This window comes from Nonomuraea sp. NPDC049607, from assembly GCF_040675375.1.
GTDB lineage: Bacteria > Actinomycetota > Actinomycetes > Streptosporangiales > Streptosporangiaceae > Nonomuraea.
In genome coordinates, this window is record NZ_JBFAOV010000016.1 from 1 (window position 1) to 110,762 (window position 110,762).

Annotated in this window: 108 protein-coding genes (1 of these 108 running past the window's edge); 56 read left to right on the forward strand and 52 right to left on the reverse strand. The window is 72.5% G+C overall.

The window, feature by feature from the left end; all coding sequences use genetic code 11:
• The 3 genes from AB0J97_RS28320 to AB0J97_RS28330 form a co-directional block, all read left to right on the forward strand.
• Positions 1 to 617, forward strand: a 617-nt coding sequence (locus AB0J97_RS28320; RefSeq protein ID WP_364093769.1) for an aldehyde dehydrogenase family protein, incomplete at its 5' end; no start/stop codon positions are given.
• 84 nt (positions 618 to 701) lie between these two features.
• The gene (locus AB0J97_RS28325; protein WP_364093772.1) at positions 702 to 1,859 is read left to right on the forward strand and encodes an extracellular solute-binding protein; all 1,158 of its coding nucleotides are present in this window, start codon (positions 702 to 704) and stop codon (positions 1,857 to 1,859) included.
• Between the two features lie 168 nt (positions 1,860 to 2,027).
• The gene (locus AB0J97_RS28330) at positions 2,028 to 3,242 is read left to right on the forward strand and encodes a saccharopine dehydrogenase C-terminal domain-containing protein (RefSeq protein WP_357694633.1); all 1,215 of its coding nucleotides are present in this window, start codon (positions 2,028 to 2,030) and stop codon (positions 3,240 to 3,242) included.
• A gap of 31 nt (positions 3,243 to 3,273) precedes the next feature.
• Here AB0J97_RS28330 and AB0J97_RS28335 read toward each other — a convergent pair whose 3' ends face one another.
• Complete coding sequence (locus tag AB0J97_RS28335; RefSeq protein ID WP_185845254.1) at positions 3,274 to 3,474, reverse strand: hypothetical protein; 201 nt, start codon at positions 3,472 to 3,474, stop codon at positions 3,274 to 3,276.
• Positions 3,475 to 3,684: 210 nt separating this feature from the next.
• Positions 3,685 to 5,013, reverse strand: a complete 1,329-nt coding sequence (gene gabT / locus AB0J97_RS28340; protein WP_364093778.1) for a 4-aminobutyrate--2-oxoglutarate transaminase — start codon at positions 5,011 to 5,013, stop codon at positions 3,685 to 3,687.
• A 91-nt stretch (positions 5,014 to 5,104) separates the two neighbouring features.
• Here gabT and AB0J97_RS28345 point away from each other — a divergent pair, with 91 nt between their 5' ends.
• The gene (locus AB0J97_RS28345; protein ID WP_364093781.1) at positions 5,105 to 6,856 is read left to right on the forward strand and encodes a PucR family transcriptional regulator; all 1,752 of its coding nucleotides are present in this window, start codon (positions 5,105 to 5,107) and stop codon (positions 6,854 to 6,856) included.
• A gap of 11 nt (positions 6,857 to 6,867) precedes the next feature.
• Here AB0J97_RS28345 and AB0J97_RS28350 read toward each other — a convergent pair whose 3' ends face one another.
• Positions 6,868 to 7,515: a TetR/AcrR family transcriptional regulator gene (locus AB0J97_RS28350; RefSeq protein WP_364093784.1), complete on the reverse strand. Its 648-nt coding sequence runs from the start codon at positions 7,513 to 7,515 to the stop codon at positions 6,868 to 6,870.
• A gap of 289 nt (positions 7,516 to 7,804) precedes the next feature.
• On the opposite strand from AB0J97_RS28350, the gene AB0J97_RS28355 reads away from it, so the two are divergent.
• A complete protein-coding gene (locus AB0J97_RS28355) occupies positions 7,805 to 9,232 on the forward strand; it encodes an aldehyde dehydrogenase family protein (protein ID WP_364093787.1) in 1,428 nt (475 codons plus the stop codon).
• A gap of 72 nt (positions 9,233 to 9,304) precedes the next feature.
• Here AB0J97_RS28355 and AB0J97_RS28360 read toward each other — a convergent pair whose 3' ends face one another.
• Positions 9,305 to 10,369, reverse strand: a complete 1,065-nt coding sequence (locus tag AB0J97_RS28360) for a trypsin-like serine protease (RefSeq protein ID WP_357694622.1) — start codon at positions 10,367 to 10,369, stop codon at positions 9,305 to 9,307.
• A gap of 382 nt (positions 10,370 to 10,751) precedes the next feature.
• Between AB0J97_RS28360 and dxr the strand changes: the two genes are divergently transcribed.
• From dxr to AB0J97_RS28380, 4 genes are all read left to right on the forward strand, one after another.
• Positions 10,752 to 11,942: a 1-deoxy-D-xylulose-5-phosphate reductoisomerase gene (gene dxr, locus AB0J97_RS28365; RefSeq protein ID WP_364093790.1), complete on the forward strand. Its 1,191-nt coding sequence runs from the start codon at positions 10,752 to 10,754 to the stop codon at positions 11,940 to 11,942.
• A gap of 40 nt (positions 11,943 to 11,982) precedes the next feature.
• The gene (gene ispG, locus AB0J97_RS28370) at positions 11,983 to 13,152 is read left to right on the forward strand and encodes a flavodoxin-dependent (E)-4-hydroxy-3-methylbut-2-enyl-diphosphate synthase (protein ID WP_357694618.1); all 1,170 of its coding nucleotides are present in this window, start codon (positions 11,983 to 11,985) and stop codon (positions 13,150 to 13,152) included.
• Between the two features lie 129 nt (positions 13,153 to 13,281).
• Entirely contained in the window at positions 13,282 to 14,862 is a 1,581-nt protein-coding gene (locus AB0J97_RS28375) for an alpha/beta hydrolase (protein WP_364093794.1), read from the forward strand.
• 36 nt (positions 14,863 to 14,898) lie between these two features.
• Complete coding sequence (locus AB0J97_RS28380) at positions 14,899 to 15,741, forward strand: GNAT family N-acetyltransferase (RefSeq protein ID WP_364094284.1); 843 nt, start codon at positions 14,899 to 14,901, stop codon at positions 15,739 to 15,741.
• 9 nt (positions 15,742 to 15,750) lie between these two features.
• On the opposite strand, the gene AB0J97_RS28385 is transcribed toward AB0J97_RS28380, so the two are convergent.
• Genes AB0J97_RS28385 through AB0J97_RS28395 form a run of 3 tightly spaced genes read right to left on the reverse strand, consistent with a single transcriptional unit; the run spans position 15,751 to position 18,165 of the window.
• A complete protein-coding gene (locus AB0J97_RS28385; RefSeq protein WP_357694614.1) occupies positions 15,751 to 16,128 on the reverse strand; it encodes a DUF3037 domain-containing protein in 378 nt (125 codons plus the stop codon).
• Entirely contained in the window at positions 16,125 to 16,937 is an 813-nt protein-coding gene (locus tag AB0J97_RS28390) for a HipA family kinase (protein WP_357694612.1), read from the reverse strand. Before AB0J97_RS28390 ends, AB0J97_RS28385 begins: the two co-directional genes overlap by 4 nt.
• Before the next feature lie 49 nt (positions 16,938 to 16,986).
• Entirely contained in the window at positions 16,987 to 18,165 is a 1,179-nt protein-coding gene (locus tag AB0J97_RS28395; RefSeq protein WP_364093798.1) for an NAD(P)/FAD-dependent oxidoreductase, read from the reverse strand.
• 63 nt (positions 18,166 to 18,228) lie between these two features.
• On the opposite strand from AB0J97_RS28395, the gene AB0J97_RS28400 reads away from it, so the two are divergent.
• Positions 18,229 to 18,684: a MarR family winged helix-turn-helix transcriptional regulator gene (locus AB0J97_RS28400; protein ID WP_364093801.1), complete on the forward strand. Its 456-nt coding sequence runs from the start codon at positions 18,229 to 18,231 to the stop codon at positions 18,682 to 18,684.
• Positions 18,685 to 18,736: 52 nt separating this feature from the next.
• Here the strand turns inward: AB0J97_RS28400 and AB0J97_RS28405 are convergent, their stop codons facing one another.
• Together AB0J97_RS28405 and AB0J97_RS28410 are read right to left on the reverse strand one after the other, a co-directional pair.
• Entirely contained in the window at positions 18,737 to 19,606 is an 870-nt protein-coding gene (locus AB0J97_RS28405; RefSeq protein WP_364093804.1) for a TIGR03619 family F420-dependent LLM class oxidoreductase, read from the reverse strand.
• Positions 19,603 to 20,850 (reverse strand): LLM class flavin-dependent oxidoreductase, encoded by a 1,248-nt coding sequence (locus tag AB0J97_RS28410; protein ID WP_364093808.1) that lies wholly within the window; start codon positions 20,848 to 20,850, stop codon positions 19,603 to 19,605. The genes AB0J97_RS28405 and AB0J97_RS28410 overlap by 4 nt, the downstream gene beginning before the upstream one ends.
• Before the next feature lie 86 nt (positions 20,851 to 20,936).
• Here AB0J97_RS28410 and AB0J97_RS28415 point away from each other — a divergent pair, with 86 nt between their 5' ends.
• The 3 genes from AB0J97_RS28415 to AB0J97_RS28425 all read left to right on the forward strand — a co-directional run bounded on the left by AB0J97_RS28415 (position 20,937) and on the right by AB0J97_RS28425 (position 25,454).
• Entirely contained in the window at positions 20,937 to 21,746 is an 810-nt protein-coding gene (locus AB0J97_RS28415) for a TIGR03619 family F420-dependent LLM class oxidoreductase (protein ID WP_364093811.1), read from the forward strand.
• 21 nt (positions 21,747 to 21,767) lie between these two features.
• On the forward strand, positions 21,768 to 23,390 hold the full coding sequence (locus tag AB0J97_RS28420) for a protein kinase (RefSeq protein ID WP_364093815.1): 1,623 nt from the start codon (positions 21,768 to 21,770) through the stop codon (positions 23,388 to 23,390).
• A 108-nt stretch (positions 23,391 to 23,498) separates the two neighbouring features.
• On the forward strand, positions 23,499 to 25,454 hold the full coding sequence (locus AB0J97_RS28425; protein WP_364093818.1) for a PASTA domain-containing protein: 1,956 nt from the start codon (positions 23,499 to 23,501) through the stop codon (positions 25,452 to 25,454).
• Positions 25,455 to 25,508: 54 nt separating this feature from the next.
• Here AB0J97_RS28425 and AB0J97_RS28430 read toward each other — a convergent pair whose 3' ends face one another.
• The gene (locus AB0J97_RS28430) at positions 25,509 to 26,030 is read right to left on the reverse strand and encodes a TetR family transcriptional regulator (RefSeq protein ID WP_364093820.1); all 522 of its coding nucleotides are present in this window, start codon (positions 26,028 to 26,030) and stop codon (positions 25,509 to 25,511) included.
• Between the two features lie 97 nt (positions 26,031 to 26,127).
• Between AB0J97_RS28430 and AB0J97_RS28435 the strand changes: the two genes are divergently transcribed.
• Positions 26,128 to 28,359 carry an MMPL family transporter gene (locus AB0J97_RS28435; RefSeq protein WP_364093823.1) on the forward strand — a complete coding sequence of 744 codons (2,232 nt, stop codon included), beginning with the start codon at positions 26,128 to 26,130 and terminating at the stop codon, positions 28,357 to 28,359.
• 25 nt (positions 28,360 to 28,384) lie between these two features.
• On the opposite strand, the gene AB0J97_RS28440 is transcribed toward AB0J97_RS28435, so the two are convergent.
• From AB0J97_RS28440 to AB0J97_RS28450, 3 genes are all read right to left on the reverse strand, one after another.
• The gene (locus tag AB0J97_RS28440; RefSeq protein ID WP_357694592.1) at positions 28,385 to 28,696 is read right to left on the reverse strand and encodes a hypothetical protein; all 312 of its coding nucleotides are present in this window, start codon (positions 28,694 to 28,696) and stop codon (positions 28,385 to 28,387) included.
• A gap of 95 nt (positions 28,697 to 28,791) precedes the next feature.
• Complete coding sequence (locus AB0J97_RS28445) at positions 28,792 to 29,283, reverse strand: cupin domain-containing protein (protein WP_364093830.1); 492 nt, start codon at positions 29,281 to 29,283, stop codon at positions 28,792 to 28,794.
• Between the two features lie 45 nt (positions 29,284 to 29,328).
• Positions 29,329 to 30,417, reverse strand: a complete 1,089-nt coding sequence (locus tag AB0J97_RS28450) for an alcohol dehydrogenase catalytic domain-containing protein (protein WP_364093834.1) — start codon at positions 30,415 to 30,417, stop codon at positions 29,329 to 29,331.
• A 130-nt stretch (positions 30,418 to 30,547) separates the two neighbouring features.
• Here AB0J97_RS28450 and AB0J97_RS28455 point away from each other — a divergent pair, with 130 nt between their 5' ends.
• The 3 genes from AB0J97_RS28455 to AB0J97_RS28465 are packed head-to-tail and all read left to right on the forward strand — an operon-like array spanning position 30,548 to position 35,139.
• Positions 30,548 to 31,780, forward strand: coding sequence for an ABC transporter substrate-binding protein (locus tag AB0J97_RS28455; protein ID WP_357694586.1), 1,233 nt, complete (start codon positions 30,548 to 30,550; stop codon positions 31,778 to 31,780).
• Positions 31,777 to 34,398: an ATP-binding cassette domain-containing protein gene (locus tag AB0J97_RS28460; protein ID WP_364093839.1), complete on the forward strand. Its 2,622-nt coding sequence runs from the start codon at positions 31,777 to 31,779 to the stop codon at positions 34,396 to 34,398. Before AB0J97_RS28455 ends, AB0J97_RS28460 begins: the two co-directional genes overlap by 4 nt.
• Positions 34,399 to 35,139 carry an ABC transporter ATP-binding protein gene (locus AB0J97_RS28465; protein ID WP_364093843.1) on the forward strand — a complete coding sequence of 247 codons (741 nt, stop codon included), beginning with the start codon at positions 34,399 to 34,401 and terminating at the stop codon, positions 35,137 to 35,139. It begins immediately after the preceding gene.
• Here AB0J97_RS28465 and AB0J97_RS28470 read toward each other — a convergent pair.
• Both AB0J97_RS28470 and AB0J97_RS28475 read right to left on the reverse strand, forming a co-directional pair.
• Complete coding sequence (locus AB0J97_RS28470; protein WP_364093845.1) at positions 35,131 to 35,859, reverse strand: dienelactone hydrolase family protein; 729 nt, start codon at positions 35,857 to 35,859, stop codon at positions 35,131 to 35,133. The genes AB0J97_RS28465 and AB0J97_RS28470 overlap by 9 nt on opposite strands.
• Positions 35,860 to 35,905: 46 nt before the next feature.
• The gene (locus AB0J97_RS28475) at positions 35,906 to 36,799 is read right to left on the reverse strand and encodes a LysR family transcriptional regulator (protein WP_364093848.1); all 894 of its coding nucleotides are present in this window, start codon (positions 36,797 to 36,799) and stop codon (positions 35,906 to 35,908) included.
• 73 nt (positions 36,800 to 36,872) lie between these two features.
• Between AB0J97_RS28475 and AB0J97_RS28480 the strand changes: the two genes are divergently transcribed.
• From AB0J97_RS28480 to AB0J97_RS28500, 5 genes are all read left to right on the forward strand, one after another.
• Positions 36,873 to 37,529: a type 1 glutamine amidotransferase domain-containing protein gene (locus tag AB0J97_RS28480; RefSeq protein ID WP_364093851.1), complete on the forward strand. Its 657-nt coding sequence runs from the start codon at positions 36,873 to 36,875 to the stop codon at positions 37,527 to 37,529.
• Between the two features lie 117 nt (positions 37,530 to 37,646).
• The gene (locus tag AB0J97_RS28485) at positions 37,647 to 38,612 is read left to right on the forward strand and encodes an alpha/beta hydrolase (RefSeq protein WP_364093857.1); all 966 of its coding nucleotides are present in this window, start codon (positions 37,647 to 37,649) and stop codon (positions 38,610 to 38,612) included.
• A gap of 151 nt (positions 38,613 to 38,763) precedes the next feature.
• Positions 38,764 to 39,864 (forward strand): acyl-CoA dehydrogenase family protein, encoded by a 1,101-nt coding sequence (locus tag AB0J97_RS28490; RefSeq protein ID WP_364093860.1) that lies wholly within the window; start codon positions 38,764 to 38,766, stop codon positions 39,862 to 39,864.
• Positions 39,865 to 39,883: 19 nt separating this feature from the next.
• Positions 39,884 to 40,885, forward strand: coding sequence for an acyl-CoA dehydrogenase family protein (locus AB0J97_RS28495; RefSeq protein ID WP_364093863.1), 1,002 nt, complete (start codon positions 39,884 to 39,886; stop codon positions 40,883 to 40,885).
• A 40-nt stretch (positions 40,886 to 40,925) separates the two neighbouring features.
• Positions 40,926 to 41,738 carry a TIGR03619 family F420-dependent LLM class oxidoreductase gene (locus tag AB0J97_RS28500; protein ID WP_364093866.1) on the forward strand — a complete coding sequence of 271 codons (813 nt, stop codon included), beginning with the start codon at positions 40,926 to 40,928 and terminating at the stop codon, positions 41,736 to 41,738.
• Positions 41,739 to 41,757: 19 nt separating this feature from the next.
• Here the strand turns inward: AB0J97_RS28500 and AB0J97_RS28505 are convergent, their stop codons facing one another.
• From AB0J97_RS28505 to AB0J97_RS28535, 7 genes are all read right to left on the reverse strand, one after another.
• Positions 41,758 to 43,785, reverse strand: coding sequence for a CHAP domain-containing protein (locus AB0J97_RS28505; RefSeq protein WP_364093869.1), 2,028 nt, complete (start codon positions 43,783 to 43,785; stop codon positions 41,758 to 41,760).
• A 253-nt stretch (positions 43,786 to 44,038) separates the two neighbouring features.
• Positions 44,039 to 44,788 carry a glucose 1-dehydrogenase gene (locus AB0J97_RS28510; RefSeq protein ID WP_357694564.1) on the reverse strand — a complete coding sequence of 250 codons (750 nt, stop codon included), beginning with the start codon at positions 44,786 to 44,788 and terminating at the stop codon, positions 44,039 to 44,041.
• The gene (locus tag AB0J97_RS28515; RefSeq protein ID WP_364093874.1) at positions 44,775 to 46,808 is read right to left on the reverse strand and encodes an acetate--CoA ligase family protein; all 2,034 of its coding nucleotides are present in this window, start codon (positions 46,806 to 46,808) and stop codon (positions 44,775 to 44,777) included. The genes AB0J97_RS28510 and AB0J97_RS28515 overlap by 14 nt, the downstream gene beginning before the upstream one ends.
• Positions 46,805 to 48,319: a class I adenylate-forming enzyme family protein gene (locus AB0J97_RS28520; RefSeq protein ID WP_364093876.1), complete on the reverse strand. Its 1,515-nt coding sequence runs from the start codon at positions 48,317 to 48,319 to the stop codon at positions 46,805 to 46,807. Before AB0J97_RS28520 ends, AB0J97_RS28515 begins: the two co-directional genes overlap by 4 nt.
• 15 nt (positions 48,320 to 48,334) lie before the next feature.
• Positions 48,335 to 48,658, reverse strand: a complete 324-nt coding sequence (locus tag AB0J97_RS28525) for a VOC family protein (protein WP_357694558.1) — start codon at positions 48,656 to 48,658, stop codon at positions 48,335 to 48,337.
• A complete protein-coding gene (locus tag AB0J97_RS28530; RefSeq protein ID WP_364093880.1) occupies positions 48,655 to 49,014 on the reverse strand; it encodes an OB-fold domain-containing protein in 360 nt (119 codons plus the stop codon). The genes AB0J97_RS28525 and AB0J97_RS28530 overlap by 4 nt, the downstream gene beginning before the upstream one ends.
• 48 nt (positions 49,015 to 49,062) lie before the next feature.
• Positions 49,063 to 50,874, reverse strand: coding sequence for a protein kinase (locus AB0J97_RS28535; RefSeq protein WP_364093884.1), 1,812 nt, complete (start codon positions 50,872 to 50,874; stop codon positions 49,063 to 49,065).
• A gap of 168 nt (positions 50,875 to 51,042) precedes the next feature.
• Between AB0J97_RS28535 and AB0J97_RS28540 the strand changes: the two genes are divergently transcribed.
• Entirely contained in the window at positions 51,043 to 51,633 is a 591-nt protein-coding gene (locus tag AB0J97_RS28540; protein ID WP_364093888.1) for an isochorismatase family cysteine hydrolase, read from the forward strand.
• Entirely contained in the window at positions 51,633 to 52,370 is a 738-nt protein-coding gene (locus tag AB0J97_RS28545) for an SDR family NAD(P)-dependent oxidoreductase (RefSeq protein WP_364094287.1), read from the forward strand. Before AB0J97_RS28540 ends, AB0J97_RS28545 begins: the two co-directional genes overlap by 1 nt.
• 14 nt (positions 52,371 to 52,384) lie before the next feature.
• On the opposite strand, the gene AB0J97_RS28550 is transcribed toward AB0J97_RS28545, so the two are convergent.
• On the reverse strand, positions 52,385 to 53,602 hold the full coding sequence (locus AB0J97_RS28550; protein ID WP_364093891.1) for a serine hydrolase domain-containing protein: 1,218 nt from the start codon (positions 53,600 to 53,602) through the stop codon (positions 52,385 to 52,387).
• A gap of 29 nt (positions 53,603 to 53,631) precedes the next feature.
• Between AB0J97_RS28550 and AB0J97_RS28555 the strand changes: the two genes are divergently transcribed.
• Positions 53,632 to 54,540: a cyclase family protein gene (locus AB0J97_RS28555; protein ID WP_364093894.1), complete on the forward strand. Its 909-nt coding sequence runs from the start codon at positions 53,632 to 53,634 to the stop codon at positions 54,538 to 54,540.
• 9 nt (positions 54,541 to 54,549) lie between these two features.
• Here AB0J97_RS28555 and AB0J97_RS28560 read toward each other — a convergent pair whose 3' ends face one another.
• Positions 54,550 to 55,683, reverse strand: coding sequence for a cytochrome P450 (locus tag AB0J97_RS28560; protein ID WP_364093897.1), 1,134 nt, complete (start codon positions 55,681 to 55,683; stop codon positions 54,550 to 54,552).
• A 98-nt stretch (positions 55,684 to 55,781) separates the two neighbouring features.
• Here AB0J97_RS28560 and AB0J97_RS28565 point away from each other — a divergent pair, with 98 nt between their 5' ends.
• Positions 55,782 to 56,372: a TetR family transcriptional regulator gene (locus tag AB0J97_RS28565; RefSeq protein ID WP_364093900.1), complete on the forward strand. Its 591-nt coding sequence runs from the start codon at positions 55,782 to 55,784 to the stop codon at positions 56,370 to 56,372.
• Positions 56,373 to 56,395: 23 nt separating this feature from the next.
• On the opposite strand, the gene AB0J97_RS28570 is transcribed toward AB0J97_RS28565, so the two are convergent.
• The 3 genes from AB0J97_RS28570 to AB0J97_RS28580 are packed head-to-tail and all read right to left on the reverse strand — an operon-like array spanning position 56,396 to position 60,163.
• Positions 56,396 to 57,883, reverse strand: coding sequence for an AMP-binding protein (locus tag AB0J97_RS28570; RefSeq protein WP_364093904.1), 1,488 nt, complete (start codon positions 57,881 to 57,883; stop codon positions 56,396 to 56,398).
• 2 nt (positions 57,884 to 57,885) lie between these two features.
• Complete coding sequence (locus AB0J97_RS28575) at positions 57,886 to 58,953, reverse strand: LLM class flavin-dependent oxidoreductase (protein ID WP_357694540.1); 1,068 nt, start codon at positions 58,951 to 58,953, stop codon at positions 57,886 to 57,888.
• 46 nt (positions 58,954 to 58,999) lie between these two features.
• Complete coding sequence (locus tag AB0J97_RS28580) at positions 59,000 to 60,163, reverse strand: MFS transporter (protein WP_364093907.1); 1,164 nt, start codon at positions 60,161 to 60,163, stop codon at positions 59,000 to 59,002.
• Positions 60,164 to 60,237: 74 nt separating this feature from the next.
• Here AB0J97_RS28580 and AB0J97_RS28585 point away from each other — a divergent pair, with 74 nt between their 5' ends.
• A complete protein-coding gene (locus AB0J97_RS28585) occupies positions 60,238 to 61,239 on the forward strand; it encodes an ROK family transcriptional regulator (RefSeq protein WP_364093910.1) in 1,002 nt (333 codons plus the stop codon).
• Between the two features lie 15 nt (positions 61,240 to 61,254).
• Here AB0J97_RS28585 and AB0J97_RS28590 read toward each other — a convergent pair whose 3' ends face one another.
• Both AB0J97_RS28590 and AB0J97_RS28595 read right to left on the reverse strand, forming a co-directional pair.
• Entirely contained in the window at positions 61,255 to 62,685 is a 1,431-nt protein-coding gene (locus AB0J97_RS28590; protein WP_364093913.1) for an ATP-binding protein, read from the reverse strand.
• On the reverse strand, positions 62,682 to 64,331 hold the full coding sequence (locus tag AB0J97_RS28595) for an FAD-dependent oxidoreductase (RefSeq protein ID WP_357694532.1): 1,650 nt from the start codon (positions 64,329 to 64,331) through the stop codon (positions 62,682 to 62,684). The genes AB0J97_RS28590 and AB0J97_RS28595 overlap by 4 nt, the downstream gene beginning before the upstream one ends.
• 84 nt (positions 64,332 to 64,415) lie before the next feature.
• Here AB0J97_RS28595 and AB0J97_RS28600 point away from each other — a divergent pair, with 84 nt between their 5' ends.
• The gene (locus AB0J97_RS28600; RefSeq protein ID WP_357694530.1) at positions 64,416 to 64,988 is read left to right on the forward strand and encodes a helix-turn-helix domain-containing protein; all 573 of its coding nucleotides are present in this window, start codon (positions 64,416 to 64,418) and stop codon (positions 64,986 to 64,988) included.
• On the opposite strand, the gene AB0J97_RS28605 is transcribed toward AB0J97_RS28600, so the two are convergent.
• Together AB0J97_RS28605 and AB0J97_RS28610 are read right to left on the reverse strand one after the other, a co-directional pair.
• Complete coding sequence (locus AB0J97_RS28605) at positions 64,978 to 65,739, reverse strand: SDR family oxidoreductase (protein ID WP_357694528.1); 762 nt, start codon at positions 65,737 to 65,739, stop codon at positions 64,978 to 64,980. The genes AB0J97_RS28600 and AB0J97_RS28605 overlap by 11 nt on opposite strands.
• A gap of 24 nt (positions 65,740 to 65,763) precedes the next feature.
• Entirely contained in the window at positions 65,764 to 66,609 is an 846-nt protein-coding gene (locus tag AB0J97_RS28610; RefSeq protein WP_364093920.1) for an RNA polymerase sigma-70 factor, read from the reverse strand.
• A 91-nt stretch (positions 66,610 to 66,700) separates the two neighbouring features.
• Here AB0J97_RS28610 and AB0J97_RS28615 point away from each other — a divergent pair, with 91 nt between their 5' ends.
• Entirely contained in the window at positions 66,701 to 67,378 is a 678-nt protein-coding gene (locus AB0J97_RS28615) for a ThuA domain-containing protein (RefSeq protein WP_357694526.1), read from the forward strand.
• Between the two features lie 51 nt (positions 67,379 to 67,429).
• Positions 67,430 to 68,317 (forward strand): hypothetical protein, encoded by an 888-nt coding sequence (locus AB0J97_RS28620; protein WP_364093923.1) that lies wholly within the window; start codon positions 67,430 to 67,432, stop codon positions 68,315 to 68,317.
• 3 nt (positions 68,318 to 68,320) lie between these two features.
• On the opposite strand, the gene AB0J97_RS28625 is transcribed toward AB0J97_RS28620, so the two are convergent.
• Both AB0J97_RS28625 and AB0J97_RS28630 read right to left on the reverse strand, forming a co-directional pair.
• The gene (locus AB0J97_RS28625; RefSeq protein ID WP_364093926.1) at positions 68,321 to 68,944 is read right to left on the reverse strand and encodes a MerR family transcriptional regulator; all 624 of its coding nucleotides are present in this window, start codon (positions 68,942 to 68,944) and stop codon (positions 68,321 to 68,323) included.
• Between the two features lie 15 nt (positions 68,945 to 68,959).
• Complete coding sequence (locus AB0J97_RS28630; protein WP_364093929.1) at positions 68,960 to 69,808, reverse strand: LysR family transcriptional regulator; 849 nt, start codon at positions 69,806 to 69,808, stop codon at positions 68,960 to 68,962.
• Positions 69,809 to 70,060: 252 nt separating this feature from the next.
• On the opposite strand from AB0J97_RS28630, the gene AB0J97_RS28635 reads away from it, so the two are divergent.
• Positions 70,061 to 71,131 (forward strand): acetyl-CoA acetyltransferase, encoded by a 1,071-nt coding sequence (locus tag AB0J97_RS28635; protein ID WP_364093932.1) that lies wholly within the window; start codon positions 70,061 to 70,063, stop codon positions 71,129 to 71,131.
• A 3-nt stretch (positions 71,132 to 71,134) separates the two neighbouring features.
• Here the strand turns inward: AB0J97_RS28635 and AB0J97_RS28640 are convergent, their stop codons facing one another.
• Positions 71,135 to 72,085 carry a BadF/BadG/BcrA/BcrD ATPase family protein gene (locus tag AB0J97_RS28640; protein WP_357694516.1) on the reverse strand — a complete coding sequence of 317 codons (951 nt, stop codon included), beginning with the start codon at positions 72,083 to 72,085 and terminating at the stop codon, positions 71,135 to 71,137.
• Positions 72,086 to 72,164: 79 nt separating this feature from the next.
• Between AB0J97_RS28640 and AB0J97_RS28645 the strand changes: the two genes are divergently transcribed.
• From AB0J97_RS28645 to AB0J97_RS28670, 6 genes are all read left to right on the forward strand, one after another.
• The gene (locus tag AB0J97_RS28645; protein ID WP_357694514.1) at positions 72,165 to 73,034 is read left to right on the forward strand and encodes a MurR/RpiR family transcriptional regulator; all 870 of its coding nucleotides are present in this window, start codon (positions 72,165 to 72,167) and stop codon (positions 73,032 to 73,034) included.
• Entirely contained in the window at positions 73,035 to 73,769 is a 735-nt protein-coding gene (locus AB0J97_RS28650; protein WP_364093936.1) for an SIS domain-containing protein, read from the forward strand. It abuts the gene before it with no gap.
• 17 nt (positions 73,770 to 73,786) lie between these two features.
• Complete coding sequence (gene ngcE, locus AB0J97_RS28655) at positions 73,787 to 75,199, forward strand: N-acetylglucosamine/diacetylchitobiose ABC transporter substrate-binding protein (protein WP_364093939.1); 1,413 nt, start codon at positions 73,787 to 73,789, stop codon at positions 75,197 to 75,199.
• Positions 75,199 to 76,110, forward strand: a complete 912-nt coding sequence (locus tag AB0J97_RS28660; RefSeq protein ID WP_364093942.1) for a sugar ABC transporter permease — start codon at positions 75,199 to 75,201, stop codon at positions 76,108 to 76,110. The genes ngcE and AB0J97_RS28660 overlap by 1 nt, the downstream gene beginning before the upstream one ends.
• Positions 76,111 to 77,028 carry a carbohydrate ABC transporter permease gene (locus AB0J97_RS28665; RefSeq protein WP_364093945.1) on the forward strand — a complete coding sequence of 306 codons (918 nt, stop codon included), beginning with the start codon at positions 76,111 to 76,113 and terminating at the stop codon, positions 77,026 to 77,028.
• A 275-nt stretch (positions 77,029 to 77,303) separates the two neighbouring features.
• Positions 77,304 to 77,843: a GNAT family N-acetyltransferase gene (locus AB0J97_RS28670; RefSeq protein WP_125647164.1), complete on the forward strand. Its 540-nt coding sequence runs from the start codon at positions 77,304 to 77,306 to the stop codon at positions 77,841 to 77,843.
• Positions 77,844 to 78,057: 214 nt separating this feature from the next.
• On the opposite strand, the gene AB0J97_RS28675 is transcribed toward AB0J97_RS28670, so the two are convergent.
• Complete coding sequence (locus AB0J97_RS28675; protein WP_364093950.1) at positions 78,058 to 78,864, reverse strand: UTRA domain-containing protein; 807 nt, start codon at positions 78,862 to 78,864, stop codon at positions 78,058 to 78,060.
• A gap of 195 nt (positions 78,865 to 79,059) precedes the next feature.
• On the opposite strand from AB0J97_RS28675, the gene AB0J97_RS28680 reads away from it, so the two are divergent.
• Together AB0J97_RS28680 and AB0J97_RS28685 are read left to right on the forward strand one after the other, a co-directional pair.
• Positions 79,060 to 79,404: a hypothetical protein gene (locus AB0J97_RS28680; RefSeq protein WP_364093953.1), complete on the forward strand. Its 345-nt coding sequence runs from the start codon at positions 79,060 to 79,062 to the stop codon at positions 79,402 to 79,404.
• A complete protein-coding gene (locus AB0J97_RS28685; RefSeq protein WP_357983902.1) occupies positions 79,401 to 79,613 on the forward strand; it encodes a hypothetical protein in 213 nt (70 codons plus the stop codon). Before AB0J97_RS28680 ends, AB0J97_RS28685 begins: the two co-directional genes overlap by 4 nt.
• On the opposite strand, the gene AB0J97_RS28690 is transcribed toward AB0J97_RS28685, so the two are convergent.
• On the reverse strand, positions 79,610 to 80,086 hold the full coding sequence (locus tag AB0J97_RS28690; RefSeq protein ID WP_357694499.1) for a MarR family transcriptional regulator: 477 nt from the start codon (positions 80,084 to 80,086) through the stop codon (positions 79,610 to 79,612). The two genes, AB0J97_RS28685 and AB0J97_RS28690, sit on opposite strands and share 4 nt — an antisense overlap.
• Before the next feature lie 67 nt (positions 80,087 to 80,153).
• On the opposite strand from AB0J97_RS28690, the gene AB0J97_RS28695 reads away from it, so the two are divergent.
• From AB0J97_RS28695 to AB0J97_RS28705, 3 genes are all read left to right on the forward strand, one after another.
• Positions 80,154 to 80,996, forward strand: a complete 843-nt coding sequence (locus AB0J97_RS28695) for an alpha/beta hydrolase (protein ID WP_364093958.1) — start codon at positions 80,154 to 80,156, stop codon at positions 80,994 to 80,996.
• A gap of 194 nt (positions 80,997 to 81,190) precedes the next feature.
• Complete coding sequence (locus AB0J97_RS28700) at positions 81,191 to 82,105, forward strand: ABC transporter permease (RefSeq protein ID WP_364093961.1); 915 nt, start codon at positions 81,191 to 81,193, stop codon at positions 82,103 to 82,105.
• 52 nt (positions 82,106 to 82,157) lie between these two features.
• Positions 82,158 to 82,709 carry a GNAT family protein gene (locus AB0J97_RS28705; protein WP_357694491.1) on the forward strand — a complete coding sequence of 184 codons (552 nt, stop codon included), beginning with the start codon at positions 82,158 to 82,160 and terminating at the stop codon, positions 82,707 to 82,709.
• Here AB0J97_RS28705 and metE read toward each other — a convergent pair.
• Positions 82,700 to 84,844, reverse strand: coding sequence for a 5-methyltetrahydropteroyltriglutamate--homocysteine S-methyltransferase (gene metE, locus AB0J97_RS28710; RefSeq protein ID WP_364093965.1), 2,145 nt, complete (start codon positions 84,842 to 84,844; stop codon positions 82,700 to 82,702). The genes AB0J97_RS28705 and metE overlap by 10 nt on opposite strands.
• An 82-nt stretch (positions 84,845 to 84,926) precedes the next feature.
• Between metE and AB0J97_RS28715 the strand changes: the two genes are divergently transcribed.
• Positions 84,927 to 85,766 (forward strand): LysR family transcriptional regulator, encoded by an 840-nt coding sequence (locus AB0J97_RS28715; RefSeq protein ID WP_357694673.1) that lies wholly within the window; start codon positions 84,927 to 84,929, stop codon positions 85,764 to 85,766.
• A 6-nt stretch (positions 85,767 to 85,772) separates the two neighbouring features.
• On the opposite strand, the gene AB0J97_RS28720 is transcribed toward AB0J97_RS28715, so the two are convergent.
• Both AB0J97_RS28720 and AB0J97_RS28725 read right to left on the reverse strand, forming a co-directional pair.
• A complete protein-coding gene (locus tag AB0J97_RS28720) occupies positions 85,773 to 86,453 on the reverse strand; it encodes a DNA alkylation repair protein (protein WP_357694487.1) in 681 nt (226 codons plus the stop codon).
• On the reverse strand, positions 86,450 to 87,118 hold the full coding sequence (locus AB0J97_RS28725) for a TetR/AcrR family transcriptional regulator (RefSeq protein ID WP_364093969.1): 669 nt from the start codon (positions 87,116 to 87,118) through the stop codon (positions 86,450 to 86,452). The genes AB0J97_RS28720 and AB0J97_RS28725 overlap by 4 nt, the downstream gene beginning before the upstream one ends.
• A gap of 97 nt (positions 87,119 to 87,215) precedes the next feature.
• On the opposite strand from AB0J97_RS28725, the gene AB0J97_RS28730 reads away from it, so the two are divergent.
• The 3 genes from AB0J97_RS28730 to AB0J97_RS28740 all read left to right on the forward strand — a co-directional run bounded on the left by AB0J97_RS28730 (position 87,216) and on the right by AB0J97_RS28740 (position 90,643).
• Entirely contained in the window at positions 87,216 to 88,370 is a 1,155-nt protein-coding gene (locus tag AB0J97_RS28730) for an acetyl-CoA C-acetyltransferase (RefSeq protein WP_364093972.1), read from the forward strand.
• A 124-nt stretch (positions 88,371 to 88,494) separates the two neighbouring features.
• Entirely contained in the window at positions 88,495 to 89,973 is a 1,479-nt protein-coding gene (locus tag AB0J97_RS28735; RefSeq protein WP_364093976.1) for a glycoside hydrolase family 3 N-terminal domain-containing protein, read from the forward strand.
• A gap of 4 nt (positions 89,974 to 89,977) precedes the next feature.
• A complete protein-coding gene (locus AB0J97_RS28740) occupies positions 89,978 to 90,643 on the forward strand; it encodes a pentapeptide repeat-containing protein (protein ID WP_364093979.1) in 666 nt (221 codons plus the stop codon).
• On the opposite strand, the gene AB0J97_RS28745 is transcribed toward AB0J97_RS28740, so the two are convergent.
• From AB0J97_RS28745 to AB0J97_RS28760, 4 genes are read right to left on the reverse strand one after another with little or no spacing between them, the layout of a single operon-like run.
• Positions 90,630 to 91,667 (reverse strand): nitronate monooxygenase family protein, encoded by a 1,038-nt coding sequence (locus tag AB0J97_RS28745; protein WP_364093982.1) that lies wholly within the window; start codon positions 91,665 to 91,667, stop codon positions 90,630 to 90,632. The genes AB0J97_RS28740 and AB0J97_RS28745 overlap by 14 nt on opposite strands.
• Complete coding sequence (locus AB0J97_RS28750) at positions 91,664 to 92,398, reverse strand: CoA-transferase (RefSeq protein WP_364093984.1); 735 nt, start codon at positions 92,396 to 92,398, stop codon at positions 91,664 to 91,666. Before AB0J97_RS28750 ends, AB0J97_RS28745 begins: the two co-directional genes overlap by 4 nt.
• On the reverse strand, positions 92,385 to 93,161 hold the full coding sequence (locus tag AB0J97_RS28755) for a CoA-transferase (RefSeq protein ID WP_364093987.1): 777 nt from the start codon (positions 93,159 to 93,161) through the stop codon (positions 92,385 to 92,387). The genes AB0J97_RS28750 and AB0J97_RS28755 overlap by 14 nt, the downstream gene beginning before the upstream one ends.
• A complete protein-coding gene (locus AB0J97_RS28760; protein ID WP_357694474.1) occupies positions 93,158 to 93,886 on the reverse strand; it encodes an enoyl-CoA hydratase family protein in 729 nt (242 codons plus the stop codon). Before AB0J97_RS28760 ends, AB0J97_RS28755 begins: the two co-directional genes overlap by 4 nt.
• Before the next feature lie 46 nt (positions 93,887 to 93,932).
• Between AB0J97_RS28760 and AB0J97_RS28765 the strand changes: the two genes are divergently transcribed.
• A complete protein-coding gene (locus tag AB0J97_RS28765) occupies positions 93,933 to 94,661 on the forward strand; it encodes an SDR family oxidoreductase (RefSeq protein ID WP_364093991.1) in 729 nt (242 codons plus the stop codon).
• 9 nt (positions 94,662 to 94,670) lie between these two features.
• Complete coding sequence (locus tag AB0J97_RS28770; RefSeq protein ID WP_364093994.1) at positions 94,671 to 95,600, forward strand: SDR family oxidoreductase; 930 nt, start codon at positions 94,671 to 94,673, stop codon at positions 95,598 to 95,600.
• 21 nt (positions 95,601 to 95,621) lie between these two features.
• Here AB0J97_RS28770 and AB0J97_RS28775 read toward each other — a convergent pair whose 3' ends face one another.
• Positions 95,622 to 96,275 carry an NIPSNAP family protein gene (locus AB0J97_RS28775; protein WP_364093999.1) on the reverse strand — a complete coding sequence of 218 codons (654 nt, stop codon included), beginning with the start codon at positions 96,273 to 96,275 and terminating at the stop codon, positions 95,622 to 95,624.
• Between the two features lie 217 nt (positions 96,276 to 96,492).
• Between AB0J97_RS28775 and AB0J97_RS28780 the strand changes: the two genes are divergently transcribed.
• The 3 genes from AB0J97_RS28780 to AB0J97_RS28790 all read left to right on the forward strand — a co-directional run bounded on the left by AB0J97_RS28780 (position 96,493) and on the right by AB0J97_RS28790 (position 97,947).
• Positions 96,493 to 96,750, forward strand: a complete 258-nt coding sequence (locus AB0J97_RS28780; RefSeq protein WP_364094002.1) for a hypothetical protein — start codon at positions 96,493 to 96,495, stop codon at positions 96,748 to 96,750.
• A 33-nt stretch (positions 96,751 to 96,783) separates the two neighbouring features.
• Positions 96,784 to 97,041, forward strand: a complete 258-nt coding sequence (locus AB0J97_RS28785) for a hypothetical protein (RefSeq protein WP_357694464.1) — start codon at positions 96,784 to 96,786, stop codon at positions 97,039 to 97,041.
• 90 nt (positions 97,042 to 97,131) lie between these two features.
• Entirely contained in the window at positions 97,132 to 97,947 is an 816-nt protein-coding gene (locus AB0J97_RS28790) for a hypothetical protein (RefSeq protein ID WP_364094006.1), read from the forward strand.
• Here AB0J97_RS28790 and AB0J97_RS28795 read toward each other — a convergent pair whose 3' ends face one another.
• From AB0J97_RS28795 to AB0J97_RS28820, 6 genes are all read right to left on the reverse strand, one after another.
• Positions 97,948 to 98,694, reverse strand: a complete 747-nt coding sequence (locus tag AB0J97_RS28795) for an SDR family oxidoreductase (RefSeq protein WP_357694460.1) — start codon at positions 98,692 to 98,694, stop codon at positions 97,948 to 97,950.
• Between the two features lie 34 nt (positions 98,695 to 98,728).
• Positions 98,729 to 99,934, reverse strand: coding sequence for a hypothetical protein (locus tag AB0J97_RS28800; protein WP_357694459.1), 1,206 nt, complete (start codon positions 99,932 to 99,934; stop codon positions 98,729 to 98,731).
• Positions 99,935 to 99,962: 28 nt separating this feature from the next.
• The gene (locus AB0J97_RS28805) at positions 99,963 to 101,258 is read right to left on the reverse strand and encodes a DUF2252 domain-containing protein (protein ID WP_364094011.1); all 1,296 of its coding nucleotides are present in this window, start codon (positions 101,256 to 101,258) and stop codon (positions 99,963 to 99,965) included.
• 63 nt (positions 101,259 to 101,321) lie between these two features.
• Positions 101,322 to 102,095 (reverse strand): SDR family oxidoreductase, encoded by a 774-nt coding sequence (locus AB0J97_RS28810; protein ID WP_357694455.1) that lies wholly within the window; start codon positions 102,093 to 102,095, stop codon positions 101,322 to 101,324.
• Between the two features lie 11 nt (positions 102,096 to 102,106).
• Positions 102,107 to 103,228 carry an acyl-CoA dehydrogenase family protein gene (locus AB0J97_RS28815; RefSeq protein ID WP_364094017.1) on the reverse strand — a complete coding sequence of 374 codons (1,122 nt, stop codon included), beginning with the start codon at positions 103,226 to 103,228 and terminating at the stop codon, positions 102,107 to 102,109.
• Positions 103,215 to 103,736, reverse strand: coding sequence for a flavin reductase family protein (locus AB0J97_RS28820; protein WP_357694671.1), 522 nt, complete (start codon positions 103,734 to 103,736; stop codon positions 103,215 to 103,217). Before AB0J97_RS28820 ends, AB0J97_RS28815 begins: the two co-directional genes overlap by 14 nt.
• Positions 103,737 to 104,231: 495 nt before the next feature.
• On the opposite strand from AB0J97_RS28820, the gene AB0J97_RS28825 reads away from it, so the two are divergent.
• The 5 genes from AB0J97_RS28825 (at position 104,232) to AB0J97_RS28845 (ending at position 109,069) form a co-directional block, all read left to right on the forward strand.
• Complete coding sequence (locus AB0J97_RS28825) at positions 104,232 to 105,392, forward strand: acetyl-CoA acetyltransferase (protein ID WP_357694669.1); 1,161 nt, start codon at positions 104,232 to 104,234, stop codon at positions 105,390 to 105,392.
• A gap of 3 nt (positions 105,393 to 105,395) precedes the next feature.
• Complete coding sequence (locus tag AB0J97_RS28830) at positions 105,396 to 105,839, forward strand: OB-fold domain-containing protein (RefSeq protein WP_364094019.1); 444 nt, start codon at positions 105,396 to 105,398, stop codon at positions 105,837 to 105,839.
• Between the two features lie 836 nt (positions 105,840 to 106,675).
• Positions 106,676 to 107,428, forward strand: a complete 753-nt coding sequence (locus AB0J97_RS28835) for a GntR family transcriptional regulator (protein ID WP_357694449.1) — start codon at positions 106,676 to 106,678, stop codon at positions 107,426 to 107,428.
• Positions 107,429 to 107,741: 313 nt separating this feature from the next.
• Positions 107,742 to 108,230, forward strand: a complete 489-nt coding sequence (locus tag AB0J97_RS28840) for a GNAT family N-acetyltransferase (RefSeq protein WP_357694447.1) — start codon at positions 107,742 to 107,744, stop codon at positions 108,228 to 108,230.
• A 158-nt stretch (positions 108,231 to 108,388) separates the two neighbouring features.
• Positions 108,389 to 109,069 carry a copper homeostasis protein CutC gene (locus AB0J97_RS28845; protein WP_364094023.1) on the forward strand — a complete coding sequence of 227 codons (681 nt, stop codon included), beginning with the start codon at positions 108,389 to 108,391 and terminating at the stop codon, positions 109,067 to 109,069.
• Between the two features lie 4 nt (positions 109,070 to 109,073).
• Here the strand turns inward: AB0J97_RS28845 and AB0J97_RS28850 are convergent, their stop codons facing one another.
• Together AB0J97_RS28850 and AB0J97_RS28855 are read right to left on the reverse strand one after the other, a co-directional pair.
• On the reverse strand, positions 109,074 to 110,192 hold the full coding sequence (locus AB0J97_RS28850) for an aldolase (protein WP_364094026.1): 1,119 nt from the start codon (positions 110,190 to 110,192) through the stop codon (positions 109,074 to 109,076).
• Between the two features lie 8 nt (positions 110,193 to 110,200).
• Positions 110,201 to 110,762, reverse strand: the end of a protein-coding gene (locus AB0J97_RS28855) for an FAD-dependent oxidoreductase (RefSeq protein ID WP_364094029.1). Its footprint extends 761 nt past the window's final position; only the last 562 of its 1,323 coding nucleotides appear in the window; its start codon lies off the right edge, out of view; it ends in the stop codon at positions 110,201 to 110,203.

A 110,762-nucleotide genomic window follows, 5' to 3' on the forward strand; every position in this document is an offset into this window, starting at 1 on the left:
GGGATGAGCTGGTCGGGAAGATCGTGGAGCGGGTGGGCCGGTTGGTGGTCGGGCCGGGTGATGATCCGCGGTCGGAGATGGGGCCGCTGGTGACGCGGGCGCATCGGGACAAGGTGGCCTCTTACCTGGATCTGGGTGTGGCCGAGGGCGCCAAGCTGGTGGTGGACGGGCGGGAGGTCGAGGTGCTGGGCGGCCGGGGCGAGGGGTTCTGGCTGGGGCCGTCGGTGCTGGATCAGGTGCCGGTGGGGTCGCGGACGCACACGGAGGAGATCTTCGGTCCGGTGTTGTCGGTGGTGCGGGTGTCTTCGTATGAGGAGGGCCTGCGGGTGATCAACGAGGGTGTGTACGGCAACGGTACGGCGATCTTCACCAATGACGGCGGTGCGGCGCGGCGGTTCCAGAACGAGGTCGAGGTGGGGATGGTCGGGATCAATGTGCCGATCCCGGTGCCGATGGCGTTCTACAGCTTCGGCGGGTGGAAGTCGTCGTTGTTCGGTGACACGCATGTGCACGGTGGCGAGGGGGTGCATTTCTACACGCGGGGCAAGGTGGTGACCTCGCGGTGGCTGGACCCGTCGCATGGTGGGGTGAACCTCGGCTTCCCCACGAACGGGTAACCCGTGGCTCCGGCCGGGAGGGACCGGCGTCCCTCCTGGTCCCGTCCCCGGTAAGCTCCAGCACAACGGACAAGGGGGGACATCGTGAGACGCCGTCGCATTTCCGCCGTGGCGCTGGCCACGGCGGCGCTGGTCGCCGGCACGGGAGCGGTGTCCTCGGCCTCCGGGACGGCCGGGCAGCCGGCCGCCAGGCCGAGCCCCAAGCCGACCCCGACGGCCACGCCCTCGCCCACGGCCACCCAGAGCGACGGCACGCTCCAGATCCTCACCTACCGCGGCTACGCCGAGTACGGCGGCGTCAGCCCCAAGGCCAACTGGGTCGGCTCCTTCGAGAAGGAGACCGGCTGCCGCCTGGCCCGCCTGGACACCGTCCGCACCGCCGAGGAGATGGAACGGGCCGTGGCGGCCGCCGACCGCCCGTACGACCTGATCTCGGCGGGCCCGGCGCTGGCCGGCGACCTGATCACCCGCAAGCTGGTGCAGCCGATCGACCCGGCCAAGGTGGGCGGCTACGACGACCTCGACGAGCGTTTCCGCGACATGGTGAAGGTGTCCGGCAAGGTCTACGGCGTGCCGTACCTGTGGGGGTACCACGAGTTCGTCTACGACGCGGCCAAGGTCAAGAACCCGAGCATGAGCGAGGCGTTCGCCTCCGGCCGGGCCGCGCTCCGCGACAGCCCGCTGACCATCGCCGACGCCGCGCTGACCGACACCACCGTCAAGGACCCGTACGAGCTGAGCCAGGAGCAGCTCGACCGGGCCATGGCGCTGCTCGGGCAGCAGAAGGAGCGCACCTACTGGCGGAAGCCGATCGACCTGATCAAGGGCTTCGCCACCGGGTCGCTGGATTACGCGCAGGCCACACCGTACTATCGCCTGCTGCTGCAGAAGGCCGGCAAACCGGTCAGGACGGTCGGCGCCACGGCGACCACCGGCTGGCTCGACTCCTGGATGCTCGGCGCCAACCTGCCCGACACCACCTGCGCCTACCGCTGGCTGACCTGGATGACCGCGGCCGACGCCCAGCGTGACGCGGCCGCCTGGGCGGGGCTCGCCCCGGCCAACGAGAAGGCGTGCAAGGGCCGGGCCAAGTCCGTCTGCGACGTCTACGGCGTCGGCGACCCCAAGCGGCTCGGCCGTGTCGCCTTCGCCGTCCGGCCGCCGGGCGGTTGCCGCGGCGAGGACGGGGAATGCACTGATTACGCCGTCTGGGGGAAACGGTGGGCCGCGCTCGCCGAGTAGGCGAGACCGCCGCCTCCGCTCGACCCCATCGCGGGCGCGCCTTCCCCCGAGGTGCGCCTGCAGAGACGCCCCGGGCCTTCCCCCCTGTCCCGGGGCGTCTCGCTGTTCCGGGGCCTTCTTGGCGCCAGAAATTCGACTGAATGACCAGTCAGTGAGTATGGTCTTCCCATGAGAATCCTTCTTGTCGGCGCCGGAGGCGTCGGTTCAGCCGTGGTCCCGATCGCCGCCCGCCGCCATTTCTACGAACACATCGTGGTGGCCGACTCCCAACAGAGCCGGGCGGCCGCCGCCGTCGCCGCCGTGGACGACCCCCGTTTCACCGCCATCCAGCTGGACGCCTCCGACCGGGCGCAGGTCGTCGCGGCGCTCCGGGAGCACCGCTGTGACGTGCTGTTCAACGCGGTCGACCCGCGCTTCACGATGCCGCTGTTCGAGGCCGCGCTGGAGGCCGGGGCCCACTACCTGGACATGGCGATGTCGCTGTCGAAGCCGCATCCGCGTGAGCCGTACCGCAAGCCGGGGGTGAAGCTGGGCGACCGGCAGTTCGAGCGCGACGGCGAGTGGCGCGGCGCGGGCCGGCTCGCGCTGGTCGGCATGGGCGTCGAGCCGGGGCTCGCGGACGTGTTCGCCCGCTACGCCGCCGACCACCTGTTCGACGAGATCGACGAGATCGGCATCAGGGACGGCGCCAACCTCGTCGTCGACGGCTACGACTTCGCGCCCACGTTCTCGATCTGGACCACGATCGAGGAGTGCCTGAACCCGCCCGTCGTCTGGGAGGACGGGCAGTGGCGCACCACCGAGCCGTTCAGCGAGCCCGAGGTGTTCGACTTCCCCGACGGCATCGGGCCCGTGGAGTGCGTGAACGTCGAGCACGAGGAGGTGCTGCTCGTCCCGAGGTGGATCCCGGCGCGCCGGGTGACGTTCAAGTACGGGCTCGGCGAGGAGTTCATCGGCGTGCTCAAGACGCTGCGCAAGCTGGGCCTGGACAGCGCCGACAAGATCAGGGTGGGCGGGGCGGAGGTGGCCCCGCGCGACATGGTCGCCGCGAGCCTGCCGGACCCGGCGACGCTGGGCGCACGCATGCGCGGCAAGACCTGCGCGGGCACGTGGGTCAAGGGCACCGGCAAGGACGGCTCGCCGCGCGAGGTGTACCTGTACCACGTGGTGGACAACGAGTGGTCGATGCGGGAGTACGGCTCCCAGGCCGTCGTGTGGCAGACGGCGATCCATCCGGTCGTCGCGCTGGAGCTGGTGGCGACCGGGGTGTGGAAGGGCGAGGGCGTGCTCGGCCCTGAGGCGTTCGACGCGGTGCCGTTCCTCGACCTGCTGCGCGAGTACGGCTCGCCGTGGGGCCTGCGCGAGGCGGCGGTGGCGGCCTGAAGGCCCGGTCGGAACCGTGGTCAGCGCGTGGCTAACGGCCCGGGAAGGCCACCACGGTCGCCATGGGAGCGGGCAGGAGCGCCTCGGCGCATTCGGTGCAGGCGAGCACGGAGGAGTTGTCGGGCAGCTTGCCGACCCGGACCCGAGGCCGCGGCCACCTCTTGTGGCACACGACGCAGGCGTCGCCGTCGCGCTGGGCCAGGCTCAGGCCCTCAGGGTCGAACGTCAACATACTCTGTGCCGTTCTGGTGGGACCCCAGTTCATCACGCTCCCAGCTGTCATCGCTCCTCCGCATGTCCGGATCCGTTATAACCCTGACCGAGGCCGTGATCGTCTAGCTGAGCGTCAAGCCAGGGTGAATTCTCTACCCGAGTGACCTCTTTTACACACACAAAATCGGGCATCCAGCCGCAAGGTGGATGCCCGATTTTTCGGTCTTTGCTACAGAGCGGCGACGGCCTTCTCCAAGATCCCCAGGCCCTCCTCAAGCAGGTGCTCGGGCATGACCAGCGGGGGCAGGAAGCGCAGCACGTTGCCGTACGTGCCGGCGGTCAGGACCACCAGGCCCTCGGCGTGGCAGCGCTTGACGATCTCCTGGACGGCGGCCGGGTCCGGGTTCTTCGTCCCCGGCTCGACCAGCTCGATCGCGATCATCGCGCCGCGTCCGCGCACGTCGCCGATCACCGGGAACCGCTCCTGGAGCGACCGGAGGCGGGGGAGCATGATCTCGCCGATGCGGCGGGCCTTGGCGACCAGGTCCTCCGACTCGATCGTCTCCAGGACGCCTAGCGCGGCCTCGCAGGCGAGCGGGTTGCCGCCGTACGTGCCGCCCAGGCCGCCGACGTGCACGTGGTCCATCAGGTCGGCGCGGCCGGTCACGGCGGCCAGCGGCAGGCCGCCCGCGATGCCCTTGGCGGTGCAGATGATGTCGGGGACGATGCCCTCGTCCTCGCAGGCGAACAGGTCACCGGTACGCGCGAAGCCGGTCTGGACCTCGTCGGCCACGAACACGATGCCGTTCGCCCGGCAGAACTCGGCGATCCGCGGCAGGAAGCCCCTGGCCGGGACGATGAACCCGCCCTCGCCGGCGATCGGCTCGATCACCACGGCGGCCACGTTCTCGGCCCCGACCTGCTTGTTGATCTGGTCGATGGCCTGCGCGGCGGCCTCCTCCGCGCAGTTGTCCGCGCCCGTCGGCCAGCGGAACGGGTAGGCCAGCGGCACCCGGTACACCTCGGGCGCGTACGGGCCGAAGCCGTGCTTGTACGGCATGTTCTTGGCGGTCATGGTCATCGAGAGCAGCGTGCGGCCGTGGTAGCCGTGGTCGAACACCACGACGGCCTGCCTGCCGGTGGCGTGCCGGGCCACCTTGACCGCGTTCTCGACGGCCTCGGCGCCCGAGTTCACCAGGAAGGTGCGCTTCTCGTGGTCGCCGGGGGTCAGCTGGTTGAGCTTCTCGCAGACCTGCACGTACGACTCGTACGGGGTGACCATGAAACAGGTGTGGGTGAAGTCGGCCACCTGCTTCTGGACGCGCTCGACGACCTTCGGCGCGGAGTTGCCCACGTTGGTCACGGCGATGCCGGAGCCGAAGTCGATCAGAGAGTTCCCGTCGGCGTCCTGGAGGACGCCGCCGCCGGCGCGGGTGACGAAGACCGGCAGCGTGGTGCCGATGCCGGACGGGACGGCGGCCTGCTTGCGGGCCAGCAGCTCCTGCGACTTGGGGCCTGGGATCGCGGTCACGACGCGCCGCTCCTGGGGAATGCTCATGGGCTCGACGCTACGTCGGGCTCCGACCTGGGCCGATACGTCGATATGGCACACTGGGGGTGCTCGCCTTTGCCGGAATGGACAAACTCGTATGGCACCTTCGCTGCGCACCGTGGTGCGACGGATGGGGCTGCGTCCGCTGGCGGGCGCGGCGGCCCCCGAAGCGCTCGACGCGGAGGTGCGCTGGGTGGCGGTCAGCGAGCTGGAGGACCCGACGCCGTTCCTTGAGGGCTCGGAGCTGCTGCTGACGACGGGCATCCGCCTGGAGGGCGACCTCTCCGGATATGTCGCCCGGCTGGTGGGGCGCGGGGTGGCCGGGCTCGGCTTCGGCGTCGGCCTCTCCCACGAACGCGTCCCGCCCGCCCTGGTCAGCGCCGCCGACGAGGCCGGGCTGCCGCTGTTCGAGGTACCGCGCGAGACGCCGTTCATCGCCATCGGCAAGGTCGTCAGCGAGCTGCTCGCGGCCGAGCAGTACGACGAGATCACCCGGGCCTTCGCCGCCCAGGGACGGCTCACCCGGGCGGCGCTGCGGCCGGAGGGCATGCACGCGGTCATCGACCGGGTCGCCAAGGAGATCGACGGCTGGGCCGCCCTGCTCGACGAGACGGGCGAGGTCCGGCACGCCACCCCCGGCGCCGACGTGCCGGTCGTGGTGGCCGAGCTACGCCGCCTGCGCACCGGCGCCCCGGCAAGACCCCACCCCGACCAGCCCGCCACAGACGGCCGCGGGTCGGCCGGTGAGCAGCCGGCAGCCGGGGAACCCGTTCGTGGCGGTGAGCGGACGCCTGCCGGGGAGGGCGTCCGTGGAGGTGTGCCGAGCGGTGAGCGGGGGCGTGGGGGAGGCCAGGGGCCTGAGCGGGGGCGTGGGGGAGGGCCGGGGGTGGAGCGGGTGCCGGCCAGTCTTGCGTTGTCCGGGCCCGACGAGCACATCGTGATCCAGCCGCTCGGCGGCGGCGCCCGGCCGCGCGGCTTCTTCGCGGTCGGCGCGCGCAAATCCTTCTCGCCGGTGACCCACACGGTGATCAACGCCGCCGGCTCGCTGCTGACGCTCGCCATGGAGCAGGGCAGGGCCCAGCGGGAGGCGGGGCGGCGGCTCCGCTCGGCCGTGCTCGAACTGCTGCTCGGCGGGGCGGTCGAGCAGGCGCGTTCGGTGACGGGCACGCTCGGCGCACGGCTGCCCGGCGAGCCGCTGGTGGTGCTGGCGGCGGGCGCGAGCGCCCTGGAGGCCCTGGAACCCCACGGCTTCACAGCCCTCCTCGACGACCACACCCACAGCCACGACCACACCCACAGCAGCAGCCACGGCCGCAGCGGCAGCGGTAGCGACGGTGGGCACGGCGGAGGTGGTGGCGGGCGTGGCCGCGGTGGTGGTGGTGGTGGGGCGGTCGTTGTTTGTCTGGTGGGGGAGGGGAGTGTGGAGAAGGTGGCGCGGGAGGCGGAGGGGCCGGTCGGGGTGAGCTCACCGTGCCGCTACGACGGCCTGCGCGACGCCCTCGGCCAGGCGCGACGGGCGCTGGCCCACAGCGACGGCGGCGTGGTGCGGTTCGCCGACCTGGCCGGGCAAGGGCTGCTCGCGCTGCTGGACGCCGACGCCCTGCGCGCGTTCTCCGGCGCGCTACTGGCCCCGCTCACCGCGTACGGCTCCCGTGCCGACCTGGTCGAGTCCCTGCGCGCCTACCTCGACAGCAACGGCCACTGGGACGCCGCGGCCCAGCGGCTCGGCGTCCACCGGCACACGCTGCGCTACCGCATGCGCCGCGTGGCCGAACTCCTCGGCCGCGACCTCGACGACCCGGGCGTGCGCGCCGAACTCTGGCTCGCCCTGGAGGCCGCCCGCCGCTGACCCGACGGCCTTCAGCGGCCGGGGGCCGACGGCAGGTTGTCCTTGTCCACCAGGTAGCAGCAGATCATGGCCAGGGTGACCGCCTCGTACGTGCGGTCGTCCCGCAGGTGGCCGGCCCGTTCCAGACTGATCGCGCCCTGGGCGGCGGCCCAGAGAGCGTCGGCGATCTTGCGTGGCTGGGTCGGCGTCAGGTAGCCGGCGGAGATGCAGTCGGCGATCACCCGGTCGAGGATGTTCAGGGCCGCGCGGGCGAGCGTCCTGGCCCGCTCGCTGGGTTCGAAACCGGGGATGGCCTGCTCGAACATCAGGCTGTAGTAGCCGGGCTCGGCCAGGCATGCCTGCCGGTAGGCGGGGCCGAGCGCGGTCAGGTACTCCAGCGGGTTGCGCCGCTGCGGGACCGCTTCGAGCAGGCGGCGAAACCGCTCGAAACCCTCCAGGTAAAGCGCCTCGGCCAGGCCCTCCCGGTTGCCGAACATCGTGTAGATGACGGTCGTCGTGCAGCCGGCCTCGGCCGCGATCCTGCGCATGGTCAGACTGTCGGGACCCTCGCTCTGAAGCAGGTTCACGGCCACGTCGAGCAGGCGGGAACGGAGTTCGTCGTGGGTGGCGCGCTCGCCCAGCAGGTAGGCACCCTGCAGGCCCAGCGGCGTCGAGGTCATGCGACCTCCCCAGCGACCAAGGAGCTCAGTGTCCTTGTGACCTCTTGCTCGGTCACGGGGCCCACGCCTTTCTGAGTCTGGGGCCCACCGCGCTGGAGACCCGCACTCGATGACTTAGCCATGGCGGAGATCGCTCAAACCACTCCGCATGGTAAACATCCCGAATTGGGTCTACTTCTGTTACATCATGGGTATACACCAGGGCTTGTACTTAACGGTGAGCGCTCGTGGGAGTCTTGTGCACCCTGGTGTAAATCCCCGAACTCCCGCTTGGCATAACGTCATGGGTATGGACGTGCGTACCTTCTGGCTTGCCGGCCGGCCCGCCACCGGCGAAACCGAGCTCACCGTGACCAACCCCCACGACGGTCGTGAGGTGGGCCGGTACTCCGTACCGACCGATGCCCAGGTCGAGGAGGCCGTCGCGGCCGCCCACGCGGTCTCGCGCGAGGCCGCCGCGCTGCCCGTGCACGTACGTGCCGAGGCCCTGGCCCACGTCTCGCGTCGGCTGGCCGAGCGGGCCGAGGAGATCGCCCACCTGATCACCGCCGAGAACGGCAAGCCGATCTTCTGGGCGCGCGGCGAGGTCAACCGCGCCATCTCCACCTTCCGCTTCGCCGCCGAGGAGGCCCGCCGCTGGTCCGGCCAGGTGCAGCGGCTCGACACCGAGCCCGCCGCCGCGGGCCGCCTCGCCTACGTCTCCCGCGTGCCCAAGGGCCCGGTGCTGGCGATCACCCCGTTCAACTTCCCGCTGAACCTGGTCGCCCACAAGGTCGCGCCCGCCATCGCCGTCGGCGCCCCGATCATCGTCAAGCCCGCGCCCGCCACGCCGCTGTCCTCGCTGATCCTCGGCGAGATCCTGGCCGAGACCGACCTGCCCGCCGGCATGTTCTCGGTGCTGCCCGTCCAGAACGAGCGCGCCGCCGCCCTCGTGGACGACCCCCGCCTGCCCGTCGTCTCCTTCACCGGCTCCGCGCCCGTCGGCTACGCCATCGCCGACCAGGTGCCGCGCAAGCACGTGACCCTGGAGCTGGGCGGCAACGCCGCGGCCGTCGTGCTGGCCGACGCCGACCTCGACTGGGCCGCGCAGCGCATCGCCCTGTTCTCCAACTACCAGGCCGGTCAGAGCTGCATCGCCGTCCAGCGGGTGATCGTCGAGCAGCCGGTCTACGACGCCTTCGTCGAGCGCCTGCTGCCGGCCGTCGCCGGGCTCGTCACGGGTGACCCGGCCGACGAGAAGACCCAGGTCGGGCCGCTGGTGTCGGAGGCCGCCGCCGAGCGCGTGGAGCAGTGGGTGCGGGAGGCGGTCGCCGCCGGCGCCCGCGTCCTGGCCGGCGGCACCCGCGAGGGCGCCACGGTCGCGCCGACCGTGCTGGCCGACGTCCCGCAGGACGCCAAGGTGGCCTGCGAGGAGGTCTTCGGGCCGGTCATGATCCTGCAGCCGGTCGCCTCGATCGACGAGGCGTACGCCACGGTGAACGACTCCAAGTACGGCCTCCAGGCCGGCGTCTTCACCCGCTCGCTGGACGCCGCCTTCCGGGCCAACCGCGAACTGGAGGTCGGCGGCGTGATCATCGGTGACGTGCCGTCGTACCGGGCCGACCAGATGCCGTACGGCGGCGTGAAGGACTCCGGCATCGGCCGCGAGGGCCTGCACTCGGCCATGGAGGACCTGACCTACGAGAAGGTCATGGTGCTCACCGGCCTGTCGCTGTAGCTCGCCAGCAGGGCTAGGGCGGCGACCTCAAAGAGACCGAGGGCGCGCACGGGACGGTGCGCCCCCTTGGTCTCAGGCGCGCTCGGCCGTGGTGTAGACCGCCTTGGCGGCCTGGCCGAAGTACGGGCCGTACATGGTGTGCTGGTCGTCGCTGTACTTGAAGCTGCTCAGCGAGGTGATCGTGCCGCGGCCGGTCATCGGGTCGAAGCCGGACATCCAGGGGCCGCCGCTCGAACCGGCGGTCATGGCGCAGCCGAGCCCCTGGTCGCGCGTCTGCTTGTACGGGTCGTCGCGCAGCCGCCCCGCGCAGTAGACGAGCTGGTCGCCGTCGTAGGGAGGGTCGGCCGGGTAGCCGAAGCCGTAGGTCTGGCCGCCGCGCCGGGCGTTGAAGGCGATGTCCTGGGTGCCCACGACGTCGGCGACGTGCCGGCCGCCCGAGGTGGCCAGGGCGACCATGCCGACGTCGTGGTTGTCGTCGGCCGAGCGCGACCAGGGGGCGGAGACGAACATGCGGCGGGCCGCGTACTGGCCGAAGGGCTGCTCGCCGCCCCTGCCGTAGCCGGGGACGAACGTCCAGTTCTCGGCCCATTCGCCGGCGCCGTCCTTGACGCAGTGGCCGGCGGTGACGACGAGGTCCTTGCTGGCGCTCGTGACCGTGCTGGCCGAGCAGACGAAGTCGGCCCCCGCCAGGGTCAGGAACACCCGGCCGGTGGTCCTGGTCACGGCCCCGCCGGTGCTCCAGCGCGCGCCGATCGTGCTGGCCTGGGGCCTGGACGACGCCTGGTGCCGCCGGCCCAGGTTGATCTCGGTGTGGCCGTCGGACACGCCGGGCGTCGCCCGCACCCCGCCGCGGCCGGTCAGGCCGCTGAGCAGGCCGTCGCCGTCGGTCACGGAGTCGAGCAAGCCGATGGGCAGGGCCGCCGCCATGCGCTGCGGGGTCCAGTAGCCGAGCACGCGCCGCTGTTCGGCGTCGTCGCGGGCGGCCTCGTGCTCGACCACCAGGCTCCGCCGGGCCGCGGAGTGCTCGACGGCGGGACGATCGACCTGCTGCTGGACGGGGACCGCGCCGAGCATCGCCGGTCCCATCAGCCCCGCCATCAGCGGGGCGGCCGCAAGCAGGGAGGTGCTCAGGGTCATGGCCCCAGAGTGTGCACCACGAGATGTGTTCTTGTGGCTACTTTCCGTAAATCCGGCAGACTGCGTTGGCGCTTCGCGCTGGTCGGTAGACGGCCTGTGCTTCGCGCCGCGCTGCTGGGAGGCAGGGCGATGCCTGCGGCGGCGAAGGTGAGGACGGACGGCGGGGCGGGATCCGCGGCGCATTACGTAACCTGCCGAAACCCGGCTCCGAGGTCGGGAAGGTAGCCGCACAATAATCGGGATTTCTCAAGACATGCGCATCCCGGTATGGCGATATCTGGACATAAATGGTCGCGGTTATCACCCGTCACTTAAGGGACGGGATCGCGGCCGTGAGCCCCTCACGTGCCCGTCCGCCCCCGGCAGCGGGGACAATGGACAGGTGCATGCAGAGACCCTCCGCTCAGTCGTCGTGCTCGGCTCCACCGGCTCGATCGGCACCCAGGCCCTCGACGTCATCGCCGCCGACCCCGCCGGGTTCAAGGTCGCCGGGCTCGCGGCCGGGGGCGGCAGGGTCGAGGCGCTGGCCGCTCAGGCGGCCGAGTTCGGCGTGGAGGTCGTGGCGGTGGCCGACGCCGCCGCCGTCCCGGCGCTGAAGGAGGCGCTGGCCGCGCGTGGGGCCTCCCCCGTCGTGCTGGGCGGCCACGAGGGCGTCGCCGAGGTCGCGGCCTGGCGGTGCGACACCGTGCTCAACGGCATCACCGGCGCGCTGGGCCTGACGTCCACGCTGGTCGCCCTGAAGGCCGGCCGCACGCTCGCGCTGGCCAACAAGGAGTCCCTGATCATCGGCGGGCCGCTGGTCAAGCGGCTGGCCGCGCCGGGGCAGATCCTCCCGGTCGACTCCGAGCACTCGGCGGTGCAGCAGTGCCTGTGGGCGGCCGGTCCCGGCGGCCACGACCCCGACGCCGTCAGGCAGCTCGTCATCACCGCCAGCGGCGGCCCGTTCAGGGGCATGAAGCGCGAGGAGATGGCCGACGTCACCCCCGAGATGGCGCTGGCCCACCCGACCTGGTCCATGGGCCCGGTCATCACCATCAACTCCGCCACCCTGGTCAACAAGGGGCTGGAGGTCATCGAGGCCCACCTGCTGTTCGACATCGGCTTCGACCGCATCGAGGTCGTGGTCCACCCGCAGTCGGTGATCCACTCCATGGTCGAGTACGTCGACGGCTCCACCATCGCCCAGGCCAGCCCGCCCGACATGCGCCTGCCGATCGCGCTCGCGCTGGCCCACCCGGCCCGCGTGCCCGGCGCGGCCCGGCCCGTCGACTGGACCAAGGCCCACACCTGGACCTTCGAGCCGCTCGACGACGCGGCCTTCCCGGCCGTCGCGCTGGCCAGGCACGTCGGCGCCGAGGGCGGCACCGCGCCCGCCGTCTACAACGCCGCCAACGAGGTCTGCGTCGAGGCGTTCACCAGGGGCGGGCTGCGCTTCCCCGCGATCGTCGACACGGTCGCCAAGGTCGTCGAGGAACACCGCGTCACCCCGGCCTCCAGCGTGGAGGAGGTGCTGGCCGCCGACGCCTGGGCCCGGGCACGTGCGGCCGAACTCACAGCCGGGCAGTCCTTCTAGCTACCTAGACTGGGTAGCGTCGTCACACCTAAGGGTAGAAATGTCTTCTGTAGCACTTGGCATCCCGACGGTCCGCCCCAAGCCGCTCGCCGAACGCCGGCACTCCCGCCAGATCATGGTCGGCAGCGTTCCCGTGGGCGGCGACGCGCCCGTCTCCGTCCAGTCGATGACGACGACGGTCACCGCCGACGTCAACGCCACGTTGCAGCAGATCGCCGAGCTGACGGCGTCCGGCTGCCAGATCGTGCGCGTGGCCGTCCCGTCGCAGGACGACGCGGACGCGCTGCCGATCATCGCGAGGAAGTCCCAGATCCCGGTCATCGCCGACATCCACTTCCAGCCGAAGTACGTGTTCGCGGCCATCGAGGCGGGTTGCGCGGCGGTCCGCGTCAACCCCGGGAACATCAAGAAGTTCGACGACAAGGTGGGCGAGATCGCGAAGGCGGCCGCTGACCACGGCGTGCCGATCAGGATCGGCGTCAACGCCGGGTCGCTCGACCCCCGCCTGCTCCAGAAGTACGGCAAGGCCACGCCCGAGGCGCTGGTCGAGTCCGCGCTGTGGGAGTGCTCGCTGTTCGAGGAGCACGGTTTCCGCGACATCAAGATCTCGGTCAAGCACAACGACCCGGTCGTCATGATCAACGCCTACCGGCTGCTCGCCGCCAAGTGCGACTACCCGCTGCACCTCGGCGTCACCGAGGCCGGCCCCGCCTTCCAGGGCACGGTCAAGTCCGCGGTGGCCTTCGGCGCGCTGCTGGCCGAGGGCATCGGCGACACCATCCGCGTCTCGCTGTCCGCGCCTCCCGTCGAGGAGGTCAAGGTCGGCGCCCAGATCCTGGAGTCGCTGGGGCTGCGCGAGCGGGGGCTGGAGATCGTCTCCTGCCCGTCGTGCGGCCGGGCCCAGGTCGACGTCTACACGCTGGCCGAGCAGGTCCAGGCGGGCCTGGAGGGGCTCAAGGTCCCGCTGCGGGTGGCCGTCATGGGCTGCGTCGTCAACGGCCCCGGCGAGGCCCGTGAGGCCGACCTCGGCGTCGCCTCCGGCAACGGCAAGGGCCAGATCTTCGTCAAGGGCGAGGTCATCAAGACCGTCCCCGAGTCGCAGATCGTCGAGACCCTGATCGAGGAGGCCCTGCGCCTGGCCGAGGAGATGGGCGTCGAGATCGACCTCGACGACGACACCGTCTCCGGGCCCCAGGTGACCGTGGGCTGAGTGCCCCGGGGGCCCGGTCACCCGGTGCAATGGGCCCATTACAAAGTGGCAAGCGTTTCTCCATACCCAGCGTCATGACCCCGTCGCCCGCGGGAGCATCACAGGGCCATGACGAGGGGGAGGGGCTGGGTGAAGCGCGTATTCAGTGTTGCCGTCGGCATCGCGGTGCTGGTCGCCGGGGTTGTCAGCGCGGACGGTGTGGCGTCGGCCGGTAGGGGTGCGGTCACGTGGGCGCAGCAGGTGGTCTGGGGGTCGTGCCCGGCGAAGGAGGGCAAGACGGTCCGGGCCGACCTGGAGTGCGCCACCGTACGCGTGCCGCTCGACTACCACGACCCGTGGGGGCAGTCGATCAAGCTGGCGATCAACCGCATCAAGGCCAAGGTGTCCAGGGACGGCAACCATCTCGGCACCCTGCTGATCAACCCGGGCGGGCCGGGCGCCTCGGGCCGCGACCTGACCGAGTTCGTCTCGAACGGGCTGCCGAACCGGCTGGGCGAGCGCTACGACGTCGTGGGGTTCGACCCGCGCGGGGTGGGCGGCAGCGAGCCGTCACTCCACTGCGTGGACCCCGACGCCTACTACCGGGCGCCGCGGCCGGACGCGGTGCCGCACTCGGCGGCCGACGAGAGCAGGCTCCTGGCCAGGGCCGACGAGTACGCCACCGGCTGCGGTGACCACTGGTCCTGGATGCTGCCGTACCTGACGACCGAGAACTCGGCCAGGGACATGGACGCGATCAGGGCGGCGCTGGGCGAGGAGAAGATCAGCTACCTGGGCTACTCGTACGGCACCTACCTCGGCGCCGTCTACGCGACCCTGTTCCCGCAGCGGGTCAGGCGGCTCGTCATGGACAGCACGGTCAACCCCGAGGGCGTCTGGTACCGGTCGAACCTGAGCCAGGACGTCGCCTTCGAACGCCGCCACCGCGCCCTCCTCGCCTGGACGGCCCGGCACAACGACGTCTACCGGCTGGGCGGCACGCTGAAGCAGACCTCGTTCGCCTACTACGCGATGCGCGACCGGCTGCGCGCCCGCCCGGCCGGCGGCGTGGTGGGGCCGAGCGAGCTGGACGACACCTTCACCCTCGGCGGATACACCGACCGGGTGTGGCCGGAGTTCGCGCGGGCCTGGTCCGCCTACGTGCGCAAGGGCGACGTGAAGCCGCTGGTGGAGGCGTACAACCGGCGCGGCAAGAACGACGCCGACGACGAGAACGGCTACGCCGTCTACCTCGGCGTGCAGTGCCGCGACGCCGCCTGGCCGCGCGACTGGACCAAGTGGCGCACCGACATGACCCGGCTCCACCCCAGGGCGCCGTTCCTGACCTGGCCGAACGCCTGGTTCAACGCCCCGTGCGCGTTCTGGCCGGTCAAGGGCGGCACGCCGGTCGCGGTGCACGGCTCGCCGAAGCTGCCGCAGGTGCTGTTCCTGCAGTCGCGCGACGACGCCGCGACGCCGTACCGGGGGGCGCTGGCCATGCAGCGGCGCTTCCCGAGGAGCGGCCTGGTGATCGACGAGGGCGGCAACCACGGCGTGTCCCTGGCCGGCAACCGCTGCGTGGACGGCTACCTCGCGGCGTACCTGGCCGACGGCACGCTGCCCGCCCGGACGGTGTCCTGCGCGGCCCTGCCGGACCCGAGTCCGGCCGCCCACATGGCGTCGGGAGGCGCGCAGGGTCACGATCGGCTCACCGACGTGCTGTCCCGGTGAGCTATTCGGGGGACGTTCGCGTAGTCTGACCATGTGATGCTGCGTACATCGGCGTCGCGCGTGCTCGACGACAGCGACCGGGACGAAGTTCTCGCCCTGCTTGACTGCGATCCGGTCGCCAACGTCTTCGTCTCCTCCCGGGTGCGGGCCGTCGGACTCAATCCGGCACGCCTCGGGGGGCAGATGTGGGGGTTCGGGCCGCGCGGCGGGCTCGTGTCGCTCTGTTACGCCGGCGCGAACATGGTGCCGGTCAACGCCGGTCCTGAGGCCGTGCACGCGTTCGCCGACCGTGCCCGCAAGCAGGGGCGCAGGTGTTCGTCCATCGTGGGCCCCGTCGAGGCGGTGTCCCTGCTGTGGGAGCGGCTGGAGCCGCACTGGGGCAGGGCGCGCGCCGTCCGGTGGGCGCAGCCGGTGATGGCGACCTCCAGCAAGGCCCCCGTACCGGCCGATCCGCTGGTGCGCCGGGTGCGGCCGGAGGAGTTCGACATCCTGCTGCCGGCGTGCGTGGCGATGTTCACCGAGGAGGTGGGCGTCTCGCCCAACCTCGGCGACGGCGGCGCGCTCTACCGCACGCGAGTCGCCGAGCTGATCCGCATCGGCCGCTCCTACGCGCGCATCGACGACGGCCGGGTGGTGTTCAAGGCCGAGGTGGGCGCGGTCACGCCGCACGCCTGCCAGATCCAGGGCGTGTGGGTGGCCCCCGACCTGCGGGGCAAGGGCCACGCGGTGGCGGGCATGGCGGCGGTCGTGGAGGCGGCGATGAGCTGCTTCGCCCCGGTCGTGTCGCTCTACGTCAACGACTACAACCACTCGGCGCGGGCGGTCTACCGCAAGGTGGGGTTCCGCGAGGTCGACACCTTCATGTCGGTGTTGTTCTGAGACGCCCGGCTAGAGGCGTACCAGCTTGTCGAAGAGGCGGGCCAGCTCGGTGTCGGGGTCGGTGGTGAGCCCCGCGTGCACCGGGCCGGTCTGCACGATCGTGCTGCGCGGCGCGGTCAGCCAGCGGAACCGGCCGCCCAGCGGCTCGTCCGCGAGAGGGCCCGGCCGGTCGCCGCAGGCCCGCTCGTAGGCGCTGAGCGCGTGGCGCACGCCGTCGAGGTCGGCCCCGGGGTCGAGGGCTCGCAGGCGGGCCGGGTCGAGCTGGACGCGCGCGCACAGGTAGTCGCGCGGCTGGCAGTAGAGCAGCACGCCGGCGTTGATCAGCTCGCCGCGCTCCACCTTGGGCATGACGCGGATCACCGCGTACTCGTAGACATCTCTGGTCACCGGCTGCCTCCCCGCCAGAACTCGCCGACCGACCCGGGCCCGGACGCCTTGTGCTCCTTGCCGGGGCGGCGCAGCAGCCACTCGCGCGGCCCGTGCGCCCGGCGCAGCAGATGGTCGGTGTAAGCCTCGCGCACGTCGTGGGCGGAGTCGAACCCCGGCTCGCCGTCGAGCCACTCGTCGGGCACCAGGGCCGTCACCTCGTCCAGCAGCTCGCGGGTGATCCGCCCGGCCAGCTCCTCGCCCGCGGCCGGCACGTCGGCGGCGAACGGCGCGAGCACGTGGTCGCCGGCGTCGAACACGCGCTGCGGGTCGGCCGTGCGCCAGTTGTGGTGGAACCACAGGGCCGCGCCGTGGTCGATGAGCCAGATGTCGCGGTGCCAGACCAGCAGGTTGGGGTTGCGCCAGCTCCGGTCGACGTTGTGGATCAGGCCGTCGAACCAGACCGCCCGGGAGGCGAACATCGGGTCGGGGATCCAGCCCAGCGGGTCGAAGCCGAGCGCGCCGGGCAGGAAGTCGACCGCCAGGTTGAGGCCGGTGCTGGCCTTGAGGAGGTCCTGGACCTCCTCGTCGGGCTCGCGGACGCCGAGCTGCGGGTCGAGATCGATGAGCTTGAGCTCGGGCGTGCGCAGCCCCAGCCGGCGGCCCAGCTCGGCGGCGATGATCTCCGCGACGAGCACCCGCCGGCCCTGGCCCGCCTCGCGGAACTTCACGACGTATGTGCCGAGGTCATCGGCCTCGACGACGCCCGGCAGCGACCCGCCCTCTCGCAACGGGGTCACATATCGGGTGGCTGCGATCTTTTCCAGCACGGGACGAGGCTATCGTCACCGGGGCCCCCTTCCGAACTCCCGGCGCGGCTCACCCCCCGGACGGCCGGGCGGGACGGGTGAAGGGCGCGAACGGCTGCCGCGACGACGCCTCGACGGCGGCGAACGCGTAGTCCAGCATGGCGTGTTCGTAGGCCGTCTTCGCCTCGGCGAGCGTCCGGCCCTCGGCGGCGGCCGCGGCCAGGTTCGCGCACAGGGTGCGGGCGTCGCGCAGCGCGATGTTCGCGCCTTCGCCGCGGCCCGGGCTCATGCTGTGCACGGCGTCGCCGAGCAGGGTCACCGCGGGCTCGTCCCAGGGGCGCACGCGCCGGGCCGCGTGGGTGTGCACCAGGAACGTCGCCTCGGGGTCGGCCCGCTCGACGATCCGGCGCACGCCCTCGTGCCAGCCGGCGACCGCGGCGAGCGCGAGCCGGTGCAGGCCGGCGGGCGAGGTGTCGTCGGGCCGGGCGCCGGGGACGGTCAGCGTCCAGGAGAAGTAGCCGGGGACGTCGGTCAGCTCCAGGCCGGGGGCGTGCCGGGCGACGGCCTCGGCCACCGGCGTGCAGGGGCGGCAGGTGGCCACGGAGAACGCGGTGTGGTCGGCCGCGGTGACCCGGTTGAAGGTGTCGACCAGGTCCGGGGGCGTGGCGGCGAGCAGGTCGGGGGTCAGCGCGGTCCGGCCGTACAGGGCCTGGTCGAGCCGGTCCACGACGGCGTCGGGGAGCAGCTGGCCGCGGACGCGGGAGCCGACGCCGTCCGCGCCGGCGAGCAGGTCGCCGTCCAGGGTGGAGCCGTCGGCGAGGTGGGCGCGGACCCTCGTGCCGGGCAGCGGCTCGTAGTGGGTGTACTCGGTGCCGAAGCGTACGTCGAGGCCGGACAGGAGGATCTCGCGGAGGGTGAGCCGGTTGACGCCGAGGCCGTCCACGCCGGGGAGCTGGGGCGGGATGTCCTTGGAGAACTTGGGGACCAGCCGGGTGTCCATGAAGGTCATGCGGGTGGCCGGGCGGATGGAGGTGGCCACGGCCAGGTCGTACAGGCCGGGAGGCAGGCAGGCCCGCAGCGCCTCGGCGCCGGTCTCCTTGAGGCTGATGCGGTAACCCTGGGGGCGGTGGCCGGGTGCGGGGTCGCGTTCCAGCACGGTGGGCTCGAACCCCGCCTTGCGCAGGCCCTGGGCCAGGGATAAGCCGCCGATGCCGCCTCCCACGACGATGACACGAGCAGAGGTGTCCATGGATGTGACGATAGACGATAGCTGTCGCGACAGTAAATGCTCTCGCCAGCTATTCTGGGGCGCGTGACCGACGATCGAATGCCGCCGCCGTTCGAGCTGGTGCTGGGCGGCGGGTCGCTGCTCGTGCAGGTGGGGCGGGAGCTCAACACCGAGACCGAGCGCCGCCTGGCCCCGCTCGGGCTCACCGCGCAGCAGGCGGCGCTGCTGCTGCACGCGGCGGGCGGCCGGAGCACGCCCGGCGTGCTGAAGGGCCGGCTCGGCACGGACACGGCCGGGATGACCCGGCTGCTGGACCGGCTGGAGGCCAAGGGGCTGCTGCGGCGGGTCCGGCGGCCGGAGGACCGGCGCTCGGTCGTCATCGAGCTGACGGACAAGGGCCACGCGCTGACGCCCCTCCTGCCGCCGATCTTCGGCGGGGTCAGCCGCCAGGTCTTCTCGGGCTTCTCCGAGGACGAGATCGAGCAGGTCACGGGCATGCTGCGGCGGATCATGGCCAACCTGGCGGAAGGGGCGTCCTGACCGGGGTGCGCACGTGTCGCGTGCCCGGTCAGGATCGTCCCGGCCGCCGGGGTCAGAGCTTGGCGATGACGTCCTCGGCGAAGCGTTCCATGGTGGCGATCTTGAGGTCGAGGGTGTCCTCGCCGTACCGGGCCTTCTCCTCGGGGGTGGCCAGCCACCAGGGGGCGGCCATGGTGGCGGTCACGCCCTTGGCGGCGAAGCGGCGGTAGGTCTCGGCGTCGGGCAGCACGGCCAGCGGGGCGACGATGTCGAACGGGCCCGTCCTGCCGTTCTCGTCGAGGTGCCGGCGGAGGGTGTCGAGCACCGGGTCGAGCTGCTCCTCGGTGTAGATGCGGTTGCCCAGCCAGCCGTCGCCGAAGCGGGCGGCCCGGCGCAGCGCCGCCTCGCTGTCGCCACCCACGTAGACGGGTACGGGCCGGGCCGGGGCGGGGGAGATGGACAGGGGAGGCAGGCCGTCCAGCGTGACCGTCTCGCCCGCCCACAGGGCGCGCAGCGTGGGCAGCATGCGGTCGAGGCGGCGTCCCCGGGTGTGGAAGTCCTGGCCGGTGCCGGCGAACTCCTCCTCGCACCAGCCCACCCCGACCCCGAACGTCACCCGCTCCCGCGACAGCACCGCCGCCGTGGAGACCAGCTTGGCCACGGTGAACAGGTCGCGGGCCGGGGCGATGTAGACGTTCGGCGAGAAGCGCAGCGTCGTGGTCACCGCGGCCATCGCGCCGATCGTCACCCACACGTCGGGCCAGTGCGTCTCGGCGGTCCAGCGGGGCGCGCCCGACCGCGAGTACGGGTAGCGGGAGGCGAAGTCGGTGTAGAAGAGGTGGTCCGACAGCGTGAAGGTGTCGAAACCGCAGCGCTCGGCCGCCCGCGCCAGCTCCACGAACTGGTCCGTCGGGGCGAACGAGGCCCCCAGCCACATCTTCATCGGAACTCCGGCGCGACCTTGGTGGCGAACATCTCCAGGTTCCGCTTGACCGTGTCCAGCGGGAGCACGCCCTGCTGCCCCTGCATGTACAGGCCGAACCACTCCAGGTCCGGCATGCGGTCGAGCATGCGCTGAATGCCGCGCTTGACGTCGTCGGGGGTGCCGAACAGCGCCATCTCCACGTCGTTCATGCGCTTGGCGTCGCCCTTCTCGGGGGAGATCGGCTTGTGCTTCTCGTCCTCCTTCTTGCGCAGCACCTCCAGGTAGCCGAACGGGCCGAAGAAGGCGGCGAAGTCCTTGGGGATGCTGCGGCCGAAGGTGTTGATCGCCTCTTCGGTGGTGTCCGCGATGCCGACGATCTTGAGGATGCCGGTGTGCTCGCCCAGCTTGTACTGGCGGCCCTGCCGGGCCGACTCCTCCTGGTAGAGCTTGGCCTTGGCGGCGTGGTCGTCGGGGTTGGGGGTGAACATCCACGGCAGGATGTCCTCCTGGGCGGCCCTGATGACCGACCGGTCGGAGATCGTGAACGGCTGCCACAGCTCCGGATGGGGGTTCTGGTACGGCCGGGGGCAGACCGAGATCGCCTGGATCTTCCCGTCGTCGGAGACCTCACCGGGCGCCCCGAACGTCCTGGTCCATTCCATCGCGGGCCAGCCCTCGATACCGTCGTAGGGGTACGGCACCTCGTAGTCCAGCACGTCGGACTTGTAGCGGAGGGTCTCCTGCGTCCAGGCCATCTTCATGATCTTCAGCACCTCGCCGAAGACGTCGAAGTTCCGGGTGTCCGAGGCCGAGCCGTCGGAGCGGGCGGCGGCGGCCTGCCAGCGCTGGCCGAGGACGTTCATCCAGCGGTTCTGGTAGCCGCGCGCCACGCCGAGTCGCAGGCGGCCCTTGCTGAACTGGTCGAGCAGCGCCACGTCCTCGGCGGCCCTGATCGGGTCCCAGGCGGGCAGCACCATGCCGAGCGGCGCGAGCAGAATGCGCTCGGTCCGGGCGGCGAGGTCGGTGAGGAACATCAGCGGATTGACCGAGAACTCCATCCCCTCGGAGTGGAAGTGGTGCTCGGTCATCATCAGCGCGTCGAACCCGACCTGGTCGGCGTGGACGGCTATCTCCCGCACCTCGTGCAGCAGCCGCTGATACGACTCGGTGTCGCGTCCGATGGGACGCCGTGCCTTGGCGTTCTCCTCGGCCGCGTATCCAGAGCCTGGAATCTGCGGGTTCAGGAAGATAGAGAACTTCACCGGGAACCTCTTTCCGCGGACGTCGCCTTGCAAGCTACCCTGGAAATCTTAGCCGAGCAATCGCTTGGTTGACATGAGGAGGCCGTATGAGGCTGGGTGTCACGATGTTCGCCACGGATCTGGCCATGCCGGTCCAGGACCTCGCGGCCGCGGCCGAGGAGCGCGGGCTCGACTCGCTCTACCTGCCCGAGCACACCCACATCCCGGTCAGCCGCCGCACGCCGCCCGCCGGCGGCCAGGACGAGCTGCCCGAGGAGTACAAGCGCACGCTGGACCCGCTGGTCGCGCTCTCCTTCGCCGCCGCCGCGACCCGGCGGCTGCGCGTCGGCACCGGCATCCTGCTCGCCGCCCAGCGTGACCCCATCGTCACAGCCAAGGCCCTGGCCACGCTCGACCACCTGTCGGGCGGGCGCGTGGTGGTCGGCGTCGGGTTCGGCTGGAACGTCGAGGAGATCGAGAACCACGGCGTGCCGTACGGGCGACGTCGCGAGGTCGCCCGGCGCAACGTGCTGGCCATGCGGGCCTTCTGGCGGGACGAGGTGGCCGACGTCGAAGGGCTCGAACCGTCCTGGTCGTGGCCCAAGCCCGTCCGCGACCTGCCCGTCTACCTCGGCGGCGCCGCCGGGCCGAAGCTGTTCGCCCACATCGCCGAGTACGGCGACGGCTGGATGCCCATCGGCGGCAAGGGGATCAAGGACGCGCTGCCCGCGCTGCGCGAGGCGTGCAAGAAGGCCGGGCGGCCCATGGCCAGGGTGATCCCGTTCGGGACGCTGCCCACCAGGGAGAAGCTCGACTACTTCGCCGGCCTCGGCATCGAGGAGGCCGTGGCCACCCTGCCGAGCGGCCCGGCGGACGTCGTCCTGCGCGCCCTCGACGCCTATGCCGGCCTGCTGTAGGCGGTGCCATAATGACGCCCTATGTCCGAGCTCCGTGCTGATGACCCCCGCCGGCTGGGGGAGTACCGGCTCTCGCGCAGGCTCGGGCAGGGCGGCCAGGGCGTCGTCTTCCTCGGTCACTCGCCGGCCGGGGCGCAGGTCGCGATCAAGCTGTTGCACGCGAGCGTGTCCAAGGACGCCGACGTACGTCGCCGGTTCCTCGGCGAGGTCGAGGCGGTGCGCCGGGTCGCGGCCTTCTGCACCGCCCAGCTCCTGGACGCCGACCTCGACGGCGACCGCCCCTACCTGGTCAGCGAGTACGTCGAAGGGCCCTCCCTGGGCGAGCACGTGGTCGCCCGGGGGCCCCGGCTCGGCGGCTCGCTCGACCGGCTGGCCATCGGCACCGCCACCGCCCTGGGGGCGATCCACCGGGCGGGGGTCGTCCACCGCGATCTCAAGCCGGGCAACGTGCTGCTCAGCCTCGACGGGCCGCGGGTCATCGACTTCGGGGTGTCCCGGCTGATGGACGCCGCCGCCACCACGACCAGGTCGCCCATCGGCACGCCGGCCTACCTGTCGCCCGAGCGCATCAACGGGGAGCCGGCCGGGCCGGCCGCGGACATGTGGGCGTGGGGGCTGACCGTGGCGTACACGGCCAGCGGGCGGCATGCGTACATGGCGGACACGTACCAGGAGATTCTGGCCAGGATCCTGTACGGCAGGCCGGACCTGCGCGGGTTGTCGGGGCGGTTGCGGGAGATCGTGGCGGCGTGCCTGGCCCGCGACCCGCGTGACCGTCCGGACGCCGAGGAGACGCTGCGCGCGCTGCTCGGCCAGGACGCGGGCACCGGCGACGTCCTCCCCTCCGGCGCCCAAGCCGCCACCCCCGATGAACGGCCCCCCACCACCGCCCCCTCGACCTCCCCCGACGAAACCCTCGCCACCTTCCCCGAAGGGGCACCCGCTGTCGCGGCGGGAAGTGCTTCCGCCACCTTCCCCGAAGGGATGCCCGCTGTCGCGGCGGGAAGTGCTTCCGCCACCTTTCCCGAAGGGGTGCCCGCCGTCGCGGCGGGAAGTGCTTCCGCCACCTTTCCTGAAGGGGTGCCCGCCGTCGCGGCGGGAAGTGCTTCCGCCACCTTCCCCGAAAGGACGCCTGCCACTGTGGTCGGGAAGGCTCGGCGGGGGTGGCTGGTGGCGGTGGCAGGGGTTGTGGTGGTGGTCGCCGGGGTCGTGTTCTGGTTGCGCGGAGCGCAGGACCCGGACCCGGCGGACGCCCGGAACGGCACGGCCGACCAGGGCGCCACCCCCACGCACGCCACCACCGGTGAGCCCCCGCAGGGAAACCCCACCGTCCCGCCCTTGGACGGCGTCTGGACGGGATCGGCCGAGCACCCCACGGCCGGCCGGATCTTCCCGGTCGAGCTGCGCCTGCGCGCCGACGGCGGATCCACCATGCGCTGGGGCGCCGACCTGCACTGCTCCGGCCGGCTCACCCCCACGAGGAGCGCCGTCGTGTTCGCCCTCGGCCAGGTCACCGGCAAGGCGTGCCACGCCGGAACAGCCCGGATCGTCCCCTCGGACGACCCCAACCGGTTCTCCGTCAAGGTGACCCGATCGGACGACGGCGCCGTCATGTACGCGGGCCAGGTCTCCCGGGCCTCCTGACCGGCTGTGTCACGGTCAGGCGGCGATTGCGGTGCGCACGGTTGACTGAACGCGGCCCGTTGCCTTCAGTGGAGAGCAAGAAGGGGTGGCGGCGAGGGGAGGCGCCCCGTGCCAACGGCGCAGCCGCTCAGAACGGGGGACCCGCACAGACTCGGCGAGTACGAGCTCGCCGGGCGACTGGGTGAAGGCGGACAGGGCGCGGTGTTCCTCGGTTCGAGGAGCGGGGAGAGGCACAGCGGGGAGAGGTACGCGGTCAAGCTGCTGCACGGGCCCGTCGGGGACGAGCAAGGGGCGTTCCTGCGGGAGGTGGAGCTGGCCAAGCACGTGGCGAGGTTCTGCACGGCCCAGGTGGTCGACGCCGGGTTCGACGAGGGCCGGCCGTACATCGTGAGCGAGTACGTCGACGGGCCCTCGCTGCATCGGGAGGTCTCGCTGACCGGCCCGCGGCACGGCGGCGCGCTGGAACGGCTGGCGGTCGGCACCGCGACCGCGCTGGCCGCCATCCATCGGGCGGGCATCGTGCACCGGGACTTCAAGCCGCAGAACGTGCTGCTCGGGCCGGATGGGCCGCGGGTGATCGACTTCGGCCTGGCCAGGGCGCTGGACGCGGCGGCCACGGTGACGAACAGGGGGGTGGGCACGCCGGCGTACATGGCTCCCGAGCAGATCACCGCCTCGGCCGTGACCGGGGCGGCCGACGTCTTCTCCTGGGGCGCGACCATGTGTTTCGCGGCCAACGCGAGCGCGCCGTTCGGCCAGGACTCGGTGGCGCCGGTGCTGCACCGCATCCTGACCGCGCCGCCCGAGCTGGGCCGGCTGGACGGGCGGCTGCGGGTGCTGGTCGCCGCCTGCCTGGACAAGGACGTCAGGAACCGGCCGTCCAGCAGGGAGCTGCTGTTCGCGCTGCTCGGCGAGGCGGACTCGCCGGATCAAGGGTACGACGACGTGCCGCTGGTCCCTGGGCAGCGACCGCCCGTGCCGCTGGCCGAGCCCGAGGTCACCGGCGCGGCCGGCGCGTACCACCTGCGCTCGCGGACGGGCGGCGGCCCCGAGCTCCCCACGACCGCGCAGGGCCCGCCGGACGGCCTGAGGACGCGGGCCGGGACGGGCGCGCCGGACCGGCAGGGCCGGGGGCGCGGGGCCGGATGGGTGCAGGCGGTCGTGGCGGTGTGCGCGGCGCTGCTGGTGACCGCGGTCGTGCTCACCGTGATCGTGCCCGCGCTCAACGGCCACCGCTCCGGCCAGGCGTCCGTGCTGCCGGCGGCGCCGCCGAGCCCGGCGGGTGCGGCGCGCGCCTCCTCACGGCCGGGCGGGAAGCCGGCGGAGCGGGAGCGCGTGCCCACTGTCGCGCCCGCCGTCGAGCCCACCGGCGAGCCGACAGTCGGGCGGCCGGTGACGACGGTCGCGGTCCCGCCGCTGACCGGCCTGGACCGGGCCGGCGCGGTCAAGGCGCTCAAGCAGGCCGGGCTGACCGTCGGCGCGGTCACCAGAACCGACTCGGTCAAGGAGATCGGCCGGGTGCTCGGCAGCCGTCCGGCGGCCGGGACCGTGGTGGGCCGGGGCGGCGCGGTCGCGCTGGAGGTGTCGGCGGGGGTGCCGGTGCCGTCCGTCGCCGGGCGGCAGCGCAGGGCGGCCGAGGCGGCGCTCACCGCCGCCGGGCTCACGGCCGGGACGGTCACCCGATCGTGCTCCGACCAGCCGGACGGCCAGGTCCTCGCGACGCGGCCCGAGGCCGGCGCCCGGGTGCCGGGTGGCGCCCCGGTGGCGCTGACGGTGGCCCGCCAGGGCGTCGAGGTGCCGTCCGTGGTGGGGGAGGGCCGCGCCGACGGCCGGGCCGAGCTGGTCGCGGCCGGCTTCACGGTACGGGCCCGCACCCAGGTCGTGGACGACGACGCCAAGGCGGACACCGTCCTGGGTCAGAGCCTGGCGCCGGGGACCTGCGCCGCGTCCGGGGACGTGGTCGTGATCACGGTCGGCGTGTCCGGCCAGCAGGGCGGGCCCGGCCCCGAGGAGCCCACGCAAAGCCCGACCGGCCCCGTCGTCGACCCCTCGACGGGGCTGTGATCGGGAGACCTCCGCCTCGGTGGACCCGGCGCAGGAGCTGATCGGCGGGAGCCGTCAGAAGGCCAGCGCCGACTCCAGCATGACCGCCGTCACCTGCTCCTCGGGCAGGTCCATGGTCTTGACCACGCCCCACTGGAGCGCCCCGAGCAGGGCCCAGCACCTGACCCTGGCCTCGGGCCCCGGGTTCTCGCCGGCGAGCTTGGCGAAGATCTCGTCCCTGAACGTGCCGACGACCGCGCGCTCGGAGCCGGCCGGCACGGGCTCGTCGGCCGCGAGGTCCTCCATGAACAGGCGGATCACCGCGCGGTGGCGCACCGCGAAGACGGCCAGGGCCTCGACGAACGCCTTGCGGTCGGGATGGTCGGCGTCGAGCAGGGTGATCATCTCGGCCGCGGCCGGGGAGAGCAGTTCGGAGGCCAGCCGGTCCTTGGGATGGAAGTGGTAGGCGACGGCGGTCTTGGTCAGCCCGACCGCGGCGGCGATGTCGGCCAGCGAGGTGCCCGCGTAGCCGCGCTCGGCGAACAGCTCGCGCGCGGCCGCCAGAATCCGGGAGCGGGTGTCGTCGGGTGTGGTCATCGTCTCATTTCCCACGGAATCCGGAATTTCCGGCGTCCTCCGTTTTATCGTAGTCCTGTACGACCGTACAGGACGGGCGTCGGGCAGGGGCGGGGCGATGACGCGGTTTCTTGGTCGGCTGGGTGGCTGGTGCGCGCGGCACGGGCGGATCGTCCTGGGCTTATGGGTGGTCCTGGCCGTCGGCCTGATGGGCGGCAGCCTCGCGCTCGGCCGTCCGGTCAGCAACGACGCCTCCATCCCGGGCACCGACGCGCAGCGCGCGCACGACCTGATGAAGGAGGGCTTCGGCCCCGGCTATGCCACCGGCGGGACCGTGCAGCTCCTCCTGTACTCCGCGGCCGGCAAGCTCACCGACGCGCCGCGCAAGCAGGCCGTCGAGCGCTCGGTCGCCGCGATGCGCACGATGCCGCACGTGGTCCAGGTGGACACGCCCTTCCGCGTGGGCGGCATCGCCTCGAACCTGCAGATCGGCGTGATCACCGTCAAGATGCAGGGCAACGACCCCGACAAGGCCGGCGAGGCCACGCAGGCCCTGTCCGACGCCGCCGCCCCGGCCAGGGACGCCGGGCTGGAAGTGGTGCCCGCCGACGACTCCAACCCGGCGAGCAAGGAGATCAAGACCGGGCCGAGCGAGATCATCGGCGTGATCTGCGCGCTGCTCGTGCTGGTCTTCGCGTTCGGGACGCTGGTGGCCGCGATGGTGCCGATCTTCACCGCGCTGGTCAGCGTCGCGACCGGGCTCGGCGTGATCGGCCTGCTCGGGTACGTCGTGGACATGCCCAAGCAGGCCGGGATCATGTCCACGATGATCGGGCTCGGCGTCGGCATCGACTACGCGCTGTTCCTGCTGTCGCGCCACCGCAAGCTGCTGGCCGACGGGGTGCCGGTCGTGGAGTCCGTACGCCGGACGGTGGCCAGTTCGGGCGGGGCCGTCGTGTTCGCCGGCGGCACGGTGATCATCGCGTTGAGCGCGCTGATGCTGGCCGGGTTCCCGCTGCTGAGCACGCTCGGCTGGGTGACCGGCATCTCCGTCGTCTTCGCCGTGCTGACCTCGGTCACCCTCGTGCCCGCCCTGCTCGGGCTGCTCGGCCACCGCGTCAACGCGCTCAAGGTGCCGCTGATCCGCGGGCGTTCGTCCAACCGCGGCGGGGGCGCCGGCTGGGCCGGGCTCGGCGCGTGGGTGGCGCGCAGGCCGTGGCGGGTGCTCATCGGCAGCGTGCTCGTGCTCGCCGCGCTGGCCGCGCCCGCGCTCGCGCTGAAGCTGGGGCCGCTGGACGAGGGGTACGCGGCCAAGGACTCGGCCGGGCGGCGCGCGTACGAGCTGATGGCCACGGCCTTCGGGCCCGGCAGCAACGGCCCGCTCATCGTGGTCGCCGAACTGCCGGAGAAGGTCTCCGGCGCCGGGGACGTGACCGTGCGGCGGATCGCCGACGCGGTCGCCGACGTCGAAGGCGTCGCCCATGTGGCCGATCCGAAGCTGAACGCCTCCGGCCGCTCGGTCCTGCTCCAGACGATCAGCGACTACGCCCCGAGCGACCCGAAGGCGGCCGAGGTGGTCAGGCAGGTCAGGGCCGTCTCGATCCCGGGCGTCCAGGTGCACGTCGGCGGCAAGGTGGCCGGGATGACCGACGCGGGCGACCGCATGAACGAGCGCACCCCGCTGGTCATCGGCGTGGTCGTGCTGCTGAGCGCCCTGCTCCTGCTGTTCGCCTTCCGCGCGCCCGTCGTCGCGGTCAAGGCCGCGGTGATGAACCTGGTGTCCCTGGGCGCCGCGTTCGGCGCGCTCGCGCTGGTGTTCTCGATCGGTCTCGGCAGCGGCCTGGTCGGCATGGACGCCCCCATGGACTCCTCCTACCTGGAGACCGTGTTCTTCTCGGTGCCGATCGAGAGCTATGTGCCGTTGATGCTGTTCGCGGTGCTGTTCGGCCTGTCGATGGACTACGAGGTGTTCCTGCTGACGGCGGTGCGGCAGGCCCACGCCCGGCACGGCGACAACAGCCGGGCGGTGGCCGAGGGGCTCGGCTCGACCGGCCGGGTCATCACCTCGGCCGCCCTGATCATGGTGGCGGTGTTCGTGGCGTTCATCGCCTACCCGGACGCGATGGTCAAGACGTTCGGCGTCGGGCTGGCCGTGGCCATCGCGGTGGACGCGACCGTCATCCGCGGCTTCCTCGTGCCGGCGACGATGGTGCTGCTCGGCCGGGCGAACTGGTGGTGCCCGCGCTGGCTGGACCGGCTGCTGCCGAACCTGTCGGTCGAGGGGCACGAGGAGGACGACCCGGCGCCGAGCGACGAGCGGGCGCAGGAGCCGGTGGGCGCCGGGCGCTGAGCCCGCGGGCGAGCGGTCGGAGCGGTCAGTCGGGGTCGTCGAGATGGCAGGCCGGCACCCATCCGACGACCCCGGTGGTGGAGTCGGTGCCGTGGTGCCACAGGGTGCTGTCGAACGCCTCGTCGCACCGGAACAGCTCGTGCTCCTCCGACCGGTCGGAGTCGAAGCCGTCGCCGGGACGGCCCACGCCGAGCTGGGTCGCGCCGTTCTTCGGCTCGCTCCAGATGACCACCTCGCGGCTGCGGAAGTCGTAGCGGTAGCGGGCCTCGGCGGGGCCGGCGCCGCCCACGGTCAGGACCGCGAGCAGGCCGGCCGCGACGGCTCCTCTGACGAGCATGCGGACCTCTCTCACTGTGGGCGATTATCCACTCACAGTACGCGCTCGGGCGCGGGCCGGCCGGTGGCGGACCCGCGTGCCGTCCCCGCGGCTGGTCAGACCGGGTACTGGTCGTGGCGGTTCCAGAGCTCGACCCACTCCTCGGAGGTGAGCTCGCGGCCGGTGTGGGTGATGTCGGCCAGCTCCTCGAAGTACGCCTCGCGCGGCGCGCCCGGCGTGAAGAGCACCAGCATCGAGGCCGGCTCGCCCGAGGTGTTGCGGAAGGCGTGGATGCCGCCCTCGGGCACGTGCAGGAAGTCGCCGGGCAGGCCCTTCGCCCACGTGGCGCCGTTGTAGAGCTGGACGCTGCCGGTCAGCACGTAGAAGGACTCGGTGATGGTGCGGTGGAAGTGCGGGCTCGCGCCTCCGGGACGCGGGCCCATCTCCCAGCGGTACAGGCCGAAGGCGCCGTTGGTCGAGCCGCCCGTGCCCAGGTAGTGGACGCGGGTGCCGGTCGCCATCGACAGGTCGGGGCCGTTTTCCGCCGGGCGCAGGGCGCCGCTGATCTCGCCGGTCTCGGCCAGGTAGCGCTGTTCGGGGTACGACATGGGGGGCTCCTCCGCTGTTCCGAAGGAACTGAGAATAGCGAGGGCTCAGAACGTGATGACGGTGCGGGCGACCGTCCCCTGGCGGACGTGGGCGACGGCCTCGTTGATCCGGTCGAGGGGCAGGCGTTCGGTGATCAGGCCGTCGAGGTCGAGCCGGCCGCGCAGGTACTGCCCGGCCAGCATGGGCAGGTCGCGGTGCGGCGCGGCGTCGCCGCCCTGGGTGCCCATGAGGCGGCGGGAGGAGAACAGCAGGCCGGTGTCCAGCTCCATCGGGTGGCCCCGCGGCGGGCTGCCGACCATGACGGTGGTCCCGCCCGGCTGGGTGGCGGCGAAGGCGTCGGCCAGCACGCCGGGGACGCCGGTCGCGTCGAAGGCGTAGTCGACGCCGCCGCGTACCAGCGCGCCCACCTGGTCCGGCAGGTCGCCGGGGGTGAGCAGGTGGGTGGCGCCGAAGCGCTCGGCCAGCTTGAGTTTCTGCTCGGCCACGTCCGCGGCGATGATCGTGGTGGCCCCGGCGAGCACCGCGCCCTGGACGACGTTGAGGCCCACGCCGCCGCAGCCGACGACCAGCACCGAGGCGCCCGGCGGCACCTGGGCCACGTTCAGGACCGCGCCCACGCCGGTGATCACGCCGCAGGCCAGCAGGCACATGGCGGCGAAGGGGGCGTCCTTGGCGATCTTGACGCACATGGCCTCGGTGACCACCGCGTACTCGGCGAACGAGCCGATGCCGATGAAGCGGCGGGTCTCCTGGCCGTCCAGGGTGACCCTGGGCGGGCCGCCCATGATGGTGGGCAGCCGCAGCGGGCCCGAGCACAGGTGGAAGCGGCCAGAGCCGCAGTGGCGGCAGCGCCCGCAGGGGCCGCTCATGGCGATGATGACGTGGTCGTCCGGCCGGACGGTGGTGACGCCCGCGCCGACGCTCTCCACCACGCCCGCGCTCTCGTGCCCCAGGATGAACGGCGGCGCGCTCACCACCGGGCTCTTGCCGTCGATCGCCTTGAGGTCGGAGCCGCACACGCCCGAGGCCTTGATCCGGACGCGGACCTCGCCGGGGCCGGGGTCGTCGATCTCGACGTCGCGGATCTCCATCGGGGCGTGGAACCCGGTCAGCACGGCCGCGCGCATCAGCATGCGCCCACGCTAGCCCGGCGCGCGGGCTACGAGCAAGCGGTTGCTCGGGAGCCCGTTGACACCCCTCCTCGGCAAATCTACGCTCAGCGAAACCAAGCGAGCGCTAGGCCGAGTCGCGAGGGAGAACAACATGGTACGGCGGGGCGCGGCCGCGCTCACCCTGACGCTGCTCGCCGCCGGTTGCGCGGCCCAGCAGACCGGTACGGCCCAGTCGGGCACGGGAGTGACGGACACCACCATCAAGATCGGCGGCGTGCTGACCAAGACCAGCGCGAGCGGCTACTCGACCAGGGACGCCGAGATCGGCGCCAAGGCCAGGTTCGCCCGCGCCAACGCCGAGGGCGGCGTGCACGGCCGGAAGATCGACTTCATCGGCGCCGAGGACGACGCCCAGGACGCGGCCAAGGGCGACGCGGCGGCCAAGAAACTCGTCCAGAAGGACCAGGTGTTCGCGCTGGTCCCGGTGCACGCCCCCAACTTCGGCGGCGCGGCCTTCCTCGAACAGCAGGGCGTCCCCTGGTTCGGCTGGGCCACCGGGCCCCAGTGGTGCGGCACCAGGACCGGGTTCGGCTACAACGGCTGCCTGGCCCCCAAGCAGGGGGCGGGCTCCCAGACGTGGTGGGGCAGGCAGATGGCCGACCTGCTCGGCGGCGCGGCGGGCAAGAGCGTCTACGTGCAGACCAGCGACTCCAGCGGCAGCAAGTACGGCGGCACGACCATCTCCCAGTCGTTCACCGCCGCCGGGTTCGAGCTGGTCGGCGTGAACTCCGGCCTGCCGGCCGCCGCCCCGCCCCCCGACTGGCTCCCGTACGTCAACAAGATCATGACCTCGGACGGCGGCAAGGCCCCCGACGTCGTCGTCTCGGTGATCGCGGGCACCAAGTTCAACGTCGGCCTCTACGCGGCGCTCAAGCGGGCCGGCTACAAGGGCGTGCTCACCGACGCCACCAGCTACGACGTGGCCATCCTCAAGGACCAGGCCGGCGCGCAGGCGCTCGAAGGCGTGATCGCCGCGCCCATGTTCGAGCCGTTCGAGTCGCCCGCGCCCGAGATCGCCCAGCTCAAGAAGGACGTCGAGCAGGTCGCCCCCGGCACCGCGCTCACCCAGCACCTGGCGATCGGCTACTGGGCCGCCGACATCTTCCTCGACGTCCTCAAGCGCACCGGCAAGGACCTGACCAGGGAGAAGTTCCTGGCCACCGCCAACGGCGACTACCTCTACGAGAACCCCGGGTTCGGCCGCATCCGCTACCCGAGGGACCACAGCGAGCCGAACGGCTGCGGCGCCCTGGTCAAGCTGGCGGGCGGGGCCTTCCAGGTGGCCAGAAGGATGGCCTGCTTCGACAACGTGCCGCTGAAATGATCCTCCAGTACGTGCTCAGCGGCCTGGTCACCGGGGCCGTATTCGCGATCATGGGCTCCGGCCTGACCCTGTCGTACGCGGCGACCGGGGTGTTCAACTTCGCCCACGGCGCCGTCGGTTTCCTGGCCGCCCTGGTGTTCTACGAGCTCACCGCCGCCGGGCTGCCCGCCTGGCTGTCGGCGCTGGTGGCGGCCGGGCTGTTCGCGCCCGCGCTCGGCTACCTGCTGCACCGGGCCATGTTCCGCGGGCTCGCCCAGGCGGGGGAGACCGCGCAGATCGTCGCCACCATCGGGCTCACGATCGCGCTGCCCGCGCTCGGCCTGCTGGTCGTGGACCTGGCCGGGCTGCCCGCCACGGACGCCACCTCGCTGCCGCGCGGCGTCGGCCCCCACCCCGCCCAGGGGTTCGACCCGCTCGGGGTGCGGCTGGACAGCGACCAGCTCATCACCTTCGCCCTCTCGGTGGTCGCGGCGGCCGGGTTGTGGGCGTTCATGCGGCACACGCCGTACGGGCTGCGCATGCGCGCCTCCGTGGACCGCCGCCGCCTGGCCACGCTGCGGGGCATCGACGTGGACGCCACCTCCGCGCTGGCCTGGATGCTCGGATCGGGGCTCGCCGGGCTGGCCGGGGTGCTGGCGGCGCCCGTGCTCGGGCTGGACGCGACGGCGTACACGGTGCTGCTGTTCGCCTCGGCGACGGCGGCGGTGTTCGGGCGGCTGCGCTCGATCCCCTGGACGTTCGCGGCCGGGGTCGCGCTCGGGGTCGTGCAGAACCTGGTCGCCGGGTACACCGACTTCCTGGAGGAGGTCACCGGGCTGCGCACCGCCGTGCCGGTGCTCCTGCTGTTCGCCGGGCTGGTGCTGCTGAACCGGTCGCGGGAGCGGGTGGCGGGCAGCGCCGCCGAGGACGTCCCGCCGCCCGACCACCTGGCCGGGGTGCCGGCCTGGCGCAGGCGGCTGCCGTGGGCGGCGGGGCTGGCCGCGCTGGCGGCCTTCGCGCTGCTCGGGCCGCAGTACTACGTGGGCGTCGCGGCCCAGGGGCTGGTGCTCGCGCTGATCTTCTGCTCGTTCGTGGTGGTGACCGGGATCGGCGGCATGGTGAACCTGGCGCAGGCCGCCTTCGCCGCCATGGCGGCGCTGACCTGTGGGTGGGCGTTCGCCTCCGGGTTGCCGTTCGTCGTGGCGATCCTGCTGGGCGTGGTCGCGGCGGGGGCCGTCGGGCTGGTGGTGGCGCTGCCCGCGCTGCGGCTGGGCGGGCGGGTGCTGACGCTGGCCACGCTGGCCCTGGCGCTGCTGGCCGATCAGGTGCTGTTCCAGGTGGACGCCTTCAGCAACGGGACCATCGGCTGGGCGCTGCCCGCGCTCGGCCTCGGCGTCGCCGACACCTCCGACCCGCGGGTGCGGGTGGCCGTGCTGCTGGCGTTGATCGGGCTGGTGGCGCTGCTGGTGCGGAACCTGGAACGGTCGGCGTCCGGGCGGGCCGTGCTGGCCGTACGGTCGGCGCCCGCGGCGGCCGTCACCGCCGGGCTGTCCGCGCCGCGCGCCAAGATCGTGCTGTTCGTGCTGGCGTCCGGGATCGCGGGGCTCGGCGGGGTGCTGTTCGCGATCTCCAAGGGGTCGATCACGGCCACCGACCTGCCGGCGTTCTCCGGGTTCGTGTGGCTGGCCGTGGTGGTGCTGCAGGGCGTGCGCAGAATCGGCGGGGCGGTGCTCGGCGGGCTCGTCGCGGTGGCCGTGCCCGAGCTGCTGGCGACATGGGGCCTGTCCGCGCACGTGGGGTCGATCCTGTTCGGGGCGGGCGGCATGATCCTGGCCCGGCATCCGGACGGCGTGCTCACCCAGCTCGCCGAGGCCCGCGCCCGGCGCCGCCTCCCCGCCGTGGCTCCCGCCGTTCCCCACGTCGTGCCCCGCCGGGCGGAGGTCGCCGCCGGAGGCGGTCGGGCGTTGTTCGTGCTGGAGGACGTCGTGGCCGGTTACGCCGACTGCACCGTGCTGCGCGGGGTGAGGCTGGAGGTGCGGCCCGGCGAGGTGGTGGCGCTGCTCGGCGCGAACGGCGCGGGCAAGTCCACCACGTGCGCCGTCGCCGCCGGGGACCTGCCGGTGAGCGCCGGCCGCGTCCTGCTCGACGGCGTGGACGTCACCGCCTGGCCGGCGCACCGGCGGGCGCGGGCCGGCGTCCTGCTGGCCCCCGAAGGGCGGGGTGTCTTCCCGGGGCTCACCGTGGAGGAGAACCTGCGTACCTGGCTGGACGATCCCGGGCCGGTCTACGAGCGGCTGCCGCAGCTCGCGGCCCGCCGTACGGTGGCCGCGGGCGCGTTGTCGGGCGGCGAGCAGCAGCTCCTCACGCTGGCCCCGGCCCTGGTGCGCCCGCCGCGCGTGCTGATCGCCGACGAGCCGTCGCTCGGCCTGGCGCCGCTCGTGGTGCGGCAGGTGTTCGACGTCTTCGCCGAGCTGCGCGACCGGGGCGTGGCGCTGCTGCTGGTGGAGGAGAAGGCGACCGAGGCGCTGGCCGTCGCCGACCGGGTCGCGTTCATGCGGCTGGGCGGCGTCACCTGGACGGGCCCGCGCTCGGAGGTGGACGGCGACCAGCTGACCGCCGCCTACCTGGGGGTGAGGTGAATGCTCGCGGTGGAGGGCGTGTCCGTGGCCTTCGGCGGGGTCAGGGCGCTGGACGGCGTGTCGTTCGAGGCCGGGCCGGGCCAGGTCTGCGGCGTGATCGGGCCGAACGGCGCGGGCAAGACCACGCTGTTCGACGTGGTGTCCGGGCTGCGCAGGCCGGTCGCGGGCCGGGTCGCGCTGGACGGGCGCGACCTGACCGGGGTGTCGGCGCTCCGGCGGGCCAGGGCCGGCGTGCGCAGGACGTTCCAGCGCACGCAGGTGTTCGGCCGGCTCACCGTGGCCCAGAACGTGCTGGCCGCGCTCGACTGGCACGGCGGTGGCGGCGGGCTGGCCGCCGACCTGGCCGGGTGGCCGGGCCGGCGGCGGATCGAGCGCGAGCGCGGCGCGCGCGTGGCCGAGGTGCTCGACCTGTGCGGGCTCACCCTGCTGCGCGACGCGTACGCCGCCGCGCTGCCGGTCGGGCAGCGCCGGATGGTCGAGCTGGCCCGCGCGCTCGCGGACCGTCCAAGGCTCCTGCTGCTCGACGAGCCCACCTCCGGCCTGGACGCCGCCCAGACCGCCCGGCTCGGCGAGGTCGTCAGGGCCCTGGACACGACGGTGCTGCTGGTCGAGCACGACATGGGCTTCGTGATGGAGAGCTGCGACCGGATCGTCGTGCTGGACCTGGGCAGGGTGATCGCGTCCGGGACGCCCGCGCAGGTGCGCGACGACCCGGTGGTGCGGGCCGCGTACCTAGGCTGAGTGGCGTTCGGTGAAGGTCAGGACGCGGCGCCAGGCGTCCTGGCAGACGTCCTCCCACTCCTTGAACGAGCGGTCGAAGAAGGAGTGGGGCGCGCCCTCGTAGACGTGGGTCTCGTGCTCGGTGCCCACCCGGTCCAGCGCCGCGGTGTACGCCTCGAACTCCTCCGGGCTCGACACCGTGTCCGCGCCGCCCCTGAGCAGCAGCAGCGGCGCGCCCGGCCCGGTCGCCGGCTCGTCGATGAAGCGCAGCGCGCCGTAGAAGCCGACGCTGCCGGCCAGGCCGTTGCCCTCCGCGCCCTGACGCCACGACAGCGCGCCGCCCATGCAGAAGCCGACCGTGAACACCGGGCCGTCGCCGGCCAGCTCGGCGGTCGCCGCCGCGGCGTCGGCCTGCACCTGGTCGAGCTTGAGCCGGTCGACGTGGGGCATGTGGTCGAAGTCGTCGCCGCGGTCGTCGGTCCCGGCGGTGCGGCCGAAGTAGTCGATCGCGATCGTGCGGAACCCGGCCTCGGCGAAGCGCACCGCGAGGTCGCGGTAGAACGGGTGCAGGCCGCGCACGTCCGGCATGATCACCACGCCGCGGCCGTTCGGCTCGGCAGGGTCGGCGCGGTAGGCCATGAAACGGGTGCCGTCGGCGGAGGTCAGGGTGATCTGCTCGTGCGTGGCGACCTCGCCCTGGATCGGCGGGGCGGGCGGTCGGCTGTCGGTGGAATGACACATGTTGCCCAGCATGCCCACGGTGATCGCCCGTCATCCACCTTCGTCCTCAGTACGGCGGCGCCGCCCGGAACGCCGCCAGCAGATGGGCCCGTACCCGCGCCACGGCCGACCTGGCCAGCGCCCCCGACCGTACGGCCAGGTAGCCGGTGTTGATCGGCGGCTCCGGCGGCTCGGCCAGCGCGACCAGCGTGCCCTCGGCCAGGTCACGCCGGCACAGGTACGCGGGCAGGACCGAGACGCCCATGCCCGCCCGCACCGCGCTCAGCACGCCGCGCAGGTCGGGGATGACGACCTGCGCCGCCATCGACGGACGCCGCCCGAACACGGTCCGCCAGTAGCGGCGCACGATCGGCAGGTCCTCGGCGTAGGCCACCACCGGGACCCCGGCCAGCTCCTTGGGCCCGACCCGGCCGGGCGGCAGCGCCCCCGCCAGGGACGGCGCCGCCACCAGGACGAACTCCTCGTCGTAGACCGGGTCGGCCTGGACGCCGCGCACCCGGGGCCGGATCGTGGACAGCACCAGGTCGAGCCGTCCGGCCGCGAGGTCGGCCAGCAGGTCGTCGGCCAGGCCGAGGGTGGTGCGCAGCCGCAGCCCGTCGCGTACGAGCGGGGCGAGCATCGGCATGACCTCCTCGCACAGGAACTCGGCCGGGCCGCCCAGGTGCACGGCCTCGTCCGAGGGCAGCTCCGAGCCGGCGACCTCGTCCAGGGCGTCGAGGGAGGGTGCGACCCGGCGGGCCAGCTCGTCGGCGGCGGGCGTGGGCGCGACGCCGCGCGGCAGGCGGTCGAACAGCGGCCGGTCGAGGGTCGCCTCCAGCGTCTTGACCTGGGCGGTCACCGCGGGCTGCGAGAGGCCGAGCGTCTGCGCGGCGGCCGTGATGGAGCCGGTCCTGTGCACGGCGAGGAAGGTCCGCAGCAGGTCCAGCGAGAGTGGCGACATATCACTATTCTGATGCCGGGACCGATAATTCACGATTTGTTGCTGATGGGTCTCGCCGGGCATGCTCGACGGCATGAGCAAGCGCATCCTGATCGTGTTGACCAGCCACGACGACCTCGGCGGCGTGGAGCGTACCGGGTACTACGTCCCCGAGGCGGCCCATCCCTGGCAGATCTTCACCAAGGCGGGCTTCGAGGTGGACGTCGCCAGCGTCGCCGGCGGCCGCCCGCCGCGCGACGGCCACGACCCGGACGACCCCACGCAGGCCGCCTTCCTCGCCGCCGGCCTGGACGACGACACCGCCCGACTCGCCGACGTGGACACCGCGGCCTACGACGCCGTCCTGTACGCCGGCGGCCACGGCACCATGTGGGACTTCCCCGACAACCCCGACGTCGCCCGCGTCGGCCGCGAGATCTACGAGCGCGGCGGCGTGGTCGCGGCGGTCTGCCACGGCCCGGCCGCCCTGGTCGGCCTGACCCTGTCCGACGGCTCCCACCTGGTGGACGGCCGCCGGGTGGCCGCCTTCACCAACAGCGAGGAGAGCGCGCGCGGCGTGGCGGACGTGGTGCCGTTCCTGCTGGCCGACGCGCTGACCGCGCGCGGCGCCCGGCACGAGCCCGCCGCGAACTGGCAGCCGCAGGTGGTCGCGGACGGCCGCCTGGTCACCGGCCAGAACCCGGCCAGCGCCGCGCCCCTGGCCGAGCAGGTCGTCGACCTGCTCGCCTGACCTCGCCGAACGGCGGGCGCCGCGCGCGCAACGGCAGCCGGTTGGCGGTTGCCGCACCCCCGCGCGGGATCCGACCATTGAGGGGTACGGCAGGCCCCTCCGTGGAAGGAAGTCCTCATGGCGCTCCACCCCAACCTCGATCCGGAACTGCGTGCCGCTCTGGAGAGCACGCCGTTCCCGACCTTCGACGTGACCACCCTCACGGCGGAGGAACTGGCCGGGTACCGGGCCCAGATCAACGCGATGCTGGCCGCCATGCCGCCCGCCGAGAGCGAGGTGCTGGTCGAGGACCGCCACGTCCCCGGCCCCGACGGCGAACCGGACGTCCGGGTCCGCCTCTACCGTCCCGCCCAGGAGGGCACCGGCAGGCCGGGGCTCTACTGGATCCACGGCGGCGGCATGATCGTCGGCGTGCCCGAGGTCGACGAGGCCACGATGATCGATTACGTCGAGCGCCTCGGCGTCGTGGTGGTCTCCGTCGACTACCGCCTGGCGCCCGAGCACCCGCACCCCGCGCCGGTCGAGGACTGCTACGCGGGCCTGGTGTGGACCGCCAAGAACGCCGACGAGCTGGGCATCGACCCCGCCAGGCTGGCCGTCGGCGGGGCCAGCGCGGGTGGGGGGCTGGCCGCCGCGACCGTGCTGCTCGCCCGCGACCGGGGCGGCCCCGAGGTGGCCTTCCAGCTCCTGGTCTGCCCGATGCTCGACGACCGCAACACCACCCCGTCGAGCCGGGAGTTCACCGAGGCCGTGGTCTGGGACCGGGCCGCGAACCTCTACGGCTGGTCCGCCCTGCTCGGCGAGCGGACGGGCGGCCCGGACGTCCCGCCGTACGCGGCGCCGGCGCGGGCCGAGGACCTGTCGGGGCTGCCGCCCGCGTTCATCGACGTGGGCGAGCTGGAGGTGTTCAGGGACGAGGACATCGACTACGCCCAGCGGCTGGCGCGGGCCGGGGTGTCCACCGAGTTCCACCTCTATCCGGGGGCCTTCCACGGGTTCGACGCCATGGTGCCGGACACCGCGCTGAGCAGGCGGGCACGGGAGACCCGGTTGGCAGCGCTCAGGCGGGCCTACGGGTTGTAGCCCCCCGCCCAGGTGGTGGCGTTGGCGAGCAGGCGTCGCAGGGCCAGGGCGAGGTGGGCGCCCTCGCGTTCCATAGACCCTGCACGACGCCCACCCCCGGCGCACGGACGGCGGCCTGGCCAGCAGACCAAGCGTGCGCTAGGTTGGTTTCGTGGATCTCGACTTCTCCCCGGCCGAGCTGGACTTCCGTGCCGAGGTTCGCGACTGGCTGGCCGCCCACGTGCCGCGGCGGCTCCCGCCGATGGACACCCCCGAGGGCTTCGAGGCGCACCGCGCCTGGGAGGCGCTGCTGGCCGGTGAGCGGCTGTCGGTCGTCTCCTGGCCCCGCGAGCACGGCGGCCGCGGCGCGTCCCTGATCGAATGGCTGATCTTCGAGGAGGAGTACTGGGCCGTCGGCGCCCCCGCCAGGGTCAGCCAGAACGGCATCTTCCTCCTGGCCCCCAGCCTCATGCGGTTCGGCACCCCCGAGCAGCGGCGGCGCTGGCTGCCCCGGATGGCGACGGCCGAGGACGTGTGGGCGCAGGCCTGGTCCGAGCCCGAGGCCGGCAGCGACCTCGCCGCGCTCACCGCCCGCGCCGAACGCGCCGACGGCGGCTGGCGCCTGTACGGCCACAAGACCTGGAGCTCCCGGGCCGCCCACGCCTCCCACGGCTTCGGCCTCTTCCGCACCTCCGGCGCCCGGCACAAGGGCCTGACGTACTTCCTCTTCCCCCTGGACGAGGTCGCCGTCCGGCCGATCGCGCAGCTCGACGGCCTGCCCGGGTTCGCCGAGCTGCACTTCGACGGGGTGTTCGCACCCGACTCCATGGTGCTCGGCGAGCCCGGCGACGGCTGGCGGATCGCGATGTCCACCACCTCCTCCGAACGCGGCCTGACCCTGCGCAGCCCCGGCCGCTTCCTCGCCACCGCCGACCGCCTCGTCGAGCTGGCCGCGGACGCCGGCCCCGTCCTCGCCGACCAGGCCGCGCGCTGCTGGACGGCGGCCGAGGCGTACCGGCTGCACACCTTCGCCACCGCCCGCCGGATCATGGCCGGGGCCGAGATCGGGGCGGCGGCCAGCATGGGCAAGGTCTTCTGGTCGGAGCTGGACCTGCGCATGCACGAACTGGCCCTGGAACTGCTCGGCGACCGCGCCGGCGGGACACCCTGGCTGGACGGCTTCCTGTTCTCGCTGGCCGGGCCGATCTACGCGGGCACCAACGAGATCCAGCGCAACATCATCGCCGAGCGTGTCCTGGGCCTGCCCCGATGACCCCTCTGGAGTCGCCCTCATGCACTTCGCCTTCACCGACGAGCAACTCGCCCTGGGGGCGACCGTGCGCGACGTGCTGCGGGCGCACTGCCCGCCCGGCGCGCTGCGGACCGAACGCCGTCCGGCCTGGGACCGGCTCGCCGAGCTGGGGTTCTTCGGGCTGCTCCTGCCGTCGGAGCTCGACGGGCTCGAACTCGGGCTGACCGACGTGCTGCCCGCCGTCGAGGAGACCGGGCGGGCGTGCCTGCCGGGGCCGGTGGTGGAGACGGCGGTGGCGGCGGCGTTCCTGGTGCCGCGCGTGCCCAAGCTCGCCTCGGGCGGGGTGTGCGTGGGGGTGGCGCTGCCGGGGGAGGCGTACATGGCGGACGCCGATCTCGCCGACGTGCTGGTCGTGGCGCGTACGGGAGGTGGGGTCCGGGTGGCGGTGGGGCACGAGGCGCGGCTCACGGCGGTGCCGGGCGTGGACCCGTGCCGGCCGATGTTCGCCGTCGCCTTCGAGTCGCCGGACCGTCCCGATCCCGGCTGGTCCTGGGGACGGGGCGGGGGCGGCGCGGATCGGGTGGCGCTCGCGGTGCGGGCCGTCACGGTCGCGACCGCCGCCCAGCTCGTCGGGGTCGCGCGGGAGCTGCTCGCGGTCTCGGTGTCGTACGCGGGGGTCAGGAGGCAGTTCGGCGCGGTGATCGGGTCCTTCCAGGCCGTCCGGCACAAGCTCGCCGACGTGGCGGTGGCCGTCGAGTTCGCCGCGCCGCTGGTGCACCGCGCGGCGCTGTCCGTGGACCGGGACGCACCCACGGCCGAGCGGGACGTGAGCGCCGCCAAGGCCGCGGCCGGCGAGGCGGCGACCCTGGCCGCCCGGGTCGCCCTGCAGACCCACGGGGCGATCGGCTACACCGAGGAGCTGGACCTGCGGTTCTGGCTCGCACGGGCCTGGTCCCTGGCGGCCGCGCACGGCACCGCGGCCGCCCACCGCGAACGCGTCCGCGCGGCCCTGCACACCCGCGACCTGCGGAGGTATCCGTGAAGCACGGCGTCCCGCCCGGCGGCGGTCTGCGGAGGTGCGTGTGAAGTACGGCGTCCCGCTGGGGTTGCTGCATCCGGACGCCTGGAAGGACGTGGCCGTGGCCGCCGACGAGCTGGGGTTCGAGTCGGTGTGGCTGCCCGAGCACCTGGTGTTCGCCACCGACCTGTCGCTCGCCGTCTACCCGGGCACCGAGGACCCCGGCATCAAGCCGACGACCCCGCTGTTCGACGCCCCGGCCTACCTGTGCTGGCTGGCCGGGCTCACCACCCGCGTCCGGCTCGGCACCGCCGTGCACCTGCTGGCCCTGCGCCACCCGTTCGTGTCGGCCCGCGCGTTCGCCACCCTGGACGTGGTGTCGGGCGGACGGGCCATCTGCGGCGTGGGCGCGGGCTGGTACCGAGGCGAGTGGACGGCGGCCGAACTGCCCTTCGAGACCCGCGGCGCCCGCCTGGACGAGGCCATAGAGGTCGTCCGGCGGCTCTGGACCGAGCCCGTGGTCGCCCATTCCGGACGGTTCTACCGGTTTCCCGAGGTCACCTTCGAGCCCAAGCCCGTCCAGGGGCGGCTGCCGGTGCTGGCCGGTGGGGAGTCGGCGGCGGCGCTGCGCCGGGCGTCCCGGCTGTGCGACGGGTGGATCAGCATGCCGCACACCATCGAGTCGATCAGGCCGCAGGTCGCGCGGCTCGGGGCGGGGGTGCCGGTCACGGCGCACGCGTACGCCCTGGGCTCCCCGGGGGAGGTGGCGGCCTGGGCGGAGCTGGGGGTGGAGCGGCTGATCGTCCGCCCGTGGACGCGCAGCCGCGACGCGGTCACCCGCCTGGCCGCCTTCGCCGCCGAGTACGGGGTCACCTGAGGGCGTGGGGCCGGCCGTCTCAGGCGGGTTGCCGTCCCCAGTCGGGGGTGCTGACGAGCTCGCGGGTGCGGTGGCGGCGGCCGCGCAGGGGGGCGTCCTGGACGAACGTCTCGACGGTGCTCGTTCCGCCGCCGGTCGGCTGGAACGGGCTCCACACGCTCTGCGGGGCCATGGGGCCCACGGCGGATGCGGCGGATGCGGCGGACGCGGTGCGCCGGTGGCGGCGGCCGCGCGGGGTGGCGTCGGCGGTGAAGGGGGCGAGCTCGTCCGTGAAGGCGGCGGGCCCGGGGGCGTACGCGACGGGTTCGCTGCGACGGCGACGGCCCCGGTACGTCGCGCCGATCCCGGACGCCTCCGCGGCGTGCGACGTCGTCCTCGTCCGGGCGGCGACCTCCGCCCCCGGGCGGGGGCTGGGGGAGAAGGCGCTGAACGTGCTCGTCGCCGGAGGGAGCGAGATCGCGACCATCGGGCCGGTGTCGAACGTGGGCGCGAAGGGCGCGGTGTCGGGAGCGGGCCGGAACGAGGCGCTGTCGAGCCGCCGCGGCGGCGCCGTCCGGTCGGTGAACGCCTCGCAGGCATCCCCGTCACCCTCGAACCCGCCGCTCGCGGGGCTGCGCTCGGGAACAGGAGCGGAAAGCTCGAACCACGCCGCCAGGGCGGGCTCGGGAGAGCCGACAGGGTGCTCGGAGCGGGCCGTCCGGAAGTGGTCAGGGGAGCCGGCCGCGTGCTCGGAGCGGGCCGTCCGGATGGGCTCGGGACGGCCGGTCGGGTGCTCGAAGTGGCTCGTCCGGGTGGGGGCGGGGGAGGCGGGGGGCGGGGTGGAGGCGAGGGGGGAGCGGTGTGAGGTGGGGTGGGTGGGTTCGTGGCGCGGGTCCGACGGCCTGCGGCGACGCCGGTGGCGGGAGGGGGCGGCGTGGGAGCCGCGCCTGGAGCGCGTCCCCGGAGCGGGCACGGTGACGCCTGTCGTGCCGCTGTCCGGCGAAGCGGCGCCCAGCAGGCTGGCGACCTCCGCCGTGGGGCTCAGGGCGACGCCTTCCGCCGGTGAGAGGTTCAGAGGGGCGATCGCCGTGGCGGCGCCGCGCATCCGGGCGGTCTTCGCGGACGCGGTGACCGGGCGGAGGCGCTGCTGACGGGTCTTCGCCAGGGCCAGGAGGGCCAGGGCGGCGATCAGGGCGGAGCCGACCAGCGTCGGGGAGGCGATCGTGGACAGCGAGCCCGGCGAGGAGGCGTCCACCAGCGTGGGGAGGGGCTCGGCGGTGGCGGCCGTGGTGTCGGCGGTCGTCGCCTTGGCGTGCTTGGACTTCTGGGCCGACCTCCCCGCCGCCGTCGTCGGCGCGGGCGAGGCGGACGGTGACGGCACGGCCGGGGACGCGGCAGGCGAGGACACCGTCGTCTTCGCAGTCTTGTCGGCCTTGCCCTTCGGCCGCGCGGCGAGCGGGACCTCGCCCGTACGCTCCTGCTCGACGTGCGGGATCAGGGAGCTGAGCGCGTCGCCGGGAAGCTGGAGCGTTCCCACGTCGCCGGGCCTGGCGGGCGTCGCCGCCTGCTCGTCGGCCCTCTTCTGGGCCGCCTCCTCATCCAGGCGCGCCTTGATGCGCTCGGGGTAGCCGTAGCCGACGACCTTGCTGGTGTCGCGTTCCTTGCGCTTGGCGACGCCGCCGTCGATGTTGCCCTCGATGGTGAAGATCGTGTCGCCCTCGACCCGCGTGACGATGCCGACGTGGTCGATGTTGTCGATCTTGCCGGTCCCGCTCCAGTCGTAGAAGACGAACGCGCCGGGCTTCGGCGTCTTCCCCCACGCGCCCTGCGCCTTGAACCATTCGGCGTGCCGTACGGTCCAGGCGAACTGCCCGATCCACTCCTGGAAGCCGAGCTTGTGCGCGGCCCAGGAGAGGTACATGTCACACCAGGGGGCGGCGGAGTAGTCGGCGTCGAACTCGACGGTCTTGCCGTACCAGTCGCCGAACTTGGTGTACGCGCCGGCCTTCTCGGAGTAGCCGAGCTGGCTTTCGAGCAGGTCGATGTACTTCTGCATCTCGGGCGTCATGGAAGTATGGGGGAACCTTCCGGTCAAGATCCGGATTTATCCACACATACCGGGGTACACGGGGGTAACCCGGGACATGTGTGGCAAAACCGGAAACCTGTGGTGTCGTGCGCTGCGAGGTTACCGCTTCGTGACCAAGGTCAAGCACACCCCAAGAGCAGGCAAAGACATCACCGGGCGCATAACCGCAGCTCAACCAAGCCGCCAGACATGCCCAAAACGTATGATTCGACTAGAAAAGAGGCACGGAAGCCTAGTAACCCGCCCCCGTCAGCAGCCCCCCGTCGACCGTGAACTCGCTCCCCGTGCAGTAGCTGGCCCGGTCCGAGGCCAGGAACGCCACCACGTGCGAGACCTCCACCGGCTTCGCGAACCGCTTGATGACCATGGACTTCACGAACGCCTCCGCGTCCACCTCGGCCATCAGGTCCGGGTTCACCGCCATCGCCGTGTTGATCGCGCCGGGATGCACCGAGTTCACCCGGATCTTGAAGCGGGCCAGCTCCCGCGCGGCCGACTTGGTCAGCCCGCGCACCGCGAACTTCGACGCCGCGTACGCCGACAACCCCTCCGCCCCGACGAAGCCCTCGATCGAGGAGATGTTCACGATGGCGCCGCGCCCGGCCGCCTTCATGGGGTCGATCACCGACTTGACCCCGAGCCAGGTGCCCTTGAGGTTCACGTCGATCACCCGGTCGAAGTCCTCGGGAGCCATGTCCTGAATGCGGCCGTAGGCGAGGATGCCGGCGTTGTTCACCAGGACGTCGAGCCGTCCGTGCAGCTCCGTGGCCGTGTCCACGGCCCGCCGCCACTCGCCGGGGCTGCGCACGTCGTGCCGCACGTACGTGGCCCCCGTCTCGGCGGCCAGCGCCTTGCCCTCCTCCTCCAGCACGTCGCCGAAGACCACCCGCGCGCCCTCTTCGAGGAACAGGCGCACGTGCGACTCGCCCATGCCCCTGGCCCCACCCGTGATCAGCGCGACCTTGCCGTCAAGCAGTCCCACGACTACCTCCTGCCGCGACGGCCGCCGCGGCCGCCTCCATGGAGCGGTAGACGGGGACGCCCGCCGCCGCCGCGATCCGCCGTACCTCGTCCTCCACGCCCGCGGGCGCGCACTCGCCGTTCCTGGTGACGAGCGTGATCCTGACGCGCGGCAGCGCCTCCTGCGCGCCGGCCAGGGCCCGCGTGTAGGCGTACAGGGGTTCGGCCGCGTCGCCGTAGGTGAAGAAGCTCTGCACGTTCACGTGGGCGACCACGTCCGCGTACGGCTCCCGCCGTACGATCGCCTCGATCACCTCCGCCACCAGCCCCGGACGCCCGCGCGGACCCACCGGCACCTCCAGCGGGTTGCCCGCGACGGCCAGGCCGAGCCCGTCGAGCACGCCGTCCGGCAGCGGGTCGAGCCGCACGCCCGCCCGGTCGAACGCGTCGGCCGCCAGCACGCCCGCGCCCCCGCTCGGCCCGATCACCAGCACCCGGTCGCCGTCCGTGATGCGGGAGCCGTGCGCCTGGAAGAAGGCCAGCACGCCGATCAGGTCGTCCTGGGAGGACACCAGCGCCGTGCCCGTCTGGGCCGCGACCGCCGCCCACACCCGCAGGTCGCCCACCATGCCGCCGGTGTGCGAGAGCGCCGCCCGCTGCCCCTGCGAGCTGCGCCCGCCGACCAGCAGCGCCACCGGCAGCCCGGCCGCGCGCAGCGCCTCGTGCAGCTCCCGGCCGCCGCGCGGATCCTCCAGGTAGAGCCCGACGGCCCGGGTCTCGGGGTCGCCGGCCAGCCAGGTCAGCAGCTCGGCGGGGGTCACGTCGGCCGCGTTCCCCACGGTGACGACCCGGCTGAACGCGAGCCCGCGCCGCTCCCCGACCTTGATCACCTCGCCCGCGAGCCCGCCGCTCTGCGAGATCAGCGCGACCGTCCCGGCCGGTCCCAGGCCGCCGCCGACGAACGTCTGCCGGCCGCGCGGGCAGTACACGCCCATGCAGTTGGGCCCGAGCAGCCGGGTGCCCGCCGCGCGGGCGGCCCCGGCCAGGTCGCGTTCCAGGTCCGCGCGTCCCGCCTCGCCGAACCCGCCGCTCATCACCTGCACGTACGGGACGCCCGACGCCTCCCGCACCACCTCGGCGCACCGCTCGGCGGGCACCGCCACCAGCGCGTAGTCCACGCCGGCGGCGGCCAGCGACGGCACCGCGGGCACCCCCGCCACCTCGGAGGCGGACGGGTGCACGGCCACCAGCGGCACGCCGGCGGCCTTGTAGAAGTCGAGGAACATGTTCCCGAAGTTCGGCCTGCTCGCGGAGGCGCCGACGACGGCCACCGCGCGGGGCTCGAAGAGCGGCAGGAAGTCCGCCGGCGCGCGGGCGGCGGACGGGCGGGGCTCGCCGGGCAGGTACCGGGCGTCCACCGCGGTCACGCCGGAAGGGGTGGCGATGACCGGGTTCAGCTCGAACTCGCCCAGTTCCAGCCGTTCCCACAGCCCGCCGGGGCCGCCGACCGTCATGAGCAGCTTGACCACGGCGTCCACGTCCACCGGCGGCCGGCCGCGGTGGCCGCGCAGGAGGGCCGAGCCGCGCAGCTCGTCCAGCATGAGCCGGGCGTCCCGCTCGGCGATCGGGCAGAGCCGCAGCGCCGTGTCGCGCAGCGCCTCCGTCCAGACGCCGCCCAGCCCGGCCAGCAGCACCGGGCCGAACCCAGGATCGCCGACCAGCCCCACGATCAGCTCCACCCCGGCGGGCGCCTGCTCCTCGACCAGGAACCCCTCCACGTCGAGCCGCGAACGCATCTCCCCGGCCGCCGCCGCGAGTTCGTCCGCCCGCAGGCCGAGCCGTACGGCCCCCGCCTCCGACTTGTGCACCAGCCCCGGCCCGAACGCCTTCAGCACCAGCGGCCCGGCCAGTTCCCCGGCCGCCGTGAAGTCCAGGTCGCGCACCACGACCCCGCGCGGCACCGGCACCCCGGCCGCCGCGACCAGCGCCTTGACCTCGTGCTCCCGTGGACCGTCCCGGCCCCCGCGCTCCTGGACGCTCACCCGAGCAGGTGCCCGTGCTGCTCGCGGATCCGGCGGCGCAGCAGCTTGCCGGGGCCGCCGGAGGCGTCCTGCGAGTGCGGCAGCTCGCCGGTCACCACGATGTGGTCGGGCCGCTGGTGCGGGGGCAGCGTGTCGGCCAGGGCGAGCGACAGCTTGGCGGCGTCCAGCGACTGCCCGGCGCGCGGCACGACCGCCAGCAGCACCCGCTGCTCGGCCGCCCCCTCGGGGACGCCCACCGCGCCGGCCTCGGCCACGCCGTCCAGGGCCGAGACGGCCTCCTCGATCGTGGCGGGCTGCGTCCACTGGCCGTGTTTGAGTATCGAGTCCTCGCGGCGGCCGAGGACGCGCAGCACGCCGTCGGCCGACAGCGTCCCGAGGTCGCCGCCCACGTACCAGTCGCCGCGCAGCACGCCGTGGTCGTCCGGCCCGTCGTAGCCCGCCATGCGGTGCGGCCCGGCCAGGTTGATCTCACCGACCTCGCCGGTCACGGCGGCGCCGGACGGGCCGGTGATCCGTACGGCGTTGCCCGTGCGCGCCCGTCCGGAGGAGCCGAGCGGCGTCGAGCCGTCGTCCACGCGGCCCATGCACGTGTACGGCGCCTCGGTCTGCCCGTAGTAGGAGTAGACCCCGGTGCCGGGCAGCCTGGCCTTGATCCGGTCCAGCATGGTCGCGGTCAGCGGCTCGCCGCCCAGCATGATCACCTGGATCGACGACAGGTCCACCCCCTCGTGCTCGGACGACCCCAGCAACGCCGTGTAGAACGACGGGATCTGCGACACGTGCGTGACCCGCTCGCGCGGCACCACGCGCAGGAAGTTCGCCGGTCCCCAGTCCTGCTCCAGCACCAGGCGCATGCCCGCGTACAGGGCCGGGCCGACGATGGCGGGGAAGCCGATGCCCCAGATGATCGCTCCGGTGCCGAACACCGAGTCGGGGCCGCGCGGCACGTCCAGCCAGATCTGGGCGGTCGCCAGGGAGGAGGCGTGGGTGTGCACGACGGCCTTGGGCAGGCCGGTCGTGCCCGAGGTGTAGTAGAGGGCCAGCGGGTCGTCGTGGAAGCCGCCCAGCGGCGGTTCCTCCTCCGGGCCGCCGGTCAGCTCGCCGGCGTCGATCCAGGTGGTGACGTCCGGGAGGGAGTCCCTGATCTCCTCGACCACCTGGGCGACCGTGGGGTCGTACACGAAGGCCGTGCAGCCGGAGGCGGCCACCACCGCCCGCAGCGTCTCGACCGGCCAGTACGGGTTGAGCGCCGCCGTCACCGCCCCGATCTTGGCCTGGGCGAGGTAGACCTCGGCGACCAGCAGCGTCTCGTTGAGCAGCGCCGCCACCCGTTGCCCAGGGGCGATCCCGGCCGAGAGCAGGGCGTTCGCGCGGCGGTTGACGGCCCGGTTCAGCTCGTCGTAGGTGAAGCTCCGCTCGCCGCAGTACGTCAGCGCCACCCGGTCGGGCGTGCGCAGCGCTCCCGCGGTCAGGATCGCGTGGCCGTAGTTGCCGTAGGGTGATCGCGCCATGGGGGTGCCTCCAGGTCAGAGGGGCGAGTAGAGCACGAACGTGTTTCCTGAGGGGTCGCGCAGCACGGCCCGCCTCTCGTGCGGCCCGTCCTCGGGCGCGCGCACCACCTCGGCCCCGCGCGCCGCCATCTCGCGCACCGTGGCCGCCACGTCGTCCACCTTGTACGACGGCGCCGCCGACGCGGTGACGTGCTCGGCGGGTCCGGCCAGCGCCACGGTGACGCCGCCGCCGTCCAGCGCGGCGAACCTGTCGCCGTCCCTGAACGTGACCGGCAGGCCGTAGAAGGCGATCGCCTCGTCCAGGTCGGCGACGGGGATGAGCACGTTGCCGAGCTTCATACGGGCCTCCAATGCGGCAGATCGTCCACGAACGTCACCCGCACCGGCATCCCGACGCGGACCTCCTCCGGCGCGCATCCCACGACGTGCCCGAACGCGCGCACCCCCTCGTCCAGGTCCACCCACGCCGGCACGTACGGCTCCCGCCCCCGGTAGCCGGGCGAAAACGACCGGTGCACGACGGTGAACGTGTGCACCGTCCCCGTGCCCTCGGCGGGCTCGGCGGCCTGCTCGTCCCCACCGCACGCCGGGCAGGACGGCTCGGGCAGCCAGCCGCGGCGGCCGCAGGACACGCAGCGCCGGATCACCAGCTCGCCACGCGTCCCCGCGCCGGTGGGGGAGGTGTCACCGCTCATCGCTGCCAAGCTAGCGCACGCTTGGTTGGCCGACAAGGGCCCGCGCCCCTACTCGCCGGGCACCAGCCCGCCCTCCGGGGAGGCGGGCGGGAGGGCGTACTCCGGAGAGGTCCCGGCGGACGGGGACGGCGGTCCCTGCGTGGGACGCGCGACGGGCCGCCCGCCCGCGGAGGACGTCGAGGACGTCGAGGACGTCGAGGCCGACGGGGTCGACGGGGCCGCCGGGGTGCCGGACGGCGTGGCCGGGCCCGAGCGGGTCGGGGTGGGGCAGGTGGGCCCGTCCACGGCGACCTCGCTGACCTGGGGCCCGTTGACCGCCGCCGGCTCGGTCATGACGACGATCCCGAGGTAGGCCCGCACCCCGCAGCCCACGTCCCCGGGATCGTGCCGGACGCCGCTGGTGTAGGCGGTGCTGCCGCGCAGCGTGAGGGTCTCCTGCCGCACGGTGGCGACCGGCCCGTCGTCGAGCCGCCGCGTGTACGCGATCCGCAGCCGCACCGGCCCCGTGCCGTCCGCGGACACGCTGATCGCGCCCGCCGAGCCGCTCCACCGGGTGATGCTCGCCTCCCGCACGGCCGGCGGCGGCGGGGCGGTCCCGCTCTGCGCCTGCGTCGGCACCGGCGGCGCGGCGCTGGACGGGACCGGCGGCGGGCCGGTGGATCCGCGCGGCGGGCCGGTGGGGACGCGCGGCCCGCCGGTGGCGGGCGGGGGCGCACTGCCGCGGTCCGTGGCGGGAGCGCTCCTCCGGGGGGTCGGCGTGTGGGCGTCGACCGGCGCCGGGTTCAGCTCGCCCGACGGCTTCGGCTGCGGCATCAGGATCGTGCCCGCGCCGGGCGACAGCCGTCCGCCGGAGATGATCAGGGCGATCGCCACGGCGACCACCGTCGCGCCCGCCACCCACAGGTGCGGCGGCAGCGCGGGCAGCCGCACCGCCCGGCCCCGGACCCCCATCGGGGACCGCGTCTCCCGCTCGGTCGTGGCCGCCAGCGGGAAGCGCAGCGCGAGCAGCGTGGCCAGCTCGGCGAGCCGGCGGCGGCCCCGCTGCTCCCATCCGGGCCCGTACGCCGCGACGGCGTCCTCCTCCAGCTCGGCCGCGAACTGCCGGGCCGAGGCGTACCTGAGCGCCGGGTCCTTCGCCATCCCGCGTCTGAGCAGGTCGCGCAGCGCGTCCGGGACCACCTCCAGCGGCACCGGCTCCATCAGGTGCAGGTCCCGCAGCGCCGCGACGTCCTGCTCGCCGTCCTGGCCCTCCTTGTACGCGCGGTAGGGCGGCCGCCCCTTGACCGCCTCGAACAGCAGGCAGGCCGCCGCGTACAGGTCGGCCGAGGGTCCGGCCCGTCCCTGCGTCCACAGCTCGGGCGACATGTACGCCGGGCTGCCCGCCGGCACCCCCGGCTCCTCGGCGTGCACGACCACGCCGAAGTCGGCCAGCTTGCTCGTGCCGTCCGCCTGGACCAGGACGTTCTCCGGCTTGACGTCCCGGTGCGGCACGCCTCTCTCGTGCGCGACGGCCAGGGCGGCCAGCACGCCCTTGAGCAGGACGAGCGCCGCCTCCGGAGCCGTACGGCCGTGCTCGGCCAGCAAGGTGCGCAGCGAGACGCCGTCCACCAGCTCCATGACGACGGCGGCCCGGTCGGGCGTCTCGACGTACTCGTAGAGGCGGACCACGTCGGCGTCGTCGATCTCGACGAGCTGGTGGGTGTCGGCCCTGAAGCGGTCCATGAACTCGGGGTCCCTGCGCAGGGTGGCGTTCAGGTACTTGATCGCGACGTAGGCGCCGGTGGACTGGTAGGTGGCGAGGAAGACGCGGCCGGTGCGGCCCGCGCCGAGCTGGCGAACTTCACGGTAACCAGGGACCAAGTCCAACCCCCATCAGGCAGGCCGTCGTGCATTCGACGGTCTCACCCGGGGTGTGGGTTGTCACGTCTGGAGAAATTTCCGTCTTTGCGGAGAAAAGTGATGTCGTGGGGGCGGTGTTATGCTGTGGCTTGCCCAAGCAAGCGCTCGGCTAAATGATGGAGGCTGCGGGTGGAGCGGTCGGCCGTGCTGGTGATGGAGATGCAGCGGGGCGTCGTCGGCGATCTCACGAAATTTCCGGAACTGGTGGCGGCCTGTGCCCGCCACGACGTCGTGCCCAACGCCGCCCGCGTCCTGCGCGCGGCCAGAGCGGCCGGCCTCCCGGTGATCCACTGCACGGCCGCCTTCCGGCCGGACCGGGCGGGCTCGCACACCGGCAACTGCCCGTTCATCGTCTCCCTGCTCAAGGACCCCGCGCACATGCTGGAGGGCACGGCCGCCGTGCAGGTGCTGCCCGAACTGCGCGAGGACGGCGACCTGGAGAGCCGGCGGCACCACGGGTTCTCGCCGTTCACCGGCACCTCGCTGGACATGACGCTGCGCTCCCTGGGCGTCTCGTCCGTGGTCGCGATGGGGGTCTCGCTCAACCTGGGCATCCCGGGGCTGGCGCTGGAGGCGGTCAACCTCGGCTACCGGGTGACGGTGGTCAAGGACGCGGTGGCCGGCATCCCCGAGGACTACGCGCAGGCCGTCCTGCGGAACACGGTCGGCCTGCTGGCCACCCGCGTCGCCGCGGCCGACCTGGCGAAGGCGTGGACGTAGTGGACGGCCTGCGCCTCGACGGCCGCGTCGCCGTCGTCACCGGGGGAGCGGGCGCGATCGGCACGGCCGTGGCGACCGACCTCGCCGCGCTCGGCGCCCGCGTCGTCGTCGCCGACGTGGACCTGCCGGGCGCCCGCCGGACGGCCGCCGCCCTGCCCGGGGCGCGGGCGCTGGCCGTGGACCTGGCCTCGCCCGCCTCCGTCGAGGCGTTCTGCGCCGAGGCCGGGCCCGTGGACGTGCTCGTGCACAACGCCGGGGTGTCGATCGTGCGGCCGTTCACGGCGAGCGACCCGGCGGACTGGGACCTCATGTGGCAGGTCAACCTGCGCGGCCCGATGCTCATGACCAAGCTGCTGCTGCCCGGGATGACGGCCAGGGGCTGGGGACGGCTGGTGTTCGTCTCCTCCGACGGCGCCAGGGCCGGGTCGGGCGGCGAGGGGGCGTACGCGGCGACCAAGGCGGGCCTGTTCGGCCTGGCCAAGACGCTCGCCCGCGAGGCCGCCAGAGGCGGGGTGACCTCGAACGTGGTCTGCCCGGGGCCGACCGACACGCCGATGCTCCGCCGGGTGTCCGAGGCCGAGCCGGGGCTCGTGGACAAGATCGCCAAGGGGATCCCGCTGCGGCGGCTGGGCACGCCCGCCGACGTGTCGGGGCTGATCGCGTACCTGTGCACCGACCGCGCCGCCTACATCACCGGCCAGACGCTGTCGGTGAGCGGCGGCGTGACCATGCAGTGACGAGCGCCGTGGGGTCACAGGGAGCGGTAGACGGCCTCGATCAGGCGCAGGCCGCGCAGGTTGCCGGTGAGGCTGTCGGCCATCCGGTTCATCACGTACCCGAAGGCCAGGCCGCGGCCGGGGTCGCCCATGCCGAGCGAGCCGCCCATGCCCGAGTGGCCGAACGCCGTCCGCGACGGCATCGGGAACGTGAACGACGGGCGCATGTAGCCGAGGCCGAACGTGGTGTCCATGAACAGCACGCGGTCGGGGCCGCTGACGCGGGGGCGCAGGGCGTCCTGGAGGGTCGCGGAGGTGAGGACGTCGCCGCCGACCAGCGCGCGGTAGAACCCGGCCAGGCCCTTGGCGGTGGTGACGACCCCGGCGGCGGGCCATCCGGCGCGCAGGATCACCGGGTTGTTCGCGCCGCCTTCGAGCAGGCGGATGGCCGGGTTGCCGAGCGCCCGGTTCATCAGGCTGCCGGGATCGAGCGCCGCCCGGCTCATCTCGCCCAGCAGATCCCGCCCCCCACCGACGCCGACCCCTCCGCCGGAGGGAGCGGGGTTCTCGGAGGCATCCCCTGGGGTTCCGGGGCCGCGGGTGGGGCTTTCGGGGGAGGGGCGTGGGCGGGTGGGGGCCTTGAGGCGGGCGGCGCGGGGGATCACGTCGTCGGGGGCCCCGACCCAGAGGTCCAGCCCCAGCGGCCCGGCGATCTCCGCCGCCACCAGCTCGCCCACCGACTTCCCGGTGACCCGCCGCACCACCTCCCCGACCAGGAAGCCGTACGTCAACGCGTGGTACCCGTGCGCCGTCCCCGGCTCCCACAGCGGCGTCTGACCGGCGAGCCGGGCCGCGACGGCCGGCTGGTCCTCGAACTCCTCCACCGGCACCGGCGTCTCGATCACCGGCAGCCCGCAGGAGTGCGTCAGCACGTGCTCGACCGTGACCGCCTCCTTGCCCCCGGCGGCGAACTCCGGCCACACGTCCGCGACCGGCGCGCCCACGTCCACCAGCCCGCGTTCGGCGAGCCGCAGCAGCACGGTGGCCGCGATCGCCTTCGTGCACGAGTACGCGAAGGCCGGGGTGCCGGCCTCCCAGGCCCGTCCCGTGTGCCGGTCGGCGACCCCGTCCCACAGGTCCACGACCAGCTCGCCGTCGAGATAGACGGCCACCGCCGCGCCCAGCTCCTCGCCCTCGGCGAAGTTCCGCTCGAACGCCTCGCGCACGCGGGAGAACCGGGGATCGCAGTACATCAGACCTCCGCAAGAAAGGAAGCGCTTACTTGGTGCACGAGCCTAACAACTGGGGACGATTCGGCCCAGACGACCAGCGCGGAACCCTCAATCTGCTGACCCCCGCCGTCGTCCTGGAGGCCCTGCGCAGCGCCGTCACGGGCGAGGTGCTGAGCCTGGCCATGCCGATCAGGGGCGCCACCTCCTCGGCCGCGCCCACGACCGTCCCGCACCTGCGGGGCCGTCCGCTGCCGCAACACTTCATGTCCGTGGACGGCGGCGACTACGCCGCGGGCGCCCGGCCCGTCGGCGACGGCCTGCGCGTGGCCGACGACGCCCTGTTGGTGACCCACCATGGCACCACCACCCACATGGACGCGCTGTGCCACATGTGGACCGGCGACCTGCTCTACAACGGCCACCCGGCCGCCCGCGTCCGCTCCTACGGCGCCACCCGGTGCGGGATCGAGCACGTGGGCGGCGTGGTGGCCAGGGGCGTGCTGTTCGACGTGCCCCGGCGCCTCGGGCTCGACCACCTGCCGGCCGGCTTCCGCGTCCCCGCCCGGCTGCTCCAGGAGATCGCCACGCCGCGCCCCGGGGACGTCGCGGTGATCCGCACGGGCTGGCCGCTGGTCTGGGAGCGGTCGCGCGAGGAGTACTGGTCGGGGCAGCCGGGGCTGTCGGCGGAGGCGGGCTCCTGGCTGGCCGCCCAGGACGTGTCGGCGGTGGCCTGCGACAACGCGGCGATCGGCGGCCTGAACGACCGGCAGCTCGCCGACGAGTGCGCCGCCGACGACCTGCACCTCATCCTGCTCCACCGGCACGGCGTCCACCTGGTCGAGATGCTCTGGCTCGAAGAGCTGGGCGCGGCCGGCCGGACGGAGTTCGTGTTCGTGGCCGCGCCGCTGCGCATCGAAGGAGGCACCGGCAGCCCGATCACCCCGCTCGCCGTCCTGTGAGCGGGCCGGTCACCAGGTGACGGGGAGGCTCCTGACGCCGTACACCGAGGCGTCGTCCTTGACCGGCACCTGGGCCGCCGGCACGGCCAGCCGCAGACCGGGGAAACGCTCGAACAGCGCCCGGTAGCCGATCCGCAGCTCGATCCTGGCGAGCTGCTGGCCCAGGCACTGGTGCACGCCGTACCCGAAGGCCAGGTGGCGGCGGGCCTCCGGCCGGTCGGGGATCAGCCGGTCGGGGTCGGCGTACACGGCCGGGTCGCGGTTGATCACGGGCAGGGACAGGGCCACGGTCTCGCCCGCCCTGACCGTCACGCCCGCCACCTCCACGTCCTCCAGGGCGGCTCTGGAAGGCGCGCCGAGATGCAGGATCGACAGCCAGCGCAGCAGCTCCTCGACCGCGCCGTCCTCGTACGGGCGCCCGTTCGCCAGCAGCGCGAACACCCCGAGCGCCAGCATGTTCGCCGTGGTCTCGTGCCCTGCCACCAGCAGGATCACCGCGAGGCCGGCGAGCTCGTCGTCGTCGAGGTCGCCGGTCAGGTCGCCGATCAGGCCGCCGTCCGGCTCCCCGCGCCTGCGGCGGACCAGCCCGCGCAGGTAGCCGGTCAGCTCGGCCAGCGCTCCCGCGCCGTCCTCGCCGAAGGTGACGAGCCGGGCGCTGAGCTCCTGGAACAGGTCGTGATCGGCGTACGGGACGCCGAGCAGCTCGCAGATGACCAGCGACGGGATCGGTAACGCGTACGCCGTCACGAGGTCGGCCGGCGGCCCGGCGGCGGCCATGGCGTCGAGGTGGTCGGCGGCGATGCGTTCGACCCGCGCTTCGAGCAGGCGCATCCTGCGCAGCGTGAACCGGCCGGTGAGCAGCCGTCGGTAGCGGGTGTGCTCCGGCGGGTCCATGGCCGCGAAGAAGCCCGGTGGGGCGGGCGTGCCGAGCCCGGCGGGATTCGGGTGCACGGCCTGGTGCTTGAGCTCCTGCCGGGCGCTGAACCGGGGATCGCCCAGCACCGCGCGGGCGGCCTCGGCCGTGGTGGCCAGCCAGCCGAGATGGCCGTCGGCGAACTCCAGACGGCTCATCGCCGGAAGGCCCGCCAGCCCCGCCGGGGGATCGAAGGGACATTCCGCCGGACGTTCGAGGGGAAGTCGCATAATTGTGAGAGTAGACTCTCAAATGAAAGTTGTATAGCGATATGCATCAGGCTCCGACGAGTGGACGCGCGGACCGCCGGCCCGGAGAATGCGGTGACATGAGCGAACGACCCGTCCAGGGCCTGCGCGAGCGGAAGAAGGCCAGAACCCGCGCCCTGATCCAGAAGGAGGCGCTGCGCCTGTTCCGCGAGCAGGGCTACGCGGCGACGACCGTCGAGCAGGTCGCCGAGGCGGCGGAGGTCGCGCCCAGCACCGTCTTCCGCTATTTCCCGACGAAGGAGGACCTGGTGCTGCTAGACCAGTTCCCGCCTTTCGTCGAGGCGCTCAGGGCCGTGCCCGCCGAGGTGGGTCCCGTCAGGGCCGTGCGCATGGCCATGCGGGCGGTCACGGACGCCCAGACGCCGGAGGAGATCGCCGACGGCATGGAACGGGAGAAGCTCATGCTCACCGTCCCGGAGTTGTGGGCGGCCAGCCTGGAGAACGTCACCGGCGTGCTCGCCACGCTGCGGGAGGAGCTCGCGGCGCGCCAGGGCCGGGACGCGGCCGACCCGGAGATCAGGAACGTCACGGGGGCCGTCACGGGCGTGATGGTGGCCCTGTGGTTCGAGTGGGTCCGGAACCCGGCCATGGACGGCCCCGCCGAGCTGGACAAGGCGCTCGCGCACCTGGAGGCGGGGCTCCCGGTGTAGGGCGCCCGTACGGATGGCGGGGGTCAGGCGCCCGGGTAGTTGCCGCCGCCGTACGCGGCGTCGAGGGCGTCGTAGTCGGGGGTGAAACCCTGCTTGGGGATGGCGTCGGCGAACACCACCTGGCGCGGCCTCTTGTACGCCGCCAGCTCACCCCTGACGTGCGCGACCAGGTCGTCCTGGGTGGCGGCGGCGTCCGGTCTGAGCACCACGACCGCCTTGACCGCCTGGTGCCATTGGGGGTCGGGCACGCCGATCACCGCCGCGTCGGCGACGGCCGGATGGGTCCTGAGCGCGCGCTCGACCTCGGCGGGGTAGATGTTCTCGGCGCCCGACTTGATCATGCGGAGCCGGGGGCCGATGAAGGTGATGGTGCCGTCGGGCTCGCGGCGGCCTAGGTCGCCGGTGTGATGCCACCCGTACCGCGACTTCGCCTCATTTAAGTCGGGCCGGGCGAAATATCCGGAAAAGAGGGTCTTGCCCCTCGCGCAGATCTCGCCCGTCTCGCCCACCGGCACCTCCACGCCCTCCGGATCCAGGATGCGCACCTGGACCAGCGGCGACGGCCGTCCCGCGAACCCCGCGCCGCCCTCGGCCAGCCCGAGGAAGGTGAGCATGCCGCCCACCTCGGTCTGCCCGTACCCGCCCATCTTCGAGCGGCACCAGGGGGAGTGGTCCACGGTGATCATGTCGTCCCACTCGGCGGAGTGGGCGACGAAACGCAGCGAGGACAGGTCGTACTTGCCGCCCGCGTTCGCCGCCGCGACCGCGTCGATCATGGGCCCGAACAGGAACGCCTGCGTCACCCGTTCGGCGTCGACCAGCCGGCAGACCTCCTCGGCGTCGAAGGCGGGCGTGAACACGTTCGTGCCGCCGATCTGGAGGGTGGCCAGGCAGAACATCATCGTCCCGACGTGGAAGAGCGGCCCGTCGTTGAGAAAGGTGAACCCCGGCTCCATCTGGCGTACGACGAGCAGCGTGGCGCTGTGGGCGACGAGGGCGGCGCTGCTCAGCAGGGCGGCGCCCGGCCGGCCCCCGAAGGCTGCGGTGTAGAGCGCGAGCACCGGTTCGGCGTCGTCCACCTGCGGGAACTCCCGCGCCGAGCCGCCCGCGACCAGCTCCTCGTACGCCTCGCCTGCGAGCACCCACGTGGCCGCGTCCGCCAGCTCGGCGGCGGCGTCGGAGTGCTCCCAGACGACGACCCTGGGCGCCAGGTCGGACAGGACGAAACGCAGCTCGTCCGGCGACTGCCGCCAGTTGGCCGGGCAGAGCACCGCGCCCAGGCGCGAGCAGGCCAGCAGCAGCTCCAGCACGGCGTGCGAGTTCTGGCCGAGCCACATCACCCGCTCCCCGGCGGCCACGCCGCGCCCGGCCAGGGCGTCGGCCAGCCGCGTGACGCGGTCGTCCAGCTCGGGGTAGGTGAGCCGCACGTCCCCGTCCACCACGGCGGTGACCCCGGGGCGGCTGCGGGCGTGGTCGGCCAGGACGTCGGACAGGGTCAGGCTGTGGATCATCGTCATCCTCCTGCGGGGGCGAAGGCCGGCATGACCTCGGCGGCGAAGAAGCGCATGACCCGCTTCATGTCCTCCAGCGGCATGGGCCTGGTGCTGCCGAAGTCGCACAGGAGGTTGGTGAAGCCGGCGTCCCTGAGCAGCGAGACCTGCTCGATCACCCGGGCGGGGTCGCCGATGACCTCCAGCTGCTCCCAGCGGAAGTCGGGCGAGACCGAGCCGCCCTTGAGGTAGCGGTCCTGGTAGTACTCGAAGCCCTGGGCGGCCTTGCCGGTCCTCGGGTCGATGGGGGCGCTGCGCTCGTTGAAGATGCGCGAGCGGTCGAAGGAGGCCTCGAACCTGGCCTGGTCCTCGCGGGCCCGCTCCAGCGTGGGGGCGACGTACACGCTGCGGGCCACCACCAGCTCCGCGCCCGCCGGGTGGCCGGCCCGCGCGGCCGTCTCCCGCCAGGTCTCGGCCGCCTTGACGACCTTGCGGAACGTCGCGGCGGGGTCGGCCAGGACGGGCAGGCCGCGCTCGGCGTACATGGTGACGGTCTCGGGGGAGACGGCGGCCACGTGCAGCGGCGGGTGAGGCGACTGCAGCGGGCGCGGCGCGAGTGTGACCTCGGCGCCGGTCCGGTAGAACTTCCCCTCGTGCCGGTACGACTCCCTCGTCCACAGCCCGAGGATCACCTCCAGCGCCTCGTTGAACCGGTCGCGCGCCTCGGCCAGGTCGATCCCGAAGCCCTCGAACTCGAAGCTCTGGTACCCCCGGCCGATGCCCAGGTCGAGCCGGCCGCCGGAGAGCACGTCCACCTGCGCGGCCTCCTCGGCCACGTGGATCGGGTTGTGCAGCGGCAGCACCACGATTCCGGTGCCGAGCCTGATCCGGGAGGTGCGGGCGGCGACGTGGGCGAGCATGGTGAACAGGTTGGGCGCCACGCCGTAGTCGCGGAAGTGGTGCTCGGCCAGCCGTACCCCGTCGAAGCCCAGCTCCTCGGCCAGCTCGATGAGCTCCAGATGGTAGTCGTAGACGTCCTTGAAGCTCTGGCCGTCGAAGCGGTGGAAGAGGTGGAAGGTCGAGAACTTCATGCGGCGGCCTCTCCGTATGTAAACCAAGCGCTCGCTTGGGAGCGTATCACGCCGGCTGCCGCTCCCGGACCACCTCCCGCGCGGCCGGACGCGGCCGCAGCACCGGCGCCAGCACCGTCAGCGCCACCAGGACCCCCGTGACCAGCGTGAACGCCGCCGGGTACGACACGCTGCCGGCCACCCAGCCGGTGAGCGCCGGCGCGGTCAGCCCCGACAGGTACGTGATCGTCGCGATCCCGGCGACCCCCTCGCCCGGCGTGGGCCCGGCGTTCCCCGCCGCCGTGAACACCAGCGGCACGACGACCGCGACCCCCAGCCCGACCAGCGCGAACCCGATGACGCCCAGCACCGGCGTACGGGCCAGGACCACCAGCACGCCGCCCGCGACCGCGACGATCCCGCCCATCCGGACCGCCCGCACGGGGCCGGTCAGGCGCACCACCCGGTCGCCCGCCAGCCGGGCCCCGGCCATGCAGAGCATGAAGATCGTGTAACCGGCGGCGGCGGCCCCCGGCCCGGCGTCGGCGACGTTGGTCAGGTAGACCGCGGCCCAGTTGGAGCTGGCGCCCTCGGCGAACGTGCCGCAGAACCCGACCACGCCGACGGCCAGGATGGCGCGCGAGGGCAGGGCGAAGCGGCGCGGCGCGGGCGCGTCGGCGGCCCGCGGCCCGTCGGGCAGCAGTCCGCGACCGGCGATCCCGCCCAGGACCACCAGGACGGCGGCGACGACTCCGAGATGCAGGCGGGCGTCGATGCCCGCCTGCGCGGCCAGGGTGCCGAGGCCGCCGGCCGCCAGGCTGCCCACGGCCCACATGCCGTGCAGGCCGGAGACGACCGGCTTGTTCAGGTGCCTTTCGAGGGTGACGCCATGGGCGTTCATGACGACGTCGCACATGCCGGCCGACGCGCCGTACAGCAGGAAGATGGCGAACAGCCAGACGGGCGCGGGGGCGAAGGCCGGCAGGGCGAGGCCGCCGCACCACAGTGCGAGCAGCACCCGCGTGGTGGCCCGGCTGCCGAACCGGTGGGCCAGGCGGCTGGCCAGCGGCATCGCGGCGAACGCCCCGATCGAGGGGCAGAGCAGTACGAACCCGAGCAGGCCCGCGCTCAGGTGGACGTGCTCCTGGATCCAGGGGATGCGGGTGGCGAAGCTGCCGGCGACGGCGCCGTGGGCGGCGAAGACGGCCGCGATGGCGCGATGAGGGCTCATGGCCGGAAAAACTATCAGGCAACCTTCCTGATGAAAAGAGCTATCAGGGAGCCTTCCTGACTATTATGGGCGGCGTGAAGACCGCGACCCCGTCCATGGCCCGTGCGATCAACGACCGGCTCGCCCTCGACCTGCTGCTGGAGCACGGTCCGCTGACCGCCCCGCAGCTGCGCGAGCTGACCGGTCTGTCCAGGCCCACCGTCTCCGACCTGATCGAACGGCTCAAGGGCGGCGGCCTCATCGAGGAGGCCGGCGAACGCGGCGAGGACCGGCGCGGCCCCAACGCCCGCCTCTACGCGCTGGTCGCCGGGCGCGCCCACGTCGCCGGGGTGGACCTGCGCCGTACGGCCATCAACGTCACGGTCGCCGACCTCACCGGGCACGTGGTCGGGTCGGCCGTCCGCGAGATCTCCGGTGACCTGGCCGACCTCGTCGAGGCCACGGTCGCCGAGGCCGCCGCCGGGCGTGCGCTCGACAACGTGGTCATCGGCGCGCCCGGCCTGGTCAAGCCCAAGGACGGCGAGCTGGTGATGGCCAACGACGTGCCCGGATGGCGGCCCGGTCTGGTGACCGCCGTGCGCGAGCGGCTGGGCGTGCCCGTCGTCCTGGAGAACGAGGTGAACCTGGCCGCCGTCGCCGAGCTGCGCACCGGCGCGGCCCAGGGCAGCGACGACTTCGTGCTGCTCTGGCTGGACGACGGCATCGGCGCCGCGGTCGTCCTCGGCGGACGGCTGCGCCGCGGCGCGTCCGGGGGCGCGGGCGAGATCGGCTTCCTCGACGTGGAGGGCACGCCGTTCTGCCTCCTGCTCCAGGCCACGACCCGGCCCGAGGAGCGGGCGCGCCGGGTCGCCAAGGGCGCCTTCGCCTTCGTCACCCTCCTCGACCCCGGCCTGGTGGTCCTCGGCGGGGCCACGGGCCAGGAGGGCGGCGACGAGCTGGCCGACCAGGTCGCCGCACGGCTGCGCGAGCTGTCGCCCGCGCCCACCGAGGTCAGGGCCACCCGGGTCGAGGGCAACGCGGTGCTGGAAGGAGCCGTGCTGACGGCCCTCGACGCGGCGCGGGACAACGTCTGGTGACCCGCGCCGCGAGGCTCACTGCTGCGCGACCGGCTCGCGCAGCGGGAGGCGCACCTCGAACCACGTCTCGCCCGGCACCGAGCGCACCTTGATCTCGCCGCCGTGCCGTCCTGCCACGATCCGGTAGGAGATGTCCAGCCCGAGCCCGGTGCCCTCGCCCACGCTCTTGGTGGTGAAGAACGGCTCGAAGATCCGGTCCTTGATCGCGTCGGGCACGCCGGGGCCGGTGTCGCCGATCTCGACGATCGCCTCGTCCTCGTCGTGGGCCGTGCGGACGGTCAGCGTGCCCTCCTCGCCCATGGCGTCGAGCGCGTTGTGGATCAGGTTCGTCCACACCTGGTTCAGCTCGCCGGCGTAGCAGGGGATGAGCGGCAGCGTGCGGTCGTAGTCGGTGACCACGCTGACGCCCGGCGGGACCTTGCCGCGGAAGATGGCGATCGTGCTGTCGAGCAGGTCGTGCACGTCGATCATCTGGAACGGCGCCCGGTCCATCTGCGAGTACTGCTTGGCCGAGCGGATCAGCGAGGTGATGCGCTCGGTGGCCTCGGTGACCTCGTTCAGCATCTGGGAGATCTCGATGGCCTCGGCCAGCCAGTGGAGGGCGGCCGGGGTGTGCTCCTCGCCCACCTTGCCGCGGATCTTCTGCAGGTAGTCGGCGGTGAAACCGGCGTTGACCAGCGCGGGGGCCAGCTCCCACGCGTCCTGGACGCCGACGTCCTCCAGGGCCTCGCCCAGTTCGTCCTCGGCGTCGGAGATCTCCAGGGGGGAGCGTTGCGGCTGGTTGCCGAGGTTGCTCGTGCACGCCTCCTGGGCCTCGATCAGGGTGCGCAGCTTCTCCGGCGGGATGCCGTCCTCGGCGAGCTGGGCGAGCTGGATGCGGGAGGCCTTGATCAGCGAACGCAGCTCGCTCACCGCGCGCACGGCCGCCGCCGCCGGGTTGTTCAGCTCGTGCGTGAGCCCGGCGGTGATCGTGCCGAGCGCGGTCAGCCGCTGCCGCCGGTCGATGATCTCCCGCTGCATGCGCCCGCCCGACATCATGCCGTCGAGCAGGTGCATCGCCATCGGGAACCACTCGGCCACGATGTAGGCGAACTTCTTGGCCGGCAGCAGGAAGATCCGCGAGGGCGCGGTCGCGCGCAGCGTGTGCTGGTACGTCTCCGGCGCCCGGTCGCCCAGGTACGCCGACGTGGCGCCACCGTAGACGCCGGGCTGGGAGGCGCGCGGCATGGCGACGGTCCCGGCGCTGACCGTCTCGTTGATCATCTGCACCTCGCCCTCCAGCAGCACGGCGAAGCACTCGGCCGGCTCGCCCTGCCGGACGATGTCCTCGTCCTGGGCGTACGAGCGCACCCGGCCGCTGGCGGCCAGCTTGGCGAGCTGCTCGTCGGTCAGCCGCTCGAACAGGAAGAGTTTGCGCAGTTCGTCGATGTCGACGGTGTCGGTCATTGCTTCTCCAGATAACGATGCACCAGCGCGACGGCCATCGCGCCCTCACCGACGGCGGAGGCCACCCTCTTGATCGACTCGGCCCGTACGTCGCCCGCGGCGAACACGCCCGGCACGTTGGTCTCCAGGTAGTAGGGCTCGCGGCGCAGCGTCCAGTTGCGCGGACGCCGGCCGCCCTGCACCAGGTCGGGACCGGTGAGCACGAACCCCTTGGCGTCCCGCTCGACCGTCTCGCCCAGCCACGACGTGTACGGCTCGGCCCCGATGAACACGAACAGGTACTGGGCGTCGACCGTGCGCTCCTCGCCCTTGGTCGACAGCGTGAGCCGTTCGAGGTGGTCGTCACCGGCGCCACCGACGACCTCGGTCAGGAGGCTGACCTCGATGTTGTCGATCGCGTTGATCTGCTCGATGAGGTAGTGGGACATGGATTTCTCCAAACCATCACTCCTCACCAACAAATGGACCTTGCTCGCGAATCCCGCCAGGTAGACGGCCGCCTGCCCGGCCGAGTTGGCCGCGCCGACGATGTAGACCTCGATGTCCTTGCACGCGGGCGCCTCGGTCAGCGCGGCGCCGTAGAAGACGCCCCTGCCGACGAACTCGTCCAGGCCGGGCGCCTCCAGCCGCCGGTAGGTGACGCCGGTGGCCAGGATCACCGCGTGGGCGGCGATCTCCCCGCCGTCCTTGAAGCCGATCACCCGCGCCTGCCCGCGCGGCTCCAGATGGGTGACCTTGCGCGCGCTCAGCAGCTCGGCCCCGAACTTCAGCGCCTGCCTGCGGGCCCGGTCGGCGAGCTGCTGCCCGGACACGCCGTCGGGGAAGCCGAGGTAGTTCTCGATCCTGGAGCTCTGGCCCGCCTGGCCGCCCGAGGCGTGCGCCTCGACCAGCACCGTGTTCAGCCCCTCCGACGCGCCGTAGACCGCCGCGCCCAGGCCCGCGGGCCCGCCGCCGATCACGATCAGGTCGTAGAAGTCGGTGGCCGGGGTGGTGGACAGCCCGACGGCGGTGGCCAGCGCGGCCTGGTCGGGGGACTCCAGCGTGGTGCCGTCCTCGGTGACGACCAGCGGCAGGTGACAACCCTCGCCGGCGGCCTTCACCAGCTGCGCGCCCTCCGGGTCCTCGGCCAGCATCCACTGGTACGGCACATGGTTGCGGGCCAGGAAGTCCCGCACCTGGTACGAGCGCGCCGACCACCGGTCGCCCACCACACGCAGCTCCGGACGCGCCGTCCGGTCGGTCCGCATCCAGGCGTCGAGCTGGCCGTCGATCACCGGGTAGAACTTCTCCTCCGGCGGGTCCCACGGCTTGAGCAGGTAATGGTCGAGGTCGACCACGTTGATCGCCTGGATCGCGGCGTCGGTGTCGGCATAGGCGGTCAGCAACACCCGGCGCGCGTACGGATACATGTCCATGGCGGCCTCAAGGAACTGCACGCCGTTCATCTGCGGCATCCGGTAGTCGGCCAGGATCGCCGCCACCTCGTCGCCGCGCAGCCGCATCTCCTTGACCGCCTCGATGCCGTCCTGGGCAGCCTCGGCGCGGACAATCCTGTACTCATGGCCGTACCGGCGCCTGAGGTCACGGGCCACCGCCCGCGACACCCCCGGGTCGTCGTCAACCGTCACGATGACCGGCTTGTCCATTCCCCTACCTTCTCCCCAATGGTCCCTAAGGGAAGGATGTCATGCACGCGTAGGTTGGTGAGCACTCGCTCATATCATGGGCGGATGAGCACCCGCGAGCGCATCCTCGACGCCGCCGAGCAGGCCATCCGGGAGTTCGGCATCTCGGGCGCGACGACCAGGCGCATCGCCCAGGCGGCCGGCTGCTCCGAGGCCCTGCTCTACAAGCACTTCGCCGGCAAGGAGCAGATCTTCCTCGCGGTCCTGCTCGAACGGCTGCCCGCGCTCGCCCCCGCCCTGGCCCGGCTGCGGCTGAGCGCGGGGGAGGGCGACCTGACGGCCAACCTCACCCGGTTCGCCCTGGCGGCGCTGGAGTTCTACACCGAGGCTGCCACCATCGCCTCCGGCATGCTGGCCGACCCCTCGCTGCTGGGCCGGTTCAGGCACATGCTCGCCACCACGAACACCGGCCCCCACCTGCCGATCCGGTCGCTGGCCGAGATCCTTGAGGCCGAGCGGGCCGCCGGCCGCGCCGACCCCGGCCTCGACCCCGGCGCGGCGGCCTCCCTGCTGATGGGCGCCTGCTTCCACCGGGCCAACCTGTCCTACTTCGTCGAGCCGGCCGACAAGGACGAGGAGTGGGCGGCCGGCGTCGTCGCCACCCTGCTCAGGCGATGACCCGGCCGGCGCCGCCGTCGACCAGCATCGAGACGCCGTTCACGTACGAGGCCCGCTCGCTGGCCAGGAACGCGATCACGTCCCCGACCTCGTCGGCCTGCCCGACGCGCCCGACCGGCACGGCCCGGCCGCGCGCCTCGACCTCGTCGTCGCCGCCCGACGTGCCGCGCAGGCGCTCGGTGTCGATGGCCCCCGGCAGCACGTTGTTGACCAGCACGCCGTCGCCGCCCACCTCGCGGGCCAGCGTGCGGACGATCCCGGCGACGGCCGGGCGCATGGCGTTGGACAGCGCCAGCCCGTCGATCGCCTCGCGGACGGAGGAGCTGGTGACGGTGACGATCCGGCCCCAGCCGCGCGAGCGCATCTCGGGCAGCACCGCCTGGATCAGCCGGACGGTGCCGAGCAGGTTGCGCTGCACGGCGACGTCCCAGTCCTGGAGGTCGACCTCGTCGGAGCGGCCGGTGGGCGGGCCGCCCGCGTTGGCCACCAGGATGTCGACCGGGCCGAGCACGTCGCGCGTCTCCTGGGCCACGCGCTGAGCCGCCGCCGGGTCCTCCACGTCGGCCAGCACGGCGTGCACCACGCCGCCGAACTGCTGCAGCTCCACCACCGCGTCCGCGAGCCGTTCGGGGTTGCGCGCGCTGACGCACACGTCGCAGCCCTCGCGGGCCAGGCTCTTGGCGGCGGCCAGGCCGATGCCCGCGCTGCCGCCGGTGACCAGGGCGACCTTGCCCGAGATGCCGAGATCCATAGGGCGACTATAGTGACGGGCCGATCAGCTCGGCCGCACCCGGGTCAGCTTGTCCGGGTTGAGCATGCCGTAGAGCCCATGGATGCGGCCGTCGCGCACGTCCAGGGCGATGAGCTGGTCGTTCCCCGCCACGTGCGTCCACAGGGCGGGCCGGCCGTTGGCCTCGACGAGACGCGCGCGGCTGAAGTCGTAGCGGGCCATCAGGCCGCCGATGAAGCCGCTCACCTTGCGCCGGCCCAGGATCGGCCGCAGGGCCGCCCTGACCTTGCCGCCGCCGTCGTTCCACATGACGACGTCCTCGTGCAGCAGCTCGGTCAGCGCGTCGAGGTCGCCGCCGCCGGCCGCCTCCATGAACTTCGTCAGCAGCCTGGCGTGGTCCTCGTTCGTCGGCGTGAACCGGTCGCGGCCCTCCGACACCCGGACCGAGGCGCGGTGGTGCATCTGCCGGGCGTTGGCCACCGACGAGCCGACGATCTCGGCGATCTGGTCGTACGGCAGCTCGAACGCCTCCCTGAGCACGAACACCGCCCGCTCCGGCGGCGACAGCCTCTCCATCAGGTGCAGGGTCGCGAACGAGACGGTGTCACGCAGCTCGGCCGTGTCCAGCGGCCCCGCCTGGCCGGTCGCGACCGGCTCGGGCAGCCACGGCCCCGTGTACGCCTCCCGCCGCACCCGGGCCGAGCGGAGCTGGTCGAGGGCCAGCCGCGAGACCACGGTCAGCAGGAACGCGCGCGGCTCCCTGATCTGGCTCCTGTCGGTGCCCTCCCATCGCAGCCAGGCCTCCTGCACGACGTCCTCGGCGTCCCACATGCTGCCGAGCAGGCGGTAGGCCAGGCCCAGCAGCATCGGGCGGTGTTCCTCGAAGTCCACGTCCGGCATCATGCCCTGTCATCGGGCAGGGTGGCCTGGCGGGGGTCGCCGGAGGGTGGCCAAGCCCGGCCGGGCGTGATGGGCTGGAGGCGTGGCGAGAAATCTGATCCTGTCAGGAGGGCTCTTCCACGACTTCGCCGCCACGTCGGCCGTGCTCGCCGACGTGCTGGGCGAGGTCGGCGTCGAGTCGGAGATCACCGAGGACATCGCGGGCGCGCTGAGCGAGCCGCCGGAGGTGCAGCTCATCACCGTCAACGCGCTGCGCTGGCAGATGGGCCAGGAGCGCTTCGCCGGCCTGCGCGGCGAATGGCGTTTCGCGTTGCCCACCCAGGCCCGCACCACGCTCCTCGACCACCTCGACCGGGGCGGCGGGCTGCTGTGCATGCACACGGCCGCGGTCTGCTTCGACGACTGGCAGGGCTGGCCGCGGGTGCTCGGCGGCTGCTGGAACTGGCCCAAGTCCCACCATCCGCCGCTGGGCTGGACCGGCGTGCGGGTGCACGGCGCCGCCCACCCGATCGTGGCCGGCCTGCGCGACTTCGACCTGGTGGACGAGGTCTACAGCGACCTCGACGTGCTGCCGGACGTGCGGCCCCTGGCCTCCTCCCACGGCCAGCCGCTCGTGTGGGCGCGTCCGGTGCGCCGCGGCCGGGTGGTCTACGACGCGCTGGGCCACGACACCAGGTCCTACGACAACGAGATCCACCGGACGATGCTCCAGCGGGCCGCGTCGTGGCTGCTGAAACGGCCGGTGGGCGGCACCGGCTGACGCGTCCGGTTCGTACAAGACCCGGGGCCGCCCGGCGGGCACGATGGCCTCATGAACGTGAACCTCACGGCGGTCGCCGGCTTCATGGCCACGCACGCAAGGCTCCTGGACCGGCGCCGCTTCCATCTGCTCATGGGGGAGACCGGCCCGGCCGCCGTGCTCGACGCCCTCGACGCCTACCGCAACCCCGACGGCGGCTACGGCTGGGGCCTGGAGCCCGACCTGCGCTCGCCGGAGAGCCAGCCGGGCACGGCGCTGCACGCCTTCGAGGTGTTCGAGGAGATCGGCCCCGCCACCGCGCCGCAGGCCGTCGCTCTGTGCGACTGGCTGGAGTCGGTGACGATGCCCGACGGCGGGCTGCCGTTCGCGCTCCCGCTCACCCTGCCCGAGGGCACCGCGCCCTGGTGGGCGGGCGCGGACCACGCCACCTCGTCGTTGCAGATCACCGCCGTCTCGGCGGCGGCGGCCCACGCCGTGGCCGCCCACGACCCGGCCGTGGCCGCGCACCCGTGGCTGGAGCGGGCAACCCGCTACTGCCTCGACGCGATCCAGGCGCTGGAGGACCGGCCGCACGCCTACGTGCTCTCCTTCGCCGTGCACTTCCTCGACGCCGTCCACGGGACGCGGCCCGAGGCGGCCGGGCTGCTCAAGCGGCTCGCGGCGTACCTGCCCGACGACGGGCGGGTGCCCGTGGAGGGCGGCACCGCGGAGGAGCGGCTGAACCCCCTCGACTTCGCGCCGTTCCCGGGGCGGCCCGCGCGCGAGCTGTTCGCGCCCGAGGTGATCGCCGCCGACCTCGACCGGCTGGCCGGGTCGCAGCAGGACGACGGCGGCTGGGTCGTGGACTACGCGCCGATCTCGCCCGCCGGCGTGCTCGAATGGCGGGGCGCGGCCACCGTACGGGCCATCCGGGTCCTGCGCGGGAACGGCGTGCTCTGACCGTCAGCGGAGCCCCACCCGGTGGGCCGACTCCGACTCCTGGGCCATGCGGCGCAGCGTGTCGAACGCCTTGCCGTACAGGACGGTGCCCAGCACCAGGGCCTCCACGGCGGCGTCGCGCGGCCCGTCGAAGGGGATGGTGGCCATCTCGACCTCGGTCACCAGCTTCCTGGCGGCCTCGACGTACGGCGCGAAATCGACATGCAGGCCGAGCTGGCGCATGCGGACCAGCGTCTGGGCCAGCTCGTCGCGGGTGGGGGCGTCGTCGGCGACGGTCCAGCCGAGTTCGTCGAGCAGCCGGTCGACCTCGGCCCTGGCGGTCCGCCACTCCTCGCCCTGCTCGGGCTCGACGGTCGGGCCGAGCGCCCAATGCGCGATCCCCAGCATGTGGTGCATGGGCAGCGTCTCGTCCTCGACGGCGGCGATGACCTGCTTGATGGCGGCCACGGGGAGCCTGCCCACCTCCAGGAGGGCCCGGATCAGGCGGAGCCTGCGCAGGTGGGACTCGTCGTACTCGGCGCGGGTCGCGGCGGTCTGCTCGCCCTGGTGCAGCATGCCCTCACGGAGGTAGTACTTGATCGTGGGGATGGCGACACCGGATCGGGCGCTCAGTTCTGAGATGCGCATCGATAGATAATAGCGCTATCCAGATCGGGCGACGTGGCGGGCCGCGCTCACCACCTCGTGGACGTCGGCCTGCCGGTTCCACAGGAAGACCGCCTCCAGCGGTGGCACGTCCTCCTTGACGGGGACGAACACCACCGTGTCGGGCACGGTGCTGCCCTCGTGGACGCACAGGCTGTAACCGGCCCCCGCGCCCACCATGTCGACCACCAGGTCATGGGTGGCGGCGGCCGGGCCCAGCCGGGGATGCAGCCGGTGCCGGACGAACCCCTCCAGGAACCGCCGGGCCCCGGCGACCGCATCCGACTCCGGCATGATCAGCGGCTCGGAGGCCAGGTCCGCGAGCGACAGCGCCTCCCGCCCGGCGAGCGGATGGTCGCGGGGGAGCAGCGCGCGTACGGGGAAGCGGTGGACGAGCATGCGCGCCACGCCCCTGGGCAGCGAGCCGGGGGCGTAACCCAGGCCGGCCTGGAGCGTGCCGTCGGCGATGGAGACCATCTGCTCGGCCGTGCTCATCGGCGCGATCCGCACCGGCACGTTCTGGAGCTGTGCAAGCAGCCGGGCGGCCACGTCGGCCAGCCCGTCGGCCACGCCCAGCCGGGTGGTGCGGCCCCTGCTCCGGGCGGCGGCCACGGCCCGTTCGTAGGCGTCGAGCGCGACCGTGGCCTGGGCCAGGAACGCCTCGCCCGCCTCGGTGAGCCGCACGCCGCTGGACGAGCGGCTGAACAGCTCGACGCCTATCTCCTTCTCCAGCGCCCTGAGCTGCTCCGACAGCGTGGGCTGGGCGATGTGCAGCGCGGTCGCGGCGCGGCGCAGGCTGCCGGCGCGCGCGATCGCCATCGTGTACCTGACGTAGCGCAGATCCATCTCTCACCTCGGGGTGATGATGATGGGCTATCGGCTGATCACCTCTCCGTATTACAAGACGGGGCAGCCCGCGTGAAGACGTCCAGTCACGGCATGTGCTTTCACGCTGGTCGGGACCTCGTCCGGTCTTGCGACGAATGCCTTGGGACGGCAGGCGTCGCCGTTGCGGCCGTCCGGAAACCCGGCAGCGAGGTTGCCGAGCAAGCGCTTGGCTAGCTGTGTTATCGTGATCGCCGAGCCGGAGGGAGCGGGATGCAGTCCTTCGCCGGGTGCGCGGCCGTGGCCGGGATCGGGATGACCACGCTGACCAGGCGGTCGGGGCGCGGCGAACTGGAGCTGGCCGCCGAGGCGTGCCGGGCCGCCTGCGCGGACGCCGGGATCACGCCGGGCGAGGTCGACGGGCTGCTCAGCTATCACCTGAACGACTCCGCGCCGGTCGTCCAGGTCGCCCGCGCGCTGGGCATCGAGCGGCTGCGCTGGCACAACGACATCGCCGGCGGCGGGACGCAGGCGGCGTCCGTGCTGGGGGACGCGGCCATGATCATCCATGCCGGCCTGGCCCGGAACGTCCTGGTCTTCCGAGCGCTCAACGGACGGTCCGGCACGCGCATGAACACCGCCTCCACCGGCCCCCTGGAACGCCACACCTACGGCCTGGCCGGACCGGTCCCGCTGTTCGCCATGGCCGCGACCCGCTACCTGCACGACACCGGCCTCACCGCCGAGCACCTGCACGCCGTGGTCGCCCAGTCCAGGCGCAACGCCGCGGGCAACCCGCGCGCCCTGCGCCGCGAGCCCCTCGACCTGGCCGCCTACCTGGCCAAACCGTACGTCTGCACACCGCTGCGCACCGCCGACTGCTGCCTGGAGACCGACGGCGCGTGCGCGCTGCTGGTGAGCGGCGTCCTGGACGGGCCGCGCATCCGGGCGGTCGTCCGCGGGGGCGGGCCGGGCTGCTCCTCCATGGACCGCTCGCCGGACGTGACGGCCGTCTTCTCCTCCCACGTCGCGCCCCTGCTGTGGGAGGCGTCCGGCATGCGTCCCCCGGACGTCGAGGCAGCGCTGCTCTACGACGCCTACTCCTGGCTGGTGCCCCGGCAGCTGGAGGACTTCGGGCTGGCGGCGCGCGGGGACCTGGGGGCGTACCTGCTGGAACGGCGGCACGCCTGGGTGAACCCGCACGGCGGCCTGCTCTCCGAGGGCTACGTGCACGGGCTCAACAACGTGGCCCAGGCGGTGCGGGAGCTGCGCGCCGGCCGCGAGACCGCCCTGGTGACCGGATTCGGCGGCAGCTATGGCAGCGCGGCTCTTCTCACGCGTTGAACGTCAGGGAGTGAGCGTGAACGCGGCGTGCGAAGCCCTGCCGTCGTCGCCGGGCAGCACGCCGCGGGCCGCCAGCCAGGCCGCCGCGCCGGCCGCGTCGCGCGCCGTCGCCACCCGCTCGCCGGACAGCCGCGCCAGCACGGCCCGGCGGACCGGCCCCTCGCTGGTCAGCACGCTGCCCGCGAGCACGACGTCCCCCGAGACGTGCACCCGGCGCAGGGTGGCCACCAGGCGGTCGGCGGCCTCCTCGGCGACCTTGAACGCCATCGGGTCACCGGCCTCGGCCGCCCGGCTGACCAGGGCGGACAGGGCGGCCAGCCGCATGTGGTCGGCCTGCGCCAGCCGCACGAGCCGGTCGGCGACCGCCCGCGGCGACCCCGGACGCTCCTCGCCCAGGAAGTGCTCCACGACGAGCGCGACCAGGCTTCCCGGCTGGGCCGTCGCGCCCTGGTCGAGGGCGGAGACCACGGCCTTGGCGGCGGCGCGGCCGATCCAGAAGCCCGAGCCCTCGTCGCCCAGCAGCCAGCCGAGCCCGTCGGCGATCGTGTCGATGCGGTGGCCGGTGATCCTGGCCGCGACCGCACCCGTGCCCGACAGCAGCAGCGAGCCGTCGGGCTCGGCGGTGCCGGCGACGTAGGCCACCGCCACGTCGCGCTCGATCAGCGGGCCCGCCTCGATGCCGTGGGCGGCCCACACCCGGGCCAGCTCGGGGACCAGCGTGTCGACCTGGCCCGCGACCCCGGCCAGCGAGGCCACGACCAGGCCGCCGTCGTGCGACCCCAATGCCTGCCCGAGGGCCGTGCCGATCGCCGCCACCGCCTTGTCCAGGCCGTGCGCCGAAGGGTTGCCGGCGCCCGCCCGCGCGTAGCCGACCCGGGTGCCGTCGAGGGTGTGGACGGAGACGCGCGTCGAGGTGGCTCCCGCGTCGACACCGACCACCAGCGATTTGGTCACGGTCAAATTCTGGGGGTTGACGTGACCGGGAAGCAAGAATAATTTTCGCCAGAAGACCGGGTATTCGGAAGGAATATTCGTGACTTCAGGAGCGCTCGGGCGCGTCGAAACGGAACTGCCCGGTCTGCCGGAGGCGTTGCGCCGGGTCGGCGAGGTGATACTCGGCGATCCCGCCGAGGCCGCGCGGTCGACCATCATCGCGCTGGCCGAGCGGGCGGGCAGCTCGCCCGCCACCGTGACGAGGTTCTGCCGGGCCTTCGGCTTCTCCGGCTACGCCGAGCTGCGCGTCGCGCTCGCCACCGAGACCGGCAGAGCCGCGCAGGCCGGCTGGGGCGCGGGCGTCGGGCACGAGATCGGCCCCGACGACCCGCTCGACTCGGCCATCGAGGTGATGGCCGCCGCCGACGCCAGGCTCATCCAGGACACCGCCGCCCAGCTCGACCTCTCGGTGGTCGCCCAGGTCGCCGACGCCGTCGTCAGGGCTCGCCGGGTGCTCCTGATCGGCGTCTCCACCAGTGGGAACGTCGCCACCATGCTCGAAGGCAGGCTGCGCCGCATCGCCATCCCCTGCTGGAGCGCGGGCGACGCGCACGTGGCGCTGTCGGAGGCGGCCCTGCTCGGCGCGGACGACGTCGCCATCGGCATCAGCCACCGGGGCCGTACCCGCGAGGTCATGGAGGCGCTGGCCGAGGCGGGCAGCCACGGCGCGACCACGGTCGCCGTCACGTCCTTCGCCCGCTCGCCGCTGGCCGAGCTGGCCGACCTGGTGCTGACGACGGCCAGCAGGGAGACCACGTTCAGGCTGGGCGGGCTGGCGGCCGTGCACTCCCAGCTCTTCGTGCTCGACGCCGTCTACGTGGCGGTCGCGCAACGCACCTACGAACGCACCAACGAGGCGTTCGAGCTGACGATCAGCGCGGTGGAGAGCCACCGTGTGGAGAGGAGCTGAATGAGCTACGCGTCCACGGCCCTCGCCCTCGCCGGACGGGTCGCCGAGAGCCAGGCCGAGCCGGTGCGCCGGGCCGCCGCCCTGATCGTCGCCGCGCTGCGCGCCGGCGGGGTGGTCAACGCGTTCGGGTCGGGGCACTCCGAGGCCATCGCCATGGAGATCGCCGGACGGGCCGGCGGCCTGGTGCCCAGCAACCGCCTCTCCCCGCGCGACCTCGTCCTGTACGGCGGCCGCCCCCCGAGCGTGCTCACCCCCGAGCTGGAACGCGACCCGGCCGTCGCCCACGAGATCTACGACCTGGCCCCCGTCGAGCCGCAGGACGTGTTCGTCCTGGTCTCCAGCTCCGGCGTGAACGGCACGGTCGTGGAACTGGCCACGCTGGTCAAGGAGCGCGGCCACCCGCTCGTCGCGATCACCTCGGTCGCGCACAGCACGCGCATGACCTCGCGCCATCCCTCGGGCGTCAAGCTCATGGACCTGGCCGACGTCGTGCTCGACAACGGCTCCCCGTACGGGGACGCCATCCTCGACCTGCCGGACGGCGGCACGTTCGGCGCGGTCTCCACGCTCACCTCGGCGCTGCTCGCGCAGATGGTGGTCACCGAGGCGGTGGAGGAGCTCGTCGCCCTGGGCGAGCGGCCACCCATCTACCTGTCGGTCAACGTGACCGGCGGCGACGAGCACAACAAGGCCCTGGAGAGCCGATACGCAGGGCGCATACGACGAGGATCATGAAAATCTAGGAGCCATCAATGCCTGACACCCCCCATATCAGCCGTCGTGAACTCCTGCGCGGCGCGGCTCTCGTCCCCGTCGCCGGGGCGCTGGCCGCCTGTGCCACCCCCGCCGCCAAGCCCACCGCCACCGCCTCGTCGGCCCCGGTGGCGACCAGCGCGGCCAACCCGTTCGGCGTCGCGGACGGCAAGCCGCTGGAGGTGTGGATCTTCGACGGCGGCTTCGGCCAGGACTACGCCAAGACCATCCACGAGCCGCTGTTCACGACGAAATATCCGAAGAGCGAGATCAAGCACAACGCGACCAAGGAGATCACCAAGGTCCTCCAGCCGCGCTTCGCCGGCGGCAACCCGCCGGAGGTGATCGACAACTCCGGCGCCAACTTCATGGACTTCGGCGCCCTCTCCCAGGACGGCCAGCTCCAGGACCTCACCGCGCTGCTCGACGCGCCGAGCTGGGACGACCCCGCCGTCAAGGTCAGGGACACCATCGACCCGTCGGTCATCGAGATCGGCACCTACGACGGCAAGTTCAGCGTGCTGGGTTACGTGAACTACATCCACGGCATCTGGTACTCACAGAAGGTGTTCAGGGAGAACGGCTGGGAGATCCCCAAGACCTGGGACGAGTTCACCAAGCTCTGCGAGACGATCAAGAAGTCCGGCAAGATGGCGCCCTTCACGTACGCGGGCAAGTTCCCGCAGTACCTGTACGAGCCGCTGCTGACCATGGCCGCCAAGATCGGCGGCAACGAGGTGCTGGTCAACATCGACAACCTGGAGGACGGCGCCTGGACCACCGAGGCCATGAAGACCGCCGCCACGGCCTGGGCCGAGGTGGGCGCCAAGTACCTCATGGAGGGCACGACCGGCCTCGACCACGTGCAGACCCAGACGGCCCAGAACAAGTACAAGGTGGCCATGCTGCCGTCCGGGTCGTGGCTGGAGAACGAGCAGAAGAGCACCACGCCGCCCGACTTCGAGTACGGCATGTTCCCGATCCCCGACGTCACCGGCTCCGACAAGATGCCGTACGGCACCCTGCACACCCAGCCCGGCGAGAACTTCATGGTCTCGGCCAAGAGCGCCAACCCGCAGGGCGGCATCGAGTACCTGCGCGGCATGTTGTCGAAGAAGGCGGCCGGCGACTTCAGCGAGATGGTCAAGACGGTGACGGCGGTCAAGGGCGCGACCGAGGGCCGTACGATCTCGCCCGGCGTCACCAGCGCCTCCAAGGCCGTCGCCGACGCGGGCGCCAACACCGTCTACTACCGCTGGTACACCTGGTACGGCCAGCTCAAGGACGAGGGCATCGCCGCCACCGGCGAGCTGATGTCCGGCGGCCTGACGCCGGAGAAGTACCTGGAGCGCATGCAGAAGAAGGCCGACGAGATCAAGAACGACTCCTCGATCAAGAAGTACAAGCGCTGATGTTGTTCAACAGGTATCGCCGCGGGCTGTTCATCACCGCGTTCCTGGCAGCCCCGGTGATCCTCTACCTCGTCTACGTCATCTCGCCGCTGATCCAGGCGTTCCGGATCTCGATGACCGACTGGCGCGGCGTGACGGCCACGCCGGACTTCATCGGGCTGGACAACTTCGTCCGGCTGTTCAAGGACGGCGTCTTCTGGAAGGCCGTCACCCACAACGCCATGCTGCTCGTGCTGCTGCCGCTGCTCACGATCGTGATCGCGCTGTTCTTCGCCTTCCTGCTCAACGTGGGCGGGCGCAAGGGCTCGTCCGGCATCGCGGGCTCGAAGTTCTACCGCGTGGTGTTCTTCTTCCCGCAGGTCCTGGCCGTGGCCGTGGTCGGGGTGCTGTTCCAGCAGGTGTTCCGGCCCGACGGCAGCGGCATGCTGAACGGGCCGCTGCTCGCGCTCGGCGCCAAGCCCGTCGGGTTCCTGTCGGACCCCGGCGTGGCCTTCTGGTCGGTGCTCGGCGTGCTGGTCTGGCAGGCGGTCGGCTTCTACGTCGTGCTGTTCTCGGCCGGGCTGGCCTCCATCCCGCGCGACATGTTCGAGGCGGCGCAGATCGACGGCGCCGGCCGGTTCAGCCTGTTCTTCCGCATCACGCTGCCGCTGCTCTGGGACACGATCCAGGTGGCCTGGGTCTATCTCGGCATCCTGGCGCTCGACGCGTTCGCGATCGTGTGGGTGATGACCGACCAGCACGGCGGCCCCGACTGGTCGACCACCGTCATGGCCGCCGAGATCTACCGCAACGCCTTCCAGTACTTCCGCTTCGGCTACGCCTCGGCCCTGGGCGTCATGATGTTCTTCTTCACCGTCGGCTTCGCCATCCTCTCGCTGCGCCTGTCCCGCCGCGAACGAATCGAGTACTAGATGACAACGACGACCACGTGGACGGTGGCGAACTCCCGCAAACTGGCCCGTCAGGAGCGCCGGCGGCGGCTCGGGCCGATGGCCGTGCTGTCCCACGTCGCGCTCCTGGTGTGGACGGTGCTCGTCGTGGTGCCGATCCTGTGGACCTTCCTGGCCTCGGTGAAGAGCGAGGACGAGATCTTCGGCGAGGCCTGGGGGCTGCCGGCCAGGCTCAACTGGGACAACTTCGCCCGCGCCTGGGAGCAGGCCCACATCGGGCAGTACATGCTCAACAGCGTCGTCGTCGTCACCTTCAGCGTGGCCGGGACGATGCTGCTCGGCTCGATGGCCGCGTACGTGCTGGCGCGTTACCCCTTCCGCGCCAACCGGCCGATCTACCTCCTGTTCGTCTCCGGGCTGGCCTTCCCGGTCTACCTGAAGCTGACGCCGCTGTTCTTCGTCGTGCAGAACATGGGGGCGGTGCCGCTGGTGGGGCCGTACATCGGGTTGAACACGCACGCGGGGCTGGTGCTGGTCTACATCGCGTACTCGATGCCGTTCACGGTGTTCTTCCTGACCGCGTTCTTCCGTACGCTGCCCACGGCGGTGGGGGAGGCGGCCATGGTGGACGGCGCGTCGCACACCCGCGTGTTCTTCCAGATCATGTTGCCGATGGCGCGGCCGGGCATCATCAGCATCACGATCTTCAACGTGCTGGGGCAGTGGAACCAGTACCAGCTTCCGCTGGTGCTGCTCCAGGACCGGGACAAATGGGTGCTCACTCAGGGGATCGCGGACATCTCCACGGCGGCGGGGTACGACCAGGACTGGTCGGCGCTGTTCGCCGCGCTGACGCTGGCGATCCTGCCGATGCTGGTCGTGTACACGGTGTTCCAGCGCCAGATCCAGTCCGGCCTGACCTCGGGAGCCCTCAAATGAACAGCTTCACCTAAGGGGGCTTCGCCTCTGGGCTCAATGGGCTTCGTCGGGGGCGCTTCGCGCCTGGAGACTCAGGCTCCTCTTTGGGGCGCCTGGCGGCGCAACCCCCGCGCCCGGCGGCGCCGTGGCGCCGCCGGCGCCAGTGGTCTGACCGCATACGTTCGCCGGATCGGTGGCCGCTTCCTTCGCCCCAGGAGCGGCCCGTGTTTCTGGGAGGCGGTGTCACGCAAGAAAATTGATTGCCTGGGGGCCAAGGCTCATGTTGGCTGGTCGGCATGGCTGAACTGCGTACCGAGCGCCTCATCCTGCGCCGATGGCGTGACTCCGACCTCGAACCGTGGGCGGCCATGAACGCCGATCCCGAGGTCCGGGAGCACTTGGGCGACCTGCTTACCCGCGAACAGAGCGACGCCTCCGTGTCGCTCTTTCAGGCCGAGTTCGACCAGCGAGGCTACGGGTGGTGGGCGGTCGAGGTGGAGGCCACGGGCGAGTTCATCGGCTTCGCAGGCTTGGACGAAGTGGACGACCACATGCCGTTCACAGGAGTGGAGATCGGCTGGCGGCTCGCCCGCTCGGCCTGGGGCCAGGGCTACGCCACCGAGGCTGCGCTGACGGTCCTGGCCCACGGCTTCGACGTTCTTGAGCTTCCTGAGATCCTCGCTGTCACAACGGCCACCAACCTTCGTTCCCAGGCGGTGATGCGCCGGATCGGCATGACCCGTGACCCGGCCGACGACTTCGACGACCCCACCGAGCCCGAAGGGCCACTGCGTCCGAACGTGCTGTACCGCATCGCCCGTAGTGCGAGCATCTGACGTTCTCCACCAGGGGCGTTTGATCAGACTGCGGTGGGCGTCACCGCACATCGAACCGCCACGACCGCCACCACGGCGAACCTGCGCGGTCAGAGCACCGGGTCGTCGGACTGGTCGGCTGGGATTCCGGCCAGGAGTCGCGTCCAAGGGCAGTGGCTCATGAAACCGGATGCCAGATGTCTCCGGGCGGCGGTGCCATCTCGCTGGTCGCGCCTCAGAATTCGTCGTACCCGGAGACCTGGCCGATGGGGAAGATGTGCCGACTCGCGGCACAGATCGTCTCAAGGACATGGATCGGCGTGCCCTCGGTCGAATAGCTCGCGCGCAGCACCTGGACCACCCACTCGCCTGGATCAAGCTCCAACGTCTCACGCTCGAAGGCGGTCGGGAGCCGGGCGGTCAGATTCTCCTCGGCGTGGCCGAACGCGTAGCCCAGGGCGGTCAACGCCGACTGCAACGAGGGCGTCACGAACTCCGGCTCGGCGATCCGGGTATCGCCGAACAGGTCCGCCCGGAAGTAGCTCGTCGCGACCCGCACCGGTACGTCGTTCGCGCTCATCATCTTGCGCCGGGCCACGATCTCGGCCTCGGGTTCGACACGCAGGCACGCCGCCACATGCTCACTGGCGGGCTCCAGCCCGACGTACAACATGCGGCGATCCGCCTTGAGCCCCTGCCGTTCCGCCTCGGCCAGAAAGAGCGATTTCGAGCCTCGGACTGCCGGTTCGGTCGGCAAGGCCCGCTGTACCAGCACCCGAGGGGCGGGCGAGGCGGGCCCTTCTGGCGCGCGGGCCGCCGGTCCCTTCCGCATCTGCGAGATGCGTCCCGGTGAGACGCCCAGCCGCCCGGCGATGTCCTCCAGGCTCATGCCGGACTCCCGCGCCTCGGCGATGGCCTGCCGCCGCATCTTGGCGGCCTCGGTCACCAGTCCCTGTTCCTCGGTCATGAGCCGGCTGAGAACACGGGCTCGTTCCACGGGATCACTGACCTGGGCGACTTCCCTCAGCGTCTTCAAGTCCATCCGTGTGCCGCCTCCTCAGCGACCGACATTCGGCGCACTTTAGACCCCCTATTGCAGGGGTCTCACCTCGGCTCTACCCTCGACTTTAGCCCCCCTAAATCGGGGCTGTAGTAGACCCCCGCCTACGGGACAAACGGTGCTGTAACACCACTCGTAAGCAGGGGTCTGGGCATCGAGAGCTTTGGGGCGTCAACGATGCAGGACAAGGTTATCGCCGTACCCAAGAACGGCAAGGAACTCCAAGCCGGACCATCCACAGATCTCCTGTGCAAGGTCCTGCGAGACGAGCACGGCATCCAGACGGACAGCCACATCGGATACGGCCTCGCCTTGGTGTGGGTGTGGGACGGACTGGTGATCTGGTGCGACGGTGAGCGGTACTGGTGGCGAGCGGACTGGGACGGCTGGCGTACGCGGGTGTTGTACGCCAGCCATCCGGCCATCGAGTCAGCACGGGCCGCGCGCCGGATCGCCTTCCGCTACGCGGAACTGCGCAGGTCGCAGGAGAGGTCCGCGCTCACCGTGGGAGCACGGGCATGAGCCTGACGGTCCAGGAAGTTCTCGGCAGGTTTCCCGGGTGGCGGATCATCGACGTGACCGGCGGCTGGGTCGCCTTCCGCGTCCCCCTCGTGTCCCGTGACAGCGGGCTCTCCAACGTCCGCTGCGGGGCGACCCTGGCGGAACTGGCCGGCAACCTCCAGGCCGAGAGCAGGCTGCAACAGCCACGTTCACCTGAGCCGCCGGCCTAACCCTGGGTGACGGCCTTGTGGACGTCGCTGAGGAAGCGTTCGATGGTGGCCTGTTCCGTGGTGTCGTACCGGCCCATGAGGGTGACGATCTCGTGGATGAGCGGGCCGAAGAAGGTCCAGCCCAGCGTGACGGCGCTCTCGTCGACCTTCAGCAGCACCCGCCGCCGGTCCTGGGTGTCGCGCTCCCGGCGGACGTGACCGAGCCGTTCCAGACGGTCCACCACCGCCGTGGTGCCCGCGGAGTTGAGGCCGAGGTGCGCGCCCAGCGTTCCGGGGGTGGCGGGGGTGCCGGTGCGGGCGGCGTCGAGAAGGCAGATGAGGGCGCGTACGTCGGTCGGGTGCAGGGCGTTGTCGGCGGCGAACCGCTCGCCCATGCGGTCGAGTTCCACGGTGACGGCGCGCAGCAGATGGACCAGCCGCATTCCGGCGTCCTGATCGTCCACGTTCCCGGCATGCTCCGGCCGCATCGTCATGCCACCAGTATGGCATTATCTCGCCCAGCGAGATTATTGCTGAGCAAGCTATTCAGTAAGGTGCGGTATGTCCGACTTCCTCTCCGCCTACGACGCCGTCCTCGAACGCTGGCCGGTTCCGGTCGAGACGATCGACCTGCCGTCGGCGTACGGCACGACCCGGGTGAACGCGTGCGGCCCCGCCGACGGCCCGCCGCTGGTCCTGCTGCACGGCGGCGGCACCACGGCGGCGATGTGGTTCGCCAACGTCGCCGCGTTCGCCCGCCGCCATCGGGTGTACGCCGTGGACCGCATCGGCGAGCCGGGGCGGAGCATCCGGGGCGAACGCCCTCCTCGTGACGTCCGCGACCTGCTCGGCTGGCTGGACGGGGTGCTCGACGGGCTCGGGATCGACAGCGCCGCGGTGTGCGGACACTCCCACGGCGGGTGGATCGCCCTGACGTACGCCCTCCACGCCCCCCGGCGGGTCGGGCGGCTCGTCCTGCTCGACCCGACGCAGTGCTTCGGCGGGTTCCGGGCGGGATACCTGGCCCGCGCGCTGCCCACCCTGCTGCGGCCGACGGCCACGCGCGCGCGGGCCTTCCTGGCGTGGGAGACCGGCGGCGCGCCCGCCGACCCCGCATGGCTGCGGCTCTACGGCCTGGCCGCGGAGTTCCCGGACACGAAGGTCGTCACCGGGAAACGCCCCGAGCCAGGATCGTTGCGCGCGCTCACCACACCGGCCCTCGTGCTCGTCGCCGGGCGTGGCAAGGCGCACTCCCCGCACCGCGTCGCCTCCGCCGCCGCCCGTCTGCTGCCGGGCGCGCGGACCGCTGTGCTGCCGCGCCTGTCCCATCACGCGATGCCGTGGCACGAGCCCGCCGACCTCAACGCCCGCGTCGTCGATTTCCTCGACGAACAAGCCACCTGACTCGACGGACGAGCCACCTGACTCGACGGACGAGCCACCTGACTCGACGGACGAGCCACCTGACTCGACGTCGGCGCGCCGCCCCCCTCCGGTGGAACCGCGTCTCTCGGAGGCGCGCGAGGATGCCCGTCTCGCCGCCCCGGAACTTAGACTCCCTGGCAATCCGCGACGTAGCAGGCCGTGAGGAGACTCCCATGTCGTCCGCGCCCGAGCAGGAATCGCTGGCCGCTCTCGCGGCCCGTCACGGGTTGCGGCGATCCGTGGCCCGGCCGGACATGCGCGTCTACCTGCGCCGATTATGGGAACGGCGGCACTTCGTCCTGGTGTACGCGACCTCCCGCACCGTCTCGAAATACTCCACCTCCGCGCTCGGGCAACTCTGGCAGGTGCTGACGCCGCTGCTGAACGCCGGCATCTACTGGGTCATGTTCGGCCTGGTCCTGGGCGGGCACGAGCACATCGCGAACTATCCGGCGTTCCTCGTCACGGGCATGTTCGTCTTCACCTACAGCCAGCGGTCGGCCTCCGCGGGGGCCAAGTCCGTCTCGGGGAACCTCTCGCTCATCCGCGCCCTGCACTTCCCCCGCGCCGCGCTGCCCCTGGCGTACACCCTTCAGGAACTGCGGCAGTCGGCCGTCTCCATGGGCGTGCTGCTCATCCTGGTGGTCGTCATGGGGGAGTTCCCCACCTGGTACTGGCTGCTGATCCCGGTCGTCCTGCTGCTGCAGACGATGTTCAACACGGGGCTGAGCCTGGCCCTGGCGCGTCTGGGGGCCTCGCTGCGCGACGTGAACCAGCTCCTGCCGTTCGTCCTGCGGACCTGGCTGTACGCCTCCGGCGTCTTCTTCTCGATCCAGTACAAGATCGTGGGATATCCGGACCCGGCCACCGGCAAGCCGGTCGGAGGGGTCGGGCTGCCGCAGTGGGTGGCGGACGTCATGTACCTCAATCCCGCCGCCTCCGTCATCGAGGTCATGCGCGGAATCCTGATCCACACCTACAGCCCGCGCCCGATCGTCTGGCTGAGCTGCGTGTTCTGGGCGGTCGCCGGACTGCTCCTCGGGCTCTGGTACTTCTGGCGGGCCGAGGACACCTACGGGCGCGGGTGAGGGCCGGAAAAGGGTTCGCGTGCGGGGGGCGTGCTCTGATTTGCTCCACATCATGACGTCTGCGTGGGTCGGCGAGCGCGTGCGCCTGAGGGCCATCGAACCGGAGGACTGGGCGGCGTTCCTCGCCTTCGACGAGGACACCGACGCGGCCAGGAACGGCTGGCGGCTGCCTCCGCCCCGCTCGGCCGCCCAGGCGCAGAAGTGGGCCAGGGAGCTGGCCGAGCAGGAGTCCGACATGGACGAGCTCCGCCTGGTGATCGCCGACGCGGCCGACGGCCGCCCGGTCGGCATGCTCAACACGCACGAGGTCGAGCGCGTGCACGGCACGTTCTGCTACGGCATCTCCATCGGCACGCCCCACCACCGCAAGGGCTACGCCAGCGAGGCGATCGTCCTGCTGCTGCGCTACATGTTCGCCGAGCGTCGCTTCCAGAAGGCCGAGGCGTGGGTCTACAGCTCCAACGACCCGTCGCAGGCCCTGCACCGGCGGCTCGGCTTCGTCGAGGAGGGCCGCCGGCGCAGGAGCCGCTTCGCCGCCGGGCGCTACGACGACGGGATCCTGTTCGGGATGACGGTCGAGGAGTTCACCGAGCTCTACGGCTGAAGCTCGGCCCGCAGCCGCCGGGTGGCCTCGACGACGTGCGCCAGCGACGCCTCCACCTGCTCGTACGTCCGCGTCTTCAGCCCGCAGTCGGGGTTGACCCAGACCCGTTCGGCCGGCAGCGCCGCCAGCGTCCTGCGCAGCAGGTCCTCGACCTCGTCCGCGCCGGGCACGCGCGGGGAGTGGATGTCGTACACGCCGGGCCCGAGGCCGCGGCCGAACGCGCGCACCGCGCCCAGGATGCGCGCCCCCGAGCGGGCCGACTCGATCGTGGTGACGTCAGCGTCCAGGCCGTCGATGGCGGCCAGGATCTGGTCGGCGTCCGAGTAGCACAGGTGGGTGTGGATCTGGGTGCGGTCGGCCGCACCCGAGGTGGCCCGCCGGTAGGCCGCCACCGCCCACTCCAGGTAGTCGGCCTGCGCGGCCCGCCGCAGTGGCAGCAGCTCGCGCAGCGCGGGCTCGTCCACCTGGATGATCGACACCCCGGACGCCTCCAGGTCGCGCACCTCCTCGCGCACCGCGTCGGCGACCTGGAACACCACGTCACGCAGAGGCAGGTCGTCGCGGACGAACGACCAGGCCACGATCGTCACCGGCCCGGTGAGCATGCCCTTGACCGGCTTGTCGGTGAGCGACTGCGCGTAGGAGGCCCAGCGTACGGTGATGGGCCCGGGACGGCCGACGTCGCCGTGCAGGATCGGCGGCCGGGTGCAGCGCGACCCGTACGACTGGACCCAGCCGTTCCTGGTGACCGCGAACCCGTCCAGGTGCTCGGCGAAGTACTGGACCATGTCGTTGCGCTCGGGCTCGCCGTGCACGAGCACGTCCAGGCCGAGGCGTTCCTGCACCCTGATGACGTGCTCGATCTCGGCCTCGACGCGCCGCTCGTAGTCGTCCTCGGTCAGTGTGCCGGCCACCACGGCCGCGCGTGCCGCGCGCAGCTCGCCGGTCTGGGGGAACGAGCCGATGGTGGTGATCGGCAGCGCGGGCAATCCCAGGTGGGCGGCCTGGGCGGCGGCCCGGACGGCGTACGGGGCGCGTTCCTCGGACGCGGCCGGCGAGGTCAGCGGCACCGAGGGCGCGACGGGGGCCGGACCCTGGAAGTCCGACCGGGCCAGCGCCACGACCTCGGCCACCTTCTGCTCGGCGAACGCCAGCCGTTCCCGCAGCGCCGGATCGAGGTCGGGCTCGACGTCCACGTCGTAGGGCACGTGCAGCAGCGAGCACGACGTGCTCACCGTCACCCGGTCCGCCCGCACGCCGCCCAGGGCGGCCAGCGCGCGCTCCGGCGAGGTGCGCCACACGTCCCGGCCCGACACCACGCCGGCGACCAAGGTCTTGCCCGGCAGGTCGGGTACGGCGCCGCCGCGCACCAGGTCAATGCCGATCGCCTCCACGGGCGTGCCGGCCAGCACCGGCAGCGCGGGGCCGAGGTCGCCGAAGTAGGAGGCCACGAACAGTCCAGGGCGGGCGGTCGCCGACCCCAGCCGGTCGTAGGCGTCGCGGACGGCCTCCAGCTCCTCGGGAGTCCGGTCGCCGACCAGCGCCGGCTCGTCGAGCTGCACCCAGGCGACGCCCTCGGCGGCCAGCGCCGCGAGCAGCTCCTCGTAGCAGCCGAGCACCTCCTCCAGCCGCTCGGGCGCCCCGGCCAGCAGCAGGAACGTCACCGGCCCGACCACGACGGGCCGGGTCTCGTAGCCCAGCGCGCGGGCCTCGCGCACCTCGGCGAGCGGCTTGGAGGCGTCCAGCTTGAAGACGGTCTCCGGGCCGATCTCCGGCACGATGTAGTGGTAGTTGGTGTCGAACCACTTCGTCATCCGCAGCGGCGCCAGGCCCTCGGTGCCCCTGGCCATCGCGAAGTAGGGGTCCTCGGCCGCGCGGTAGCGCTCGGGCACCGCGCCCAGCAGCACCGCGGTGTCCAGCACGTGGTCGTACAGGGAGAAGGTGTTGGACGGCAGTCCCTCCAGGCCCAGCTCGGCCAGCCGGCGCCAGGTCCGCTCCCTGATCTCGGCGCCCGTCCGCTCCAGCTCCGCCCGGCCGGACCGCCCGTCCCAGTACGACTCCAGCGCCCGCTTCAGCTCCCGTCGCGGCCCGATCCTCGGATATCCGAGCACCGTGGACGTGGGGAATGGCGACATCTCAGCTCCTCGATCACGTCGGTCAGATGGCGGAATCGTGTCGGGCACCGCCGAGGTCGTGCATCATCGATAAGTGCTGCTTATGCTCAAGGAGATCCACTGCTTCCTCCTGGTCGCCGAGCGCCTCGGCTTCTCGGCCGCCGCCGCCGACCTCGGCATGTCGCAGCCCGCCGTCAGCCAGGCCATCACCCGGCTCGAACGTGCCGCCGGGGTGAGGCTTTTCGAGCGCAATGCCCGCGAGGTGCGGCTCACGGCCGAGGGGAAGGGCCTGCTGCCGTACGCCCGGCAGGTGCTCGAATCGGCCCAGGCGTTCACCGCCGAGGCCGCCAGACTGGCCCGCCCGACCATTCACCTGGCTTATCCACCGTTGGTGGGGACACTGGCCGCGCGCATCGCCAGACGGCTGGCCGGGCGCGTTCCGGCGATCGGCGTGGAGCTCGTCGTGGCAGGCCGGGGCGCGGCCGCTCAGGCGCTGGGGAGCGGGGAGGTCTCGGCCGCGATCCTGGCCACGCCGGCGCCCGCGCAGTTCGTCACGGCGGCCCGCTTCCACGTCACCGTGGACCATCTGGCCGTCCCGCTGGGGCACCGGCTGGCCGGGCACGGCAGGGTCACGCCGGGCGATCTGGGCGGGCAGGTGCTGCTGACGCCGGGGAGCCGGCCGTGGCCGGGGCTGCCGGGGCGCTCGCGGATGGTGGCCGACGACGACTTCGCCGCCGCGCTCGACCTGGTGGCCGCCGGGGCGGGGCTGCTGCCGATCCCGCAGCTCCTGGTCAGGGCCGTCAGGCGGGAGGACGTGCGGTTCGTGCCGCTGGAGGCGGGGGAGCTGCGCATCACCTACGCGCTGGCCTGGGCGCGGGAACGGGTGACGCCGGAGCTGATGGCGCTGGTGCAGGCGGTGCAGGACGCGCTGTGGACCAGATGAGCGGGTCTAGTCGACGGCCAGGTTCTTCAGCGCCTCCCGGCGGCTCAGGCCCGAGATGCCCTTGGCGCGTACGTAACGCACGACCTCGTCGGGATTGGTCTTGGCGTACTCCCGTAAGGCCCAGCCGATGGCCTTGCGGGCGAAGAAGTCGGTGTCGGACAGGCTGGGTTCGATGCAGGCGTACAGCAGGGCGGTGTCGGTGCGGGACTTGAAGCGGTTCTGGCACAGGATCGCCGTGCGGCGCTTCCACAGGTCGTCGCCGGCGGCCCAGTCGAGCACGAGCGGGCGCATGGTGTCGGGGAAGGCGGTCAGCAGGCCGCCGACGCGGTGGGTGGCCAACTCGTCGACCAGGTCCCACCAGGCACCGGTGACGATCATCTCCTCGTACATCGGCACGGTGTAGAGGGTCTGGAAGTCGCGGTAGTAGTGGTAGCCGGTCAGCTCGACGGCGGCGTAGCGCTCCTCGCGGAACTCGGCCTCCCGCCACAGCGAGAGCACCGCGCGCCGCCACTCGGGCGCGGAGTCGATGCGGTGGTCGGCGAACACCCGCCTGAGCGCCGCCCGCCTCGGCGTCGCCTGCACGCCGAGGAAGGGCATCTCCGACTTCATGTACGCGCGCATCGGCTCGGCCTTGTGCGGCTCGGCGATCTCCTGCAGTGCCAGCCGCACCGCCTTGCCGAGGCTCATCCCTGGCGCTGGGTCGTGCGCTCGCCGGTGGCGAGGCCGTCGAACAGCACGGTGATGTAGTGCTCGGCCAGGGCGGTGGTGTTGAGCCTGCCGCCGGGACGGAACCAGCGCACGGCCACCCAGATGGTGTCGCGGATCATCCGGTAGGTCAGCTTGGGGTCGACGTCGGCCCTGAACAGCCCGGCCGTCTGACCGGCCTTGATCTGGGCCACCCAGATCTGCTCGACCTCGTCCTCGGCCTTGACCAGGTAGTTGAAGCGCTCGAACTGGCGCAGGTAGTTCCAGTCGTTCTGCATGACGGTGATCGCGGCGCGGTGGGGTTCCAGCGTGCCGAAGCCGATGCGGACCATCTCCGACAGGACCGTGCGGGCGTCGGCGTTGTTGTCGACGGCGGCGCGGTAGCGGGCGATGAGGTCGTCGAGGAAGGTGGACAGCACCTCGTCGACGATCGTCTCCTTGGAGTCGAAGTGGTGGTAGAGGCTCCCGGACAGGATGCCCGCCTCGTCGGCGATCTCGCGTACGGTCGTGGCCTGGAAGCCCTTGCGCGCGAAGAGCTCCGCGGCGAGCTTGACGAGATGGTCGCGCCGCTCGGAGGCCGCCCCCGAGGTGGCGCGCTGGCGCTTCGCCGGTGACGTGGTGGTGCCGGAGTTCTTTCGCGTGGTCACGTTTCCATTATGAGCCCTCAGACAATCGCTTGTTCACGCAACAGGCCCAGCTCGTACGGCCTTACCTTGCTTACCAAGCGCTTGTTAGGATACGGAGATGAGTGAGGCTTACATCGTCGCCGCCGTCCGCACCCCGGTAGGGCGCAGGAACGGCGGGCTGGCCGCGGCCCACCCGGCCGACCTCGGCGCGCACGTGCTCCGCGAGCTGATGGACCGCGCGGACGCCGACCCCTCCGCCGTGGAGGACGTGATCTTCGGCTGCGTGGACACGATCGGGCCGCAGGCCGGCGACGTCGCGCGCACCTGCTGGCTGGCCGCCGGGCTGCCGGAGGAGGTGCCGGGCGTCACCGTCGACCGCCAGTGCGGCTCCTCGCAGCAGGCCCTGCACTTCGCCGCCCAGGCCGTGCTGTCGGGCACGAACGACCTGGTGGTCGCGGGCGGCGTGCAGAACATGAGCATGATCCCGATCTCCTCGGCCATGCTGGCGGGCCGGCCGCTCGGGCACGAGACCCCGCTCGCCGGGTCCAAGGGCTGGGCCGCGCGGTCCGGCACGGCGGAGGTCTCCCAGTTCGCCGGAGCCGAGCAGATGGCGGTGGCCTGGGACCTGTCGCGCGAGGACATGGAACGCTACGCCTACGAGTCGCACCGCCGCGCGCTGCGGGCCGTGGACGAGGGGCGGTTCCGGCGCGAGATCGTCCCCTACGAGGGCGTCGCCGACGACGAGGCCCCGCGCAGGGACACCACGCCGGAGAAGATGGCCGCGCTCAGGCCGCTGACCGAAGGGGGACGGCTCACGGCGGCGCTGGCGTCCCAGATCTCCGACGGCGCGGCGGCGCTGCTGGTCGCCTCGCCCCGGGCCGTACGCGACCACGGGCTGACCCCGCGCGCCCGCGTGCACCACCTGTCGGCGCGCGGCGCGGACCCGGTCATGATGCTCTCCGCGCCCATCCCGGCCACCGCCCACGCCCTGGGCAGGACGGGCATGGCCATCGACGACTTCGACGCGATCGAGGTCAACGAGGCGTTCGCCTCCGTCGTCCTGGCCTGGATCAAGGAGACCGGCGCCGACCCGGCCCGGGTGAACCCCAACGGCGGCGCCATCGCGCTCGGCCATCCGCTCGGCGCGACCGGCGCGGTCCTGACCGTGAAGCTGCTGCACGAGCTGGAGCGCACCGGCGGCCGGTACGGCCTGCAGGCCATGTGCGAGGGCGGCGGACAGGCGAATGTCACCGTCATAGAGCGCCTCGCCTGAGAGCCGGGCCGCGGCGACTGGAGTGGCCATTTCCGGCATTGGTTGAATTCGACACGGAAGGAACCGGGCTGACATCAGAAAATGCCTCTAGCAAATAGGAAACTTTCCTATTAGATTTCGGGTCATGCCCCTCAGCGGTGACCTTCTTCGCCTCGCCGACGCCGTCCTCCTCCCTGGTTTCGCGGGAAGGACGCCTCCGGACTGGATCCTCCGCCGACTCGGCGAGGGACTGGCCGGTGTGGTGTTGTTCTCCCGCAACATCGCCGACCCCGCCCAAGTGGCCCGGCTCACCGCCGCGCTGCGTGCGGAGAACCCCGCGGTGCTCGTCGGCACCGACGAGGAGTCCGGCGAGGTCACCCGGCTGGAGGTGAGCACCGGCAGCAGTCGTCCCGGCGGGTACGCCCTGGGCGTCGTGGACGACGTCGGCCTCACCGAGGCGCTGGCCAGGGACCTGGGCGGCGACCTGGCGGCAGCGGGCATCACGATCGACTTCGCCCCCTCCGCCGACGTGAACTCCAACCCCGACAACCCGGTCATCGGCCTACGCGCCTTCGGCTCCGACCCCGCGCTGGTGGCCAGGCACACCAGGGCCTTCGTCCGCGGCCTGCAGTCGGCCGGGGTGGCCGCTTGCGCCAAGCACTTCCCCGGCCATGGGGACACCACCGTCGACTCCCACCACGGCGTGCCCGTGGTGGCCGACGCGGGCATCGAGGAGGCGCTCTTCCCGTTCCGGGAAGCGATCAAGGAGGGGGTCAAGTCGATCATGACCGGCCACCTGCTCGTGCCCTCCTACGACGCCGAACTGCCCGCCACGCTCAGCCCGAAGGTCCTCACGGGCCTGCTGCGCGAGGAGCTGGGCTTCCAAGGAATGATCATCACGGACGGCATAGAAATGGCCGCGGTGTCGGGGGCGTACGGGATCGGGGGCGCCTCCGCCCGCGCCATAGCCGCGGGAGCCGACGCGATCTGCGTGGGCGGCGAGCGGGCCGACGAGGCCACCGCCATCGAGGTCCGCGACGCCATCGCCGCCGCCGTGACCGATGGACTGCTGCCCGAGGAGCGACTGGCCGACGCCGCCCGCAGGGTCCGCGAGCTGGCCGCCTGGACCACCTCCTCGGGCAGCCCCGTACCGGAGGACGGCTACCTCGGGCTCTCCGCGGCCCGGCGGGCCGTACGCGTCACCCGCAGGTCCACGGCGCCCGTGCTGCCGCTCACCGGGGCGGCGCACGTGGTCGAGCTGACGCCCGAGATGAACCTGGCCATCGACAAGGGCACCCCGTGGGGCGTCGGCGAGCCGCTCGGCCGGCTGCTGCCCGGCACCGCCGTCACCCGGCTCGCGGCCGCGGACACGACCGGGGCCCGGCTGGAGCGGCTGATCGGCGAGGCGGGACAGCGTCCGCTGGTGATCGTGGTCCGCGACGCCCACCGCTACGCCTGGCAGGGCGAGGCGCTACGGCACCTGCTCAGCGCCCGCCCGGACGCCGTCGTCGTGGAGATGGGCCTGCCCGCCCGCTCCGACCTCGGCGCCGTGCACATCGCCACGTACGGGTCGGCCCGGGTCTGCGGCCAGGCGGCGGCGGAGGTGCTCACCGGTACGCTGTGACACCGTGAACCTCGACGGCGAAGACCTCTCCCACAGCCGCCCGGCCCTCCACGGCGACGGGCCGCACGTCTTCCGCGGCTGCGACCTGACCGAGGCCGACCTGTCCGGAGCCGCGCTGGCCGGCGCCCTGTTCGAGTCCTGCGTGCTCGACGGCGCCGACCTGCGCAAGGCCGACCTCGACGGCGCGGTCTTCAAGGGCGGCGGCGGCATGCGCCCGAGGTTCAACGACGCCGACCTGATCGACGCGACGTTCACCGACGTCGACCTGTCCTCGGCCCAGTTCGGCGGCGCGCTGCTGACCGACGCCTCCTTCACGGGCTGCCGCATGATCGGCGCCGCGCTCACGGCCTCGCGCGGCACCGGTTTCAAGGTCGCCCGCTGCAACCTGACGCTGGCCAACCTCGGCGGCTGCTCGCTGCGCGGCGAGTTCGTCGAGGGGGTGCGCTTCGACGACGCCGACCTGTCGGGCTGCGACTTCACCGAGGCCACCTTCAGCGACTGCCGGTTCATCGGCACGCGGCTGCTCAACACCACGTTCGCCAAGGCCGACCTGCGCGGCGCCGACCTCGGTCAGCCCGACGACGCCAAGCTGCGCGCCTTCACCGGCGCGATCATCAACCAGGCCCAGGCCAACGCCATCCTCGCCGCCCGGGGCATCACCGTCCTGTGAGCCGGGCCAGGCTCCCGCGCACGTCCTCGGCCTCGGCCATCACCCGCTCGATCAGCTCGGCGCACGACGGCAGGTCCTCGATCACGCCCACCACCTGACCGGAGGCCATCACCCCGAGGTCGGCCCGTCCGTCCACCATCGCCGCCCGCAGCAGCACCGGCGTGTTGGCCGCCTGGAGCACCTGCGCCCAGGTCAGCTCCCGGCCGCGCCGCATCCGCCGTCCCTCGCGGACCAGCGCGGCCCACGACAGGCCGGACAGCCGCCTGAACCGGGCGCCGTTCAGCACCGCGCGCAGCAGCCGCGACCGTTCCAGCGAGGCCACGAACGGCGTGCTGAGCACGCGGTGCGGCACGCCGTCCACACTGGTCGTCACGACGGTCTCGCGGGCGGCGAGGTAGACGTCCTTGACCCGGCCGGGCACCGGGGACTCGCGGGTCAGCAGGAAGCGGGTGCCCATGGCGATCCCGCACGCGCCGTAGGCCAGCGCGGCGACCAGGCCCCGGCCGTCGAAGAACCCGCCCGCCGCGATCACCGGGATGTCCACCGCGTCCACGACCTGCGGCAGCAGCAGCGTGGTGGCCAGCGGGCCGGTGTGCCCGCCGCCCTCGCCGCCCTGCACGATCACCGCGTCCACGCCCCACGCGGCCACCTTCTCGGCGTGCCGGCGTGCCCCCACCGACGGGATGGTGACGACCCCCGCGTCCTTGAGCCGGGCGACCAGCTCCCGCCGGGGCGCCTGGGCGAACGACGCCACCCGCACCCCCTCCTTGATCAGCACCTCCACCCGCTCGGCCGCGTCGTCGGCGTCGGAGCGGAGGTTCACCCCGAAGGGGGCGTCCGTGCGCTCCTTCACCCGCCTGACCGCCGCCGTCATCTCGGGCACCGACATGGTCGCGGCGCCGATCACGCCCAGCCCGCCCGCCGCCGAGACGGCCGCGGCCAGCCGGGCGCCCGCGACGTACCCCATGCCGGTCTGGACGACGGGATGGCGGCAGCCGGTGAGCTCGGTCAGGGCGGTCCTCACGCCGCCACCTCGCGGTCGCGCGCCCGTCCGGGGTCCAGCCGGTCCAGGACGGCCAGCTCCCCGGCGTCCGGCTCCCGCGTCGTGGGCACGTCCGGCGGGACGACCAGCTCGAAGCCCGTGGCGGCCACCACGTCGGCCACGCTCACGCCCGGATGGGTGGACACCAGGCGCATCGAGCCGTCGGCGGTGGCGAAGTCGAGCACCGCCAGGTCCGTCACCACCCGCCGCAGCTCGTACGCCCCCCGGTCGGTCCCGAGTCCGCTCACCATGTCCACCTCGGGTACGAACACCCGGCGGGAGTGTCGCGGGATCCAGTAGCTCGTCGGGTCGCACCGCGTGTTCCCCGGCGCCCCGCGCACCCCCAGGAGCTGGGCCCTGGGCCGCGCCCAGTCGCCGATGCAGGAGATGTTGCTGTTCCCGTGCCGGTCGATCTGGCTCGCGCCGAGCATCACGTGCCGCCGGCCGTTCAGCACCAGCCACAGGTGCTCCCGGAACGGCAGCCAGCCCTCCACCACCCCGGGCGCCGCCCCCAGCGCGGGCACGTCGCCGGTGAGCAGGCAGACGCCGTCGTGGGTGAGCAGGTCGGGCTCGAACGTCAGCCGGGCCAGCCGCGCGGCCAGCACCGTGACCGCGCCGCCGATCCCGGCAGCCAGGATCTCGCCGTCGCCCCTGAACGCCTCCGCGCAGGCCAGCACGCACACGTCGGCCCTGCTCACCTCAGTTCCCCCCATCGACGCCGCCCTCCACGTACCGCCGCTGCCGTTCCTCGTCACGCTCGTAGTCCGGCTCGCACGAGGTGAACCCCGCCCCGCCGGGCGCCTCGACCACGCCGGTCACCATCGACCGGCTGATCAGCAGCGACTGCACCGGCCCCTCCTTCAGCAGGTCGGCGGTGTCCACCAAGCGCTCGCACGACACGTAGCAGCGCCCGGCCGCCTTGGCGTAGAGGTCGTCGAAGTACGGGTCGGGGCCCAGGTACTGGGCGTTGCCGCGGGCGTCGGCCCGGTTGAGGTGCACCAGGGCCACGTCCATGGTCAGGGCGGGCACCGCGACCAGTTCCTCCCCGTCCCCGTACGGCGAGCGCACCGTCCGCAGGTCCGGGTTGACCCGCATCACGCCGGACCCCAGCCCGGCCCGCGTCGGCAGGAACGGCAGCCGGTGCGCCGCCGCCAGCAGGCCGAACATGAACATGCCCTCGTCGTACTCGGCGAACTCGACCGCGCCCGCCTGCCGGGCGGCCCGGAAGTGCGGTTCGAGGGGGATCGAGTCGAGCGTGACGAACGGCGCCACCACCTTGCGCACCTTGCCCGCCGCGCACAACATGCCGACGTCCGGGCCGCCGTAGGAGACGATCGTCAGGTCCTGGACGGGCGACCGCAGCAGGCCGCCCACCAGGGCCATGGGCTTGCGCCGCGAGCCCCAGCCGCCGATGCCGACCGTCATCCCGCTCTCCACCGAGGCCGCGACCTCCTCGACGGACATCACCTTGCTCATCGGAACCGCTCCCTGTGCTCGTCGCCCATGCCCATGAGGTTCAGCTCGAAGGTGAAGCCCTGCTCGAAGCGGTAGCTGCGCCGGACGTCCACCGGGTCGATGCCGTTCAGCGACTCCTTGGCGCGGCGGATCACGTACGGGTCCTTGTCCGCGATCAGCCCGGCCACCTCCATGGCCGCCTCCCGCAGCTTGTCGCGCGGCACCACCTCCAGGACCGACCCGAACGCGTGCAGTTCGGCCGCCGTGACGTTCCTGCACGTGTAGACCATGGCCCGCATGAGGTGCTGGGGCACCAGCCGGGCCAGGTGTGTGGCGGCGCCGAGCGCTCCGCGGTCCACCTCGGGCAGCCCGAAGTAGGCGTCCTCGCTGGCCACCACCACGTCCGCGTTGCCCGCCAGGCCGACCCCGCCGCCCAGGCAGTGGCCGTGCACGGCGGCGATCACCGGCACCTCGCACTCGTAGACGGCCGCGAACGCCTCGAAACACTGCCGGTTCGCCCCGACCAGCGCTGTGTGCCCGGGGTCGGCCTGCATCTCCTTGATGTCCACGCCGGCGTTGAACCCGCGTCCCTCGGCGCGCAGCACCACCACCCTGGTCGCCGGGTCGCGCCCGGCCGCGCGCACGGCCGCCGCCAGCTCGGCCCAGCCCCGCACGGTCAACGCGTTCACCGGCGGCACGTCCACCACGACCTCGGCGACCGGCCCGTCCCGCAGTGTGATCCCCATCGCGCTCCCTGGTCGCACCTAACGCTTGCTTGGTACGGTAGCACCCGTGACGGTCACTTACGACTACACGGGCAGGTCCGTGCTGGTGACGGGCGGCACCCAGGGCATCGGCGCGGGCATCGCCAGGGCCTTCCGCGCGGCCGGCGCCGACGTGACGGTCTGCGCCAGAAGGGACCCGGGCCCCCTGGACGGCCTGCGCTTCGTCCAGGCCGACGTGCGCGTGCCGGAGGACGTCGAGCGCCTGGTCGCCGGCTTCGACCGGCTCGACGTGGTGGTCAACAACGCCGGCGGCTCGCCGCCCGCCCCCGTGTCGGGCACCTCGCCACGCCTGCACGCCCGCGTCATCGAGCTCAACCTGACCGCGCCCCTGCTGGTGTCCCAGCGGGCCCATCCGCTGCTGGCCGCCGTCCGCGGGGCGATCGTGATGATCGGCAGCGTCAGCGGCGCCCGTCCCTCGCCGGGCACCGCCGCGTACGGCGCCGCCAAGGCGGGCCTGCACCACCTGGCCCGCTGCCTGGCCGCCGAGTGGGCCCCCGAGGTCAGGGTCAACTCGGTCGTCGTCGGCCTGGCCGGCACCACGGCGGCCGAGCGGTACACCGGCCACGGGCGGGCGGACGCGACCATCCCCGCGGGCCGCCCGGCCACGCCCGCCGACGTGGCCGGGGCGTGCCTGTGGCTGGCCGCCCCCGGCTACGTGACCGGCGCCGAGGTTCGGGTGGACGGCGGCGGCGAGATCCCCGCCTGGCAATACCTGGCTTCCGACGATATTTCCTGATATCTGTTCATGATCCCCTTGGGAGGTCTTGTGGGCATTTGCGCTGGCCGTGTGGTGATCGTGACAGGCGCCGGACGCGGCATCGGCAGGCAGCACGCCCTGGAGTTCGCCCGCCAGGGCGCCCGCGTCGTGGTGAACGACCTCGGCACCGCCCGCGACGGCGGCGGCGCGTCCGCCGGCCCGGCGCACGAGGTCGTCGCCGAGATCGAGGCCCTCGGCGGCCGGGCGGTGGCCAACTGCGACGACGTGTCCGACTGGGCCGGCGCCGCCCGCCTGGTCAAGACCGCCGTCAGCGCGTACGGCCGGCTGGACGTGCTGGTGAACAACGCCGGATTCCTGCGCGACCGGATGCTGGTCTCGATGACCGAGCAGGAATGGGACGACGTCGTCCGCGTGCACCTCAAGGGCCACTTCCTGCCGCTGCGGCACGCGGCCGCGTACTGGCGGGAGCGGTCGAAGGCGGGGGAGGAGGTGTCCGGCAGGGTGGTCAACACCTCGTCGGGCGCGGGCCTGCTCGGCAGCGTCGGCCAGGGCGGCTACTCGGCGGCCAAGGCCGGGATCGCCGCCCTCACCCAGGTCGCCGCCGCCGAACTGGCCCGCTACGGCGTCACGGTCAACGCCATCGCGCCCGCCGCCCGCACCCGGATGACCGAGGAGGTGTTCGCGGCCACCATGGCCAGGCCGCCGTCCGGCTTCGACCCCATGGACCCGGCCAACGTCGCCCCCCTCGTGGTCTGGCTCGGCTCGGCGGCCTCCGCGCACGTGACGGGCCGGGTGTTCGAGGTCGAGGGCGGCACGATCTCCCTGGCCACCGGCTGGCGCCACGGCCCCGCCGTGGACCGGGGCGCCCGCTGGTCGCCGCAGGAGGTCGGCGAGGCCGTCGCCACGCTCCTGGAGGCCGCCCCCGCCCCCGAACCCGTCTACGGCGCCGCCCCCTGACGTCCTCCTGCCGCAAGGGCGTCAGCGCATCGACGACCGGGCGGTGGGACGCAGGCGGAAGCGCACCGGCGGGGCGGTCAGGCGGCCGTCGAGCAGGGAGAGGTCCGCCTCGCGCTCGTCCTCGGGCCGGGCGAAGCGGGTGAACCACACGAACACGTTCTCCCCGGTCCGGACGGGCAGGCGGGGAAAGGTGTTCTCGGCGTGCTCGCTCTCCAGGCAGCCGACCGGCGGCGTCCCGGCCTCGGCCAGCGCGGGCGCGACCTGCCGGGCGAAGAAGTCGGCGAAGCCCTCCTCGACGTGGCAGATCGTCGCGACGTAGAGCGCGGCGGGCGGTTCGGCTGCGACCGAGGCCGGCCGGTCCCAGGACGGAAGCGGCGGCCCGGACGGGTGGAGCAGGAGCACGTCGTCCGAGTCGATCATTGTGGCGTTGGCGGCGTCGCGGTGGGCCGCCCAGACCGGGCCGCCGTAGAAGCCCTCCAGCGCCGCCCGGCGGGCCTTCATGTCGGGGAAGGCGCGCAGCCAGGTGAAGGTGTCGGGGGCGTCGAGGTCGCGGAAGGTGCCGGCGACGCGCATGCCGAGCGCCTCCTGCGGCTCGACGAACTCGCGCTCGAACAGCGTGACCAGCGTGTCGCGCCGCCCGGGGTGCAGGGTGTAGCGCCGCAGTTCGTAGATCATGGCCGGACCGTAGGGCCGGGTCACTGCCATCTCATGTCAGGGTGGGCCACGAACAATGTTCTGATCACTCTTAGCTACCGTGTGGCAACGCAGAGTTATATAGTCGCATTGACCTTGATCCGAATGAGTCACAGAAGGTCAAAAAAGGGGGCGGTGGCTGCCCAGGGCCCTGGTGCCCCGCCGCTTCCCAAGGGGTCCTCACCGGTAAGGAGCAGAAGTGATCAAAAGGCTGAGCGCCGCGGGTGCCGTCCTGGCCGCGGCCGCCGGCGTCGCCATGGCGGCCGTTCCCGCCCACGCTGACACCTGGTCCGACAACTGGAGCAGCAACAGCGACTCGTCGCAGGCCGGCAACAACTTCGGCGACGTCTCCGCGGCCATCCACGGTGGCTGGGACTCGACCAACGTCAACAACATCAACGGCATCGCGTCCACCGCCACTGACGGCGGCGTCGCGGTGACCTACATCTTCCACTGACGTCCGTACAGCTCTGAAGGAAGGGACATCGACATGATGAAGAAGCTCTGCGTGACCACCGGCGCCGTCGCCGCGGCCGCCGCCCTGACGCTCCTGTCCTCCCCGGCCTACGCCGACATCACCTCGGGCAACTCCAGCTCCAACCACGACACCTCGCAGTCGGGCAACAACTTCGGCAACGTCGTGAACGTGAACGTGAGCGGCACCGACGCCACGAGCGTCAACAACGTCAACGGCAACGCCACGACCGCCACCGACGCCAGCCACGCCGGCTCCAGCGTCGACTCCTAGCCGGACCCGGGGGCGTCCTCCGGCGCGGAGAGGGCGCTCCCGTACGGGCCGGGTCGAGATGACCCGGCCCGCCCCCACTACCATCCGTGGATGACGAAATGCGCATATGTCACCTTTGACGACCGAACCGGCCAGGACGACGAGCGTGACCTCGCGCTCTCCCACTGGCAGGCCCACGGCATCGAGGCCCGTGCCGAACGCTGGGACGACCCCGAAGCCGACTGGAGCGCCTACGACGCCGTCGTCGTGCGATCGGTCTGGGACTACATCGACCGGCGCGAGGAGTTCCTGGCCTGGGCCCGCCGGGTGGAGTCCGTCACCCGGCTGCTCAACCCGGCCGCCGTCCTGGAGAGCAACACCGACAAGACCTATCTGAGAGACCTGGGCGTGCCGACCGTGCCCACCCACTGGTCCGCCGACGACCTGCCCGACTGGCCGGAGTACGTCGTCAAGCCGGCGATCTCCGCCGGGGCCCGCGACACGACCAGGACCACCGACCGGGGCAAGGCCGCTGAGCTGGCCGCCGCCCTCCAGGCCGCGGGGCGGCAGCCGATGGTCCAGCCCTACCTCGACATGGTGGAGTCGGAGGGCGAGACCTCCCTGCTGTACTTCAACGGCCGCCTCAGCCACGCCGTCCGGCGCCATCCGATGCTGGCGGCGGGCGCGACCTTCGACCACAACGCGCGGGCCGAGCTCCGCACCCCGGCCCCGGACCAGGTCGACCTGGCCGAGAAGGTGCTCGCAGCCATTCCCCACGCCCTTCTCTACGCCAGGATCGACCTGGTCCGGCTGTCCGACGGCACGCCGGTGGTCATCGAGCTGGAGCTGACCGAGCCGTACCTGTTCCTGCGTTACGCGCCGGACGCCGCGGCGAACCTCGCCCGGGCCCTGGCCGAGCTGGTCTGATCAGCAGGAGATCCCGCCGTCCACCGGGATGACCGTGCCCGTCAGGTACGCCCCCGCCCGCGAGGACAGGAAGATGGCCGCGCCCGCCATGTCGTCGGGCCGGCCGATCCGTCCCAGGGGGATGTTCGAGGCGATGGCGGCGCGGGTGGCGGGATCGTCCAGGGCGAAGGCCATCATCTTGGAGTCGAACGGCCCGGGGGCGATGGCGTTGACCGTGATGTGGTCCTTGGCCAGCTGCCTGGCCAGGTGGCGGGTCAGCATGTGCACGGCCGCCTTGGTGGAGGAGTAGGCGTAGCTCTCCAGGGCGGGCACCCGGATGCCGTCGATCGAGCCCACGTTGATCACCCGGGCCGGGTCGTCCGCGCCGGCCGCCTCCCGCAGGTGCGGCAGGAACTTCTGGGTCAGGTAGAACACGCCCTTGACGTTGATGTCCCAGAGCTTGTCGAAGGCGTGCTCCGGATACTCCTCCAGGGGCGCGCCCCAGGTCGCGCCGGCGTTGTTGACCAGCACGTGCAGCGGGCCGCCCACCGCCGTGACCAGCGTGTCCACCCCTTCGGGCGTGGACAGGTCGGCCTGGACGGCCGTGCACCCCAGCTCCGTGGCCGTCTTCTCGACCTCGGCCGACTTGCGCGCCGATATGACGACGGTCGCGCCCGCCTCCACGAACCCGGCGGCGATCATGCGGCCGATGCCGCGCGAACCACCGGTGACGACGACCGTCTTGCCTTCCACCGAGAACAGAGTCATGTTCCGGAAGCATGCCATACCGACCGGTCGGTTACTAGCTGCCCGCGTCCTTCACCCAGAGTCGCAGCAGCCCGCGGAAGTGCTCGGTGAACCGCTCACGCTCGCCCGCCGGGTACGTGGCCGCCACCGTGTCCACCAGCAACCGGTCGAACTCCGGCCCGGCCACCCAGTCCAGGACGACCTCATCGAGGTGCCCCAGATGGGTACGGCAGAACTCCTCGTACCGGTCCACCTCGAAGTACCGGTCGGCCAGCTTCCGGTACTGGGCCAGCCGTTCCCCGTAGTCGCCGGTGACCTCGAAGTAGTCGTGCGTCTCCAGGTCGATGCGCGGGCGGCGGCGGGTGGCCACGCAGAACACGCTCCACTTCACCAGCGCCTTGATCGCCCAGGGGAAGTAGTAGTGGAGGCTGGTCAGGGCCACGTCGGGGCAGGCGTTGGCGTAGTCGATCGGGTGCACGTCCGTGCCCTTGACCAGGGTCTCGCAGGAGTTGAACTCCCAGCGGAAGAACGCGTTCACCAGCCGCCCGACGGTGACGACCTCCTCGCCCACCGACGGCGAGAGGAACTCGTGGTCCACGGCGTAGCGGTCGTGCATCGGCTCGTCCGGGCGGAAGCGCATGACCATGGTCTCCGCGCCGATCGACAGCGACCTGGCGAAGGCGTCGTACCCCTCGACGGACTGCTGGAGGTGCATGAGCATCTCGCCGCTCTGGTCGTAGGCGCGGTGCAGCTCGTCGCGGTCGCGCACGCGGGAGACGCCCCGCCAGGCCCCGCCGTCGTACGGCTTCATGAACAGCGGGTAGCCGATGCGCTCGGCGACCGCGTCGAGGTCGAAGGACCGGTTGTAGCGCTCGGCGGTGTAGGCGTAACGGGCGTTGTCCAGCGGGTTCTTGTACGGCACCAGCACCGTCTCCGGCACCTTGAGGCCCAGCCGCATCATCGCGCAGTAGGCCGCGTGCTTCTCCATCGACTGGAACGTGAACGGGCTGTTCAGCAGATAGACGTCGTCCATCATGGCGATCTTCTTCAGCCACTCGCGCGGGTGGTAGTACCAGTACGCCAGCCGGTCGATCACCAGCTCGTGGCGTGGCTTGGCGCGCAGGTCGAACGGCTCGATCGTGATGCGCTCGACGTCGAACTCGCCCACCCCCTTGATCGGCCCCAGCCGGCGTAACACGGTCTCGAACGCCGCCGGCCAGTCCTCCTCGGTCCCCAGCAGCAGCCCAATGAGATGACGCACGATGCTCCTCCGCGGTCGCCGCGAGGGCTCACACGCCGGGCAGGCGACCGTTCCTGAACAGGTCGACGAACCGTTGATGGTCTTCCCGAGCCTGTGCCCCATAACGGTGAGCGAAATCCACCAACATGCCGATGAATCCGGATTGATCGCCGTCGATGACCCTGACGATCGCCTCCTCCGTCGAGAAGTCCACCAGGTCGTGGCTGGACTCGTCGTCGGCCACCGAGTGCATGCGGGCCACCGCCCGTCCCAGGTCGCGCATGATGGAACGCAGCTCGTCCGGCTCGTTGACGTCGTCCCAGTCGAGGTCGGCCGAGTACGGCGACACCTCGGCCACGAGCTGGCCCACCCCGCCGAGCGAGGCGTACCCGAGCCACGGGTCGGCGTAGGCCTGCAGCGCCCGCTGCGACTCCGCCGTGCGGTGGCCCTGGTGCAGGAAGTAGGAGGCCGCCTTCTCGTTGTCGACGTACCGGGCCACGGCCGGCGCCTGGGCCTGCTTCATGTAGAGGATGACGTCGTTCTCCAGCGCCTGCGAGCGCCCCTCCAGCAGCAGGTTGTACGACGGCAGCCCCGCCGACCCGATCCCGACGCCCTTGCGCAGCGCCACGTCCTTGACGACGTGCTCGACCGGGTTGGACGGCGTCGGCAGCGTCGCCAGGTAGCCCTCGAACGCCGCCAGCACCTGCTCCCGGGTCGCGGCGTCGACCGGCTCCCGGCCGTCCATGAGGGCGAAGCGCCGGTCGTAGTCGTCGATCACGGTCTCGACGTCCAGCATCGCCACCCGCGTGCTGAGCCGCGCCGTCTGGAGCACCCTGTGCAGCACGCCGCCGGTGGTCTCCAGGGTGAGCGAGCCGATGGCGTCGTCGCCGCCGGTCGCGATGCCGTGCAGCTCCGTCAGGTACGCCCGCCCGAACTCGCCCACCAGCGTGCTGATCGTCTCGTCCGACAGTGCCTTGGCGTAGCCGATCAGCGCCACGCTGGCGGCGAAGCGCTTGAGGTCCCAGACGTAGGGGCCGACGTAGGCCTCGTCGAAGTCGTTGACGTTGAAGACCAGCACCCCGGAGGCGTTCATGTACGTGCCGAAGTTCTCGGCGTGCAGGTCGCCGTGGATCCAGACCCGGCCGGTGGGCTCGTCGACGTAGGAGCCGTCGGCGAAGTCGCCGGTCAGGTCGGCGTAGAACAGGCCGGCGCTGCCCCGGTAGAACGCGAAGGGGGAGGCCGCCATCTTGCGGAACTTGCGCCGGAAGGCGGCCGGGTCCCGTTTGATCGACTCGCCGAACTCGCTGATCAGGACGTCGAGCAGGAAGGAGGAGCGTGTGCCCATGACACGGACGGTAGTCCGCCGCCTCCCCGCCGCCTACCCCGAATTCTCCCTGACAGGGCCAGCTCAGGGATGTTGCGAGGAGACCGAGACGGTCTCGCCCGTCATGTACGAGGAGTAGTCGCTGGCCAGGAAGACGATCACGTTGGCCACCTCCCACGGCTCGGCCGACCGCCCGAACGCCTCCTTGGCGGCCAGCTCGGCCAGCAGTTCCTCGCTCGTCACCTTCGCCAGGAAGGGGTGCACGGCCAGTGACGGCGCCACCGCGTTCACCCGGACGCCGTGCTCGGCGACCTCCAGCGCGACGCACCTCGTCAGCGCCATCACCCCGGCCTTGGCCGCCGCGTAGTGCGCCTGCCCGCGCTGCGCCCGCCAGCCGACCACCGAGGCGTTGTTCACGATCACGCCGGAGCCCTGGCCGATCATGTGCCGGACCGCCGCCCTGGTGCAGCGCATGGTGCCGTTGAGGGTGACGTCGACGACCGCGTGCCACTGCTCGTCGGTCATCTCGGCCAGCGGGGCCGTACCGCCGAGACCGGCGTTGTTGATCACCACGTCGAGCCGGCCGTGCGCCTCCACCACCGCGTCGAACAGCGCCAGCACCTGCGGCTCCGACGTCACGTCGCACGGGACCGCCAGCGGCTTGACGCCGGTCAGCTCGGTCAGCGACTCGGCGGCGGCGGACAGGCGGCGCTCGTGCCGGTCGGAGATGACGATCGTCGCCCCCTCCTCGGCGCAGCGCCTGGCGGTGGCGTAGCCGATACCCGCGCCCGCGGCGGCGGTCACCAGCGTGACCTTGCCGTCGAGCAGGCCGTGCGACTTCGGATAGGGCGGTGCCATCCGTGCTCCAATCAGCGGGGGAGTCCGAGAGTGCGCTCGGCGATGATGTTCCGCTGGATCTCACTCGACCCGGCATAGATCGTGTCCGCCCGGCTGAACAAATACAAGCGTTGCAGGTCGTTCAGCCCGTCCTGCGCCACGAGCCCGGCCTTCCCCTGAACCTCCTGGGCCAGCTCGCCCAGCCGGCGATGCCACTCCGACCAGTAGAGCTTGGCGATCGACACCTCCGGGCCCGGGTCCGGGCGCAGCATGCGCAGGGCGTTCATCCGCATGATCTCCAGCTCCAGCCACGACCGGACCAGCCGGTCGCGCAGCACCGGATCGTCGGCCGCCCCCGTCCGCCGGGCGGTCGCGATCACCTCGGCCAGCTCCCGCCGGAACCCGATCTGCTGGCCCAGCGTGGACGCCCCGCGCTCGTGGCCCAGCGTGGCCATGGCCACCCGCCAGCCCTCGCCCGGCGCCCCGAGCACGTTCCCCGCCGCCGTGCGCGCGCCGTCGAAGAACACCTCGTTGAACTCGGAGGTGCCGGTGAGCTGCCTGATCGGACGTACGGTGACGCCCGGCCGTCCCATCGGCACCAGCAGGTACGACAGCCCGCTATGCCGCTGCGAGCCCTCCTCGGTACGGCACAGGACGAAGCACCAGTCGGCGACGTGGGCCAGCGACGTCCACACCTTCTGCCCGGAGACGACCCACTCGTCTCCTTCGAGCCGCGCCCTGGTCTGGACGTTCGCCAGATCGGAACCGGCCTCGGGCTCGGAGTAACCCTGGCACCACAGCTCCTCGCCGCGCTGGATCGGCGGGAGGAACCGGTCCTTCTGCTCGTCGGTGCCGAACTCCAGGATGGTCGGGCCGATCAGCCCCTCGCCGATCAGGCCGACCCGGGCAGGAGCGTCGGCCCTGGCGTACTCCTCGTAGAACGCGACCTGGTCGTCGAGGGAGGCGGCGCGGCCGCCGTACCGCTCGGGCCAGCTCAGGCAGGTCCAGCCAGCCTCGCCGAGCCGGCGCTCCCAGGCCAGGCGCAGCTCGTGCCCCTCGTGCTCCCTGCCGGGGCCGCCGAGGCCGCGGACGTGCGCGAACTCGCCGGACAGGCTCTTCTCCAGCCAGGCGCGGGCCTCCTCACGAAGGCTCAACAAATCCTCCGTAGCCGCCCTGGAAGAAGACCAGCGGGCCGCCGTCGGCGTGCGTGTCGAGCTGCAGCACCCGGGCCACCACGATCATGTGGTCGCCCGCCGGGTGCTCGGCCTCGATCACACAGTCGATCCAGGCCAGCGCGCCTTCGAGCACCGGGTTGCCGCCGGGGGAGCCGGTCCAGGCCAGGCCGGCGAACTTGTCGCCGCCCTTGGCCGCCATCTGCGCGCAGACCGGCTGCTGGTGCTCGGCCAGCACGTTCACGGTGACGACCTTCGCGCCGCGTACCCGGGGCCAGCTCGTGCTGGTGTGGGCGACGCAGAAGGCCACCAGCGGGGGGTCGAGCGAGACCGAGGTGAAGGAGTTGGCCGCCAGGCCGCAGGGCTGGTCGTCCGCAGGGTCGAGGGCGGTGATCGCCACCACGCCGGTCGCGAACCTGCCGAGGACCTGCCGGAACCGGCGGCTGTCGGGGTGGCCGTTCCCGCTGTGCTGTGAAGGGCCGGGCGGCATGGCGGCTCCGTTGCGAGTCCTGCTGCGCTGGTGGGGCGTCGGAAGGCCGCGACAGCCGTCCGGCGCGATGAGCCGGGCAGCGTGTGTGCTCATGGGTCCGCCTCCTCGTGACCGACTGCGCCCATTCTACATACCAAGCGCTTGCTTGGACACTAAGCCCACCCCACCCCGCTGTCAACCCACCCCACCCGCCGCCCACGCAGGCCCGCCGCCCGCCCGTGCCGGTGGCGCCGCAGGTCCCCGCGCCGCTCCGCCGGTGCTTGGACGGTTCTCGGCGGCTTCTGGTGAGAGGTTCCGGGCCCGACTCCGGCGCCGGGTCGGTGGGGTGGGGGACGGTGCGGGTCGGCGCAAGGTGTACGGCGAGGGTCGTTCGTTCGCCCGTCGGCTTGCGTGTTCCGGTGTGCCGTCCCCTTGAGGGAGGCGTCCCTGGGGCTGCGGGGTGGTGGTTGACATGGGGAAAGGGGGGGGCATAGCGTGGCCGATGTGCCCAAGCGCTTGCTTGAATTTCGGGATGTGACCGCCGTAGCGGGAGTCGGCTACACCCCCTTCACCAAGAACTCGGGCGTCAGCACCCTCACCCTCGCCTGCCGCGCGATCCTCGCCGCCCTCGACGACGCCGGCCTCCCCCCGGACGCCGTGGACGGCCTGGCCACCCACCGCGTCGGCGACTCGGCCCCGCCCTCCCTGGTGGCCCCCGCGCTCGGCCTGCCCGATCTCGCCTGGCACCTCGACCAGTTCGGCGGCGGCAGCGTCTCGCACGCCGTCGTCGGCCAGGCCGCCCTGGCCGTGGCCACGGGCATGGCCGAGACCGTCGTCTGCTACCGCGCCGTCAACGCCCGGTCCGAGTTCCGCATGGGCGGCACCGGACGCGGCCTCCCGGCGAGCCCCGAGGTCCAGTACCAGGCCCCGTACGGCTACTTCGCCCCGCCGCAGCAGTACGCCATGTACGCCCGCGCCCACATGCTCCGGTACGGCACCAGACCCGAGCACTTCGGCCGGCTGGCCGTCACCCAGCGCGCCAACGCGGTCAAGAACCCGCGGGCGCTCATGCGTACCCCCATCACGCTGGAGGACTACCTGGCCAGCAGGTGGATCGCCGAGCCGTTCCGCCTCCTGGACTGCTGCCTGGAGACCGACGGCGCCTGCGCGGTCGTCGTCACCACGGCCGAACGCGCCCGCGACCTGCGCCGCCACCCCGTCCTGATCTCGGCGGCGGCCTGGGGTGGCGGCACGTCCCACCTGTCGGGTACGGGCCCGGCCGACCCCACGGTGACCGCGGCCGCCACCCTGGCCCCCCGCCTGTACGCGCAGGCCGGTCTCGGCCCCGGCGACGTGGACGTGGCCGAGATCTACGACTGTTTCACGTACTCGGTGATCGTCCAGCTGGAGGACTACGGCTTCTGCGGCAAGGGCGAGGGCGGCCCGTACGTGGAGTCGGGGGCCACGGCCCTGGACGGCGAGCTGCCCGTGAACACCCACGGAGGCTTCCTGTCGGAGGGGTACGTGCACGGCGTCAACCACATCGCCGAGGCGGTCGCCCAGCTCCGGGGCGAGGCGGGCGACCGGCAGGTGCCCGGCGCCGAAGTGGCGCTCTCGACGGCCCAGCCCGGCTACATCCTGCCGGCCACCTCCGCACTGATCCTCAGGAGGTCGTGACCCATGGCCCACGGTCCTCGTCCCGAGCCCGACCGCGACTCCGCCGAGTGGTGGGAGCGCCTGGCGCGGGAGGGGTTCGCGGTTCAGCGCTGCGACGGTTGCGGGACCGCGCGCTTCCCGGCGCGGGCCTTCTGCCCGTCCTGCCGGGGCGAGGCGTGGCGGTGGGACCCGGTGCCGGCCGAGGGCGTGGTCGAGAGCTGGATCGTCAACCGGCGGCCCTTCATGCCGGGCGCGGCGGAGCCGTACGTCGTGGTGATGGTCCGGCTGGACGCGGTCCCCGGCTGCCTGGTGCACGGGAACTGGCGCGGCGCCGCTCCCGAGCCGGAGCCCGGCCAGCGCGTACGAGGGGTCCGCACGCGGATCGACGACCGGCTGACCCTGCTCGACTGGGAGCCCCTGAGCGGGGATCTGGATGCCCATTCGCCCGAGCGCACATCCTCCCGCTGATCGACCTCGGTCCGGAGTTTCGATTGGTACCGGAAATTCCCACCAGTCCCACCATTGCGAAGGTGCCCCCAGGTTGGCCCTCAAGGGTTGATGATGAAGCGGAGGCGTCAAACATGGAGGCGACCCGGACTTGGCGGCGTACGTGTGCGGTAGCGACTCGGCGACAGCCGTGACCCCGAGGTCACGACCGCTGACTCCTGCCGCCGGCCCGGGCCTGAGCCGGGTGGCGCGCAGCCCTCCGGACACGGGGGCGGTACGGCGGCGCAAGAGGGTCCCTCGGAGGAAGGCGCGTCCTGGCGGGCGTGGGGGACCCGCCAGGACGCGCTTCCTGCCCCGTGAGCGGCGACGCCAGGACTCCGGCGAGGGATGGAGTCCTAGGCCGTGAGTTCGCGCACGGAGTCGGTGGGGGTGTGCGAAGGCACGTGCCGCCGGCGACGAGCGGTGATGCGTCGAGCTGAGCCGATCGGGTCATCCATGGGGTGCGTGACGGGGGCGCCACCCTCCTCGTTCCAGACAAAGGATCCGTCTATGCGCCACACGGTCGGTTCGGTCGACACCGAGAGCGCGGACATTCCCATTTCCTTGCTCTGACATCTGTGGGGGAACCCGGCGGGTCGCAACGCGTAACGCAGTAAACGAGTTGCTTCACGAGGGTTCTGCCAGGGCAGGAACGGCGTGTCCGAGTGAACCGGCAACACTTGGCCTCCACCCCCTCACCGGCCTTTAGATGGATTTGTACCAACGAATGGATGATGGGCCGGTCGAGGGGCTTCGGTCAAGGGGTTGTGGCCTGCTAGAACCAGATCGTCTAAATTGTTGGAACAAAAGGGGTGAAAGTGGCAAGGTCGGTGCTGTATCAGCAGGTGGCGGCGGAATTGCGTCGAGCCATCTACTCGGGTGTCCTCGGCCCCGGGGCGCAGCTGCCGACCGAGGCACAGCTCATGGAAGACCACGGGGTGAGCAGGAACACCGTCAGGCTGGCCCTCGGAGAGCTCGTCAACGAGGGACTGGTCACGCGTACGCCGCGGCGCGGCACGGTGGTCCGGGACCGCAGGCCGTTGCTCATCTACCCGCAGCGCGAGCTGGAGCCGCAGCCCACCGGAGAACTGAAGGAGGCCTTCGCCTACGCCGTTGCGCAGGAAGGCCGGGCGCCCAGCCAGTACATTGAAGTGCTGACGGTTTCTCCCGTCGAGGAGATCGCCAGCAGGCTGGAGCTGGCGGATGGGGAGTTGGCGGTCGTGCGCCGCCGTCTGCGGTTCGTCGACGGCCAGCCGTACAACACCAACGACTCCTACTTTCCCCGTGATCTGGTCGCCGATTCCGAGATCGCCAGGCCCGGAGACATCGCACGAGGGGCGAACAGGGTCCTGGAAGAACTGGGCCATGCGCAGATACGCGTCGTCGACGACATCTGGGCCCGCATGCCCAACCAGGAGGAGGCCGAGCGCCTCCAACTCGAACTCGGCACACCAGTCATGGTGTACGTCCGGGTCGGGTACGACGGGGCCGACATACCCGTGCGTGTCGCTGTGTCGGTGCTGCCCGCCGACAAACATCTGATCAGATACGAGCTCGATCGTCGCCGCTGACGGGCTCGGTTGAAGGGGTGATCCCGCCGGCCGGGCGCAGCGAGAAAGCCGCCTCGCTGGCCTAGGGGAGTCGTGCATACTCCCCTAAATCGCCATTTATCCATATATATCGGGTTGAGGACCCGTTTCGCCCCTGCGCGACATCGCGCCATCACGCTCTGTGTCGGCATGGGCACCCTACGCATCGAAGGGCTGTATTATGCACACAAACACCCTCCTTCACCCCCTCGCACTCCGGCGCGCGGAGCCCGCGGACCTTCCCGGCGTACTCAGGCTCCTCGCGGACACCGCCGAGTGGCTTTACACGAAGGGAGTGCGGCAGTGGCCGCGGCAGGGATTCGGCCCCGAGCGGATCGAGCCGCTCATCGAGGAGCGGACCCTGTACCTGCTCGACGACGAACTCCGCTATCTCGACCTCGACGGGCAGACCCCGCCCGTGGCCACCATCGCCCTCGACGACCACGCCGACCCGGAGTTCTGGACCCCCGCCGACGCTCCGGGGGCCGCGCTCTACGTCCACAAGCTGGCCGTGGCGCGGCCGTGGTCCGGCAGCGGGCTCGGTGACGCGCTCCTCGACTGGGCCTGCTCCTCGGCCCGTTCCGCCGGGCTGCCCTGGCTCCGGCTCGACTGCGCCAAGGCCAACCCGCGGCTCCAGGAGTACTACCGCAGGCGCGGTTTCCGGCACGTCCGCACGGTGGACCTGCCGCACCGCTCGTCCGGGGCCCTGTTCCAGCGGGCGTCGCGGGACCTGTCCACGACGGCCTTCCGTGACCTGACGGTCGCGGAGCTGATCAGCGCCTAGCGACCCCTCTGGCCGGATCCGGTCCGGTGGGGGGCCGGGTCCGGCCGGCGGTCGCGCCGCCCAGCCGGTCGTGTGGGTCCAAGATCATACCGCAAGGGCCCCAATGGGCACGTGCGTTTCCGGCGCAAGTGGACAGAGCACCATATAACCTCTCCTCCATGACCGGTTCCCTCCTTGAGGTGATCGCGCTGAACGTGCGCGACGCCGTGGCCGCCGAGCAGGGCGGCGCCGACCGCCTGGAGGTCGTCGCCGACATGGCGGCCGACGGGCTCACCCCAGCACCGGAGACGGTCGCCGCGATCTCCGCGGAATGCCCCCTGCCCCAGATGGTGATGCTCCGCTGCGAGGCCGGCTTCCTCGCCGACCCCGACGTCCTGGACCGGCTGCGCCGCGACGCCAAGGCGCTCGCGCAGGCGGGCGCGGCCGGGTTCGTGTTCGGTTTCCTGGACGGCGCGGGCGTGGTCGATCTGGCGGCCACCGAGGCGCTCATCCACGCCGTCTCGCCGCTCCCGTGGACCTTCCACCGCGCGGTGGACCACGCCGCCGACGTGCAGGCGTCCTGGCGGGCCGTGCGGCTGCTGCCCAACCTGGCGACCGTGCTCACCTCCGGCTCCCCCCACGGGGTCGGCGCGGGGCTGCCGACGCTGAGGTCCAGGGCCGAGGCCGGCGACGGGTCGATCATCCTGGCCGGCGGCGGCCTCAAGCCCGCCCACGTGCCCGACCTGCTGGACTACGGCATCCGCGCCTTCCACGTGGGCTCGGCCGTACGGGCGAGCTGGACGGACCCGGTCGAGTGGCGGCTGGTCCGGCAGTGGCGCTCCCTGGTCGAGCGCGACTGAGCCCTCAGGTTCGGATGGACAGGGCCGCGTCGGCGCGGCGCAGGGCGGCGGCCAGCGCCTTGACGGTGGCGGGCTCGTCCATGACGCCGCCCCCGGACGCCCGCCCCTCCTCCCAGGCCCGTACGCGCTCCCGGTAGGAGTCGTAACGGGCCAGGTGGAAGGCGTAGACGGTGGCGAACCTGCTCACGAGCTGGGCCGGGTGCATGTCCCAGCCCTGATGGAAGCCGTGGGCCAGCGAGTGGCCGACCAGCCGGGCGTGCCGTCCCCACAGGGCGTGGACGTCCTCGGCCCGGTCGGAGGCGGGCGCGGCGGCCAGCGAACCGTCGGACAGCTCGACGCCCGTGCCCGCGAACGCCGTCTGCATCACGTGCCTGGCGTGGTCGCAGGCCGGATGGTCGAGCCGCTGCTCGTGCGGCGGCAGGCCGAGGGCGGCGGTGTAGTCGAACACGCCGAAGTGCGCCGCGGCCAGCCGCCCGCCGAGCGACCCGGGCAGCTCGGCGCGCAGGAAGGGCAGCGTCTGCGGGGCCTCCACCTGCATCTCGAAGCGCAGCCCGGACAGGCCGAGGCGCGCCTCCAGCCGGTCCAGGACGCCCGCGAACTGCCCGAGGTACTCCTCCATGAGCACCTTCGGGAACGTCACCGTGAACCCCGCGGGAAGCTCGCCGGCCCGCTCCAGCACCCCGGTCAGGAAGCCGCCGAGCGTGCGCACCGACCTCGCCGGGTCGCCGTCGGCGAACGACTTCACCCGCAGCCCCCACCGGCGCGGCAGCGTGCCGCCGGCGTGCAGGTCGGCCACGGCCCGCGCGGCCCGCTCGGCGTGCCCGTCCTCCTCCTCGTGCGGGCGCACGCCGTAGCCGTCCTCGAAGTCGATCCGCAGGTCCTCGACCGGCTCGCGGGCCAGCTTGCCGAGCACCCGGTCGCGCACGTCGGGGGCGAACGCCTCCAGATGGGCCTTGGCCAGCGAGAACGCCTGCTCCCCCCACTCGGCGACGGTCGAGGCGGAGAAACGGTCGGCGGGCACGTAGACCGTGTGGACCGGCTGCCAGCCCGGCTCGGCCATGGGGAAGCGGGCCTGCTGGACCGCGTGGACCTCGGCGAAACCGGGCACGGGCTCATCGTTCACGTACGGGCTCATTCCGGGTGGGCGCAGGCGCGGAGCATGGTGTCGACGCCGACCAGTTTGACGCGTTCGCCCCGGCCGAGCGACCTGGCCAGCTCGCCCTCGGCCCGTTCGATGGCCAGCCAGTCGTCGTAGGTCACCGGCCGCACGCCGCGCTCGGCCAGCAGCGACTCGACCGACGGCCGCGACCCCCGCGCGCCGCCCTCCAGGGACTCGCCCTCCAGATCGGCCAGCAGCGTGCGGACCGTCTCGGCGGCGTCGGACTTGTTGGTGCCGATGACGCCGGTCGGACCGCGCTTGAGCCAGCCCGCCACGTACTCGCGCGGGCGCACCCGGCCGGCCTCGTTGGGCACGGTCATCGTCCGCTCGGAGAAGGGCACGCCGGGCAGCGGGACGCTCTGGTAGCCGACCGAGCGCAGGACCATGCCGACGGGCAGCGTCTCGTACTCGCCGGTGCCGACGACGCGGCCCTCCTCCGACAGGCGGGTGCGCTCCAGCCGGAGCCCCTCGACCCGGTCGGCCCCCAGGATCTCCACAGGACGCAGCCAGAAGCGCACGTCGAGGCGGCGCGGA

Bases quoted from the DNA above. Each gene is read 5' to 3' on its own strand.
- AB0J97_RS28330 (WP_357694633.1), top strand. From the start codon at position 2,028: ATGAGAATCCTTCTTGTCGGCGCCGGAGGCGTCGGTTCAGCCGTGGTC.
- AB0J97_RS28335 (WP_185845254.1), bottom strand. From the start codon at position 3,474: ATGTTGACGTTCGACCCTGAGGGCCTGAGCCTGGCCCAGCGCGACGGC.
- gabT (WP_364093778.1), bottom strand. From the start codon at position 5,013: ATGAGCATTCCCCAGGAGCGGCGCGTCGTGACCGCGATCCCAGGCCCC.
- AB0J97_RS28345 (WP_364093781.1), top strand. From the start codon at position 5,105: ATGGCACCTTCGCTGCGCACCGTGGTGCGACGGATGGGGCTGCGTCCG.
- AB0J97_RS28350 (WP_364093784.1), bottom strand. From the start codon at position 7,515: ATGACCTCGACGCCGCTGGGCCTGCAGGGTGCCTACCTGCTGGGCGAG.
- AB0J97_RS28355 (WP_364093787.1), top strand. From the start codon at position 7,805: ATGGACGTGCGTACCTTCTGGCTTGCCGGCCGGCCCGCCACCGGCGAA.
- AB0J97_RS28360 (WP_357694622.1), bottom strand. From the start codon at position 10,369: ATGACCCTGAGCACCTCCCTGCTTGCGGCCGCCCCGCTGATGGCGGGG.
- ispG (WP_357694618.1), top strand. From the start codon at position 11,983: ATGTCTTCTGTAGCACTTGGCATCCCGACGGTCCGCCCCAAGCCGCTC.
- AB0J97_RS28380 (WP_364094284.1), top strand. From the start codon at position 14,899: ATGCTGCGTACATCGGCGTCGCGCGTGCTCGACGACAGCGACCGGGAC.
- AB0J97_RS28395 (WP_364093798.1), bottom strand. From the start codon at position 18,165: ATGGACACCTCTGCTCGTGTCATCGTCGTGGGAGGCGGCATCGGCGGC.
- AB0J97_RS28405 (WP_364093804.1), bottom strand. From the start codon at position 19,606: ATGAAGATGTGGCTGGGGGCCTCGTTCGCCCCGACGGACCAGTTCGTG.
- AB0J97_RS28415 (WP_364093811.1), top strand. From the start codon at position 20,937: ATGAGGCTGGGTGTCACGATGTTCGCCACGGATCTGGCCATGCCGGTC.
- AB0J97_RS28420 (WP_364093815.1), top strand. From the start codon at position 21,768: ATGTCCGAGCTCCGTGCTGATGACCCCCGCCGGCTGGGGGAGTACCGG.
- AB0J97_RS28430 (WP_364093820.1), bottom strand. From the start codon at position 26,030: ATGACCACACCCGACGACACCCGCTCCCGGATTCTGGCGGCCGCGCGC.
- AB0J97_RS28435 (WP_364093823.1), top strand. From the start codon at position 26,128: ATGACGCGGTTTCTTGGTCGGCTGGGTGGCTGGTGCGCGCGGCACGGG.
- AB0J97_RS28440 (WP_357694592.1), bottom strand. From the start codon at position 28,696: ATGCTCGTCAGAGGAGCCGTCGCGGCCGGCCTGCTCGCGGTCCTGACC.
- AB0J97_RS28445 (WP_364093830.1), bottom strand. From the start codon at position 29,283: ATGTCGTACCCCGAACAGCGCTACCTGGCCGAGACCGGCGAGATCAGC.
- AB0J97_RS28450 (WP_364093834.1), bottom strand. From the start codon at position 30,417: ATGCTGATGCGCGCGGCCGTGCTGACCGGGTTCCACGCCCCGATGGAG.
- AB0J97_RS28455 (WP_357694586.1), top strand. From the start codon at position 30,548: ATGGTACGGCGGGGCGCGGCCGCGCTCACCCTGACGCTGCTCGCCGCC.
- AB0J97_RS28460 (WP_364093839.1), top strand. From the start codon at position 31,777: ATGATCCTCCAGTACGTGCTCAGCGGCCTGGTCACCGGGGCCGTATTC.
- AB0J97_RS28465 (WP_364093843.1), top strand. From the start codon at position 34,399: ATGCTCGCGGTGGAGGGCGTGTCCGTGGCCTTCGGCGGGGTCAGGGCG.
- AB0J97_RS28470 (WP_364093845.1), bottom strand. From the start codon at position 35,859: ATGTGTCATTCCACCGACAGCCGACCGCCCGCCCCGCCGATCCAGGGC.
- AB0J97_RS28475 (WP_364093848.1), bottom strand. From the start codon at position 36,799: ATGTCGCCACTCTCGCTGGACCTGCTGCGGACCTTCCTCGCCGTGCAC.
- AB0J97_RS28480 (WP_364093851.1), top strand. From the start codon at position 36,873: ATGAGCAAGCGCATCCTGATCGTGTTGACCAGCCACGACGACCTCGGC.
- AB0J97_RS28485 (WP_364093857.1), top strand. From the start codon at position 37,647: ATGGCGCTCCACCCCAACCTCGATCCGGAACTGCGTGCCGCTCTGGAG.
- AB0J97_RS28495 (WP_364093863.1), top strand. From the start codon at position 39,884: ATGCACTTCGCCTTCACCGACGAGCAACTCGCCCTGGGGGCGACCGTG.
- AB0J97_RS28505 (WP_364093869.1), bottom strand. From the start codon at position 43,785: ATGACGCCCGAGATGCAGAAGTACATCGACCTGCTCGAAAGCCAGCTC.
- AB0J97_RS28520 (WP_364093876.1), bottom strand. From the start codon at position 48,319: ATGGCGCGATCACCCTACGGCAACTACGGCCACGCGATCCTGACCGCG.
- AB0J97_RS28525 (WP_357694558.1), bottom strand. From the start codon at position 48,658: ATGAAGCTCGGCAACGTGCTCATCCCCGTCGCCGACCTGGACGAGGCG.
- AB0J97_RS28530 (WP_364093880.1), bottom strand. From the start codon at position 49,014: ATGAGCGGTGACACCTCCCCCACCGGCGCGGGGACGCGTGGCGAGCTG.
- AB0J97_RS28550 (WP_364093891.1), bottom strand. From the start codon at position 53,602: ATGTACTGCGATCCCCGGTTCTCCCGCGTGCGCGAGGCGTTCGAGCGG.
- AB0J97_RS28560 (WP_364093897.1), bottom strand. From the start codon at position 55,683: ATGCGACTTCCCCTCGAACGTCCGGCGGAATGTCCCTTCGATCCCCCG.
- AB0J97_RS28565 (WP_364093900.1), top strand. From the start codon at position 55,782: ATGAGCGAACGACCCGTCCAGGGCCTGCGCGAGCGGAAGAAGGCCAGA.
- AB0J97_RS28570 (WP_364093904.1), bottom strand. From the start codon at position 57,883: ATGATCCACAGCCTGACCCTGTCCGACGTCCTGGCCGACCACGCCCGC.
- AB0J97_RS28575 (WP_357694540.1), bottom strand. From the start codon at position 58,953: ATGAAGTTCTCGACCTTCCACCTCTTCCACCGCTTCGACGGCCAGAGC.
- AB0J97_RS28580 (WP_364093907.1), bottom strand. From the start codon at position 60,163: ATGAGCCCTCATCGCGCCATCGCGGCCGTCTTCGCCGCCCACGGCGCC.
- AB0J97_RS28590 (WP_364093913.1), bottom strand. From the start codon at position 62,685: ATGACCGACACCGTCGACATCGACGAACTGCGCAAACTCTTCCTGTTC.
- AB0J97_RS28595 (WP_357694532.1), bottom strand. From the start codon at position 64,331: ATGGACAAGCCGGTCATCGTGACGGTTGACGACGACCCGGGGGTGTCG.
- AB0J97_RS28600 (WP_357694530.1), top strand. From the start codon at position 64,416: ATGAGCACCCGCGAGCGCATCCTCGACGCCGCCGAGCAGGCCATCCGG.
- AB0J97_RS28605 (WP_357694528.1), bottom strand. From the start codon at position 65,739: ATGGATCTCGGCATCTCGGGCAAGGTCGCCCTGGTCACCGGCGGCAGC.
- AB0J97_RS28620 (WP_364093923.1), top strand. From the start codon at position 67,430: ATGAACGTGAACCTCACGGCGGTCGCCGGCTTCATGGCCACGCACGCA.
- AB0J97_RS28625 (WP_364093926.1), bottom strand. From the start codon at position 68,944: ATGCGCATCTCAGAACTGAGCGCCCGATCCGGTGTCGCCATCCCCACG.
- AB0J97_RS28630 (WP_364093929.1), bottom strand. From the start codon at position 69,808: ATGGATCTGCGCTACGTCAGGTACACGATGGCGATCGCGCGCGCCGGC.
- AB0J97_RS28635 (WP_364093932.1), top strand. From the start codon at position 70,061: ATGCAGTCCTTCGCCGGGTGCGCGGCCGTGGCCGGGATCGGGATGACC.
- AB0J97_RS28650 (WP_364093936.1), top strand. From the start codon at position 73,035: ATGAGCTACGCGTCCACGGCCCTCGCCCTCGCCGGACGGGTCGCCGAG.
- ngcE (WP_364093939.1), top strand. From the start codon at position 73,787: ATGCCTGACACCCCCCATATCAGCCGTCGTGAACTCCTGCGCGGCGCG.
- AB0J97_RS28660 (WP_364093942.1), top strand. From the start codon at position 75,199: ATGTTGTTCAACAGGTATCGCCGCGGGCTGTTCATCACCGCGTTCCTG.
- AB0J97_RS28665 (WP_364093945.1), top strand. From the start codon at position 76,111: ATGACAACGACGACCACGTGGACGGTGGCGAACTCCCGCAAACTGGCC.
- AB0J97_RS28670 (WP_125647164.1), top strand. From the start codon at position 77,304: ATGGCTGAACTGCGTACCGAGCGCCTCATCCTGCGCCGATGGCGTGAC.
- AB0J97_RS28675 (WP_364093950.1), bottom strand. From the start codon at position 78,864: ATGGACTTGAAGACGCTGAGGGAAGTCGCCCAGGTCAGTGATCCCGTG.
- AB0J97_RS28680 (WP_364093953.1), top strand. From the start codon at position 79,060: ATGCAGGACAAGGTTATCGCCGTACCCAAGAACGGCAAGGAACTCCAA.
- AB0J97_RS28685 (WP_357983902.1), top strand. From the start codon at position 79,401: ATGAGCCTGACGGTCCAGGAAGTTCTCGGCAGGTTTCCCGGGTGGCGG.
- AB0J97_RS28690 (WP_357694499.1), bottom strand. From the start codon at position 80,086: ATGACGATGCGGCCGGAGCATGCCGGGAACGTGGACGATCAGGACGCC.
- AB0J97_RS28695 (WP_364093958.1), top strand. From the start codon at position 80,154: ATGTCCGACTTCCTCTCCGCCTACGACGCCGTCCTCGAACGCTGGCCG.
- AB0J97_RS28700 (WP_364093961.1), top strand. From the start codon at position 81,191: ATGTCGTCCGCGCCCGAGCAGGAATCGCTGGCCGCTCTCGCGGCCCGT.
- AB0J97_RS28705 (WP_357694491.1), top strand. From the start codon at position 82,158: ATGACGTCTGCGTGGGTCGGCGAGCGCGTGCGCCTGAGGGCCATCGAA.
- metE (WP_364093965.1), bottom strand. From the start codon at position 84,844: ATGTCGCCATTCCCCACGTCCACGGTGCTCGGATATCCGAGGATCGGG.
- AB0J97_RS28715 (WP_357694673.1), top strand. From the start codon at position 84,927: ATGCTCAAGGAGATCCACTGCTTCCTCCTGGTCGCCGAGCGCCTCGGC.
- AB0J97_RS28720 (WP_357694487.1), bottom strand. From the start codon at position 86,453: ATGAGCCTCGGCAAGGCGGTGCGGCTGGCACTGCAGGAGATCGCCGAG.
- AB0J97_RS28730 (WP_364093972.1), top strand. From the start codon at position 87,216: ATGAGTGAGGCTTACATCGTCGCCGCCGTCCGCACCCCGGTAGGGCGC.
- AB0J97_RS28735 (WP_364093976.1), top strand. From the start codon at position 88,495: ATGCCCCTCAGCGGTGACCTTCTTCGCCTCGCCGACGCCGTCCTCCTC.
- AB0J97_RS28750 (WP_364093984.1), bottom strand. From the start codon at position 92,398: ATGGGGGGAACTGAGGTGAGCAGGGCCGACGTGTGCGTGCTGGCCTGC.
- AB0J97_RS28755 (WP_364093987.1), bottom strand. From the start codon at position 93,161: ATGAGCAAGGTGATGTCCGTCGAGGAGGTCGCGGCCTCGGTGGAGAGC.
- AB0J97_RS28760 (WP_357694474.1), bottom strand. From the start codon at position 93,886: ATGGGGATCACACTGCGGGACGGGCCGGTCGCCGAGGTCGTGGTGGAC.
- AB0J97_RS28770 (WP_364093994.1), top strand. From the start codon at position 94,671: ATGATCCCCTTGGGAGGTCTTGTGGGCATTTGCGCTGGCCGTGTGGTG.
- AB0J97_RS28775 (WP_364093999.1), bottom strand. From the start codon at position 96,275: ATGATCTACGAACTGCGGCGCTACACCCTGCACCCCGGGCGGCGCGAC.
- AB0J97_RS28785 (WP_357694464.1), top strand. From the start codon at position 96,784: ATGATGAAGAAGCTCTGCGTGACCACCGGCGCCGTCGCCGCGGCCGCC.
- AB0J97_RS28790 (WP_364094006.1), top strand. From the start codon at position 97,132: ATGACGAAATGCGCATATGTCACCTTTGACGACCGAACCGGCCAGGAC.
- AB0J97_RS28795 (WP_357694460.1), bottom strand. From the start codon at position 98,694: ATGACTCTGTTCTCGGTGGAAGGCAAGACGGTCGTCGTCACCGGTGGT.
- AB0J97_RS28805 (WP_364094011.1), bottom strand. From the start codon at position 101,258: ATGGGCACACGCTCCTCCTTCCTGCTCGACGTCCTGATCAGCGAGTTC.
- AB0J97_RS28810 (WP_357694455.1), bottom strand. From the start codon at position 102,095: ATGGCACCGCCCTATCCGAAGTCGCACGGCCTGCTCGACGGCAAGGTC.
- AB0J97_RS28820 (WP_357694671.1), bottom strand. From the start codon at position 103,736: ATGCCGCCCGGCCCTTCACAGCACAGCGGGAACGGCCACCCCGACAGC.
- AB0J97_RS28830 (WP_364094019.1), top strand. From the start codon at position 105,396: ATGGCCCACGGTCCTCGTCCCGAGCCCGACCGCGACTCCGCCGAGTGG.
- AB0J97_RS28845 (WP_364094023.1), top strand. From the start codon at position 108,389: ATGACCGGTTCCCTCCTTGAGGTGATCGCGCTGAACGTGCGCGACGCC.